The sequence below is a fragment of the Pseudomonas sp. LS2P72 genome (assembly GCF_054897865.1).
This window is the reverse complement of sequence record NZ_CM142708.1, coordinates 3,141,432-3,256,774: the sequence shown is the minus strand read 5'-3', so window position 1 is coordinate 3,256,774 and position 115,343 is coordinate 3,141,432. Positions and strand designations below refer to the sequence as shown.

General features: G+C 59.9%; 90 protein-coding genes, 1 tRNA gene, 4 pseudogenes and 2 riboswitches (2 of these 97 cut by a window edge). Of the genes and pseudogenes, 44 read left to right on the top strand and 51 right to left on the bottom strand.

Annotated elements, in window-relative coordinates; all coding sequences use genetic code 11:
• From ACYZUA_RS14985 to ACYZUA_RS14950, 8 genes are all read left to right on the top strand, one after another.
• Positions 1 to 895 carry the final stretch of an extracellular solute-binding protein gene (locus tag ACYZUA_RS14985; protein WP_461959466.1) on the top strand. 974 nt of this gene lie to the left of the window's left edge, so the window shows 895 of its 1,869 coding nt (coding positions 975-1,869); its start codon lies beyond the left edge, outside the window; the stop codon is at positions 893 to 895.
• Positions 895 to 1,956 carry a microcin C ABC transporter permease YejB gene (locus ACYZUA_RS14980; protein WP_461959465.1) on the top strand — a complete coding sequence of 354 codons (1,062 nt, stop codon included), beginning with the start codon at positions 895 to 897 and terminating at the stop codon, positions 1,954 to 1,956. The genes ACYZUA_RS14985 and ACYZUA_RS14980 overlap by 1 nt, the downstream gene beginning before the upstream one ends.
• Positions 1,956 to 2,978, top strand: coding sequence for an ABC transporter permease (locus ACYZUA_RS14975; protein ID WP_461959464.1), 1,023 nt, complete (start codon positions 1,956 to 1,958; stop codon positions 2,976 to 2,978). The genes ACYZUA_RS14980 and ACYZUA_RS14975 overlap by 1 nt, the downstream gene beginning before the upstream one ends.
• Before the next feature lie 14 nt (positions 2,979 to 2,992).
• A complete protein-coding gene (locus ACYZUA_RS14970; protein ID WP_461959463.1) occupies positions 2,993 to 4,567 on the top strand; it encodes an ABC transporter ATP-binding protein in 1,575 nt (524 codons plus the stop codon).
• A 162-nt stretch (positions 4,568 to 4,729) separates the two neighbouring features.
• On the top strand, positions 4,730 to 6,145 hold the full coding sequence (locus ACYZUA_RS14965; protein ID WP_461959462.1) for a sigma-54 interaction domain-containing protein: 1,416 nt from the start codon (positions 4,730 to 4,732) through the stop codon (positions 6,143 to 6,145).
• A gap of 298 nt (positions 6,146 to 6,443) precedes the next feature.
• On the top strand, positions 6,444 to 7,835 hold the full coding sequence (locus ACYZUA_RS14960; RefSeq protein WP_461959461.1) for a GntP family permease: 1,392 nt from the start codon (positions 6,444 to 6,446) through the stop codon (positions 7,833 to 7,835).
• 7 nt (positions 7,836 to 7,842) lie between these two features.
• Positions 7,843 to 8,616: a 3-hydroxybutyrate dehydrogenase gene (locus tag ACYZUA_RS14955; RefSeq protein ID WP_461959460.1), complete on the top strand. Its 774-nt coding sequence runs from the start codon at positions 7,843 to 7,845 to the stop codon at positions 8,614 to 8,616.
• 186 nt (positions 8,617 to 8,802) lie between these two features.
• The gene (locus tag ACYZUA_RS14950; RefSeq protein WP_461959459.1) at positions 8,803 to 10,758 is read left to right on the top strand and encodes an acetoacetate--CoA ligase; all 1,956 of its coding nucleotides are present in this window, start codon (positions 8,803 to 8,805) and stop codon (positions 10,756 to 10,758) included.
• A gap of 112 nt (positions 10,759 to 10,870) precedes the next feature.
• Here ACYZUA_RS14950 and ACYZUA_RS14945 read toward each other — a convergent pair whose 3' ends face one another.
• Entirely contained in the window at positions 10,871 to 11,980 is a 1,110-nt protein-coding gene (locus tag ACYZUA_RS14945; protein WP_461959458.1) for a PilT/PilU family type 4a pilus ATPase, read from the bottom strand.
• A 119-nt stretch (positions 11,981 to 12,099) separates the two neighbouring features.
• On the opposite strand from ACYZUA_RS14945, the gene ACYZUA_RS14940 reads away from it, so the two are divergent.
• Both ACYZUA_RS14940 and ACYZUA_RS14935 read left to right on the top strand, forming a co-directional pair.
• Positions 12,100 to 14,637 (top strand): hybrid sensor histidine kinase/response regulator, encoded by a 2,538-nt coding sequence (locus ACYZUA_RS14940; RefSeq protein ID WP_461959457.1) that lies wholly within the window; start codon positions 12,100 to 12,102, stop codon positions 14,635 to 14,637.
• Positions 14,638 to 14,704: 67 nt separating this feature from the next.
• Positions 14,705 to 14,980, top strand: coding sequence for a peptidylprolyl isomerase (locus tag ACYZUA_RS14935; RefSeq protein ID WP_007898282.1), 276 nt, complete (start codon positions 14,705 to 14,707; stop codon positions 14,978 to 14,980).
• A 135-nt stretch (positions 14,981 to 15,115) separates the two neighbouring features.
• On the opposite strand, the gene ACYZUA_RS14930 is transcribed toward ACYZUA_RS14935, so the two are convergent.
• From ACYZUA_RS14930 to ACYZUA_RS14895, 8 genes are all read right to left on the bottom strand, one after another.
• Positions 15,116 to 16,051, bottom strand: a complete 936-nt coding sequence (locus ACYZUA_RS14930; RefSeq protein WP_461959456.1) for a sugar kinase — start codon at positions 16,049 to 16,051, stop codon at positions 15,116 to 15,118.
• A 150-nt stretch (positions 16,052 to 16,201) separates the two neighbouring features.
• Entirely contained in the window at positions 16,202 to 17,419 is a 1,218-nt protein-coding gene (locus tag ACYZUA_RS14925; protein WP_461959455.1) for an amino acid deaminase, read from the bottom strand.
• Between the two features lie 39 nt (positions 17,420 to 17,458).
• Positions 17,459 to 18,223 carry an IclR family transcriptional regulator gene (locus tag ACYZUA_RS14920; RefSeq protein WP_033061664.1) on the bottom strand — a complete coding sequence of 255 codons (765 nt, stop codon included), beginning with the start codon at positions 18,221 to 18,223 and terminating at the stop codon, positions 17,459 to 17,461.
• 239 nt (positions 18,224 to 18,462) lie between these two features.
• Positions 18,463 to 18,852: a RidA family protein gene (locus ACYZUA_RS14915; protein WP_461959454.1), complete on the bottom strand. Its 390-nt coding sequence runs from the start codon at positions 18,850 to 18,852 to the stop codon at positions 18,463 to 18,465.
• 42 nt (positions 18,853 to 18,894) lie between these two features.
• Complete coding sequence (locus ACYZUA_RS14910; RefSeq protein ID WP_461959453.1) at positions 18,895 to 19,701, bottom strand: amino acid ABC transporter ATP-binding protein; 807 nt, start codon at positions 19,699 to 19,701, stop codon at positions 18,895 to 18,897.
• A complete protein-coding gene (locus ACYZUA_RS14905) occupies positions 19,698 to 20,360 on the bottom strand; it encodes an amino acid ABC transporter permease (protein WP_461959452.1) in 663 nt (220 codons plus the stop codon). The genes ACYZUA_RS14910 and ACYZUA_RS14905 overlap by 4 nt, the downstream gene beginning before the upstream one ends.
• A 9-nt stretch (positions 20,361 to 20,369) precedes the next feature.
• A complete protein-coding gene (locus ACYZUA_RS14900; RefSeq protein WP_461959451.1) occupies positions 20,370 to 21,032 on the bottom strand; it encodes an amino acid ABC transporter permease in 663 nt (220 codons plus the stop codon).
• A gap of 51 nt (positions 21,033 to 21,083) precedes the next feature.
• Entirely contained in the window at positions 21,084 to 21,932 is an 849-nt protein-coding gene (locus ACYZUA_RS14895) for a transporter substrate-binding domain-containing protein (protein WP_095129604.1), read from the bottom strand.
• A gap of 450 nt (positions 21,933 to 22,382) precedes the next feature.
• On the opposite strand from ACYZUA_RS14895, the gene ACYZUA_RS14890 reads away from it, so the two are divergent.
• Positions 22,383 to 22,796 carry a hypothetical protein gene (locus ACYZUA_RS14890; protein WP_461959450.1) on the top strand — a complete coding sequence of 138 codons (414 nt, stop codon included), beginning with the start codon at positions 22,383 to 22,385 and terminating at the stop codon, positions 22,794 to 22,796.
• Between the two features lie 84 nt (positions 22,797 to 22,880).
• A complete protein-coding gene (locus ACYZUA_RS14885; protein WP_461959449.1) occupies positions 22,881 to 23,324 on the top strand; it encodes a thioredoxin domain-containing protein in 444 nt (147 codons plus the stop codon).
• A 97-nt stretch (positions 23,325 to 23,421) separates the two neighbouring features.
• Here the strand turns inward: ACYZUA_RS14885 and ACYZUA_RS14880 are convergent, their stop codons facing one another.
• On the bottom strand, positions 23,422 to 24,288 hold the full coding sequence (locus ACYZUA_RS14880; RefSeq protein WP_461959448.1) for a LysR family transcriptional regulator: 867 nt from the start codon (positions 24,286 to 24,288) through the stop codon (positions 23,422 to 23,424).
• Positions 24,289 to 24,391: 103 nt separating this feature from the next.
• Between ACYZUA_RS14880 and ACYZUA_RS14875 the strand changes: the two genes are divergently transcribed.
• On the top strand, positions 24,392 to 25,942 hold the full coding sequence (locus tag ACYZUA_RS14875; protein WP_461959447.1) for an MFS transporter: 1,551 nt from the start codon (positions 24,392 to 24,394) through the stop codon (positions 25,940 to 25,942).
• Here ACYZUA_RS14875 and ACYZUA_RS14870 read toward each other — a convergent pair.
• Positions 25,932 to 26,351 carry a MerR family DNA-binding protein gene (locus ACYZUA_RS14870; RefSeq protein ID WP_461959446.1) on the bottom strand — a complete coding sequence of 140 codons (420 nt, stop codon included), beginning with the start codon at positions 26,349 to 26,351 and terminating at the stop codon, positions 25,932 to 25,934. The genes ACYZUA_RS14875 and ACYZUA_RS14870 overlap by 11 nt on opposite strands.
• Between ACYZUA_RS14870 and ACYZUA_RS14865 the strand changes: the two are divergent.
• Positions 26,265 to 27,269: pseudogene (locus tag ACYZUA_RS14865) on the top strand (oxidoreductase); the annotation flags it as partial. The gene ACYZUA_RS14870 and the pseudogene ACYZUA_RS14865 overlap by 87 nt on opposite strands.
• Before the next feature lie 122 nt (positions 27,270 to 27,391).
• Here ACYZUA_RS14865 and ACYZUA_RS14860 read toward each other — a convergent pair.
• The 5 genes from ACYZUA_RS14860 to cobW form a co-directional block, all read right to left on the bottom strand.
• On the bottom strand, positions 27,392 to 29,038 hold the full coding sequence (locus tag ACYZUA_RS14860) for a phospholipase D-like domain-containing protein (protein ID WP_461959445.1): 1,647 nt from the start codon (positions 29,036 to 29,038) through the stop codon (positions 27,392 to 27,394).
• Positions 29,039 to 29,222: 184 nt separating this feature from the next.
• On the bottom strand, positions 29,223 to 29,768 hold the full coding sequence (locus ACYZUA_RS14855) for a vWA domain-containing protein (RefSeq protein WP_461959444.1): 546 nt from the start codon (positions 29,766 to 29,768) through the stop codon (positions 29,223 to 29,225).
• A 119-nt stretch (positions 29,769 to 29,887) separates the two neighbouring features.
• Positions 29,888 to 30,886, bottom strand: coding sequence for an ATP-binding protein (locus ACYZUA_RS14850; RefSeq protein ID WP_461959443.1), 999 nt, complete (start codon positions 30,884 to 30,886; stop codon positions 29,888 to 29,890).
• A gap of 264 nt (positions 30,887 to 31,150) precedes the next feature.
• Positions 31,151 to 35,041: a cobaltochelatase subunit CobN gene (gene cobN / locus ACYZUA_RS14845; protein WP_461959442.1), complete on the bottom strand. Its 3,891-nt coding sequence runs from the start codon at positions 35,039 to 35,041 to the stop codon at positions 31,151 to 31,153.
• Between the two features lie 3 nt (positions 35,042 to 35,044).
• The gene (cobW, locus tag ACYZUA_RS14840) at positions 35,045 to 36,118 is read right to left on the bottom strand and encodes a cobalamin biosynthesis protein CobW (protein ID WP_076030766.1); all 1,074 of its coding nucleotides are present in this window, start codon (positions 36,116 to 36,118) and stop codon (positions 35,045 to 35,047) included.
• Between the two features lie 100 nt (positions 36,119 to 36,218).
• Positions 36,219 to 36,433, bottom strand: a riboswitch (cobalamin riboswitch).
• A 177-nt stretch (positions 36,434 to 36,610) separates the two neighbouring features.
• A riboswitch (cobalamin riboswitch) is annotated at positions 36,611 to 36,839 on the top strand.
• 121 nt (positions 36,840 to 36,960) lie between these two features.
• Between cobW and ACYZUA_RS14835 the strand changes: the two genes are divergently transcribed.
• From ACYZUA_RS14835 to cobM, 4 genes are all read left to right on the top strand, one after another.
• Positions 36,961 to 37,164, top strand: coding sequence for a CbtB domain-containing protein (locus tag ACYZUA_RS14835; protein WP_461959441.1), 204 nt, complete (start codon positions 36,961 to 36,963; stop codon positions 37,162 to 37,164).
• Between the two features lie 11 nt (positions 37,165 to 37,175).
• Positions 37,176 to 37,883 carry a CbtA family protein gene (locus ACYZUA_RS14830; protein ID WP_461959440.1) on the top strand — a complete coding sequence of 236 codons (708 nt, stop codon included), beginning with the start codon at positions 37,176 to 37,178 and terminating at the stop codon, positions 37,881 to 37,883.
• Positions 37,880 to 38,293 (top strand): cobalamin biosynthesis protein, encoded by a 414-nt coding sequence (locus tag ACYZUA_RS14825; RefSeq protein WP_461959439.1) that lies wholly within the window; start codon positions 37,880 to 37,882, stop codon positions 38,291 to 38,293. The genes ACYZUA_RS14830 and ACYZUA_RS14825 overlap by 4 nt, the downstream gene beginning before the upstream one ends.
• A gap of 83 nt (positions 38,294 to 38,376) precedes the next feature.
• Complete coding sequence (gene cobM, locus ACYZUA_RS14820; protein ID WP_461959438.1) at positions 38,377 to 39,123, top strand: precorrin-4 C(11)-methyltransferase; 747 nt, start codon at positions 38,377 to 38,379, stop codon at positions 39,121 to 39,123.
• Between the two features lie 176 nt (positions 39,124 to 39,299).
• Here cobM and nfuA read toward each other — a convergent pair whose 3' ends face one another.
• Both nfuA and ACYZUA_RS14810 read right to left on the bottom strand, forming a co-directional pair.
• Positions 39,300 to 39,884 (bottom strand): Fe-S biogenesis protein NfuA, encoded by a 585-nt coding sequence (gene nfuA, locus ACYZUA_RS14815; RefSeq protein ID WP_008150988.1) that lies wholly within the window; start codon positions 39,882 to 39,884, stop codon positions 39,300 to 39,302.
• Positions 39,885 to 40,082: 198 nt separating this feature from the next.
• Positions 40,083 to 42,377, bottom strand: a complete 2,295-nt coding sequence (locus ACYZUA_RS14810) for a fatty acid cis/trans isomerase (RefSeq protein ID WP_461959437.1) — start codon at positions 42,375 to 42,377, stop codon at positions 40,083 to 40,085.
• A gap of 154 nt (positions 42,378 to 42,531) precedes the next feature.
• Here ACYZUA_RS14810 and metH point away from each other — a divergent pair, with 154 nt between their 5' ends.
• Positions 42,532 to 46,242 (top strand): methionine synthase, encoded by a 3,711-nt coding sequence (gene metH / locus ACYZUA_RS14805; RefSeq protein ID WP_461959436.1) that lies wholly within the window; start codon positions 42,532 to 42,534, stop codon positions 46,240 to 46,242.
• A gap of 62 nt (positions 46,243 to 46,304) precedes the next feature.
• On the opposite strand, the gene ACYZUA_RS14800 is transcribed toward metH, so the two are convergent.
• On the bottom strand, positions 46,305 to 53,372 hold the full coding sequence (locus ACYZUA_RS14800; RefSeq protein WP_461959435.1) for an NEL-type E3 ubiquitin ligase domain-containing protein: 7,068 nt from the start codon (positions 53,370 to 53,372) through the stop codon (positions 46,305 to 46,307).
• A 152-nt stretch (positions 53,373 to 53,524) separates the two neighbouring features.
• On the opposite strand from ACYZUA_RS14800, the gene ACYZUA_RS14795 reads away from it, so the two are divergent.
• Positions 53,525 to 53,743, top strand: coding sequence for a DUF2970 domain-containing protein (locus ACYZUA_RS14795; protein WP_008154959.1), 219 nt, complete (start codon positions 53,525 to 53,527; stop codon positions 53,741 to 53,743).
• Here the strand turns inward: ACYZUA_RS14795 and ACYZUA_RS14790 are convergent.
• A complete protein-coding gene (locus ACYZUA_RS14790) occupies positions 53,740 to 54,813 on the bottom strand; it encodes an ABC transporter substrate-binding protein (RefSeq protein ID WP_461959434.1) in 1,074 nt (357 codons plus the stop codon). The two genes, ACYZUA_RS14795 and ACYZUA_RS14790, sit on opposite strands and share 4 nt — an antisense overlap.
• A 525-nt stretch (positions 54,814 to 55,338) precedes the next feature.
• Here ACYZUA_RS14790 and ACYZUA_RS14785 point away from each other — a divergent pair.
• Both ACYZUA_RS14785 and ACYZUA_RS14780 read left to right on the top strand, forming a co-directional pair.
• On the top strand, positions 55,339 to 56,997 hold the full coding sequence (locus tag ACYZUA_RS14785; protein WP_461959433.1) for a nitrite/sulfite reductase: 1,659 nt from the start codon (positions 55,339 to 55,341) through the stop codon (positions 56,995 to 56,997).
• A complete protein-coding gene (locus ACYZUA_RS14780) occupies positions 56,981 to 57,475 on the top strand; it encodes a DUF934 domain-containing protein (protein WP_461959432.1) in 495 nt (164 codons plus the stop codon). Before ACYZUA_RS14785 ends, ACYZUA_RS14780 begins: the two co-directional genes overlap by 17 nt.
• 51 nt (positions 57,476 to 57,526) lie before the next feature.
• On the opposite strand, the gene ACYZUA_RS14775 is transcribed toward ACYZUA_RS14780, so the two are convergent.
• Complete coding sequence (locus tag ACYZUA_RS14775; RefSeq protein ID WP_461959431.1) at positions 57,527 to 61,327, bottom strand: dermonecrotic toxin domain-containing protein; 3,801 nt, start codon at positions 61,325 to 61,327, stop codon at positions 57,527 to 57,529.
• Positions 61,328 to 61,525: 198 nt separating this feature from the next.
• Positions 61,526 to 62,551: a protease SohB gene (gene sohB, locus ACYZUA_RS14770; protein ID WP_461959430.1), complete on the bottom strand. Its 1,026-nt coding sequence runs from the start codon at positions 62,549 to 62,551 to the stop codon at positions 61,526 to 61,528.
• Between the two features lie 203 nt (positions 62,552 to 62,754).
• Here sohB and ACYZUA_RS14765 point away from each other — a divergent pair, with 203 nt between their 5' ends.
• The 6 genes from ACYZUA_RS14765 (at position 62,755) to ACYZUA_RS14740 (ending at position 69,467) form a co-directional block, all read left to right on the top strand.
• Entirely contained in the window at positions 62,755 to 63,465 is a 711-nt protein-coding gene (locus ACYZUA_RS14765) for a histidine phosphatase family protein (RefSeq protein WP_415760374.1), read from the top strand.
• A 64-nt stretch (positions 63,466 to 63,529) separates the two neighbouring features.
• Positions 63,530 to 63,844: an SCP2 sterol-binding domain-containing protein gene (locus tag ACYZUA_RS14760; RefSeq protein WP_008154977.1), complete on the top strand. Its 315-nt coding sequence runs from the start codon at positions 63,530 to 63,532 to the stop codon at positions 63,842 to 63,844.
• 307 nt (positions 63,845 to 64,151) lie between these two features.
• On the top strand, positions 64,152 to 65,999 hold the full coding sequence (locus ACYZUA_RS14755) for an amidohydrolase (protein WP_461963850.1): 1,848 nt from the start codon (positions 64,152 to 64,154) through the stop codon (positions 65,997 to 65,999).
• A gap of 266 nt (positions 66,000 to 66,265) precedes the next feature.
• Entirely contained in the window at positions 66,266 to 67,129 is an 864-nt protein-coding gene (locus tag ACYZUA_RS14750) for a LysR family transcriptional regulator (protein WP_074877605.1), read from the top strand.
• Positions 67,130 to 67,236: 107 nt separating this feature from the next.
• Complete coding sequence (locus ACYZUA_RS14745) at positions 67,237 to 68,382, top strand: SRPBCC family protein (protein WP_461963847.1); 1,146 nt, start codon at positions 67,237 to 67,239, stop codon at positions 68,380 to 68,382.
• The gene (locus ACYZUA_RS14740) at positions 68,379 to 69,467 is read left to right on the top strand and encodes an SMP-30/gluconolactonase/LRE family protein (protein WP_461963845.1); all 1,089 of its coding nucleotides are present in this window, start codon (positions 68,379 to 68,381) and stop codon (positions 69,465 to 69,467) included. The genes ACYZUA_RS14745 and ACYZUA_RS14740 overlap by 4 nt, the downstream gene beginning before the upstream one ends.
• 131 nt (positions 69,468 to 69,598) lie before the next feature.
• Here ACYZUA_RS14740 and ACYZUA_RS14735 read toward each other — a convergent pair whose 3' ends face one another.
• Both ACYZUA_RS14735 and ACYZUA_RS14730 read right to left on the bottom strand, forming a co-directional pair.
• A complete protein-coding gene (locus ACYZUA_RS14735; protein WP_461963843.1) occupies positions 69,599 to 69,838 on the bottom strand; it encodes a hypothetical protein in 240 nt (79 codons plus the stop codon).
• 111 nt (positions 69,839 to 69,949) lie between these two features.
• The gene (locus tag ACYZUA_RS14730) at positions 69,950 to 70,192 is read right to left on the bottom strand and encodes a DUF465 domain-containing protein (protein ID WP_046048501.1); all 243 of its coding nucleotides are present in this window, start codon (positions 70,190 to 70,192) and stop codon (positions 69,950 to 69,952) included.
• A 217-nt stretch (positions 70,193 to 70,409) separates the two neighbouring features.
• Here ACYZUA_RS14730 and ACYZUA_RS14725 point away from each other — a divergent pair, with 217 nt between their 5' ends.
• Positions 70,410 to 70,931: a DUF4142 domain-containing protein gene (locus tag ACYZUA_RS14725; protein ID WP_461963840.1), complete on the top strand. Its 522-nt coding sequence runs from the start codon at positions 70,410 to 70,412 to the stop codon at positions 70,929 to 70,931.
• Positions 70,932 to 70,982: 51 nt separating this feature from the next.
• Here the strand turns inward: ACYZUA_RS14725 and ACYZUA_RS14720 are convergent, their stop codons facing one another.
• From ACYZUA_RS14720 to ACYZUA_RS14705, 4 genes and pseudogenes are all read right to left on the bottom strand, one after another.
• Entirely contained in the window at positions 70,983 to 71,171 is a 189-nt protein-coding gene (locus tag ACYZUA_RS14720; protein ID WP_461964181.1) for a hypothetical protein, read from the bottom strand.
• A 104-nt stretch (positions 71,172 to 71,275) separates the two neighbouring features.
• Positions 71,276 to 73,895, bottom strand: a pseudogene (uvrA, locus tag ACYZUA_RS14715) (excinuclease ABC subunit UvrA).
• Between the two features lie 142 nt (positions 73,896 to 74,037).
• Positions 74,038 to 76,149 (bottom strand): hybrid sensor histidine kinase/response regulator, encoded by a 2,112-nt coding sequence (locus ACYZUA_RS14710; RefSeq protein ID WP_461963838.1) that lies wholly within the window; start codon positions 76,147 to 76,149, stop codon positions 74,038 to 74,040.
• A gap of 319 nt (positions 76,150 to 76,468) precedes the next feature.
• A complete protein-coding gene (locus ACYZUA_RS14705) occupies positions 76,469 to 77,158 on the bottom strand; it encodes a GntR family transcriptional regulator (RefSeq protein ID WP_008154995.1) in 690 nt (229 codons plus the stop codon).
• A gap of 140 nt (positions 77,159 to 77,298) precedes the next feature.
• On the opposite strand from ACYZUA_RS14705, the gene ACYZUA_RS14700 reads away from it, so the two are divergent.
• From ACYZUA_RS14700 to ACYZUA_RS14670, 7 genes are all read left to right on the top strand, one after another.
• Positions 77,299 to 78,384 (top strand): ABC transporter ATP-binding protein, encoded by a 1,086-nt coding sequence (locus tag ACYZUA_RS14700; protein WP_461963836.1) that lies wholly within the window; start codon positions 77,299 to 77,301, stop codon positions 78,382 to 78,384.
• 1 nt (position 78,385) lies between these two features.
• A complete protein-coding gene (locus ACYZUA_RS14695) occupies positions 78,386 to 79,303 on the top strand; it encodes an ABC transporter permease (protein WP_461963834.1) in 918 nt (305 codons plus the stop codon).
• Entirely contained in the window at positions 79,300 to 80,088 is a 789-nt protein-coding gene (locus ACYZUA_RS14690) for an ABC transporter permease (RefSeq protein WP_046048507.1), read from the top strand. The genes ACYZUA_RS14695 and ACYZUA_RS14690 overlap by 4 nt, the downstream gene beginning before the upstream one ends.
• A gap of 32 nt (positions 80,089 to 80,120) precedes the next feature.
• Positions 80,121 to 81,173, top strand: coding sequence for an extracellular solute-binding protein (locus ACYZUA_RS14685; RefSeq protein ID WP_461963982.1), 1,053 nt, complete (start codon positions 80,121 to 80,123; stop codon positions 81,171 to 81,173).
• Between the two features lie 157 nt (positions 81,174 to 81,330).
• A complete protein-coding gene (locus ACYZUA_RS14680) occupies positions 81,331 to 82,527 on the top strand; it encodes an amidohydrolase family protein (protein WP_461963831.1) in 1,197 nt (398 codons plus the stop codon).
• Complete coding sequence (locus ACYZUA_RS14675) at positions 82,524 to 84,011, top strand: amidohydrolase family protein (protein WP_461963829.1); 1,488 nt, start codon at positions 82,524 to 82,526, stop codon at positions 84,009 to 84,011. The genes ACYZUA_RS14680 and ACYZUA_RS14675 overlap by 4 nt, the downstream gene beginning before the upstream one ends.
• A 12-nt stretch (positions 84,012 to 84,023) precedes the next feature.
• Complete coding sequence (locus ACYZUA_RS14670) at positions 84,024 to 84,686, top strand: flavin reductase family protein (RefSeq protein ID WP_461963827.1); 663 nt, start codon at positions 84,024 to 84,026, stop codon at positions 84,684 to 84,686.
• A 230-nt stretch (positions 84,687 to 84,916) separates the two neighbouring features.
• Here the strand turns inward: ACYZUA_RS14670 and ACYZUA_RS14665 are convergent, their stop codons facing one another.
• The 17 genes from ACYZUA_RS14665 to ACYZUA_RS14585 form a co-directional block, all read right to left on the bottom strand.
• A complete protein-coding gene (locus tag ACYZUA_RS14665; RefSeq protein ID WP_461963825.1) occupies positions 84,917 to 85,576 on the bottom strand; it encodes a DUF799 domain-containing protein in 660 nt (219 codons plus the stop codon).
• Positions 85,573 to 85,917 (bottom strand): DUF4810 domain-containing protein, encoded by a 345-nt coding sequence (locus ACYZUA_RS14660; protein ID WP_405046683.1) that lies wholly within the window; start codon positions 85,915 to 85,917, stop codon positions 85,573 to 85,575. Before ACYZUA_RS14660 ends, ACYZUA_RS14665 begins: the two co-directional genes overlap by 4 nt.
• 59 nt (positions 85,918 to 85,976) lie before the next feature.
• Positions 85,977 to 86,651, bottom strand: a complete 675-nt coding sequence (locus ACYZUA_RS14655) for a CsgG/HfaB family protein (protein ID WP_449643625.1) — start codon at positions 86,649 to 86,651, stop codon at positions 85,977 to 85,979.
• A 190-nt stretch (positions 86,652 to 86,841) separates the two neighbouring features.
• Positions 86,842 to 89,940: an error-prone DNA polymerase gene (locus tag ACYZUA_RS14650; RefSeq protein ID WP_461963823.1), complete on the bottom strand. Its 3,099-nt coding sequence runs from the start codon at positions 89,938 to 89,940 to the stop codon at positions 86,842 to 86,844.
• On the bottom strand, positions 89,916 to 91,331 hold the full coding sequence (locus tag ACYZUA_RS14645; RefSeq protein WP_461963821.1) for a Y-family DNA polymerase: 1,416 nt from the start codon (positions 91,329 to 91,331) through the stop codon (positions 89,916 to 89,918). Before ACYZUA_RS14645 ends, ACYZUA_RS14650 begins: the two co-directional genes overlap by 25 nt.
• A 7-nt stretch (positions 91,332 to 91,338) precedes the next feature.
• A complete protein-coding gene (imuA, locus tag ACYZUA_RS14640; protein WP_461963819.1) occupies positions 91,339 to 91,956 on the bottom strand; it encodes a translesion DNA synthesis-associated protein ImuA in 618 nt (205 codons plus the stop codon).
• On the bottom strand, positions 91,956 to 92,573 hold the full coding sequence (gene lexA, locus ACYZUA_RS14635; RefSeq protein WP_461963817.1) for a transcriptional repressor LexA: 618 nt from the start codon (positions 92,571 to 92,573) through the stop codon (positions 91,956 to 91,958). The genes imuA and lexA overlap by 1 nt, the downstream gene beginning before the upstream one ends.
• Before the next feature lie 175 nt (positions 92,574 to 92,748).
• Entirely contained in the window at positions 92,749 to 93,036 is a 288-nt protein-coding gene (locus ACYZUA_RS14630) for a DUF971 domain-containing protein (protein ID WP_461963815.1), read from the bottom strand.
• Positions 93,033 to 93,995 carry a HEAT repeat domain-containing protein gene (locus tag ACYZUA_RS14625; protein WP_461963813.1) on the bottom strand — a complete coding sequence of 321 codons (963 nt, stop codon included), beginning with the start codon at positions 93,993 to 93,995 and terminating at the stop codon, positions 93,033 to 93,035. Before ACYZUA_RS14625 ends, ACYZUA_RS14630 begins: the two co-directional genes overlap by 4 nt.
• Positions 93,992 to 94,840, bottom strand: coding sequence for an ABC transporter ATP-binding protein (locus ACYZUA_RS14620; RefSeq protein ID WP_461963810.1), 849 nt, complete (start codon positions 94,838 to 94,840; stop codon positions 93,992 to 93,994). The genes ACYZUA_RS14625 and ACYZUA_RS14620 overlap by 4 nt, the downstream gene beginning before the upstream one ends.
• Entirely contained in the window at positions 94,840 to 95,622 is a 783-nt protein-coding gene (locus tag ACYZUA_RS14615) for an ABC transporter permease (RefSeq protein ID WP_461963808.1), read from the bottom strand. The genes ACYZUA_RS14620 and ACYZUA_RS14615 overlap by 1 nt, the downstream gene beginning before the upstream one ends.
• Positions 95,623 to 95,846: 224 nt before the next feature.
• Entirely contained in the window at positions 95,847 to 97,253 is a 1,407-nt protein-coding gene (locus ACYZUA_RS14610; RefSeq protein ID WP_461963806.1) for an ABC transporter substrate-binding protein, read from the bottom strand.
• 249 nt (positions 97,254 to 97,502) lie between these two features.
• Positions 97,503 to 97,748, bottom strand: coding sequence for a 4Fe-4S dicluster domain-containing protein (locus ACYZUA_RS14605; RefSeq protein WP_007946457.1), 246 nt, complete (start codon positions 97,746 to 97,748; stop codon positions 97,503 to 97,505).
• 25 nt (positions 97,749 to 97,773) lie between these two features.
• Complete coding sequence (locus ACYZUA_RS14600; RefSeq protein ID WP_223432528.1) at positions 97,774 to 99,504, bottom strand: fumarate reductase/succinate dehydrogenase flavoprotein subunit; 1,731 nt, start codon at positions 99,502 to 99,504, stop codon at positions 97,774 to 97,776.
• Between the two features lie 11 nt (positions 99,505 to 99,515).
• Entirely contained in the window at positions 99,516 to 100,268 is a 753-nt protein-coding gene (locus ACYZUA_RS14595; RefSeq protein ID WP_461963803.1) for a GntR family transcriptional regulator, read from the bottom strand.
• Positions 100,269 to 100,546: 278 nt separating this feature from the next.
• Positions 100,547 to 101,512, bottom strand: a complete 966-nt coding sequence (locus ACYZUA_RS14590) for a Gfo/Idh/MocA family protein (protein WP_461963801.1) — start codon at positions 101,510 to 101,512, stop codon at positions 100,547 to 100,549.
• A gap of 16 nt (positions 101,513 to 101,528) precedes the next feature.
• Positions 101,529 to 102,416, bottom strand: a complete 888-nt coding sequence (locus ACYZUA_RS14585) for a Dyp-type peroxidase (protein WP_461963799.1) — start codon at positions 102,414 to 102,416, stop codon at positions 101,529 to 101,531.
• Positions 102,417 to 102,645: 229 nt separating this feature from the next.
• On the opposite strand from ACYZUA_RS14585, the gene ACYZUA_RS14580 reads away from it, so the two are divergent.
• Entirely contained in the window at positions 102,646 to 104,271 is a 1,626-nt protein-coding gene (locus ACYZUA_RS14580; RefSeq protein WP_461963797.1) for an NADP-dependent glyceraldehyde-3-phosphate dehydrogenase, read from the top strand.
• 12 nt (positions 104,272 to 104,283) lie between these two features.
• Positions 104,284 to 104,409 (top strand): annotated as a pseudogene (locus ACYZUA_RS14575) (FUSC family protein); the annotation flags it as partial.
• A gap of 50 nt (positions 104,410 to 104,459) precedes the next feature.
• On the opposite strand, the gene ACYZUA_RS14570 reads toward ACYZUA_RS14575, so the two are convergent.
• A complete protein-coding gene (locus ACYZUA_RS14570) occupies positions 104,460 to 105,356 on the bottom strand; it encodes a DMT family transporter (protein ID WP_046055161.1) in 897 nt (298 codons plus the stop codon).
• Between the two features lie 136 nt (positions 105,357 to 105,492).
• Between ACYZUA_RS14570 and ACYZUA_RS14565 the strand changes: the two genes are divergently transcribed.
• Positions 105,493 to 105,930, top strand: coding sequence for an Lrp/AsnC family transcriptional regulator (locus ACYZUA_RS14565; protein WP_461963795.1), 438 nt, complete (start codon positions 105,493 to 105,495; stop codon positions 105,928 to 105,930).
• 65 nt (positions 105,931 to 105,995) lie between these two features.
• Here the strand turns inward: ACYZUA_RS14565 and ACYZUA_RS14560 are convergent, their stop codons facing one another.
• Positions 105,996 to 106,667 (bottom strand): Bax inhibitor-1/YccA family protein, encoded by a 672-nt coding sequence (locus tag ACYZUA_RS14560; protein ID WP_461963793.1) that lies wholly within the window; start codon positions 106,665 to 106,667, stop codon positions 105,996 to 105,998.
• 122 nt (positions 106,668 to 106,789) lie between these two features.
• On the opposite strand from ACYZUA_RS14560, the gene ACYZUA_RS14555 reads away from it, so the two are divergent.
• A tRNA-Ser gene (locus ACYZUA_RS14555) sits at positions 106,790 to 106,877 on the top strand.
• A gap of 165 nt (positions 106,878 to 107,042) precedes the next feature.
• Positions 107,043 to 107,262: pseudogene (locus tag ACYZUA_RS14550) on the top strand (site-specific integrase); the annotation flags it as partial.
• 699 nt (positions 107,263 to 107,961) lie between these two features.
• Here ACYZUA_RS14550 and ACYZUA_RS14545 read toward each other — a convergent pair.
• The 4 genes from ACYZUA_RS14545 to ACYZUA_RS14530 form a co-directional block, all read right to left on the bottom strand.
• Positions 107,962 to 108,339 (bottom strand): fe2+ zn2+ uptake regulation protein, encoded by a 378-nt coding sequence (locus ACYZUA_RS14545; protein ID WP_461963791.1) that lies wholly within the window; start codon positions 108,337 to 108,339, stop codon positions 107,962 to 107,964.
• Between the two features lie 70 nt (positions 108,340 to 108,409).
• The gene (locus ACYZUA_RS14540) at positions 108,410 to 110,650 is read right to left on the bottom strand and encodes a TonB-dependent receptor (protein WP_461963789.1); all 2,241 of its coding nucleotides are present in this window, start codon (positions 110,648 to 110,650) and stop codon (positions 108,410 to 108,412) included.
• Positions 110,651 to 110,760: 110 nt separating this feature from the next.
• A complete protein-coding gene (locus ACYZUA_RS14535) occupies positions 110,761 to 111,162 on the bottom strand; it encodes a ParB N-terminal domain-containing protein (RefSeq protein ID WP_150655993.1) in 402 nt (133 codons plus the stop codon).
• Positions 111,163 to 111,187: 25 nt separating this feature from the next.
• Complete coding sequence (locus ACYZUA_RS14530; RefSeq protein ID WP_461963786.1) at positions 111,188 to 112,078, bottom strand: HpcH/HpaI aldolase/citrate lyase family protein; 891 nt, start codon at positions 112,076 to 112,078, stop codon at positions 111,188 to 111,190.
• A gap of 609 nt (positions 112,079 to 112,687) precedes the next feature.
• On the opposite strand from ACYZUA_RS14530, the gene ACYZUA_RS14525 reads away from it, so the two are divergent.
• The 3 genes in view from ACYZUA_RS14525 to ACYZUA_RS14515 are tightly spaced (at most 28 nt apart) and all read left to right on the top strand, a layout consistent with a single transcriptional unit that may run on beyond the window.
• On the top strand, positions 112,688 to 114,082 hold the full coding sequence (locus ACYZUA_RS14525; protein WP_461963784.1) for a Y4yA family PLP-dependent enzyme: 1,395 nt from the start codon (positions 112,688 to 112,690) through the stop codon (positions 114,080 to 114,082).
• Positions 114,083 to 114,096: 14 nt separating this feature from the next.
• Positions 114,097 to 115,140 (top strand): PLP-dependent cysteine synthase family protein, encoded by a 1,044-nt coding sequence (locus ACYZUA_RS14520; protein ID WP_461963782.1) that lies wholly within the window; start codon positions 114,097 to 114,099, stop codon positions 115,138 to 115,140.
• A gap of 28 nt (positions 115,141 to 115,168) precedes the next feature.
• Positions 115,169 to 115,343: the 5' end (the start) of an NAD/NADP-dependent octopine/nopaline dehydrogenase family protein gene (locus ACYZUA_RS14515; RefSeq protein ID WP_095129817.1), read on the top strand. Its footprint extends 986 nt past the window's final position; only the first 175 of its 1,161 coding nucleotides appear in the window; the start codon lies at positions 115,169 to 115,171; the stop codon falls past the right edge of the window.

The following is a 115,343-nucleotide window of genomic DNA, read 5'->3' as shown; positions in this document are numbered from 1 at the left end:
CCCTATGTTCCAGGACCGTCGAGTGCGTCAGGCGTTGGCCATGCTCTGGGATTTCGAGTGGAGCAACCGGCAGATGATGCGCGACATGTACATCCGCCAGCAGAGTTACTTTTCCAACACCGACCTCGCCGCCCGACACCTGCCGGACGCCGGCGAACTGGCGATTCTCGAACCCCTGCGCGGGCAGATCCCCGACGAGGTGTTCACCCAGGTTTTCCAGGCACCGAAAACCGATGGCAGCGGCGTAATACGCGACAAACAGTTGCAGGCGCTCGATTTGCTCGAACAGGCCGGCTGGAAACCCGATGGCGATCAATTGGTCAATGCCGAAGGCCAGTCCCTGAGTTTCACTTTCCTGGTCAGCCAGAACGGCATGGATCGATTGCTGCTGCCTTATAAGCGCACCCTGAAACAGATCGGCATCGACATGAACATCCGCCGCATCGACTCGTCCCAATACGTGAATCGCCTGATGAGCCGCGACTACGACATGATCGTCACCGGCTACCCGGTCACGACGTCGCCCGGGGGCGAACTGCTCAATTACTTTGGCTCGGTCTCGGCCAACGACCCAGGCGCCAATAACTACATGGTGTTGAAAAATCCGGCGGTCGACACCCTCATCGCCGGACTGATTCGCGCCACCACCCAACCCGAAATGCTGCACTACGCCCACGCGCTGGACCGGGTGCTGCAATGGAACTACTACTGGATTCCCAACTATTACCCGCCGGGCAGTTCCACCGTGTGGTGGAATCGTTTCGGCAGGCCCAACGAGCAGGCGAGCAATGACGAAGCCATCGAGAGCTGGTGGGAAATCAGCACCACACCGCTGACCAACCAACAGATGACCGCTGAGCAAATCAGCCGTGGCAAACCTGGAGGGCCGCACTGATGTGGGCTTACATATTGCGGCGTCTGCTGCTGATCATTCCGACGCTGGTGATCATTCTTCTGGTCAACTTCGTCATCGTCCAGGCCGCGCCGGGCGGCCCGGTAGAACAGGCCATCGCGCACTTGCAAGGCATCGGCGGCGGGAGTGTCGGCGGCGGTTCCGGCGAACGCATGTCCGGCACCTCCCGATCCAGTCGCGGCCTCGACCCGCAACTGATCAAGGACATCGAAAAGCAATACGGCTTCGACAAACCAGCGCACGAACGCCTGTGGCTGATGCTCACCAGTTATGCGCGCCTGGACTTCGGCAAGAGCTTTTTCCGTGGTACGACCGTCACCGACCTGATCCTGGAAAAAATGCCGGTGACCATTTCCCTTGGGCTCTGGGCGACGCTGATCACCTACCTGGTGTCGATTCCCTTGGGCATCCGCAAGGCCGTGCACCACGGCAGCCACTTCGATATCTGGAGCAGCACCGCGATCGTCATCGGTTACGCCATGCCGGCGTTCCTGTTCGCGATGTTCCTGATCGTGGTCTTCGCCGGCGGTACCTCGCTGAACTGGTTCCCGGTGCGGGGGCTGGTCTCGGACAACTTCGAATCGCTGTCGACCGTGGGCAAAATCGCCGATTACTTCTGGCACTTGGTATTGCCTGTAACGTCGCTGGTGATCGGCGGGTTCGCCACGCTGACCATTCTGACCAAGAACTCCTTCCTCAATGAAATCACGCGCCAGTACGTGGTCACCGCCCGCGCCAAGGGCCTGAGCGAACGCCGAGTGCTCTACGGTCACGTGTTTCGCAATGCCATGCTGCTGGTGGTCTCGGGGATTCCCCAGGCGTTTATCAGCGTATTTTTCGCCGGTTCCCTGCTGATCGAAGTGATCTTCTCCCTCGACGGCCTGGGTCGCATGAGTTACGAGGCCGCAGTTTCACGGGACTATCCGGTGGTGTTCGGATCGCTGTTCATCTTCACGCTGTTCGGTCTCTTGATAAAACTGGTCGGCGACCTCTGCTATACCCTCGTGGACCCGCGTATCGACTTCGCCGCGAGGAACGTCTGATGTTCAAGCTCTCGCCGCTAGGTCGTCGTCGTTTCGAGCGCTTCAAGAAAAACCGTCGTGGCTGGTGGTCGCTGTGGCTGTTTGTCGGCCTGTTCCTGTTGACCCTCGGTGGCGAGCTGATCGCCAACGACAAGCCGCTGATCGTCAGCTATCAGGGCTCGCTCTACTTCCCGGCCCTGAAGCGTCATACCGAGCAGGAATTTGGCGGGCAGCTGCCGTTCCAGGCCGACTACCGCAGCGATTATGTGCAGAAACTGATTCACCAGGACGGTGGCTGGATGCTGTTCCCGCCAATCCCCTTCAGCGACGACACGCCGAACTATGACCTCAACCAACCCGCGCCCAGCCCGCCGACCAAGGTCAACTGGCTGGGCACCGACGACCAGGCGCGGGACGTGTTGGCCCGGGTGATTTTCGGTGCGCGGGTGTCGATCCTGTTTGCCTTGATGCTGACGTTTGTCAGCGCACTGATCGGCATCGCTGCCGGCGCCCTGCAAGGCTATTACGGCGGCTGGGTCGACCTGATCGGTCAACGGTTGCTGGAGGTTTGGTCGGGGCTGCCGGTGCTGTACCTGCTGATCATCCTGTCGGGTTTCGTCGAGCCTGATTTCTGGTGGCTGCTGGGGATCATGGCGCTGTTTTCCTGGCTGGCCCTGGTGGACGTGGTGCGCGCCGAGTTTCTGCGCGGACGCAACCTGGAATACGTCAAAGCCGCGCGTGCGTTGGGCCTGACCGACCGCAAGGTTATCGTCCGGCACATCCTGCCCAACGCAATGAACGCGACGCTGAGTTATCTGCCGTTCATTCTGACCGGGGCAATCTCGACCCTCACGGCACTGGACTTTCTCGGTTTCGGCATGCCGGCCGGCAGTGCATCGCTGGGCGAATTGATCGGTCAAGGCAAGCAGAACCTGCAAGCACCGTGGCTGGGGCTGACGGCGTTTTTCACCCTGGCGCTGATTCTTTCTTTACTGGTGTTTATCGGGGAGGCGTTACGTGACGCCTTCGACCCGAGATCATGATGCGGACGGCTGACATGAGTAACAACCTGATCGAAATCCGTGACCTGCGCGTCGCCTTCAGTGGCCAGACCGTGGTGCGCAATCTGTGCCTGGACATCCGCCCCGGTGAATGCCTGGCACTGGTGGGCGAGTCGGGCTGCGGCAAATCGGTGACCGCTCACTCGATCCTGCAACTGTTGCCCGAGACCGGCACCGAAACCACGGGCAGTATTCGCTACCGTGGTCGGGAGCTGCTCGGCGCGTCGTCCAAGGTGCTGCGAGAACTGCGGGGTAACCGCATCGCGATGATCTTCCAGGAGCCGATGACCTCGCTCAATCCGCTGCACAGCATCGAAAAGCAGATCGGCGAAACCCTGTTGCTGCACAAGGGCCTGGCCGGTAAAGCGGCGCAAGCGCGGATCCTCGAGTTGCTGCATCTGGTCGGCATTCAGAAACCCAAAGAGCGGCTTAAGGCCTATCCCCATCAATTGTCCGGCGGCCAGCGGCAACGGGTGATGATCGCCATGGCCCTGGCCTGCGAACCGGAGTTGCTGATCGCCGACGAGCCGACCACCGCGCTCGACGTGACAGTGCAGCGCAAGATCCTGCTGCTGCTCAAATCCCTGCAACAACGTCTCGGCATGTCGCTGCTGCTGATCAGTCACGACCTCAATCTGGTGCGCAGCATTGCCCAACGAGTCTGCGTGATGAAGGCTGGGGAAATCGTCGAGCAGGCACCGTGCGAAACATTATTTACCGAACCAAAACATCCTTACAGCTGCGTGCTGCTGAACGCGGAACCGGAAGGTGAAGCGCTGCCCCGGGACGAGCGCGAGAACGTGCTTGAGGTAGATGACTTGCGGGTGCAGTTCGTCCTCGGTGGCGGGCTGTTTCAGCGCAAGACCTACCTGAAGGCCGTGGACGGCATCAGCCTGAACATTCAACGCGGCAAGACGCTGGGCATTGTGGGCGAATCCGGCTCCGGCAAGTCGACGCTGGGTCAGGCGATCCTGCGCTTGCTCGATTCCGAAGGCGGCATTCGCTTTCAGGGCGAGGCGCTGGACGGCCTGACGCAAAAACAGCTACGGCCGTGGCGCAAGAAAATGCAGGTGGTGTTCCAGGACCCGTTCGGTAGCCTCAGCCCACGGATGTCGGTGGCACAGATCATCAGTGAAGGCCTTGAGGTACACAGCCAGTTGACCGTTGACGAATGCAAAGCCGAAGTGATTCGGGCGCTGGAGGAAGTCGGCCTCGACCCGCAAAGTCGCCATCGCTACCCGCACGAGTTTTCTGGCGGCCAACGCCAACGCATCGCCATCGCCCGGGCGCTGGTGCTGAAACCGGCGCTGATCCTGCTGGACGAACCGACCTCGGCACTGGATCGCACGGTGCAAAAACAAGTGGTCGCCCTGCTCCGCCAGCTTCAGGAAAAACATGGCCTGACCTACCTGTTCATCAGCCACGACCTGGCGGTGGTCCGTGCCCTGGCTCACGACATGATCGTGATCAAGGACGGCAAAGTCGTGGAAAGCGGTGCCAGCCACAACGTGTTCGATTCGCCGCAGCATCCGTATACCAAGGAGCTGTTGGCGGCGGCGCATCCACGGTAGGCATAATCTGCGTCATGCCGTTGAACCGCGCGGCCCCCAATCGCGAGCAAGCTCGGCTCCTACAGAGGGCGCGGTGTGACCTGAACACCGCGCCCTCTGTAGGAGCCGAGCTTGCTCGCGATTAGGCCCGCACAGACACTACACATTTTGGACATGACGCCCATGAACACCACCGAAAGCCTCAAGGACTACCAGCGTGTTCGCCTGCTGGCGATCCGTTCGTTGTTCGAGATCATCGAGCAGTCCAGCGAAGGCACGGTGATTGTCGACCGCGATGCCAACATCGTCTGGATGAACGAGCGCTACGCACGGCGCTTTGGCCTGGAATCGGCGGAAGTGGCGATCGGCAAGGCCTGCGAAAGCGTGATCCCTGGCAGTCTGTTGCGCGAGGTGGTGCGCACTGGTCGGCCGATTTTGCTCGATATGCAGGACACCCCCAAAGAACCACTGGTGGTGATGCGCCTGCCGATTCATGACGACGCCGGCGTGGTGATCGGCGCCATCGGGTTTGCGCTGTTCGACGAATTGCGCAGCCTCTCGCCGATGCTCAAGCGCTACATGAGCATGCAGGAAGAACTGGCCTCCACCCGCTCGCTGCTGCGAGCGCGGCAGACCAAGTACAACTTCGCGCACTTCATCGGCACCAGCGCCGCCAGCCTCGAAGTCAAACGCCGTGCCCGACGCAGTGCCAGCGCGGAATCCCCGGTGTTGCTGCTCGGTGAAACCGGCACCGGCAAAGAACTGCTGGCCCAAGCCATTCACGGCGCTTCGCCACGCGCGCACAAAGCCTTTGTCAGCATCAACAGCGCGGCGATTCCCGAATCCTTGCTGGAAGCGGAATTCTTCGGCACCGCGCCCGGCGCGTTTACCGGCGCTGATCGCAAGGGTCGTGCCGGCAAGTTGCAGATCGCCCAGGGCGGCACACTGTTTCTCGATGAAATCGGCGACATGCCGTTGCCACTGCAAAGCAAATTGCTGCGTGTACTGCAGGAGAAAGAATTCGAGCCGGTGGGTTCCAACGAAGTGATCCAGAGCGATGTGCGGGTGATTGCCGCGACCTCAACGGATCTGGAAGCGGCGATCAAACGCGGCGAGTTTCGCGCCGACCTGTATTACCGCCTCAACGTGCTGCCGATCCAGGTCCCGCCGCTGCGTGATCGACTCGACGATCTTCCGGCTCTCAGTGAAGCCATTCTGGAAGAACTGCGCAGTCAGCACGAGTTGAACCGCGAAGCCCTGGAACTGCTGGGTCAACATGCCTGGCCGGGGAATATTCGTGAGCTGCGCAATGTGCTGGAGCGCGCGGCGCTGCTCAGTGATGACTTGATGTTGAATGCCACGGATATCCGCGCGGCGATTGGCACGTTCACACCGGTGGAGCGCACGACGCCCCTGATGATTGAATCGGTTGCGCATGAGACCTTCAGCGAGGCTCGGGAGCGATTTGACCGGCAATTGATTGAATCCGCGCTGGCGCAATGCGGGGGGAAAGTAATTGAAGCGGCGGCACGGTTGGGGCTGGGGCGGTCGACGTTGTACAAGAAGATGGCGTCGTTGGGGATTGCCGAGTCTCTATAGAGAGACATAGATCTCTATTGGTAGATATGGGCTCATCGCGGGCAAGCCTTGCTCCTACAGGGGGGCGGCGCACACAAATCAAGCGACTGCCATAACCCCCTGTAGGAGCAAGGCTTGCCCGCGAAGGCGTCCGTCCAACCACCGATATTCTCAAAACAGAGACGAAATCCGAGAGCGTCACTGAAAACAAGCAATATTTCCTTATATTTCAAACAGTTAGCTATCTGGCACGAAACCCGCTAAAGCCCTCTCCCACAACAGATCCACCCTACAAAAATAACAATCCAGGAGACACACCATGAGTGTGATCATTGCCTTGGCAGCGCTCACGCTGCTAATGCTCGCGGCCTACCGTGGCTACAGCGTTATCCTCTTTGCCCCGATTGCCGCCCTCGGCGCCGTGCTGCTCACCGATCCTTCCGCCGTCGCCCCCGCCTTCACCGGGGTGTTCATGGAGAAAATGGTCGGCTTCATAAAACTGTATTTCCCGGTGTTCCTGCTTGGTGCGGTGTTCGGCAAGCTGATCGAGCTGTCAGGCTTTTCGCGCTCCATCGTCGCCGCGGCGATTCGCGTTCTCGGCACGAGTCAGGCGATGCTGGTGATCGTGCTGGTCTGCGCCCTGCTGACTTACGGCGGCGTATCGCTGTTCGTGGTGGTGTTCGCGGTCTACCCGTTTGCTGCTGAAATGTTCCGCCAGAGCAATATTCCCAAGCGTCTCATTCCGGCGACCATCGCCCTCGGCGCCTTCTCGTTCACCATGGACGCCCTGCCCGGCACCCCGCAAATCCAGAACATCATCCCCAGCACCTTCTTCAACACCACCGCCTGGGCCGCGCCTTGGCTGGGCCTGATCGGCGCGATCTTCGTGGTCTGCGCCGGCATGCTGTTCCTCCAGCGCCAGCGCAACAAAGCGCAGCACGCCGGTGAAGGGTATGGCACCGATCTGCGCAACGAGCCGGAAACCGCTGCCGACATCAAACTGCCCAACCCGTGGATCGCCGTGTCGCCGCTGCTGGCCGTCGGCGTCATGAACCTGCTGTTTACCCAGTGGATTCCGCAGTGGTACGGCAAAACCCACAGCCTCGCGCTGCCGGGCATGGCCGCGCCGGTGACCACTGAAATCGCTAAACTCACGGCGATCTGGGCCGTTCAGGCAGCCTTGCTGGTCGGCATCATCATGGTGCTGGTATTCGGCTTCCAGGCGATTCGCGGCAAGTTGGCCGAAGGCAGCAGAAGCGCGGTCGGCGGTTCGTTGCTGGCGGCGATGAACACCGCGTCGGAGTACGGCTTTGGCGCGGTGATCGCCTCGTTGCCGGGCTTCCTGGTATTGGCCGACTGGCTCAAGAGCATTCCCAATCCGCTGGTCAACGAAGCGATTACTGTAACCCTGCTGGCCGGCATCACCGGCTCTGCGTCGGGCGGTATGAGCATTGCACTGGCGGCCATGGCCAATGACTTCATCGCAGCGGCCCACGCGGCCAACATCCCGCTGGAAGTGCTGCACCGGGTGGCCGCGATGGCCAGTGGCGGCATGGACACCCTGCCGCACAATGGCGCAGTGATTACCTTGCTGGCGGTCACCGGCCTGACCCACCGCGAAGCCTACAAAGACATTTTCTGTATTACGCTGATCAAGACCCTGGCGGTTTTTGTGGTGATCGGTACTTTCTACGCCACTGGCATTGTGTGAGGTATTCATGACAACTCTTTCGGGCAAGACTGCACTGGTCACCGGTTCCACCAGCGGCATCGGCCTGGGCATCGCCCTCAGCCTGGCCAAGGCTGGCGCTAACCTGATCCTCAACGGTTTTGGTGATGCGTCCAAGGTGATTGCCGAGGTTGAGCAATTCGGGAGCAAGGTCGGCCATCACCCGGCTGACGTGAGCAACCCCGAGCATATCGCCGACATGATTGCCTACGCCGAGCGTGAGTTCGGCGGCGTGGACATTCTGGTCAACAATGCCGGCATCCAGCATGTGGCGTCGGTGGAGGATTTTCCGGTGGAGCGCTGGGATTCGATCATTGCGATCAACCTGTCGTCGGTATTCCACAGCACCCGCTTGAGCCTGCCAGGCATGCGCGCCAAGGGCTGGGGCCGGATCATCAACATCGCTTCGGTGCACGGCCAGGTCGGGTCCGTGGGCAAGGCGGCTTACGTGGCGGCCAAGCATGGGGTGATCGGTTTGACCAAGGTGGTGGGTTTGGAAACGGCGACCACCAACGTCACTTGCAACGCCATCTGCCCGGGCTGGGTGTTGACGCCACTGGTGCAGAAGCAGATTGATGACCGCATCGCCAAAGGGATCGACCCGCAACAGGCGCAACATGATTTGCTGGCTGAGAAGCAGCCTTCCCTGGAGTTTGTGACGCCGCCACAACTGGGCGAACTGGTGCTGTTTTTGTGCAGTGAGGCCGGTAGCCAGGTGCGAGGCGCGGCGTGGAATATTGATGGTGGGTGGTTGGCGCAGTAACCACCAGCAGACACCTGTGGCGAGGGGATTTATCCCCGTTGGGTGGCGAAGCCGCCCCAAACCCTGCGCTCTCGGTATGTCAGTCATAGCTGAGGTGCCGGTTTTGGGGCGGCTTCGCCACCCAACGGGGATAAATCCCCTCGCCACAAAAGGCCGACTGAATGCATTAATAAGAAGAGGCAAGCCATGTCCGACATCCTCTGGCAACCCAGCGCCAAGCGCATCGGCAAGACCCGCATGGAGGCCTTCCGGCGCTTCATCAATCAGCGACACAACCTCCACGTCGACGACTACCCTGCCCTGCATCAATGGTCCATCGATCAGCGTGAAGCGTTCTGGCAGGCCATCGTCGATTTCTTCGACATCCGTTTCCACGATCAACCGGACGCTGTGCTGGTTGAGGGCGCGCAAATGCCCAGCGCCCAATGGTTTCCCGGCGCCACCCTGAACTTCGCCGAACACTTGATGCGCCGTCGCGACGATGCCGTGGCGGTCATTGCCATCGGCGAGAACGGCCAGCGTGAACACCTGACCTGGGCAGAACTGGGCGAGCATGTCGCCGGGTTTCAGAACAGCTTGAAAGCCGCCGGTGTCAGCCTCGGTGACCGCGTCGCGGCGTGCATGCCCAATACCTGGCAAACCCTCGTGGCGATGCTCGGCACCACCAGTTTGGGAGCGATCTGGTCCTGCTCCTCACCGGACTTCGGCACCCAGGGCGTCATCGACCGTTTCGGTCAGATCGAGCCGAAAGTGCTGATCACCTGCGCCGGTTACCGCTATGCCGGCAAGGACATCGACCAGACCGCCAAGGTCAATGAAATCCTTGAACGCCTGCCGTCCTTGCAGCAGTTGATTGTCGTGCCTTACGCCCAACCGCAAGCGCACATCGAACACTTCCATACCCGGGCCAACGTGACGCTCTGGGATGATTTCTACGACGTGGGCGGCGAGCCGGATTTCGTCCCGGTGCCCTTCGCGCATCCGCTGTATATCCTCTATTCCAGCGGCACCACTGGCGTGCCGAAATGCATCATTCACAGCACTGGCGGTGTGTTGTTGCAACACGTCAAGGAACATGGCCTGCATTGCGATCTCGGCCCCAGTGACCGGTTGTTCTACTACACCACCTGCGGCTGGATGATGTGGAACTGGCTGGTCTCGGCACTGGCCGTGGACAGCGCGGTGGTGCTGTACGACGGCTCGCCATTTCATCCCGCCCCCGAGCGTCTGATCGACCTGATCGACGACGAACGCATCAGTGTCTTCGGCACCAGCCCCAAGTACCTCGCGACCCTGGAAAGCAGCGGCATCAAACCTCGCGAAAATCATGACCTGAGCAGCCTCAAAACCCTGCTGTGCACCGGTTCCGCGTTGTCGCCGCAGAGTTACGACTACGTCTACCGCGACCTCAAGCCTGACCTGTGCCTGGCCTCGATGTCCGGCGGCACCGACATCGTTTCGTGCTTTGTGAACAGCAATCCGCTGCAACCGGTACGCCGTGGCGAGATACAAGGCAAAAGCCTGGGTATGTCGGTGGAAGTCTGGAACGACAACGGTCAGCCGGTGATCGGCGAAAAAGGTGAGCTGGTGTGCACCCGGCACTTCCCGGCAATCCCCATCGGGTTCTGGAATGACCCCCAGCAGGAAAAGCTTCGCGCCTCGTATTTCAGTCAATTCCCCGGTGTCTGGGCCCAAGGCGATTACGCAGAACAGTTGCCCCATGGCGCGATGATGATCCACGGACGCTCCGACGCCGTGCTCAACCCCGGCGGCGTGCGCATCGGCACCGCGGAAATCTACCGTCAGGTGGAGAAAGTCCCACAGGTTCTGGACAGCGTGGCCATCGGTCAGCAGTGGCAGGAGGACGTGCGGGTGGTGCTGTTCGTGCGGTTGCGCGACGGCGTCGAACTGGACGACGCGCTGCAACAACAGATCCGCCAGGTCATCCGCGCCAACACCACACCGCGGCATGTGCCGGCGAAGATTGTTGCGGTGACGGACATTCCACGGACGATCAGTGGCAAGGTTGTCGAGTTGGCCGTGAGGAATGTGGTGCATGGCCAGAAGGTGAAGAATACCGATGCGTTGGCCAATCCCGAGGCGCTGGAACAATTCCGCGACCGCTCGGAACTCCTTGATTGACAGAGATCGAGTGTGGGAGCGGGCTTGCTCGCGAAGGCGTCGGGTCAGTCAATATAAATGTCGACTGACACACCGCCTTCGCGAGCAAGCCCGCTCCCACATTGGATTTATGTCAGTCCATTAATCCCCATTCACCCGGAGGTGCATGGGGGCCTGGTGATGCTTCGGCGTGCAGCTTCAGCCGCAGACGCAAATTGTTCACCGAATCCGCATGCTTCAACGCTTCCTCCTCATCGATAGCCCCTTCTGCGACCAACTCGAATAGCGCACCGTCAAACGTCTGCATTCCCAGCTCCACAGACTTCTCCATGATTCCCTTGAGCTCTGAAAACTCATTGCGCCGGATCAAATCGCCAATGGTCGGCGTACCCAGCATCACCTCCACCGCTGCCCGTCGCTGACCGTTGCGGGTATGCACCAGGCGCTGGGACACGAACGCTTTCAGGTTGTTGCCCAGATCATGAAGCAACTGCGTACGGCGCTCCTCGGGGAAGAAGTTGATGATCCGGTCCAGCGCCTGATGGGCGTTGTGGGCATGCAGCGTGGAAATCACCAGATGACCGGTATCGGCAAACGCCAGTGCATGCTCCATTGTCTCGCGGTCACGGATTTCGCCGATCAGCACGACGTCCGGTGCCTGGCGCAGGGTATTTTTCAATGCGGCGTGAAAACTGCGGGTATCGACGCCGACCTCACGCTGGTTGATGATCGACTTCTTGTGCCGATGGATGTACTCGACCGGGTCTTCAATGGTGATGATGTGGCCACTGCTGTGGCGATTGCGGTAGTCGATCAATGCCGCCAGCGAGGTTGACTTGCCCGAGCCGGTAGCACCGACGAACAGCATCAGTCCCTGTTTGAGCATCACCGTTTCGAGGAGCACCGGCGGCAGCTTGAGGTCTTCGAAACGCGGAATGTCGAGTTTGATGTTGCGCGCCACGATCGACACATCGTTGCGTTGTTTGAAGATATTGACCCGAAAGCGCCCGACACCTGGCAAAGAAATCGCCAGGTTCATCTCCAGCTCCCGATCGAACTCCAGACGCTGTTCGGCGTCCATGATGGACGCGGCAATGGCCGCGATTTCACCCGGTTTGAACGGCTGATCGGCCAAGGGTTTGAGCACCCCCTCGAACCGTGCGCTGGGTGGCGCACCGGTAGACAGATAAAGATCGGAGCCATTCTGGCTGGCCAGGAGCCTTAACAGTGCGTCGATTTCCATGGCAAAAAGCACCCGCGAAGCATTCAATGAATAAAATGACCCAAAAAGGGTCATACAGCGTCTACTGCGGTACAAGGATAGTTGACACCGCTACACCGACTTAAGTGCAGGACATTTTGATGAACGCATCACCGACCGGCAGCGATGCACAGGCCTTGATTGCCCGACTGGACTGGAGACGCAGTCCGCTGGGCGCTGCCAATACCTGGCCGCAAAGCCTGCGAACCGCCGTGGATATCGTGATTCATTCGCCGATGCCCATGCTGTTGCTGTGGGGGCCGCAGCTCACGCAGATCTACAACGACGGTTTCGCCCTGCTGGCCGGCAGCAAGCATCCACACGCATTCGGACAGCCGACACACCTGATCTGGCCAGAGTTAAAAGACTTTACCGACCCCATTTACAGCGCCGTCCTACAAGGGCAGGTGCGGACCTACAGCGAACAGCGCTTCACCTTGCAGCGTAACGGCCATGATTCCGACTTCTGGCTGGACCTGACCTACAGCCCCATCCGCGATGAAAGCGCCCAAGTCGCCGGGATCCTGGTGACCGCCATCGAAACCAACGAACGCCGACGCATCGCCCTCGAACTCGAGCAGCGTTCGGCCGCCAGCCTCAAGGCCCAGCACGAAACCGAGGAGCGTCTGCAACTGGCCCTCGCGGCCACCGACGCCGTCGGCACCTGGGACTGGGACATAAACGAAGACCGCTTCATCGCCGACACCCACTTCGCCCAGTTACACGGTATCGACCCGCAGCTCGCCAATCAGTTGCCCATCAGCGCCTACCTTCAGGGGGTACACCCGCAAGACCGCGCCATGGTCACCCGCAGCATCAAGCACTCGATCACCCACGCCACCGAGTACGCCGAGGAATATCGCCTGCTGCAAGCCGACGGCCAACTGCGCTGGGTGTTTGCTCGAGGTCGTTGTTACAAGGACCACCATGGCCGGCCGATCCGCTTCCTCGGCGCCGCCCTGGACCTGACCGAACGCAAACACACCGAACAAGCCCTGCGGCAAAGTCAGACCGAGCTGCAACTGATCATCAACGCCATGCCGATCCTGATCAGCTACGTGGACAGCGAGGAACGCTTTCGCCTGAACAATGCAGCCTACCTCGACTGGTACGGGCTGACGCCCCAGGAGCTCTTTGGCAAAACCATCCGTGAAGTACTGGGTGACGAAGCCTATGCCTTGCGCGCCGAATACATCGCCCAGGCGCTGTCCGGCAAGCCTTGTAGTTTCAGCATCAGCACCCCGCACCGTGACGGCAGCACCCGTCATGCCCTGATGAACTACTTGCCGCGCCACGGCGCGGATGGTGCGGTGAATGGTTTCTATATCTTTGTGATTGACGAAACCGAGCGCAAACAGACCGAAGAAGCCCTGCGTAATCTCAACGAAACGCTCGAGGAACGAGTTGCCGCCCGCACCCAACAACTGGCCGAAGCCAACCAGCGACTACAGAACGAGATGTTCGAACGCGAGCGCGCCGAAGAGGCGTTGCGCCATGCGCAGAAGATGGAAGCGCTCGGCCAGCTCACCGGCGGCATCGCCCATGATTTCAACAATATGCTCACCGGGATCATCGGCAGCCTCGACTTGATGCAGCGCTACATCGCCGACGGGCGCGCCGCCGAGGTGGGCCGCTTCACCGAGGCGGCGGTGTCCTCCGCCAACCGTGCCGCCGCCCTGACCCATCGTTTGCTGGCGTTTTCACGGCGTCAGTCACTGGACCGCAAACCGCTGAACGCCAATGATCTGATCCATTCCCTGGAAGATCTGCTCAGCCGGACCAAAGGAGACCACATCGAGCTCAAACTGCAACTGGCCGATAATGTCTGGCCGGTAAGCACCGACGTCAGCCAGCTGGAAAATGCGCTGCTCAATCTGGTGATCAACGCCCGGGACGCCATGCCCGATGGCGGCGAGTTGCGGATCGAAACGGCCAACGTTTACCTCGACAGCAGTGACATCAACACCCTGGAACCGATCAAGGCCGGGGATTATCTGATGATTGCCGTCAGCGACAACGGCACCGGCATGACACCGTCGGTGCTGGCCAAGGCCTTCGACCCGTTCTTCACCACCAAACCCATCGGCCAGGGCACCGGTCTTGGGCTGTCGATGATCTATGGATTTGCCCAGCAGTCGGGCGGTCATGTCAGCCTGTTCAGCTTGCCGGGCCAGGGCACCAGCGTCCGTCTGTACCTGCCGCGGCTGCACGCTGCAGAGCCCGAAAACATCCTGATGCCCGTCACCAGCGAAGCGCCAGCCGCGATCGCCGGTGAAACCGTGGTGTTGGTGGAGGACGACCCGGCGGTGCGCATGCTGGTGCTCGACCTGCTCAACGAGCTGGGTTATCACGCCCATGAAGCCAAAGACGCGAAGACCGCCCTGCCCCTGCTGGAGTCCGACCTGCGGGTCGATTTGCTGGTCACCGACGTCGGGCTGCCGGGAATGAACGGTCGGCAACTGGCGGAGATTGCGCGCCAGCACCGCCCCGAACTCAAGGTGCTGTTCATGACCGGTTACGCGGAAAAAGCCGCCGAACGCCAGGGCTTCCTGGAGGAAGGCATGGACATGGTCGCCAAGCCCTTTTCCATTGACCTGTTGGCCAACAAGATTCGCGCGATGATCGGCCAACCGGACTGAGTTAAGGCATAATCGCGCGCCCCGCTGTCGCCAACATAGCCACCACCGTTGCAAGGTACCTGCCCCAATGAAAGCTCAAGCCCGCCATATTCTGGTGAAAACCTCGGAAGAAGCCGAGCAGCTCAAACAACGCATCGCCAAGGGCGAAGCCTTCGATGTGCTGGCCAAGAAGTATTCCACCTGCCCGTCCGGCAAGCGCGGCGGCGACCTGGGTGAAGTGCGGCCCGGGCAGATGGTCGGGGTCATCGATGCGGTGATTTTCAAAAAACCGTTGCGTGTGGTGCATGGGCCGATCAAGAGCAAGTTCGGCTATCACCTGGTGCAGGTGTTTTACCGGGATTGATCGTTTGCCTGAGGGCCCTGTGGCGAGGGGATTTATCCCCGTTGGGTCGCGCAGCGGCCCCCAAAATGGGACTGCTGCGCAGTCCAACGGGGATAAATCCCCTCGCCACAGAACCCCCTCACCACAGGGATTGCATCAACTCTTCGGAATGAGTGCCCCCGGCACCTGAATCACCCGACTCGCCAACCGATGCCCCGCTTCAGCCGCCTCAACCGGGCTGCCTCCTTTCAGGCGCCTGGCCAAATACGCCGCGCTGAATGAATCCCCCGCCGCCGTGGTGTCCACCACCCGTTCGACTACCTGCGCCGGCACTTCAAACGACTCTCCATCACAACGAATCAGACACGCCTCGGCGCCACGCTTGAGTACCACTTCAGGCGTGCCAATCTGCTCGTATGCGGCAAACACCGCCTCGCAATCGGAAAAATCAAACAGCGCCTGTTCGTCATCGACAGTCAGCAATGCCAGGTCGACATAGGGCAGAACGCTGCGATAGGCCGCTCGTGCGTCCTCGATCGACGCCCACAAACGTGGCCGGTAGTTGTTGTCGAACACGATCCGCGCATCCCGCTGCCGGGCTTCGATCAGGGTTTCCAGCAATTTCTCCCGACCTTGCGCACCCAGTACCGCCAGGGTGATGCCACTGAAATACAGCACATCGTAATCCGGCAGCGACGCCAGGATCGGCGCGGCGGCCGGGGTGGTGAAACAATCGCGGACGGCCGCTTCATTACGCCAATAGAGAAAACGCCGCTCACCAGCGGCGTCAGTCTGGATGCAATACAAGCCGGGCAAGCGGCCGGGCAAACGCTGGACCATGCCCAGTCCGATGTTTTCGTCGGCCCAGCTCTGGCACATGGCATCGCTGAAACTGTCGTCGCCCAGGGCGGTGACGTAATCCACCGTGCCGCCCTCGCCCAATTCCCGGGACAGGTACACCGCCGTGTTCAAGGTATCGCCACCGAAACTTTGTTGCAGGCTGCCGTCGGCGCGTTGCTGCAACTCGATCATGCATTCGCCGATCAGGGCAATGCGCGGGGTGTTGGGGCCGAGGGTGCTGATGGTGTTCATTGTGGAGTCTCTGGTGTTTCGGTGTTGTCTGGCCGGCCGTCATCGTCGGATCGCCGCCCGGAGCAAGCTCAGCTCCTACAGGTCTTGTGTCGAGCCCCAATCCTGTAGGAGCCGAGCTTGCTCGCGATGGCCGCGCCTCGGTCTGGAGCCTTAGAAACAGGTTTCCATGGTTTCGATGACATTCAGCTGCTCATCCACCAGACACCCAATGCGCCACTTGTCGAACGTCAGGCACGGGTGCGAAGTACCAAAGGAAATGATGTCTCCCACCCGCAGCTCAACCCCCGGCGCCACGGTCATGAACGCATGCTGGTCCATCACTGCCGTCACCTGGCAGGCGCTGACGTCGTCGCCCGTCGCCGGCACCACGCCCGCCTTGTAACGCAACAGCGGCACCGGCAACCCGGCGTCGTAGGCCACGTCGCGTTTACCCAGGGCAATCACCGCAAAACCCGGTTCCGGCAACGACTGCACGTGAGCCCAGACTTCCAGCGCCGGGCGCAAGCCTTCGTGCAGGTCGCTGCGGCGGTCGAGGACGCAGCATTGCGCTTCTTTGTAGATGCCATGGTCGTGAGCCACATAGCTACCGGGACGCAGCACACTGAGGAAACGCCCGCCGGCGTTTTGCGCTTCGAAGGATTCAGCGATCAGGTCGTACCAGGCCGAACCCGACGCCGTGATGATCGGCTTGGGAATGGCGAACGCGCCGCTGTCCTGCAATTGCACGGCCAGGCGCACCAAAGAATCAGCGAACGCACGGATGCCGCTCACCGCGTGATCGCCGTGAATCACCCCTTCGTAGCCTTCGATCCCGGTCAGCGCCAGGGCCGGTTGTGCGGCAATGGCTTTGGCCAGCGCGACCACTTCGTCTTCCGTGCGGCAACCGCAACGACCGCCGACCACGCCGTACTCGATCATCACGTTCAGGCGCGCACCGCGCGAGGCGAAATACGCGCCGAGGTCAGCGACGTTGTCCGGGTGATCGACCATGCAGTGGAAATCGAAAGCAGGGTCTGCCAGCAGATCGGCGATCAACGCCATGTTCGGCGTGCCGACCAACTGATTGGCCATCAGCACCCGATGCACACCATGGGCGTAAGCCGCGCGGGTTTGCGTGGCGCTGGCCAGGGTGATGCCCCAGGCACCGGCGTCCAGTTGGCGACGAAACAGCGCCGGCGTCATGCTGGTTTTGCCATGCGGCGCCAGTTCAGCGCCGCTGTTGCTGACGAAGTTCTGCATCCAGCGAATGTTGTGTTCCAGCGCTTCGCGGTGCAGCACCAGCGCAGGCAGGCTGACGTCGCGTACCAGATTGGCGCCTGTGTGGGCAAAGCCCTTTTCCACGGTGGCAGTATTTTTGGCAGAAAACATGGTCGAACTCCTCACATTCACGGTCGCAGACAGCCGCTGTTATTCGTTGATGCGACGGGCCAGGCTGTTGGCGCTGTCAATCAGCACCCGGCGGTAGTCGTTGTAATTGTTCTTGGCATCGGCCCGTGGGGCGACGATGCACAGGGTCGCAATGGCCACGCCGTTCGGGTCTTTCACCGGGGCGGCGAAGCAATGGGTAAAGGTGTCGGCAACGCTATCGAAAGAGAAGAAACCATCGATAGCGGCCTGACGGATTTCCCCGAGAAACTGTTCGAGCGGCAGGCGTTCGCCGTTGGGCAGGATGAAGTCGTCGTGATCAATCAGGTCGACGATTTCCTGGTCGCTCAAGTGCGCCAGCAGCAGGCGCCCGGAAGCGGTCCAGGGAATCGGCGCGTTCTCGCCGATGTCCGAGGAAATGCGGAAGTGCCGCTCGCCCTCTTTCATCAAGGCCACGGTGTATTTTCGTCCGTTGAGCAGGCACATCTGCGCGGTTTCGCGGGTCTGGCTGACGATCTCCTGCAAGGCATGATCGGCCTCGCGGGTCAGGTCGAAATGGCGTAAATGCGCTTGCCCCAGGAAGTACAGCTGACGGCCGAGGTAGACGTGACCGTCCTTGCCCACGGCCTCCAGAATCCGTCGCTCCAGCAGGGAGGCAACCAATTCGTAGACCGTGGATTTCGGGCTGCCGATGCCGCTGGCGATTTCGTTCGGGCGCAGGGGCTTGCCGACTTCCTTGAGGAAATCGAGGATATCGAACGCCCGGTCCAAACCGCGAGCCCGACGCTTGATGGTGTCTTCGGTCATGTCTGTGTTCCCATTCAAAGTCGCCGGGATATTAACTGGCCGAGGTGGTGGTGTCAGTCAGATCCACCCCTCACCCCCCGCCCTCCCGAAACGTCGGACCGCCCCAAAGGGGAGAGGGCGCCTGTTCGCATCGATGCAAATATTTTTGTCTGACCTCAAAACTTGCATCGATATAGAACAGTCCCCTCTCCCTCCGGGAGAGGGTTAGGGTGAGGGCGCTCCTCAGTTCACCGCAAATCTCAGGCCTTTTTCTTGTATGCAACGCAGTCAATCTCGACCTTGCAATCGACCATCATGTTCGCCTGCACACAGGCCCGGGCCGGGGCGTGTTCGCTTTTGAAGTATTCGGAAAACACCTTGTTGAAACTCGTGAAGTCCCGCGGATCCTCCAACCAAACGCCAGCACGTACCACATCTTCCAGGCCATAACCGGCCTCTTGCAGGATCGCGATCAGATTCTTCATGGTCTGGTGGGTCTGTTCGACAATTCCGCCAGTAATGATCTCGCCATCCAGCGCCGGCACCTGCCCCGAAACGTGCAGCCAGCCATCGGCTTCAACGGCTCGGGCGAAAGGGCGAGGCTGACCGCCTGCGGCGGTGCTGCCGGTGCCGTAACGAGTAATGCTCATGAATGTTTCTCCTGATTGAAAGTGAGTATTCTTTTGTAAAAGTCAGAACCGCGTGTTCTTCAGAAATTCAGCCAGACGCGGTGATTGTGGGCGTTCGAACAGTTCCTTGGGTGGCCCCTGCTCTTCGATCCGCCCCTGATTCATGAAAACGATTTTGTCCGAGACCTCAAACGCAAAACGCATTTCGTGGGTCACCAACAGCATGGTCATGCCGTCTTCGGCCAGGCCTTTGATCACGCTCAGCACTTCGCCCACCAGTTCCGGATCGAGGGCCGAAGTGACTTCGTCGAACAGCATCAGGCTCGGGTTCATCGCAATCGCCCGGGCAATCGCCACGCGCTGTTGCTGACCGCCGGACAACTGACCGGGGAAGTGATCGCGGCGTTCCAGCAAGCCGACCCGTTCCAGCCATTTTTCCGCCAGGGCCACCGCTTCATCCTTGTGCAGCTTTTTGACCTTGAGCAAACCGAGGGTGACGTTCTGTAAAGCCGTGAGGTGCGGAAACAGGTTGAACTGCTGGAACGCCATGCCGGTCATGGCCCGATGCCGGGCGATGACTTTTTCCGCGTGACGCAGGCGCTTGCCGTTGACCTCGTCATAACCGATGGACTCGCCATCGAGCATGATCTGCCCGCCCTGGAACTCTTCGAGCATGTTCACGCAACGCAGCAGCGTGGTCTTGCCTGAGCCGCTGGAACCGATCAGCGTGACGACGTTGCCGCGCTGCATGGTCAGGTCGACGCCCTTGAGCACTTCAAGCTCACCGTACTTTTTGTGCAACCCGCGAATGTCCAGCAGGGGCTGACCGTTTTGAGCAATTTTTACGTTAGAGAGCGAAGATTGAGTCATGGCAAGGCCACCCGCTTTTCAATGTGCCGGCCGAGTAATTCGATGGCGTAGTTGATGACGAAAAACAGAAATCCGGCGAACAGGTAAAACTCGAGGGTCATGAAGGTCCGGGCGATGATCTGCTGCGTGCTGAGCAACAACTCGGCGACACCGATCACCGACAACAGCGTCGAAGCCTTTACGATCTCGGTGGACGAGTTGACCCAGGTCGGCAAAATCTGCCGCAACGCCTGAGGCAACAGCACATAACCGAGCGCTTGATAGAACGTCAGGCCGATGGCCTTGCTCGCTTCCATCTGACCACTGGGCAGCGCTTGCAACGCACCGCGCACGATCTCGGCGACGTGGGAGCCGCAAAACAGCGTCAGCCCCAATGCACCGGCCTGAAAGGCGCTGATCTGCCAGCCCAGTGCCGGCGCCATATAGAAGCAGGCCAGCACCAATACAAACACCGGCGTGCCGCGAATGATGTCGACGTAAAACCGAAACGGCGCGCGCATCCAGAACTTGCCGTAGGTCAGCACCAGACCGGCAACAACGCCGAGCATCGTGCCCAACAGAATCGCCAGGGCCGAGACCTGCACACTGGTCAAAAAGCCCTGCCACAACACTTCACGGGCAACCCATAACTCATGTAACCAACTGGGGGATTCGTACATGTGGGCCTCCTATCGGCGAATCGCCAGACGCTGCTCGAGGTAACGCAGCATCATGGCAATGAGGTAACAGGCCGCCACATAGAGCGCTGTGGTCACCAGCCAGGTTTCAATCACCCGGTAGCTCTCGACATTGATCTTGCGCGCGTAATAGGTCAGCTCCGGCACGGCAATCGCCGCGGCCAGCGAGGTGTCCTTGAACAGCGAAATGAAGTTGTTCGACAGCGCCGGCAGTACATTGCGCAGCATCACCGGCACGGTGACGTACGCCTTGACCTGCCACTCACCCAGACCGATCGCCAACCCGGCTTCGCGCTGGCCTTTGGGAATACTCAACAGCCCGCCGCGGAACACTTCGGTCAGATAGGCACCGGCATACAGCGAGAGCGTGATGATGAACGACGGGATCTTGTCCAGACGAATGCCCAGACTGGGCAAGGCAAAGTAGATCAACAGAATCAACACCAGAATCGGCGTGTTGCGGACCACCGTCACATACACCGACGCCATCACACGCAATGCGCGGTGCTTTGACAGCAAAGCAAACGCCATCATCAGGCCGATCACGCAGCCGATGGCGATCGACACCAGCGCCAGTTCGAGGCCCAGAACGAGCCCCGCCAGCAGGGTGTCGAAATCGCGCCACACGGCGGCAAAATTCAACTGATAGTTCATGGTCAGCAGCACCTTGAACGGGGCGATCGGAACCGCCCCGCTCTCACGGGATCATTTGAATTCGACGGGGAAACCGATGGCTGGCGACGGCAGATCGACACCGAACCATTGCTTGAACGACGCTGCGTAGGTCGGGAATTCCACGCCTGTCATGCCTTCATGCAAGACGGTGTTGACGAAGTTCAGCCAGTCCTGATCGCCGCGTTTGACCGCGCACGCGTAGGTTTGCGGGCTCCAGGCATAAGCCGGGCTGCGATAGCGACCCTGGTTCTGCACCATCAGGTATTTCACCGACGACTGATCGGTGGCCGCAGCATCGGCACGGCCGGAGTTCACCGCCTGATACATCAGGTCCACGCTGTCGTACTGATCGACCTTGGCCTTGGGCAACGCCTGATGCACCAACTCTTCGGCGTACACGTTCTGTAACACCGCCACGGTCACACCGTCGCCGGCGGCTTTCAGGTCTTCGATTTCCTTGTACTTGCTGTTGGCCGGCAACAGCAGGCCGACACCTTCGCGGTAGTACGGCAGCGTGAACGCCACTTGCTGGGCACGACTGGCGGTGACGGTGATGAATTGGCAACTCATGTCGACCTTGTCGGTCAGCAGGTTGGGAATCCGCGCATCGGACGACTGCACCACGAACTCGACTTTGCTCGGGTCGTTGAACAACCCTTTGGCCACCATCCGCGCGATATCGATATCAAAACCCTGCAACTTGCCGTCCGCTCCCTGGAAGTGCCACGGCGCATTGGTGCTGCCCGTGCCCACAATCAGTTTCCCGCGGGCCAGCACGCTATCGAGCTTGCTGTCCGCCGCCTGAGCCACGCCCATGGCAGCGGCCGAAGCCGCGAGAACAAAAACACACGCTTTAAACAAGGAAGGTCGGCGATGCATGGCAAGCACTCCAGGGATGATGTTTATTCCGCTATACCGGATATTGGTATGCAACAACGGAACAGACAGCAGAAAGTGTGCCACAGGATTGATGGAAAATCTTGGTGGATCCGAAAAGACTATTAATTCAAGAGGATAGAAAAATCTGACCTGAATACTAAGCACCATCGACCGCGGCGAGGCTGCTACCGAGGGCTACACCCACGGGTAGCAAGGCCACAAAAGGTGCGTAGCGCACCAGAAAAACACCGCGCATGCCTGCCCGTTCGCGCTTATGCGCCAGGCCATCAGCTTATGACCGTTCATCGGTTTTCAGAGGAGACCTGTCAGATATGACAGTTGTGGACCGCAGGTTATGAGCGCTCAATTCGTGCAACCGCTCACACCGTCCATCACACGCCATTCGCTGGGCTTGCGGTTTTTTGACAAACCACTTACAGGAGTTTTCACATGTCTCAACAATCCTCAACCTTCAACTTGCTGCGCAATAGTGAATTCACACAGGAAGGCCAGTATTGGACGACTGATACACCGCAGAAAGCCCGCTATGAAGACGGTTATTGTGTCTTGCAGGCACCAGGCATGATCACTCAGGACGTTACGATCGCCAGCGAGGGCGAGTTCCGGTTTTCCGTGAAAATGAAAACAGAGCAAGGTTGCGCCTGCGCAGCACAAGTTTTGCTGCATCCATCAGGGGAGACGCAACGCCTCAATATCGGCGGTGGCACCCCCTGGAGCGCGCACTTCGTAGACTTCACTGCACCTAAAGGCACCAACAAAATGTCGATCAAGCTGGAAGCAAACGATGGTCCGTTCGACACTTTTGGATCGTATTTCGATGATGTGAAACTCGAGCAACGTTGAAGTCTGACCCACTGTTAGCCAGCCATCTGGCTACCAGCCCCTTCACCGCTACAACACGTGCCCATATTGAAGACGGAGATTTCAATGAGCTCGACAACCACTCATACATCGCTGGCCCCGGTCTACCGCAAGGCCCTGAAAACCTGGCGCCCGGTGATCCTGTACTTCGGCAATCAACACTGTCCCGCCTGCGAAACCGCCGGGCCGATTTTTCGTCAGATTGGCGAACGATATCGCCATCACGCGAACATCTACATGCTCAATACCAGCGAATCTCCCCGCCACCCGGACGTCACCGGCACTCCGACCGTGCTGTTTTACAAGGATGGGAAGTTGCTGAAGAAGCTCAAGGGAATCGGCACTGAGCAAACCCTGCAGGAAGACTTCGCCGGGCACATTGGCAAGGTGAAACCGGCAACGGTGAAGCGTAAACCGGTTCACGATCTGGCATGGTTGCGCCAGACCCTGCGCAGGTTGCGTACTGTGCCTCGCGCAACCCGGCAGTTGAATCGGCGGATTTGCTGTTAGATCGCTTTCGCGAGCAGGCTCGCTCCCACAGATGACCGTGTCTGTTTGGGTCACCCGGTCAATAGTGGGAGCAAGCCTGCTCGCGAAGCTTTTGCGCTTAGCGATTCTTGACCTGCTCGATATACCTGGACACCGCAGCGGACTTCTCGAACCGACGATAAATCAACGACAGCCACGAACTCGCCTCGCATCCTTTGATTGCCCGGTACAGCACGCCGGGCAAACCAACATGCCCGACCACCGATTCTGGCACCACCGCCACGCCCTGCCCCAACGATACCAACGCAATGACCGCCACCAGCCCGCCCGGTTGTGCCCCCAGTTTCGGCGCAAATCCGCCCTCGGCGGCGACTTGCAAGGTGCCGCTGATTTGCTCCGGCAGGATGAATGTCTCGTTCTGCAAATGTTCCGGGCCAATCTCTGGCAATCGGCACAGCCAGGACTCGGTCGGCAGCGCCAGCACAAAGCCTTCTGCGTCCAGGCGAATGGCTTCCAGGCCTTCGGGCAAGGTCATGGGTGAGCGGACATAGCCAATATCGAAACGCCCCTCGACCACCATCATCGGCAATGACGCCATGGGACTTTCCCGTACGTTCAGGCTGACGTCAGGACACTCGCGGCTGAAGGCTTGCACCTGTTTCTGCAGCAAGCCCGAATACACCGCCGAAGCCACGTAACCCAGTTCGATATGGCCAATGTCGCCGCGCCCGGCACGCTGGGCGTTGTACTGAGCGTATTCGAATTGCCGCACAGTCGCCTCGGCCTCGATCAACAGCGCGGCGCCGGCCTCGGTCAGGCTGACTTCCCGTGTCTGGCGCACGAACAATCGCGTGCCGAGTTCGTTCTCCATGTCCTGGATCTGTCGAGTCAAGGTCGGCGGTGCGATACCGAGTTGTTCAGCGGCGCGGGTGAAGTTGCCTTGCCGGGCAACGGCGAGGAAATAGCGGAAATGCCGTATGTCCATGGGTGCATTAGCTCAAAGGTAATGAAGTGACAAGGCACGCCTAACAAGGGAAGCGTCAACAGACGATAAGCTGCACTGACTTTCACAGTAGAGAAACGTTGCCATGCCCGTCAAACCCAAGGTGAGTCCGCGCCTGACATTACTCACAGCCTCAGGCGTTTGCTCGCTGATCGTCCTCGACACCAACATTGTCGCCGTGACGCTGCCAACGATCGCCCGCGACCTGGGCGCAAACTTTGCCGACATCGAATGGGTGGTCAGCGCTTACATGCTGGCCTTCGCCGCCCTTTTGTTGCCGGCTGGCAGCATCGCCGACCGCTTCGGCCGGCAGAAAACCCTGCTCTGCGGGTTGGCCATTTTCATTCTCGCGTCCATCGGTTGCGGTGCCGCGCACAATGCGTTGTTTCTCGACATCGCCCGGGCAGTCAAGGGTGTCGGCGCGGCCTTGCTGCTGACCTCGGCCCTCGCCTCCATCGGCCACACCTTTCACGATGAAGTGGAGCGGGCCAAGGCCTGGGCGTTCTGGGGCGCGTGCATGGGGGTGGCGATGACCGCCGCGCCGACGGTCGGCGGACTGATCACCGAATACATGGGCTGGCGCTGGATTTTCTACCTTAACCTGCCCGTCGGAGTGTTCCTGATGGTGATGGTCTGGCGCGCCGTGCCGGAGTCCCGCGACACTCAATCCGCACGCCTCGATCCCTGGGGCAGCCTGGCGTTCAGTGCGAGTTTGCTGTGCCTGATCTGGGGCCTGATCGAGGCGAACCGGATCGGCTGGAGCAATCCGCTGACCTACGCTCGACTGATCGGCGGCGCTCTGTTGCTGGGGCTGTTCGTGGTGATTGAGCGGATGCAGCGGCGGCCGATGGTTGACCTGCAACTGTTCAAGCATCCGCGCTTCATCGGCGCGCTATTGGGCATGTTTGCCTACGCCGGTTGCGCCCAGGTGATGATGACCCTGCTGCCTTTCTACCTGCAAAATGGCCTGGGTTTCTCGGCCATCGCTTCAGGTCTGGGAATGTTGCCGTTTGCCCTGACCATGCTGATTTGCCCGCGCATCGGCGTACGTCTGGCGCGTCGGTTTGCCCCCGCCACGTTGATGGCCGCTGGTTTGACCCTGGTCGGCAGCGGCAACCTGCTCAGTGCCTGGGCGGTCAGCAGCGGCGGTTACCTGCCCTTCGCCCTGGCGATTGCCGTGACGGGCGCCGGTGCCGGGCTGCTCAACGGCGATACGCAAAAGAACATCATGGCTTGCGTACCACGGGAGCGCACTGGCATGGCTTCAGGCATGAGCACCACCATGCGCTTCAGCGCCATCGTGCTGGCCATCGGCGTGTTCGGTGCGTTGCTGTCCAGTCATACCGAGCTGTTGTTGCGTACGAGCCTGACGGAACAAGGTGCGCAATGGCTCGGCCAAACCCAGGGCATCGCCTCGCGGGTGGTCGCCGGCGACATGACGGCAGCAATGAGCCTGTTGCCGGAAACCGCACGAACCGTGGTCGAACCGTTGGCCCGGCAAGCCTTCGTCGGTGGCTTCAGTCTGCTGTTGTGGGTTGCAGGGTTGTTGGCATTGTTGGGTGCGCTGGTGGTGGGCACGCTGATGCGCAATCCGATCCCCGCTCCGTCGACCGCTGCTATCAGCGCTAAGGCTTGAATCTCGCCAAAACCCGCTGGGCATTCGCTTCGCAGCCCATGCCTTCCGGCCGCGACTGAATGTTGTCGATCACCTCCAACAGCTGCGCCTTGCTTTGCGCCAGGTGCAGCTGCATCTCTTCAATCTGTTCGACTTTGCGTGTAAGCCCCGCCAGCAATTCGTCTTGCTTGAACTCACCGGTCGCGCTGTCCGGCAACAACTGTTTCAACTCTTCCAGGCTGAACCCGGCCTGCTGGGCGCAAAGGATGATCTTCAGGGCTTGCAACGCTTGGTCGGGATAATGCCGGTAACCGTTGGCCCGGCGCTCCACCTGCCGAATCAGGAAGATGAGCGGCACCTTGAACGCTTTCGCCAGTGGGCCAGCATCGGTCGGGCCGGTGGCGCGCAGTTCTGGATGCAGCTCAATCATCCTGGCCGTCAGACCATGGCCAACCTTGGCCAGCAAGCGTTGGCGCCATCCGCCGTGGCGCTGGACCTGGGCGCGTTCTCAAAGATGTTTGCCGAGCCCAAACCCATGAGCGAGCGCGACATCGAAGAGGTCATTCAACGTTTCGCCACCAGCGCTGCCCTGGCGGAAAAGGCCGGCTTCACTGGGGTGCAGATTCATGCCGCACACGGTTATCTGATCAGCCAGTTCCTCTCACCCTTGACCAACCGCCGGACCGACCGCTGGGGTGGTTCTCTGGAAAATCGCGCGTGTTTGTTGTTGGCGGTGGTCAGTGCTGTGCGCAAGTCTGTGTCGCCGACATTTTGCGTGGCGGTAAAGCTCAACACGGCGGACTTCCAGCGCGGCGGTTTCGATGCCGACGACGCCCGACAAGTCATCCAGTGGCTCAACGATCAACCAATCGATCTGCTGGAACTCTCCGGCGGCAGCTACGAAGCCCCGGCCATGCAAGGTGAGGCCCGGGATGGCCGGACCCTGGCGCGTGAAGCGTATTTTCTGGAAATGGCCGGCGAGCTGGCCAGCGTGGCGAACATGCCGGTGATGGTGACCGGCGGGATTCGACGCCTGGCGATCGTCGAACAGGTGCTCGACAGCGGCATCGCCATGGCCGGGATCGGCACGGCGCTGGCGCTCTAACCGCAACTGGTCAAACGCTGGCGCGAAGGCCAGAACAGTCACCCGCAACTGCCACCGATTCGCTGGAAACGCAAACCTCTGGCGGCACTGGCGAGCATGGCCGTCGTGAAGTTCCAGCTCAATCGCCTGAGCCGTGGGCGCAAGACCCGTCCCGATGTTTCGGCGCTATGGGCGTTGATTCTCGACCGCGTGCACATCGCCCGGCGGACTCGTCAGTACCGGCCGGCGATGGGAATGAAGTAATCCAATGTGGGAGCGAGCTTGCTCGCGAAAGCGCCCGACCAGTCAATATTGATGTCGCCTGACACACCGCTATCGCGAGCAGGCTCACTCCCACAAGAGGTACGTTTGCGCTGCAAGCGTATTTACCGTCCGGAAAAACGCAATCTGGATAGCTGCCGCAAATCCCCCGCGCGATAGTAATCGTCGGTCCAGCTATCATCCGCTGCCAACGGATGGACCTGCTTGAGCGCGAGTTTCTTGGCGAAATAGCGAAAGCGGTAATGCTCGTAGAATCGCAGCAGTTCCAGACCATAACGGTCTGCCAGATCGGTATCGCCGCGAATGATCAGGTAGTTCTCGTCATTGCCATTGCTGGCCGCGGCACTGAGGTTATGGCTGCCGCTGATGATCGTCGGCGCATCGCTGGTGAAGTCCGTCACCACGGCTTTGGTGTGCACCAGCAGATTGCCCTTCTGGCCTTTCATGTTCTCTCGGAGCCAGCCTTCCAGCCCGGTGTTAAGCAGCGCGGTGGCGGCGAATTCGGCGGTGCGGTCGGCGTGGAAACCGGTGATACGGCTGGCGGTGTTTTGCAGGCCGTAACGCAAAATGTCGTCGTGGGGCAGGCCGAGCAAGGCGTTCAGGATGTCGTCGGGCAAGGCGAACGCGGTGACGAACAGCACGTCCTTTTTCGCGGCGTTGATGATCTCGACAAACGCTTGCAGATCCCCTCTGCCCGAGCGCGGTGAGAAACCGGCGAACATCGGCTGCAGCGGATCCATCGGGTTGTTTTGGGTGATCCAGTTTCGGGTGGCACCGACATCCGCAGGGTTAGCCCAGACCTGCTCGAAGGTGTGCAGATAGCTGGTGCTGACGCGTGTGTCGTCCAGCACATGCACCACGTTGGCCTGGCGGTAAACACCGTTGGGCGTGAAGTTGGTGCTGCCGCAAAGCACCGCTTCGGGCTGACGCTGCCCCGCCGCGTCGAGCCGGCTCAGGACGATGAATTTGTTGTGGAAGATATTGTGGGTGACCCGCCCGCGCTTGTGCCCCGCGGGGATTTTTTCCAGGCTGGCCTCGTTGACGGTGGTGTCATCATCGTCCGGTTGAGCGTGATACAGGACTCGAACGTTTACCCCACGTTCGAACGCGGCATTGACCGCATCGACAACGGCCTGCAATTCATACTCGTAGATGGCGATGTCCAGCGCCCACTGGTCATCCACCGCACGCTCGATAAACCCCAGCAAACGCCCAAGCAAACCGTTTTCCAGCCATTGCCGCGGGGCATCCGGCCAGGCTTCGATGGGCAGGTTCTTGTTGGCGCTGATCAGCGCGTCGAGCTCGGGAAACTTGCGCTGGAACGCCTGGCTGGCGGCCACTGCACGATTGAAGATCACGCTTTGATTATTCGGCTGACCATTGTCAGAGGTGACCGTCAACTCCAGGTACTCCCCCAGTTGAGGCGCATCAACGCTGCCATAGGCCAGGTGGATTCGGTAATGGATCGTCATCCCCGGATTGACCGCGTAATCGGCCCAGCGAAATTTCTGCAACGGCGCGATATTGCTGGGGGTCGCGTGAAACTGGGGAAAGGTATGCACCTTGCCGGGGAAAGTCAGGCGGTTAAACAGGAACAGCCAGGGCTTGGGGCCTTGTTGTCTTTCGATGGCGAAACCCAATAGGCCTTTGCGTCGGGGTTCAGCCAGGTCCATGGCCAACAGCACGCCATTGGTGCCGGCGTAGGCCTTGACGCGGAAATCGTCCTGAATGTTGGCGGCTAGAACGCGCATGATTCACTCCTGTGATGGCGTTGCTCATAGAGCATAGGGCAGCGATGCGGACTGTCCGTGATTATCCAGTTCCGAGGTGATGCCATCGCGAGCAGGCTCGCTCCCACATGGGATTTGTGAACGCCGCAGACCATTTGTGGGAGCGAGCCTGCTCGCGAAAAGGCTAGCCGAGGCAACATAGTACTCAGCCTGAAATCAGCTCATCAATGTGCCGATAATCAGCCAGCAGCGCCGCCGCCAACTGTTTTGCACGGCCAAGCCGAATCGGCCCGCGTTCGATGTCGATCAGCAGCCCCGGGCAATCAAGCGCCGGCAACATCGACCAGTCCTTCAATCGGCCATCGGTTACCAGCAACAATCGCTGCTTTTCCGTCGGAAAGCGTTTTTGCCGTGCCGTCAGCCAGCGCCCCGCCTCACCCAGCGCCGCCAGCAACGGCGTACCACCGCCGGCTCCCAACCCATCAAGCCAGTTGCGCAAACCCGCGGAGGCTTTCAACCCTTGTACTTGCCACTTCGGCACATGACCACTGGCCGTGAGCAACGCCAGGCGTGCACGCTGGCGATAGGCATCGTCGAACAGTTGCGCCAGCAAGCCCTTGGCATCGCTCAACGCCTGATGGCGACGAGTCGAAGCCGAGGCGTCGACGATCACCAACCACAGTTCGTGGGGCGAACGAGTGCCCAGGTGAAACAAGACATCGTCACGCCGACGCGGACGGCCGTTCAGCAAGGTGCCGGGCCAATTGATCGAGCCGCTGCGCGCCGCGTGACGTTTACCCTGTTTGCCATTGTCCAGTCGTCCGGCGCGGGGTCTGGCATTCGCCCCCGCGTCATGTCGAGGGCGAATGCCTAGGGCTTTTTTGGCCAGCTCGGCACGTCACGTCGGGCGCCGACCGGGAGCGCCTGAGCGGGCATTTCACCCCATTGGCCCTGGCCTTCGCTCGGGTTGGCATTTTGCGTAGAGGGCGGTTGACTGTGTTGCGGCGCTGGTGGCGATGGCTCGCGGCGGCGATGGCGCAAGGCAAATTCGGCGACAGCATCGATATCTTCCTCGGCGATTACGCTCGCCCCACGCCACGCCGCGTGGGCACGCGCCGCGCGCAACCAGACCAGGTCGGCCCGCAAGCCATCGACACCGGCGGCAAAGCAGCGCTCGGTAATCTGCGCGAGCGCATGATCGTCGAGCGGTATGCTTGCCAGTGCGCTGCGCGCTTTCTGGCAACGTTCGCGCAGCGACTGCTGTTGGCTTTCCCATTCGGCGCAGAAGCGCTGGGGATCGCTGTCGAAATCCAGCCGTCGCCGGATGATCTGGCCGCGCTCGGTCGGGGCTGTGTGGCCACTGAGGGCGACGTTCAGGCCAAAGCGGTCGAGCAATTGCGGACGCAGCTCACCCTCTTCCGGGTTCATGGTGCCGATCAGCACGAACTTCGCCGAATGCCGATGGGAAATGCCGTCGCGTTCGATCAGGTTGGTGCCGCTGGCGGCCACATCCAGCAGCAGGTCCACCAGGTGATCGGGCAGCAAGTTGACTTCATCGACGTAGAGCACGCCGCCGTCGGCCTTGGCCAGCACACCGGGGGAAAACTGTGCGCGACCCTCGCTCAGGGCGGCGTCCAGGTCGAGCGTGCCGACCAGTCGCTCTTCGGTGGCGCCGAGCGGCAAGGTGACGAATTGGCCGCTGGCGAGCAGGTCCGCCAGGCCACGGGCGAGGGTCGACTTGGCCATGCCGCGGGGGCCTTCGATGAGAACGCCGCCGATTTTCGGGTCGATGGCGGTCAGGTAGAGGGCGAGTTTCAGATCGTCGGCGCCGACCACGGCGGAGAGGGGGAAATGGGGGGTGTCGGTCATGGTTTTGTCTGGGTCCGTGGTCGTTGGTTTGGTGGTGGGGTGTCAGGGGGATCGGCCCCTCACCCTAACCCTCTCCCCAAAGGGGCGAGGGGACTGATCGGGTTGTTTAAACGAAATTCTGCGACCTGGGCCTTCAAGTTGAACTCAAGTTTTGGAAGCGATGGAGATCGGCTCCCTTTCCCCCTCTCCCCCGTGGGGAGAGGGATGGGCGGGCGGCGTTCCGATGAGGGGTGGTTTTAACGGTCGAATCGAGTAAGCCTGAGCTCACCCCTCCTCCTCAATATCCAACAACAAATTCTCCAGCGCCTCCCGATACTCACCCGGCTCCTTCCACATCCCCCGCTGCTGCGCTTCCAGCATTCGCTCGGTCATGTCGCGCAACGCATGCGGATTATGCTCACGAACAAAATCCCGGGTCGCCGGATCCAGCAAATACGCATCCGCCAGTAACGCGTACTGGTGGTCGTCGATCAACTGCGTTGTAGCGTCGAAGGCAAACAGATTATCAACCGTCGCCGCCAGTTCAAACGCGCCTTTATAGCCGTGGCGCTTCACGCCGTCGATCCACTTAGGATTGGCCGCGCGGGAGCGAATCACCCGGTTCAGCTCTTCCTTCAACGTGCGGATCTTCGGCAGGTCCGGCTGACTGTGATCGCCATGGTAACTGGCCGCGGCTTCACCACTGAGGCTTTCCACGGCCGCGAGCATGCCACCCTGGAACTGGTAATAGTCGTTGGAGTCGAGCAAGTCGTGTTCACGGTTGTCCTGGTTTTGCAGCACGGCTTGCACTTGGCTCAAGCGCTGAGCGAACTGCTCTCGCGCTGCGGTGCCTTCGTCGGAACCGCCGTAAGCGTAGCCGCCCCAGTTCAGATAAACCTCGGCCAGGTCGTCACGGCTTTGCCACAGACGACCGTCGATGGCGCCCTGCACGCCCGCGCCGTAAGCACCGGGTTTGGCACCAAAGATGCGCCAACCGGCCTGACGCTTGGCCGTGTCCTCATCCAGCCCCGACTGCATCAATGCTTCGCGCTCGGCACGCACTTTGGCGGCCAAGGGGTTGAGGTCGTCCGGCTCGTCGAGGGCGGCGACCGCTTGCACGGCGGCGTCGAACAGACGGATCAGATTGGCAAAGGCATCGCGGAAGAATCCGGAAACGCGCAACGTCACGTCCACGCGCGGACGGTCCAGCAGACTCAGCGGCAGAATCTCGAAGTCGTCGACCCGCTGACTGCCCGTGGCCCAGACGGGGCGCACGCCCATCAGCGCCATGGCCTGGGCGATGTCGTCGCCGCCGGTGCGCATGGTCGCGGTGCCCCACACCGACAGGCCGAGCTGGCGCAGGTGATCGCCGTGATCTTGCAGGTGTCGTTCAAGAATCAGAGTGGCCGACTGGAAACCGATGCGCCACGCGGTGGTGGTCGGCAGGTTACGCACGTCCACCGAGTAGAAGTTGCGCCCGGTCGGCAGCACGTCGAGTCGACCGCGACTCGGCGCACCGCTGGGGCCGGCGGGCACGAAGCGACCGCTGAGGGCGTCAAGCAGACCGCGCATTTCCGCCGGGCCGCAGGCGTCCAGGCGTGGGGCGACGACTTCGCGCAGGCTGTCGATGATGGCATGCACTTCGGACCAACCTGCCTCCTGTGGGAGCGGGCTTTTGTGGTGAGGGGATTTATCCCCGTTGGACTGCGCAGCAGTCCCATTTTCCGGGGCCGCTTCGCGACCCAACGGGGATAAATCCCCTCGCCACAAAAGCCCGCTCCCACAGGGTTCGGGGGTGGCTAATGAGTTTGAGATCAGTTGGGCAGCGAACAGTTCCAGGCGTTCGCGGGTATCACCTGCTGTGCGCCAGACTTCATCGATAAGGGATTGCAGTTCAATCGGACGCGGCCCGGTCCAGGGTTCGGCCAACGCACAATCCAGCGGATCGAAGCCCAACGTGAACGCCTTGGCCAAGGCCCGCAGCAGACTCGATTGGGCTCCCCGTCCATCGCCACGTGGAATGCGCAACAACGCCAGCAAGGTATCAATGCGCAAACGCCCGGTCGGCGACTCGCCAAAGATGTGCAGGCCGTCGCGAATCTGCGATTCTTTCAAGTCGCACAAATAGGTGTCCAGACGCGGCAACCAGATCGCCGCATCGGCATCGCTGTCGAGTTTTTCGTCAAGATGCAGTTCGCGGTCGATGTGCGTTTCGCGCACCAGTTGCAGGATGTCGCGCTGCAATTCCCGGGCGCGGCGCGGATCAAGCAATTGCGCTTCGTAATACTCGTCGGCGAGTAATTCGAGGTTGCGCAACGGGCCGTAGGTTTCGGCGCGGGTCAGCGGCGGCATCAGGTGATCGATGATCACCGCCTGCGTACGGCGCTTGGCCTGGGCGCCCTCGCCCGGATCGTTGACGATGAATGGATAGATGTTCGGCAACGGCCCAAGCAGCGCATCCGGCCAGCAATGCTCCGACAGCCCTACGCCTTTACCCGGGAGCCATTCGAGGTTGCCGTGCTTGCCGACGTGGATCACGCCGTGGGCGCCGTAGGTATTACGCAACCAGAAATAGAACGCCAAGTAACCGTGAGGCGGCACCAGGTCCGGGTCGTGATACACCGCGCTCGGGTCCACCTGATATCCGCGCGCCGGTTGAATGCCGACGAAGGTCAGGCCAAAGCGCAGCCCGGCGATCATCATTCGCCCACCACGGCACATCGGATCGCTTTCGGGCGAGCCCCAACGTTCCAGCACGGCCTGCCGATTGGACTCGGGCAAGGCGTTGAACATCAGCAGGTAGTCGTCCATAGACAGACTTTGATGACACGGACGTTGGTCGAGAGTGTCGAGGTCGTTGCTGACGCCGCCAAGTAACTGCTGGATCAACGCGGTGCCGCTATCAGGCAGCTCGACCGGCAGCGGATAACCTTCTTTATGCAGCGCTCGAAGGATGTTCAGCGCCGCCGCGGGGGTGTCGAGGCCAACGCCGTTGCCGATGCGCCCGTCGCGGGTCGGGTAGTTGGCGAGGATCAGGGCGATGCGTTTTTCAGCGTTGGGCACTCGCGCCAGATCGATCCAGCGTCGCGCCAGTTCGGCGACAAAATCCATGCGCTCCGGTTGTGGCCGATAGCAGACCACATCGGATTGGCTGCGCTCGCTGCGCCAGGCCAGGTCTTTGAAGCTGATCGGTCGGCTGATGATCCGCCCGTCCAGTTCCGGCAGCGCGATGTGCATCGCCAGATCACGTGGACCGAGGCCTTGTTCGCTGGCGCGCCAACCGGGTTCGTTGTCCTGGGCGCAAATCGCCTGGATCACCGGGATGTTGCGGCGAAACGGTCGCAAGTGCGGCGCTTCGGGGCTGGATTGAGCGAAACCGGTGGTGTTGAGAATCACCCCAGCTTCGACTTCGTCCAACAGGTCCTCGACCACCGTCAGGCAGCCGGGTTCTTTCAAACTGGCCACTGCAATTGGCAACGGGTTCAACCCCGCCGCCTGCAACCGCTGGCAGAAAACATCAATGAAGCCTGTGTTGGCCGCCTGCAAGTGCGAGCGGTAGAACAGCACCGCCGCCACCGGCTGATCGGCCTGCCAGCCGGCCTGCCAATCCTTCAGTTCAGCGGGGCTTTTTTGAGGATGGTAAATCGCCGTGCGCGGCAGGGTTTGCGGCTCAGCCCAGGCGTAGTCGCGATCCAGCCAGCGATTGGCGAGGCAGCGGAAAAAATCCAGAGCATTGCTCATGCCGCCCTGACGCAGAAACTGCCAGAGCCGGTCGCGGTCTACCGCGCCCACCGTGCTTAGCTCGCTGAGTTCAGGGTCCGGGCGGTCATCGCCGGGCACCAGAATCAGCTGTACACCGCGTTCCGACAGTTGCACCAGTTGCTCGACGCCATAACGCCAATAGGCGATACCGCCGTGCAGCGAAATCAGAATCACCTTGGCGTGGCGCAGCACTTCGTCGACATACAGATCAACCGAGGCGTGATTCTGCACCTGCATCGGGTTGGCCAGGCGCACGCTCGGGTAATCGTCGGGCAACTGCTGCGCCGCTTCGGCAAGCAGCGCCAGGCTGGAGTCGCCGCTGCACAGGATCACCAGCTCGGCGGGGGTTTGTCCAAGGTCGGCAATGTTGTCATCCGAAACGAAACCGCCGGGCTGGGTCCTGAGCAGGTGCATGGCTTAAACGCTGAGCGCAGCGCGCAATTGCGCTTCAAGCAACGTGGCGTCCAGCGCCTGACCGATCAACACCAGACGCGTGGTGCGCGCTTCGTCGGCGCCCCACTGACGGTCGAAGTGCTTGTCGAAACGTGTGCCCACGCCCTGGATCAGCAGGCGCATCGGTTTGTTCGGGATCGCCGCAAAACCTTTGACGCGCAGGATGCCGTGCTGGACCACCAGTTGGGTCAGCGCGTCCAGCAACAGGCTTTCGTCGGCTTGCGGCAGTTCGATGGAGATGGAGTCGAAGGCATCGTGGTCATGCTCATCGTGATGGCCGTCTTCACCTTCATGGTGGTGATCGTGATGGCTGTGACGGCTGTCGATGTGTTCTTCGGAGCCGGCGCCGAGGCCGATCAGCACGTCCAGTGGCACGCGACCGCTGCTGGCTTCGATGACTTTCACCGCTGGCGGCAGTTCTTCAGCGACCTCCAGACGTACACGGGCCAGGTCTTCAGGGCTGATCAGGTCGGCCTTGTTGAGGATCACCAGATCGGCGCTGGCCAGTTGGTCGGCGAACAGCTCGTGCAGCGGCGATTCGTGGTCCAGGTTCGGGTCGAGTTTGCGCTGGGCATCGACCTGGTCCGGGAAAGCCGCGAAGGTCCCGGCGGCGACCGCTGGGCTGTCGACCACGGTGATCACCGCATCAACGGTGCAGGCGCTGCGGATTTCTGGCCACTGGAAGGCTTGCACCAACGGTTTTGGCAGGGCCAGGCCCGAGGTTTCGATGAGGATGTGGTCGAGGTCGCCGCGACGGGCGACCAATTCGCGCATCACCGGGAAGAACTCTTCCTGAACGGTGCAGCACAGGCAGCCGTTGGCCAGTTCGTAGACGCGGCCGTTGGCTTCTTCTTCAGTGCAACCGATGGAGCACTGCTTGAGGATTTCGCCGTCGATGCCCAGTTCGCCGAACTCGTTGACGATCACCGCAATGCGGCGGCCCTGAGCGTTGTCGAGCATGTGCCGCAGCAAGGTGGTTTTGCCCGAGCCGAGGAAGCCGGTAACGATGGTGACGGGGAGTTTGGCCAGTGTTTTCATCGGATGCCCTTTGGCAAGGTGGCGGGCATACGGGACGACAATCGCTGCGACGGATGCGCGCGCGGAAGAGTTCGCCACCGGATCACCCCGCCCGGTTGTAGTGAGAATCTGTGTCGAGGCAGGTCTCCTGGCTGACGGTGTGCCGGGCTTGTGGGCCTGGCATTCACTGCGCCTTCCCGCGAACCCGTTGCACAGGGTTTGCAGTGGCGTGGCAGCGAACATCACCGTTCACAGTTGCGGGGGCAGCCGCGGCATCGACCGCGTTCCCTTCTTAGCTTCGGCAGACGCCGAAGAACCTCGAAAGCGCAAGGCTACGCATGGTGTGGGGGCGGGTCAATGTCTTGTGCCGACCCTCAGGACGCTATCGCGGGCAAGCCTTGCTCCTACAGGAGCGCCACCGTCCTGTAGGAGCAAGGCTTGCCCGCGATTGAGGCACTGAGGTATCGAGTTGAGAACCCTTGCCAATTGACGCCCAACCCCCGCCCATGCTCTCCTACACGCCTTGTTACGGGTGCCCTTCACAGGGTGAAACGGGAAACCGGTGAATCATGTGCTTTACTCTAAAGTCATGTCAGTCCGGTGCTGCCCCCGCAACGGTAAGCGAGCGAAGCGTCAGATCCACTGTGCCAGCAGTTCGGCATGGGAAGGTGATGCTTGCAGGTCAAGGCGAAAGCCACTGCCCCTCGTGAGCCCGGAGACCGGCCCGCAACACAAAGTGACCATTACGATCACTGAATAACAAACCCGCGGTGGGCGGGCGCTGTTTGAACCTCTGCGTGCCCGACCCGCAGGGGTCTTCCATGCGCCCTGAATCACCCGCTGACAGACCAGAGGGAAGCGCCATGTCGATCATCAGCAGCACCGGCAGCAACACCGATAAAAGCACCGCCAGCACCACCAATACCCTGACTCAACGCCTGACCGTCGCCCTGTGCGCGTCGATCCTGGGTGCCAGCCTTGTGTATTTCGCCGGTTTCTCGCACATCGAAGCGGTGCACAACGCCGCTCACGATACCCGCCACAGCGCTGCATTCCCGTGCCATTGAGACCTGCTGACATGATCAAGCGTATTGCGCAAACCGCAGGGTTCACCGGGCTTCTGGCCGCCCTGTTGCTGACCCTGCTGCAAAGCTTCTGGGTGGCGCCACTGATTCTGCAGGCCGAGACGTTCGAAAAATCCGAGCCGGCCGCTGTTGAAGTTCACGAACACGCCGCAGGTGCTGTCGCCGCTCACACCCACGATGCGCAAGCCTGGGAACCGGAAGACGGCTGGCAGCGTGTGCTGTCCACTACCGGCGGCAACCTGGTGGTAGCGGTTGGTTTCGCCCTGATGCTGGCCGGCCTCTATACCTTGCGCGCACCGACCAAAACCTCCCAAGGCCTGCTTTGGGGCCTGGCCGGCTACGCGACGTTCGTGCTGGCACCGACCCTCGGTCTGCCACCTGAGCTGCCGGGCACCGCCGCGGCTGATTTGGCGCAACGGCAGATCTGGTGGATCGGCACGGCTGCCTCCACCGCGGTCGGCATCGCATTGATCGTGTTCAGCCGTCACTGGCTGATGAAAGTGCTCGGTGTGGCAATCCTGGCCGTTCCTCACGTGATCGGCGCACCACAACCGGAAGTCCACTCGATGCTGGCTCCGCAAGCCCTGGAAACTCAGTTCAAAATCGCTTCGCAGTTGACCAACGTGGCGTTCTGGCTGGCCCTGGGCCTGATCAGTGCCTGGTTGTTCCGTCGCAAAAGCGATGGTCAATACCACGCATGACTGAGATCAGCACAGCGCCGACGTTAGTGGTCGGCCTGGGCTGCCAGCGCGGCTGCCCTGTCAGCACGCTGCGGGCGCTGCTCGATCAGGCGTTACAGGCTCATAAAATCGAACTTCACCAGATCAAGGCGCTGGCCAGCATCGACCTGAAGCGCGAAGAACCTGGCTTGATCGAGTTGGCCGAACAGCTTGCATTACCATTGCAGTATTTCAGCAGCGAACAACTGGCCGGCTATCAACCGCAACTCAGCCACCGCTCGGACATCGCGTTCGAACGCACCGGCTGCTACGGCGTCGCGGAAAGTGCCGCCCTGGCCCTGGCCGAACACCTGACCCAGGCACCGGCAAAATTGCTGATTTCACGACAAAAATATGCCCAGGCCACCTTGGCATTGGCCGGCGCCGCCTAAAATCCCCAATAATCCTCGCCTTCGATCATGAGCAATCTTCATCTGAAGCCTTGCCCAGCCCCTTTTTCTCACAGGAACCGACGATGACCGTCTACTTCATTGGCGCAGGTCCCGGCGACCCGGAACTGATCACCGTCAAAGGCCAACGGCTGATTCGCAGCTGCCCGGTGATCATCTATGCCGGCTCCCTGGTGCCCGCCTCCGTGCTGGAAGGCCATCGCGCCGAACAGGTGGTCAACAGCGCCGAACTGCACTTGGAACAGATCATCGAGCTGATCAAATCCGCCCATACCAAGGGTCAGGACGTGGCCCGGGTTCACTCGGGCGACCCGAGTCTTTACGGAGCAATTGGCGAGCAGATTCGCTACCTGCGCGAACTCGACATCCCGTTTGAAATCATTCCCGGCGTCACGGCCACGGCGGCCTGCGCGGCGCTTTTGGGCGCGGAACTGACGTTACCCGACGTGTCGCAAAGCGTGATCCTGACCCGCTATGCCGACAAAACCGCGATGCCCGCCGGCGAAGAGCTCGGCAGCCTGGCGCAGCACGGGGCGACCATGGCGATTCACCTGGGGGTCAATCATCTGGAGAAGATCCTGGCCGAATTGCTGCCGCATTACGGCGCGAACTGCCCGATCGCGGTGATTCACCGGGCGACCTGGCCGGATCAGGACTGGGTAGTGGGGACGCTTGAAGACATTGCCGCGAAGGTTGAAGCCAAGGGATTTCGGCGCACGGCGTTGATTTTGGTGGGTCGAGTGTTGGGCAGTGATCACTTCAGTGAGTCGTCGCTGTATCGCGCGGGGCATGCGCATCTCTATCGCCCATAAATCCCCTTCGCGAGCAGGTCGAATCGTCGCACCGTCGCTCCCACATTAGAATGCGATCAACTGTGGGAGCGAGCCTGCTCCGGGCGGCGTTCCGACGATGGGGCCATTGAATTTCACCCATAAAAAAACGGCGCTCACGGGGCGCCGTTTTTTTATGTCTGCAGCGAACACCTTACTCAGTAGTAGGCGTTTTCTTTCTGCGTGTGGTCGGTGACGTCACGAACGCCCTTGAGCTCGGGAATGCGCTCGAGCAAGGTGCGCTCGATGCCTTCGCGAAGGGTGACGTCCGCCTGGCCGCAACCCTGGCAACCGCCGCCGAACTTCAGCACGGCGATGCCGTCTTCGACCACATCAATCAGGCTGACCTGACCGCCGTGGCTGGCCAGCCCCGGGTTGATCTCGGTTTGCAGGTAATAGTTGATACGCTCGTTGACCGGGCTGTCGGCGCTGACCATCGGTACTTTGGCGTTTGGCGCCTTGATGGTGAGCTGCCCGCCCATGCGGTCGGTGGCGTAGTCGACTACCGCATCGTCCAGGAACGCTTCGCTGAACGAGTCGATGTAGGCGGTGAAGCTTTTGAGCCCCAGCGCCGTGTCTTCAGGTTTTTCTTCGCCCGGCTTGCAATAAGCAATGCAGGTTTCGGCGTACTGGGTGCCAGGCTGGGTGATAAAGACGCGGATGCCGATGCCTGGGGTGTTCTGCTTGGAGAGCAGATCAGCCAGATAATCGTGGGCGGCGTCGGTAATGGTAATAGCGGTCATGGAAACTCCTCGCAGGCTTGGGCGCAGTTTACGCCAATCATCGCGCCGCACAAAGTCCTAGTATTTTTCTCGGGAAAGAAACGGAGATCCCCTGTAGGAGTGAGCCTGCTCGCGATGGCGTCAGTTCAGCAAAATCGATGCTGACTGTAAGGATGCTATCGCGAGCAGGCTCACTCCTACAGGAGGAAGCGGTCGGACTCAAAGATTCTCATAGCGGTTCATGTCCAGCACGCCCTCTTCCACCGGTTCGGTCTCGTGGACATACCGGCTCAGGTCATGGAAGTAGAACCAGAACTGCGGATGGCTGCGGCGAATGCCCCAGCGCTCGACGATTTTTTCGAAGCGATTGGCGTCCTTGGCGTTTTCCATCTCGTTCACGAACTCAGGCACTTGCTCGGCCGGAATGTTGAACATGAAGTTCGGATAGCTGGTGAGTACGCCCGGGTAAATAGTCACTGTGTCGAGCCCTGGCTGATACCGCCGGGATTCACCGAGCAGGAACGCGACGTTGCTGTGAGCGCGGTTGCGCAGCAGGCTGTAAACCTCACGCTTGCCGCTCGCGGTTTCGATGCGCAGCAGGGTCGCTTCCGGCAACTGATCGATAACCTTCAGCCCGGCCGCCGGGCGCGAAGTCAGGCGACTCAACGCTTGCTCGGCGCTCTGCAAGGCCGGGTCGATGTTCGGCCGCGAGCAATAAGCGCCGTCACAACGGTTGATCGGATCCGGCTTGGCGTTGAGGTCGCCGTAACGGGCCAGCAACTGCAGGGCGAAATCGCGTTTCGGGTCCTTTTCGTCCAGTACCAGTGCTGTCTCTTTGTCGTTGTCGATGGCCTCGTAGTCCAGCCACATCTTGAATTTGCCGCCACTCTGGTACCAGTCGTCGAGATAATCGTCGCGTGAATCGGCCGGCATCAGGCGCAGGAAATTCTGCTCGGCGCCGTTGCGGATCAGGTCGAAGTACAGCCGGGTTTGCGCCTGATGGGAGACGTTGCCGAACACGTCGAAATTGACTGCCAACTGATAATAGGTGCGCTCCAGCAGCGGGAAGTCGAACAGCCACATCGTTTGCGGCACGTCACCGATCAGGCCTTTGTTCACCGAGGCACTGTCGAAATGCCGGAAGATCGACAGCAAGGCGTTATCGTTGCCAGCCCATAAGGTCGACCAGCTCGGCGCCGGCGTATCGGCGTAACTGTCACGGCGCAGCGCCTCGTACTCGTTACGCTTGTCGCGGTAGTCATGCCACAGGCTCAGGACGCTGCCGACATCGTCGTTCTGCCCTGGCATCGCCAGCAACGGCGTGACCTGACCGCGGTAATTCGGATCGATGATGTAGAGGTCGTGCTCCGGCGCCTGGAACAGTGCCCAGAAGTTATCGCGGATCACGTCGGTGGCGATCTGGCCGCGGCACACCGGGCCACGAATAAACGTACGGACGAAGTATTCGGCGTTATCGAGCATGAACTGATAACGCGCCTGGGCCGGGATCGCCTCGAACGTGGTGAACGGATTGGCCCGACGCTCCGCCCCGTAGCCTGGCAAGGCGTCGACCTGCCAGTTGCCGTTATAGAAGAGGCTTTTGATCCGTGCCATCTTCGCCGCGCTCAACGGGTAGGTGATGTGGGTCTTTTGCACAATCACGCCTTGCACCGGCCACAAGCGGTAATACACCTGCGTACCCGGATCGTCATTCGGGCGGCGGGTATTGATCAGATCGATAGGCTGGCCGGTCGGCGTGCGCGAACGCACCCACTGAAAGAAATGCCCCGGCTCGCCTTCCTTGAAATAGAGATGAGCGAGAAACCAATGCTCGAACAACCATCGCCCCACCAGACTTTGCCGTGCGCCCGGTGCGTTGAGCAGGTTTTCCCACTGCACCACCTGCAACGCTTCTTTGGCGCTCGGCACAAGACCTTGCTCGTCAATCGGCGCGCCGGACGCCAGCCAGCGTTGCAGCGTCTGGTACTGCTGGTCGGTCAGGCCGGTGACCGCCAGCGGCATGCCTTCTTTGGGATGTGATCTGGCGTAGCCGTCAAACTCGGCCGGCATGGCGCATGTGTTTTCCCGGTTCAGACCAAGGACGATGTCCTCCGGCAACCTGGCATTGGGTTGCAACGGGGTGTTGTGGCCCAACTCGAGCATCCGCGCCATCAATGTGGCCTGACTGCCCTGTGCGTCGAGCACCGAATAGAAGTCCTTTTGCTGCCAGGCGCGTTGGCCGAAGGCGTCATAAAACAGCCGGGTCGGCGCGGCAGCCTGGCGGCGATCGCCAACGTAGACCGGGACCTTGGTCGCGCCACGAGCAGCCCCTTCGCCACTGCCCAGATTGAGCTGACAGGCGGAGTCATAGCAGGCATGGCAGGCCACACACTTTTCGGTGAAGATCGGTTGAATGTCGCGGCTGTAGGAAATGGCAGAAGGAATGGCCGGATCCTGCGCGGCGGCGCCCCAGCTTAAAAACAGCAAAACCATGCTGATGACGCGAAAAGACATATCCCTGGTCCCGATCATGAAAAATCGCCGCGATTCTACCGGTCTGCACCCCGCTCCAACATGAGCGATATTCATGCAAAACCGGGACATGCTCTAAAACCGCACAGGTTTGTTATTATCCCGCCCCTTCGTCATGGTCTTCCGAGTAGTCCAAATGTCCGATCGCAGTGTTCGCCTTCAAGCTCTCAAGCACGCCCTCAAAGAGCGCATCCTGATTCTCGATGGCGGCATGGGCACGATGATCCAGAGCTACAAGCTCGAGGAGCAGGATTACCGTGGCAAACGCTTCGCCGACTGGCCAAGTGACGTCAAGGGCAACAACGACCTGTTGATCCTGACGCGCCCGGACGTGATTGGCGCCATCGAAAAAGCCTACCTGGATGCCGGCGCGGACATTCTGGAAACCAACACCTTCAATGCCACCCAGGTGTCCCAGGCTGACTACGGCATGCAAGGCCTGGCGTACGAGCTAAACGTAGAAGGCGCACGCCTGGCGCGCAAGGTTGCAGACGCCAAGACCCTGGAAACCCCGGACAAGCCGCGCTTCGTTGCCGGCGTGCTCGGCCCTACCAGCCGCACCTGCTCGCTGTCGCCTGATGTGAACAACCCCGGCTATCGCAACGTGACCTTTGATGAACTGGTGGAAAACTACACCGAGGCCACGAAAGGCCTGATCGAAGGCGGCGCCGACCTGATCCTGATCGAAACCATCTTCGACACCCTGAACGCCAAAGCGGCGATCTTCGCGGTGCAAGGTGTGTACGAAGAACTCGGCGTCGAGTTGCCGATCATGATCTCCGGCACCATCACCGATGCCTCCGGTCGTACGCTCTCCGGCCAGACCACCGAAGCGTTCTGGAACTCCGTGGCCCACGCCAAGCCAATCTCGGTCGGTTTGAACTGCGCCCTCGGCGCCAGCGAATTGCGCCCCTACCTGGAAGAGCTGTCGAACAAGGCCAGCACCTACGTTTCCGCGCACCCTAACGCCGGCCTGCCGAACGAATTCGGCGAGTACGACGAACTGCCGTCGGAAACCGCCAAGGTCATCGAAGAGTTCGCCCAAAGCGGCTTCCTCAACATCGTCGGCGGTTGCTGCGGCACTACCCCGGGCCACATCGAGGCCATCGCCAACGCCGTGGCCGGTTATGCACCGCGTGAAATCCCGGACATTCCAAAGGCCTGCCGCCTGTCGGGCCTGGAACCGTTCACCATCGATCGCAACTCGTTGTTCATCAACGTCGGCGAGCGGACCAACATCACCGGTTCAGCCAAGTTCGCCCGCCTGATCCGTGAAGACAACTACACCGAAGCCCTGGAAGTCGCCCTGCAGCAGGTTGAAGCCGGCGCCCAGGTGATCGACATCAACATGGACGAAGGGATGCTCGATTCGAAGAAGGCCATGGTGACCTTCCTCAATCTGATTGCCGGTGAACCGGACATCTCCCGCGTACCGATCATGATCGACTCCTCCAAGTGGGAAGTGATCGAAGCCGGCCTCAAGTGCATCCAGGGCAAAGGCATCGTCAACTCGATCAGCATGAAAGAAGGCGTCGAGCAGTTCATTCATCACGCCAAACTGTGCAAGCGCTACGGCGCCGCCGTGGTGGTGATGGCCTTCGACGAAGCCGGCCAGGCCGACACCGAAGCGCGCAAGAAAGAAATCTGCAAGCGCTCCTACGACATTCTGGTCAACGAAGTCGGCTTCCCGCCGGAAGACATCATCTTCGACCCGAACATCTTCGCCATCGCCACCGGCATCGAAGAACACAACAACTACGCTGTGGACTTCATCAATGCCTGTGCCTACATCCGCGACGAACTGCCGTACGCGCTGACCTCCGGTGGCGTGTCCAACGTGTCGTTCTCGTTCCGCGGCAACAACCCGGTGCGCGAGGCGATTCACTCAGTGTTCCTGCTGTATGCGATCCGCAACGGCCTGACCATGGGTATCGTCAACGCCGGCCAGCTGGAGATCTACGACCAGATCCCGGCCGAGCTGCGTGACGCCGTGGAAGACGTAGTGCTCAACCGCACACCGGAAGGCACCGACGCCCTCCTCGCCATTGCCGACAAGTACAAGGGCGATGGCAGCGTCAAGGAAGCCGAGACCGAAGAATGGCGCGGCTGGGACGTCAACAAGCGTCTGGAGCATGCGCTGGTCAAAGGCATCACCACGCACATTGTTGAAGACACTGAAGAATCCCGACAGTCGTTCGCTCGCCCGATCGAAGTCATTGAAGGCCCGTTGATGTCGGGCATGAACATCGTCGGCGACCTGTTCGGCGCGGGCAAAATGTTCCTGCCGCAGGTGGTGAAATCCGCCCGCGTGATGAAGCAGGCCGTGGCCCACTTGATCCCGTTCATCGAACTGGAAAAAGGCGACAAACCGGAAGCCAAGGGCAAAATCCTCATGGCCACGGTAAAAGGCGACGTGCACGACATCGGCAAGAACATCGTCGGCGTGGTGTTGGGCTGTAACGGCTACGACATCGTCGACCTCGGCGTGATGGTGCCGGCCGAAAAAATCCTGCAAGTGGCCAAGGAGCAGAAGTGCGACATCATCGGCTTGTCCGGCCTGATTACGCCGTCGCTGGATGAAATGGTCCACGTGGCCCGCGAGATGCAGCGTCAGGACTTCCATCTGCCACTGATGATCGGTGGCGCGACCACCTCGAAAGCGCACACGGCGGTGAAGATCGAGCCGAAATACAGCAACGACGCAGTGATCTACGTCACCGACGCCTCCCGCGCCGTAGGCGTGGCGACGCAGTTGCTGTCCAAGGAATTGAAACCGGCGTTCGTCGAGAAGACCCGCCTGGAATACATCGACGTCCGCGAGCGCACCGCCAACCGTAGCGCCCGTACCGAGCGCCTGAGTTACCCGGTCGCCATCGCCAAGAAACCGCAGTTCGACTGGAGCACTTACGCGCCGGTCAAACCGACGTTCACCGGCGCCAAAGTGCTGGACAACATCGACCTGAAAGTCCTGGCCGAATACATCGACTGGACGCCGTTCTTTATCTCCTGGGACCTGGCCGGCAAGTACCCGCGGATTCTGCAGGACGAAGTGGTCGGTGAAGCCGCCACTGCGCTGTTCGCCGATGCCCAGGAAATGCTCGCCAAGCTGATCGACGAAAAACTCATCAGCGCCCGCGCGGTGTTCGGCTTCTGGCCGGCCAACCAAATGCGTGACGACGACATCGAAGTCTATGGCGATGACGGCAAGCCGATTGCCAAGCTGCATCACCTGCGTCAGCAGATCATCAAGACCGACGGTAAACCGAACTTCTCCCTGGCTGACTTCGTTGCACCGAAGGACAGCGAAGTGACCGACTACGTGGGTGGTTTCATCACCACCGCTGGGATCGGCGCCGAAGAAGTGGCCAAGGCCTATCAGGATGCCGGCGACGACTACAACTCGATCATGGTCAAGGCACTGGCCGACCGCCTGGCCGAGGCTTGCGCCGAGTGGCTGCACCAGCAGGTCCGTAAAGACTACTGGGGTTATGCCAAGGACGAGACGCTCGACAACGAGGCGCTGATCAAAGAGCAATACACCGGTATCCGCCCTGCCCCGGGCTACCCGGCCTGCCCGGATCACACCGAGAAATCCACGCTGTTCAAGTTGCTGGACCCTGAGGCCTCGGAAATGAAAGCCGGCCGCTGCGGCGTGTTCCTTACCGAGCACTACGCGATGTTCCCGGCGGCAGCGGTCAGTGGTTGGTACTTCGCTCACCCGCAGGCGCAGTATTTTGCCGTGGGCAAGATCGACAAGGATCAGGTGCAGAGCTACACGTCGCGTAAGGGTCAGGAGTTGAGCGTGACCGAGCGGTGGCTGGCGCCGAACCTGGGTTACGACAACTGATGATGGTCCCGGGAGTCGACTGGTGCGACTCCCGGGGTTCTTGTGAAAGCTGCAGCTAAACGTTACAGCCCCACCAGCGTCCGTTCTTTTTCAGACAATTCGCGCACCAACTTTCCTTGCTCGAAGAGAAGGTCTGCCTCTATCGCCCGCATGGCGGTTTTGTACTGCTCCTGCGCGCCTTCGCCGTAATTTGGATACGCCTCGTCTACATCATGCTCTCTGCCTGCAAAACCCTCCCGCACCTGGGCGAACCGTTCAGGGTATTTGCCCTTCAAATAGTCGCTCCAGTACTCGCGGCCGACCAAATCATCCATAAATGCCGATGATTGTTCTGCCGCGATCACTTCAGCATGGGCCGCATCCAGCATGGCAGACGAAACGTTGCCGCTGTAGCGCATGCCTCTTGGTTGCCCTGGTAACTCAAGTCGCTCGGCAAGGCCGATACGATAGGCCAACCGCACTTCCGCCGGATCAATTGAACGGCGGCTTGCCTGTCGCTGGACAATGTCGCGGTTAGCGATTTCCTCGACTTTCCCAAGGCGAAACAAGCTCCTGCCAAGTCTGAACAAGACGTTGCCTTGTTGGCCCGGGGAAACTGACTTCGCAGTCTCAAATTCGAAAGCCTTCACTTCTATATCGCTGAACAACAGGATTTGACCATCAACGCAGGTTGCGCCAGACCTCGCCATTTCGAATATCGTATCCCTCAGACCAGCGTCGCTATCGGCCACCCTCAGTACGGTATGGACCCGCCGCACAAGATCAGAACGTCCCGTCAGGAAGTCTGTCGTACCTTCCATTTTCATCAGCAGATTGAAGAAGAAGTGATTGTTTTGCGCTTGCTCGAAGTCATTCCATATCCGTATCAATTCCTCTGAGTCGGCTGCTGACGGAGCGATCCATCGCTCACGGGCGTCGGTACCTGTCACCTCATCCATATCCACTTCTACGTCACTTGCGATCGAGTCATCGCTATCGTTAAAGCTGTCGCTATGGCTGCTGCTATCAATCCGCTCCAACGCCTCGTCAATCTCTTCTAACGTCCATCCCACTATCTGCTCGCCCTCCCGCACCTGATTACGCAGCATTAGCAGGCTCGCGCCATCCAGATCGTTGCTGGCCAGACTCGTGCCCGCCCGCAATACCCTGTACCCATCGGCCATCAGGATCGGCGGGATTGACTCGATCATGTTGTCGCGCAAATCCAGTGCGCTGAGCGAGGGCAGCTGAAGCGTTCCCTGCGGCCAGATGACCAGGCGATTGCCACTCAGATCGAGGGCCTGCAAACGGGCAAGAGGGCTGACATCCAGCGACTCAAGCCAGTTTTCCGCCAGATTCAAAGACTCCAGGTTGCTCAATCCTGCAAGCTGACGCTGGAGCTGAGGCGCATTGGTAAAACGGTTGTTGACTGCCGAAAGTCGCTTGAGGCTGTTCAGTGAAATCACGGACTCTGGCAAGGCATACAACGCGTTGGCATTCAGCGCCAGGGTATGAACATGAGTAAACGCGCCGAGAAAATCGCTTAGCCCCTCTTCTCTCAGATACACGTTGTTCAGGTTCAACGCACCAACATGAGCGAAGTCGGCGGGTAGAGCCGGGAGCTTGCCCAAGGGGTTATCGGACAGATCGAGGATGTAACCTCCCGATGCATTCTCCACGGCCTGCACCCCGCGGAGGTTCTGCCTCCAGCACGCCATTATCCGGTCAGCCGCCTGACGACGCTCGGTGGCTGCAATCCACACAGGAGGAGAGGATTCCCCCATTCGCTGTGGTTGGGTTTCGATCCATGTGTTCAGGGTCTTCGTCAATGCCTGATGTTGGCTGTCCCATTTGGCCAATTGCTCATACAGGGGGCCAGCGCCGCCATGGCGTAACGTCATTTCATCAATCATCTGTATCACCTCGGCGCCTGGCAGATCCGGGTCAAGCCTTCGCAAACGGGCTTGCGGGGTCAAGCGTGTCAGGTCATTGCCAGGTACAACGGGCAGGGGCAGTAACAAGTCCGGATTTTGCGCGACCAGAACCGGAAAATACTCGGGTTCACCCAGGGTGATGCCCGCCTGCAAGAAGGCTCTGGAAATACCCATGGGCTGATCGGAAGAAGTACTCGCCAGCAAATCGGCGCGCGCCTTGGCCGTCAACCGACAGCCAGTCATATCGATCCTTAGAGCGTCATGGCCGGTCAGGGCAGCCTCGGGAATCGTCGTGATCGCGCTGTTGTTCAACTCGAGCTTGCCGAGGCCGGACAAGTCCAACGCGCCTTTTGGCCAGTCTTTAATGGCGGTATGACCCACACGCAGGGTCTTCAAGCGGGTCATGGCACTGACATCCAGCGAATCGAGCCGGTTATAGCGCAAGTCCAGGCTTTCAAGGGCAGTCAACCGGTTCAAGCGTTGTTGCAGACTCGAGGTAACTGTCAGGTGATTTCGGCTCAGTTCCAGATCAATGAGTTTTCCGAGGTTGCCCAATTCCGCCGGAAGATCCTGCAATTGATTGCCACTCAGATCCAACTGGCGAAGGTCGGTAAAGCCGCTCAAAAAACGACTGAAATCTTCGGACGAGACAACCACACCCGACATTTTCAGAGTTTGCACATGGGCAAAATTGGTGGCTGACAACGCTGGCAGTTCAGGCAGATCGCCCAGCGCCCAGCCGGACAAATCAAGATTCGATGAAATGATTTGTCGCGGCATGACAGGCCATGGCCGCACTGTTGAAGGTCCGGCCTGAGGTTGCGAAGACTGTGCCTCCTCCGTACCGCCATAGCGTTTACGCAGACCATCACGCCAACACTCACGGATTCGCCGGGCAACGGATTCTCGTTCCCGAATGTTGATTTGCCGGCCATTGGCTCTTGCTGTTCGCTGCTGCCACGCCTCCAGTTGCTGTCGCAGTGCCTGTCCATCCTGGCGCAGTGCATTGATCCGGGCCAGCAACGCCCGCCCCGCCAACCCCTCAGCTTTCATTCGCCCAAGGGCAATCTTCGCAAGTTCGTCGCTTGTCTCCAGGGCGTTGTGTAGCGTGCCTTGGCAATAACGATCGAGCATTTGCCCGGTATCCAGCAAATGCGCAGGATTGTCGTGCACATACTCGTATGCCTTCACGAAGTCCTCAGTGCTCAGCCTGGCCCAGTTGAGTTTCATGCCAGGCCACAGTAATTCATGACCGGATAGCCATTCAGAGGGAAGTGTCTTGACGCTTGAGTGAGCGAGATCCAGCGACCTGAGCTGCGGTAATTGCAGAGCGCCCTTCGGCCAGACCTCTGTCGTTCCGTACACACTCAACGAATGCAGTTGAGTCAGGCGACTGACATCCAGCTCGCCCGCCATGCCGATCACGTCCAATCGTTGCAGTTGTGGCATCGCGTCTATCACCGATTGGGCAGTTTCGGTGAACTCCGGACCCAGCGGCCCTGCCATCTCCAGCTCACGAATACTCGGCTGAGCCTTTAGCCTCTCGGCCAGTTGAACCCTATCGACGCCATCCTGGATCCCCACCTTCAGCGACCGGGCATTGGGGAATTGGCGCATAAAGGCTTCCGGTGTCTGACTCAATACTCCACCAACGCTCATGCTCAGACGACTTACGTGAGGAAAATTGCCGGCCAGTTCCGGCAGGCTGTCAGCAGCATGCACATCCAGAAAAACACTGGCATCGCCATCGTAAATACCCCTCTGCTGCCAGGCGTATTGAATGTTGCGTGCGACTTGATGGCGGACAGTATTCTGGCCGCCGCTGGTTACCCATTGTTCGAGCTGCGTCGTCAGTGCCTCGTATTCCCGGCCCCGCATGTTCAGAAAATGGGCAATCTGCGTTTCGGTCATGCCATCACGCGCAAGCCTGATGACCATCAATTCCGCCAACTCATCGGAGAAGATCGGATAGACATCGCGCAACCTGGAGACCAACGAGGGATTCACCATTGCTCCGGCACCTCGCCCACTCAATGGGTAGCCGACCCTGCCGTCGGCCAGTCGCACCGGTGGACGGAATCGTGGCGTGCTGGCGTTGGGCACGAGGGTTTCCATCATCTGATCACGGAGGCCCATGGCATAGGTGGTCAATGTCTTTTGTAACCTGGCACTCTGCGCCACTTGAGGCACGCCCAACTGAGTGCGGACGTCGTCCGGCAACGTATGCATGACCGAAGAGAAAAAGTTGTCGCCTTCTTTCGGCACGCTGTTCAACGAGTTTTTTTGCTGGTCGAACGCCTGAAACTGGTTCACTTGATGATGTTGATAGCCGTCCTTGACCAGGTATTTGACTTGCTCGGCCGTCTCGCTACCGATGCTGTCGAGCAGTTTTCCACCGCAGTCGCCATGGCGAACTTCCAGGCGCAAATTTTTCGGCCAGCCCGGGAGTTTCTCAAGGCTGTGCAGCGCCAGGCGCCGGCTGTCGGATGACGCCATACTCTCCAGCTGCAATCCGGCCAGGGCCTTGTTCAGCCGAGTCACCCGGGCGCGCGCACGTCCCTTGAGCAACAGACTGGTGGGGAGTCGGCCGGTTTGTTTGATGTGCAGCCGTTCCTTGGCGGTGGCACTGGCCAGAACTTCTTGCGCCGCGTCCGTCGACAGACTGGGGAAAGTACGTTGCAGCGCCTTAATTTCACGCGTTGTTGCCTTGGAGTCCTGGCTGAGTGTGTCGAACAATGAGGTTTTGTTGTCCGAAAGGTGGTCGCCAAGCTGTTGTCGAAAAACCGTTTCACGCTCTGCCTTGACCCGCGCACCTTCACCTCCCAGCAAGCGAACGATTTCTTCCTCATCCAGTGCCTCAAGCACTCGTTCGGGCAATTTCCCGGCTGACACCTCCTCACGGGAAATCCTGATGCTCGGCTTCACGGATGTCGACGCCTCACCGTAGCGGGACGAAGCACTGCTCAGGCTTGCATTGTCGAACACATCGATCACCCGCCCCTGCGGCCAACGCGGCATATTGATCACTTGCGGCAAGATCGCGTTGTAGCGGCTGTCCGGCACCGGTTGATCGAGACGAATTCGTTCAATCATTTGATTGAGCTGACGGTCGATTTGAAACTGCCGCAACGTGTCGGATAACGCTGATGGCAAGCGCAGGTTATCCGTATGGATCTTGCGCAACGCGTCGTCGTTAACGCCGCTGATGTCGGTGATTTTCTCCAGCGTCGCCGCGTCAATACCATCGGTGACCGGGCCAAGACGTCGTAACAAGGTGGCACGATCCCACTCCAGCGGGCGCTCGAAGCGATGACGCCACGCGCCCTCACCGTTGTGTTCAAGAACGGGGGAGTAAGCGTTCGGGTCCGTCGGGTGCTTGAGGCGCCATTTGTTCAGCGTGGGGTCGAAGGTTTTTTCGTAGACGTTACCATCGAGTCTGATATAGCTCTTGCCGCCCACTTGATACTGCCCAAGCTTGTCGGGCTTGAACCCTATCGGCAAGACCCTGTCGCTCAGGTAAGGCGTCAAGCCAGGCCGCCACAATTGTTCGCTGCCAAACGGCAATTTGACCTTGATCAGGTCATCGACGATGGGTGTGGACAGCACGGGCGCTTTACTGATAACCGCGCCTACAGCCGCCATAAATGCCACGTTCACGGCCACTGACTTCAAGTAACCCCAGGCCTGATCCGTGTCCCCGATGCTCCACGCTTCAACCCCGTGATAAATATCTGTGGTCAGTTGCACAGCCATCACGGCCATCATTACCTCGCCGAGGCCAGGCACAAAAAATGCCGCCACGTTGAGTATGCTCAGTCCCCACTCGGCATAGTGTGCGAGTCGCTCATACCACGCGTCATGATCGACCTTGGCCGTTGGCACCGCCAGTTGCTCGGCAGTCTCCTTGAGGCGCGTCTGGTGCCGCGTGTACAGCTCGTCGAACAGCTGTGTGTCAAAAAATTCTTCACTGATATCAAGCGTCGGCTCGTCCCGGTAAACGTGTTCGTAGATGCCGTCTATGTGCCCCAGGAGGGTCTGTTTACGGTAAGGAAAATCCGGGTTCCATTTGAGTGTTTGCAGAGCAGACTTGATCTTGCCGAGGAACTTGCCCGCATCACCGTGGGGGATGAGCCTGAGGAAAGAGCGCTGGTAATTCACGTCGCGCAGCCTGTAGCTCAGGTCATTTTCAAAGGACTTGAGCGAGGCATATTCCATGACCGGCGCCACCGGATCACCCGGAATACAGACGATGATCCGCGAGTCCTGGTAACCCAGTACGTCAAACAGGTTTACACCGGGATTGCTCCAGCTGAAGTTGACCTTTTTACCTTTTCGCCGGCTTGCGCCAATGACAAACAACTCACTGACAGGCGACCCCAGCACATGCAACTGACTGCAAGTGACGCGCTCACCGTCCAGTGTTGGCGATTTGTCGCCGTTGAGCACGGCCAGCAATGTGCTGTAAGCCGATGGCGTGATCAGCGATTTGAGGTGGGCGATATGGGCATGCACCCGCAGACTGTCCGTCCACGCGCCGAGCGTTTGGGTGCGCACGATGGCTGCCCTGTCTGCGGCGTCAAACACCGCTGTCAGGTGTTCCTGATACCGCTTTCCGATATCCAGTTCACGGCATAGCGAGGCGAAATCGGCGGGCTTTATTGGTAGCTTCTTGATCCTGTAGCGTGTTGAAGGGCCCTTTTGCGGATAGTCCCAACCGTAAGGTCCTCCTTGAGTTTCCAGATAGGCAGCCCGTACACCTCGTTCAGCAATGACCTCACCTTCATCAAACACCTGGTCTTCTTCAAAATTGCGCAGTGCCAACTGCAGCAGTGTCTGGTGAGTGATCAGCGAGCCTGCAAAGGGCTCGTAGAGCCAAGTCTGCGCAACATCAACTTTCAACCCGAACTTTTTTTGCAACGCCGCTTCGAGCAACGGTTGCGCGAATTCGGTGACCCCTTTGAGCCCGGCGAGTGTTTTTGCCAGGGTTTCGTTGGCGGTTCGACTGCGCTTCTGGTCGTCCCGTACAGTGCGTCGTTGGTCGCTGGAGGCCTTTTGAAACCAGTCCGGCATGGCATTCTCGGCCAGGCCTCCCGGTGTTCTCGCCCGATCCAGAGCCCGGATGTTTGCCGGGGTCAGGTGGCGAATCCGATCATGCAGCTTTTTTTTGATGAAATGGTTATGAAGGCCCTTTTCCTGGGCCGATGGGATTCCACTCATGTGGCAATACCTGATGCTGTCAAATGAAGCACCAGTCAATCAGCAGGTTTGTCGTCCAGGGCGGTACATATTTATACCGGGTAGCGCCGGGGGGGATGTTCTTTCCGCGGGTTGGCTATGCTTGTCTTACTCAAACGGGAGACGAGGGGTTTATGGACGATCCAGCCGACAACAAGCCGCCCACTTTCTGGCAGATGCTGCACAGCGTCATGGCGGCGGCGTTCGGGGTGCAGAGCGGGAAGAACCGGGCGCGGGACTTCACTCACGGCAAGCCCAGTCATTTCGTGATTCTGGGGATTTTGTTCACGGCCGTGTTCGCGTTGACGCTGTACGGCATCGTGCAACTGGTGGTGCATCTGGCCGGGGTTTAGCGCATCAAGGTTTGCAGGCTGAACGGATAGCGATACGACGTCGGCCGGCCCTTGGCTGAAAGTCGACGGAAGTTCACACCGTAATCCGGTGATTCCCCCATGGCCAGCAATCGCCTGGCCTGTGCCTTATCGATCAGTTGCAGCAACGGGATTTGCCGGTCCCGGCCGCCGTAATGGCCAAGATCCACGCCCTGATCAAGATCATGCAACTCCACCAGCGCCCAGCCGCCCAACGTGAAGTGCCCGCCCAACAGCACGCTGATGCGTCCGTCAACCATCGCCTGTAACGCCGCCGGCGAGGTGTTGACCGCGCTGAACAACGCATCCTTGCCGGGTATCCCACCCGTCTCCGAATACGCCTGCATGGCGCCAAACGCCATTTCGTCATTGGCTGACCACACCAGCGAGACCTTCGGGTAACGCCGCAGCAGCAGTTTGGCCTGTTCATAGGCCCGTTCCCGGGTCCAGCCGCTGTAAACCAGTTGGCGCAAGCGCACTTCAGGGTGCTCGGCCAAGGCCCGCATCATGCCTTGCTCGCGCAGTTGCGCCGAAGGGGTGATCTTCAGGCCGGAAAACGCCAGCAACTCGATGACCTGACCGGGCGCCGCGGGCGGATGCTGGCGAATCAGTTCCTTGAGCATCAGGTAGCCACCCTCCTCATCGTTGGGCACCAGACTGCCCAACTGATCAGAGCGATCCCCCAGCAGGCTCTGCTGATTGGCCGTCAGCGAAGCGTTGACCATAAACAGCTTCACCCCGCTGCCCTGGGCCAGACGAATAATCTGCGGTGCGACGTACTGTTCGTTGGCGAACATCAGATAGTCCGGACGATTGGGGCCTTGCAGCGCCTGACGCGCTTGCGCCAGCGTGAGCTCCGGCATGCGTCGGGAATAGAGGATTCGCAGATCAATGCCCAGATCCGTGGCGGCCGCCTGCATGAATTGCGAATAGCTGATCCAGAAGGCTTCGTCAGTCTTTCCGGGGCTCAGGAACAATACCGATTCCGCGCGCGCAACGGAGCCGTAAATCGCACCAAGTATCAGCAGGAATGAGTAGAAAAACTTCAACATTGATCGTTCGAGCCCCCCGGCAATTCGCCGCGCATTATAGCCAGCGAAGACCCGCAAAACGGCGTTTACTCCGGTTATTGTCCGACAATCGTCGGAATGGGGCCCGGACGGGGTCGGTTATTGATGGCTGACCCAAAATACCGCGGTGCCCACGACCAGGATGATCAGGAACAGAATGGCCCAAGCATCGACCGTGCTATCGGGTTTTGACGTTTTGGTAGGGTTGCTCATTGCATCGCCTCTTGTCGGTTTTATCGGTGATTGCATAAAGACTCGAGCACAGTTAAGACGATGATTGCCCGCACCACAAATGTGGGTTTTACCTCATTGGCTTTCATTAGTCGTTTTGGTTCTTTACATATACTCAAACATCACTTTTGCGCATAACTGCAAACTGGTATCTTGCCCCGGCTCCGTTGGGAGTGCGCGGCCGTGCGCGCAGAATTGCCGAGGCAGTATCGGAAACTTCAGCAAGCGAAAAACGCCACTGGATCCGACCGGCCCAAGCCTGAGAACAGGACTTATATGTACGTATACGACGAGTACGATCAGCGGATCATCGAGGACCGCGTCAAGCAGTTCCGTGATCAGACCCGACGCTATCTGGCAGGCGAGCTGAGCGAAGAAGAATTCCGCCCCCTGCGCCTGCAAAATGGCCTTTATATCCAGCGCTTCGCGCCGATGTTGCGAGTGGCGGTGCCTTACGGCCAACTGACTTCGCGCCAGACGCGAATGATGGCCAGGATTGCCCGTGATTTCGACAAGGGCTATGCCCACATCAGCACCCGGCAGAACGTACAGTTCAACTGGCCGGCGCTGGAAGACATCCCGGACATCCTTGCCGAACTGGCGACCGTGCAAATGCACGCGATCCAGACCAGCGGCAACTGCTTGCGCAACGTCACCACCGACCAGTTCGCCGGTGTCGCTGCCGACGAGCTGATCGATCCGCGCCCGTGGTGCGAGATCGTCCGTCAATGGACCACGTTCCACCCTGAATTCGCTTACTTGCCGCGCAAGTTCAAGATCGCCATCAACGGTTCGACTTCCGACCGTGCGGCCATCGAAGTCCATGACATCGGCCTTGAGCCGGTGCACAACGCCGCTGGCGAGCTGGGCTTCCGTGTGCTGGTGGGCGGCGGTCTCGGCCGTACCCCGGTGGTGGGCGCGTTCATCAATGAATTCCTGCCGTGGCAAGACCTGTTGAGCTATCTCGACGCCATCCTGCGGGTCTACAACCGCTACGGCCGTCGTGACAACAAGTACAAGGCGCGGATCAAGATCCTGGTCAAGGCCCTGACACCTGAAGTCTTCGCACAAAAAGTCGATGCGGAAATGGAGCACCTTCGCGGTGGCCAGACCACGTTGACCGAGGCCGAAGTGCATCGCGTCGCCAAACACTTCGTTGATCCGGAGTACAAGGCCCTGGACAACCAGACCCTGGCGTTGGCCGATCTCGATAAAGAACACCCGGGCTTCGCACGCTGGCGCACCCGCAATACCCTGGCTCACAAAAAGCCGGGTTATGTGGCCGTGACCCTGTCCCTGAAGCCGACCGGTGTCGCACCGGGCGACATCACCGACAAGCAACTCGATGCCGTTGCCGATCTGGCCGATCGTTACAGCTTCGGCCAACTGCGCACCTCCCACGAGCAGAACATCATTCTGGCCGACGTTGAGCAGACCCAACTGTTCGCGATGTGGGGCGAGTTGCGCGAGCAGGGTTTCGCCACGCCGAACATCGGCTTGCTGACCGACATCATCTGCTGCCCGGGCGGCGACTTCTGCTCCCTGGCCAACGCCAAGTCGATCCCGATCGCCGAGTCGATCCAGCGTCGCTTCGAAGACCTGGATTACCTGTTCGATATCGGCGAACTGGACCTGAACATCTCCGGCTGCATGAACGCCTGTGGTCACCACCACGTCGGCCACATCGGCATCCTCGGGGTGGACAAAAAAGGCGAAGAGTTCTATCAGGTGTCCCTGGGCGGTAGCGCCAGTCGCGATGCCAGCCTGGGCAAAATTCTCGGCCCGTCCTTCGCCCAGGAAGCCATGCCTGACGTGATCGAAAAGCTGATCGACGTGTACATCGAACAACGTACCGAAGACGAGCGTTTCATCGACACCTATCAGCGTATTGGCATCGACCTCTTCAAGGAGCGCGTCTATGCAGCGAATAATTAAGAACAACGAAGTCGTCGACGAAACCTGGCACTTGCTGCCCAAGGACTTCAACATCGACGAGATCAGCAACTGTGACGACCTGATCGTCCCGTTGCAGCTGTGGCGCGAACACAGCCGCATGCTCAAGGCCCGCGATGGCGGCTTGGGCGTATGGCTGGATGCCGATGAAGAAGCCGAAGAGATTGGTGAAGACGTGGCGAGTTTCCAGGTCATCGCCCTGAACTTCCCGGCCTTCACCGACGGCCGCAACTACTCCAATGCGCGCCTGCTGCGTGACCGTTATGGTTTCAAGGGCGAATTGCGGGCAATTGGCGATGTGCTGCGCGACCAGCTGTTCTACCTGCACCGCTGCGGTTTCGACGCCTTTGCGATCCGCGCCGATAAAGACCCGTACGAAGCCCTTGAAGGACTCAAGGACTTCTCGGTGACCTATCAGGCCGCCACCGACGAACCGCTGCCGCTGTTCCGGCGTCGTTGATCGTCCAGTCCTGAGCCCGGTTTCCGGGCTCAAGACTCCTTCCTCGCTGAGTTACAGATTGGCACGATCCTCCAGCGCCCCAAAAGCGGCCATCGGATGATCAAACCGCCCGCTGCTGCGACTCAATCGAGTCCACATTTCCTCCGAAGTATCGGCCTCGTGCAACAGTCGCCAGACTCGCGCCTGTACCGACAGATAACTCACCTTAAAATCGGCCGTCAGGCTCAGCCTGTTTATTACGTCTAAAAATCGCGTACTGGAAGGTTTGCCTGCCAATCGCTGCCAAAGCGCTTGCCGGGATTGTTGCAACGCTTCCTCGCAATCTCGCAGCCACACCATCGGCGAACCATAGTCGGCTCCGGGGGCGTCAAGCCATAGATTGATTCCCGTTTCCTCGCGATGACTGACAAGCCGGCGAAGCGTGTCTTCGTCCGTCAGCGGATTCCCCCATAAAAGCACGCGGTCGTCAGCGACAGCCTGATTCATGACCGCTGGTGGAACCCGGCTTATACGGTTATCACGTAAATCCAGAGTAGTCAGATAGGGCTCATCCTTGATCCCGATCGGGCACCGGCTGATCTGCGTATTCCTCAGGTTGAGCTGACGCAAATCGTTCAAGCCCAACACCAGCGGCGGTACACCCAGCGGGTTGTCACTCAAGTCCAGCGATTGCAAACGGGTCAGGTCACGCAGTTGGGACGCGGCGCTTTCACTGAAAACCAGCTGTGTGGCTCGCAGGTTTAGTGAGGAAAGGTGTTTGAATTGACTGATTGCCGGCGGTAAAGAGCGACCCGCGTCGCCGCCCACGAAGAAATGACGCAAGTCCACACTGTCCAGATTCAACACCTTGAGGTTTGGAAAGCTCTCGATAAACCCGTTCAAACTGCCCTCCTCGGTCAGGTGGAAGCCGCGCATCAATAGTTCGGTTACATCGTTCAACCTGACATTCAACACCGGTAACCGGTGATAGTTTTCAAAGGTCATATCCAGCGTGGTACGGGGAGCCCCTGCGCGCTTTTGCCAAATGCTGACCAGCTCGTTGGCCAGTTCGGTGCGGAGCGCCCGTTCGTCCTGCATCTCCTCCATGATTAGCTGGACGTTATAGGCCGCGATTTGTGCAGGGTTCAACCCCTGCGCCGCGGCATCCCCCAAGGCAATAAAGGGAAGGTCCATGTCGTTGACATCATCGGCGCCCTGATCTATCCAAATGCTCAAATCAGTGTTGAGTTGCTGAAACTGTTGCTTCAACTGATCGATGTGTACCTGAGCATTGCCACCTGCGCGCTGTAGCAATTCATCGGCCTCGTTATTCGAGAAATCCGGATAAAGCTCCTTGAGCTGCAACCTCATCATCTCGTGCGTCAACTCTTCGCCCTCTGGCGTACCGGGGAAGCCGCCGCCGCGTAGCCCTTGCGCCTCAAAGGGCAGACCGGAATCCATCCTGCCCAGACCGAGCACGAGTTCGGAGCGCGGCATTGCCTGATCGCCGACTTTCAGCTGCAACTCGCGGGCCGGATCGAGCGATGAAAGTTGCAGCGCCGAGCGTTCGTCTTCGGTCAAGACTTCAAGGACGGCCTCATAAAAGCCCGTTTGTGCATCGCGACATTGGTAACGGTCCCCGACCTTGATCAACCGGCGAACATGGGAGGAGTCAAACGCACCGGTACGGTCCAGAATCCGGCCTGCGAGAGATCCGTCGAGGACTTCGATTCGAAGGCTTTTTGGCCATCCGGAGAGATTTTTGAGGGAATGCAGGGCCAGTGTGTCCGACTCCGGGCTAACCACCGTCCGAAGGTACAGGCCTTCATAGGCACGATTGAGCCGCACATGTTGTTGATAATGGCGGGCCTTGCTGTCGAGGCGGTTGAATACTTGCCGGACCTGGATCGCGTCGGGCGGGCTCTGGATGTCCACGCCATAACGGTCGAGCATTTGCTCAATGGCGCTGTTGGGCAGGCCGGGGTATTGGCGCTGAAACAACCGGCCCCATTCATGCTCCGAGTGCTGAAGCGCTTCGTAACGGCTGTTGAACCGTTCGACTCGCTCGCCCTGCGACAAGGTGGCTTGCCCGAGCTCCTGATCAATCCTGAAGCGGCTGATGGTATCGGCCAGCAAAGGCGTCGGCGGGCGCCCGGCCTGCATCAGTCGCAGCATGTCGTCATCGACTGCACTGACCTTGCCGATCTGCGCCAGCACTTCATCGCTGAAAGACGCCACCGTCGGGCCAATTCCGCGGAGAAGTTCCACGCGGGTCGGCAGCGTCAGGTTCGATAGTCCGGGAGTCGGGGCAACGGCCTGATCCGGCGCCGGCCTGGCAACCTCCTTCCTCGATGCTGCGCCAGGTTCATGCACTCTCTCGGCAATGGCACTCGCCTCGGTAGCTTCACCCTTGAGCGCCGCGCCTGCGCCTGCCAGCGGCAGCGCATTGAGCAAGCCAAACACCGTGCGGGTCACGCCTGACGCTCGATCACTCGATGTTGCGCCGTTGACGGCCTGATCAAGGCCATACCCGGCGTCGATGATACCGGCCAGTACCATCAATCCTTCGCCACCGGGCACGAACAACGCCAACGGACCGAAACGGTTGATCCATTGCACGACCGGTTCGACGACGGCACTCAAGTTGTCCCGGTTGACCTGCGCATCGTCACGAATGGTCTGGACACTGACCCGGGAGGCCTCCTTCATGGTCAGAACCAGCTGGGCAAACGGATCGATGTCTGATGGCGAGTCATCGAAATTGATGTATCGGGCGGGCTCCCAAAGGCCGTCATCGTTGAAGAACCCCGCCTCTTTCCTCAGCCTGTGTACCTTCGGATAGACCCCCATGCCATCCAGCGCCGTCAACACACCGGCATGGAAAGTGCCGTCCTTGCGATCGTCTTCGGCGAAATGGGCGGCCAAGGCCTGTCTTGTATCGTCACGCCTGCCCTGCTTCACAATCCATTGGTGCAATTGCCCGGAATCGTCAAACAGGTGCAAGGGCGAAGAGTTGCCGGGGATGTACAACAGAATCCTGCCGTCGGGGTCACGGTAGCCCCAGATGTCTTTCGAGGTGTAGCGATAAACCTTCAGGCGTCCCGTCTTGAGCATCGCGGGCACCCTGGTGGGCGCTTGCAATTGTTCAATCGTCAGCGTTGACCATGCCTGATCCGACGGCAGTCCTGCCGCCTGCATGGCCAGCTCGCTCCCCTTTGGGGTCAGGCTATTTTCATGCCGCTGCAGCAAAGCGGCCATGACGAAGGCCGCTTTGGCCGAGGTTTTCAGCGCATGGGGTCTGGGGGCGACGATCACCTCATCCGATGGCCAGGCTTGATCGAGGTAAGCCTGATAACGGTACTGGAAATCCAGTTCCCAGACCCATTTCTTGAAGTCGGCGGGCCTCACGGCGATCTGGGTCAGCGGTCCGTAGCGCTGCGGAACGGTTTGGCGATAAATACCTTCGTAGGAATAGTGATAGTCGTTTCCGGGCTCGGCCAACTCATCGACGTGTTCCGTAACAACGATGGGCGGCCCGACATCGGGTGGCGTGTACAAGCCAAACGCTGTTTCGCCGAAACGCCCGTCGCCCACGGTTTGATAGTTGGAAATCAGCGCCTGCGCCAGGGACAGGGAACTCGCCACCCGCCCCTGATGGACGCCGTTCTGCGCAGATCGCCCGGCGTAGTCGTAATCGAGCGTCACCAGCTGCGCTGTCGTCGGGTCAATGTCTTGACCCCACTTTTGCTTGATCAGGTGTTCGCCAAATAGGCCGGGAGTCTGCGGCAGCGCGGCATTCACAGCGGACTTCAGCTCTTCGCGCATGCCGGGAAAGGTCGGTGCATTGTCGTCTTTGTGAGGGTGATCATTCATGGTGCATTCCATTGCAAGCATTCAGGAACACCACCCTAACTGACCACAGATCAACCGGAAGCGGGAGTGATCGACAATAACCTCAGGAAAATTCGCAAACGCCGGAAGGAAAATGGATGGACTTAAAAACCGCAAAAAAAAATGAAACCGGGGAAGAATCCACGGTTTCATTTTTTTAACGATGACGCTTTTTGAGTATTACCAGAAGCGTTGCTGGGTCAACCGGCTCCACCAGCTCAACAGCACCCGATCGACCGAGCCACTGGCCGCCATGCCGATGCGTTCCTGCAGACTTTTGCGCTCGGAGTAGTGCAAGAGGTAAAGCTCGGACTTCTTCGCACGTTCGGCGAGGTATTCATCGCTGGTCTTGAGCTCGTCCACCAGTTGCTTGTCCAGCGCCGCGACACCGAGCCAGATTTCACCGGTGGCCACTTCGTCGATGGCCAGTTGCGGGCGATAGCGGGAAACGAAGTTCTTGAACAACTGGTGAGTGATGTCCAGGTCTTCCTGGAACTTCTCGCGGCCCTTCTCGGTGTTTTCGCCAAACACCGTCAGGGTGCGCTTGTACTCGCCGGCGGTCAGCACTTCGAAGTCGATGTCGTGCTTTTTCAGCAGGCGGTTGACGTTAGGCAACTGCGCCACAACGCCGATAGAGCCGAGGATCGCGAACGGCGCGCTGATGATCTTCTCGCCGATGCACGCCATCATGTAGCCGCCGCTGGCCGCGACCTTGTCGATGCACACGGTCAACGGCACACCGGCATCACGGATACGCGCCAGCTGCGAGGACGCCAGACCGTAGCTATGAACCATGCCGCCGCCGCTTTCCAGCCGCAGCACCACTTCATCCTTGGGCGTGGCGAGGGTCAGCAGCGCGGTGATTTCATGGCGCAGGCTTTCAGTGGCCGAGGCCCTGATGTCGCCGTCGAAATCGAGCACGAACACCCGAGGTTTGGCTGCCTCAGGTTTTTTCTTTTGCTTTTTATCGGATTTGGCTTCGACCTTGCGCAAGGCCTTGAGCTGGTCCTTGTCGAGCAAGGTTTGCTCCAGGCGTTCGCGCAGCCCTTTGTAGAAATCATTGAGTTTGCTGACTTGCAACTGGCCGACCGACTTACGTCGACCTTTGCTGCGCAACGCCGCGAAACTGGCCAGGACCACCAGAATGGCGATCACCAGTGTCACGGTCTTAGCCAGAAAAACTGCGTACTCGGCAAAAAACTCCACAGGGACTCCTTCAATACGATGCGCAGCAAAAACGCGCGCGGGATACCTCCAGCATACTCATGCGCCGCCCCGGCGGCCAGCCGTGAAACCTCTGGCAACAGCCCTGTAACGGGCATTTCAAACAAGCGTATGTTTTTTCATTGACAGCTCACCGTCATCCTCATAACCTCGCCGAACCTTCAACGTACCGGGATGACGCGGACGTGGGCAGTATCTATTTGATTCGACATGGCCAGGCCTCCTTTGGTGCAGACGACTATGACGTCCTGTCGCCGACCGGTATTCGCCAGGCAGAAGTCCTCGGCCAGCACCTCGCCGAGCTGGGGATCAGCTTCGATCGCTGCCTCTCGGGCGATCTGCGCCGCCAGCAGCACACGGCCAACAGCGCACTGGAACAGTTCGCGGCGGCAGGCCTGCCGGTTCCCGTCGTGGAAATCGATTCCGCGTTCAATGAGTTCGACGCCGACGCGGTGATCCGCGCGCTGCTGCCGGCCATGTTACCGGACGAACCCGAAGCGCTGCACATCCTGCGCAATGCCGCGCAAAACCGCGGTGAATTCCAGCGAATCTTCGCCCTGATCATCGAACGCTGGCTCGCCGGCACTTATGACACACCAGGCCTGGAAAGCTGGCTGGGGTTTGTCGAACGGGTGCAAGCCGGTCTGCAGCGAATCCTCGAAAGCGCCGACAACACCCAGAAAATCGCCGTGTTCACCTCCGGCGGCACTATCACGGCCCTGCTCCACCTCATTACGCAAATGCCGGCAAAGCAGGCGTTTGAACTGAACTGGCAAATCGTCAACACCTCGCTCAACCTGCTGAAGTTTCGCGGTCGCGAGGTGGCTCTGTCTTCTTTCAACAGTCATGCGCACCTGCAGCTGTTGAAGACCCCGGAACTCATCACGTTTCGCTGAGTCCGGACTATTGTGCCCCTGGCTGTATTCACCCAGCTCTAATTACCCAAGAAAGGATCGAACCATGACCTCCGTAGCTGATGCCGTACAAGCAATGAAAGCCAAGTTCAACCCAGCCGCTGCTGCCGGTCTGGACCTGGTATTCGGTTTCCGCATTGACGACACCAAGAACTTCTCGCTGATCGTCAAGGACAGCACCTGCGAGCTCCAGGAAGGCGAAAACCCGGACGCCCAGGTGACTCTGGTCATGGACGGCGAAACCCTGGAAGGCATCGTCAGCGGCGAAACCGACGGCATGCAAGCTTTCATGGGCGGCAAACTGCGCGCTGAAGGCGACATGATGCTGGCCATGAAACTGTCCGAGCTGTTCCCGGCCTAAGCGCGCCGCTCCCGACCTTCGGGAGCACGCCTGGCTGCAAACGAATCCCGCCCCTCGTGGCGGGATTCGTCGTTTTTCGCCATTGGAAAACGGCTACCTGTGGATTTGCCGTCTATATTCCTTCTGGCCGCATGCGTCAGACATCGGCTGTTTGCCCTCGCTTTTTTATCAAGAGCCTTCGCGCGGAGCACTGCCCATGAGCCCACCTGACGACCACGACGGATTTAACCGCCGACGTGTACTGCAAGGCCTTTCGGCAGGCGCCGTCGGTGCCTGGATCAGCCCGCTAATCGCAGGGAGTAAAACCATGCCCGACGCCCCCGCCGACCTCATCCTGTACAACGGACGCCTGCACACCGTCGATCGCAAAAAACCTCAAGCCAGCGCCGTCGCGATCAAGGACGGACACTTCGTGGTGGTCGGCAGCGATGCCCAGGCCATGGCCCTGCAAGGCCCCGGCACACAAATTATCGACCTGCACGGTCGCACGGTGATTCCCGGTCTCAACGACTCGCACCTGCACCTGATCCGTGGTGGCCTCAACTACAACCTCGAATTGCGCTGGGAAGGCGTCCCCTCTCTGGTTGACGCGCTGCGCATGCTCAAGGATCAGGCGGACCGCACGCCCACGCCGCAATGGGTGCGGGTGGTCGGTGGCTGGAACGAGTTCCAGTTCGCCGAAAAACGCCTGCCGACGATCGATGAACTGAACAAGGCCGCGCCGGATACCCCGGTGTTCGTCCTGCACCTCTATGATCGCGCACTGCTCAACCGCGCCGCGTTGAAAGTGGTCGGCTATACCCGCGATACGCCAAATCCGCCGGGTGGCGAAATCCAGCGCGATGCCAATGGCGACCCGACGGGCATGCTGATCGCCCGCCCCAACGCGATGATTCTTTACTCGACCCTGGCCAAGGGGCCGAAACTGCCGCTGGAATACCAGGTCAACTCGACCCGCCAATTCATGCGCGAACTCAATCGCCTGGGTGTCACCAGCGCCATCGACGCCGGCGGCGGTTACCAGAATTACCCGGACGACTATCAAGTCATCCAGCAACTGGCCAAAGACCAGCAGCTCACCGTGCGCATCGCCTACAACCTGTTCACGCAGAAACCCAAGGAAGAGCTGACCGATTTCAAGAACTGGACCAGCACCTCCCACTACGGTCAGGGCGACGATTTTCTACGGCACAACGGTGCCGGGGAAATGCTGGTGTTCTCGGCGGCCGACTTCGAGGACTTTCTCGAACCCCGCCCCGACCTGCCGCAAACCATGGAGCAGGAACTCGAACCGGTGGTCCGCCATCTGGTGGAACAGCGCTGGCCGTTCCGCCTGCACGCCACCTACAACGAATCCATCAGCCGCATGCTCGACGTGTTCGAGAAGGTCAATCGCGACATTCCGTTCGACGGTTTGCCGTGGTTCTTCGACCACGCGGAAACCATCACCCCGCAGAACATCGAACGGGTAAAAGCCCTCGGCGGCGGCATCGCGATCCAGGACCGCATGGCATTTCAGGGCGAATACTTCGTCGACCGTTACGGCGCCAAGGCTGCCGAAGCCACGCCGCCCATCGCTCGTATGCTGGCCGAGGGCATTCCGGTCGGCGCCGGCACCGATGCCACGCGCGTGTCCAGCTACAACCCCTGGACTTCGCTGTATTGGCTGATCAGCGGTCGCACCGTCGGTGGTCTGGCGCTGTACCCGCAAGGCTTGAGCCGCGACACCGCGCTGGAACTCTTCACCCACGGCAGCGCCTGGTTTTCCTCCGAGCAAGGCAAAAAAGGCCAGATCAAAGTCGGACAATTGGCGGACTTGATTGCGCTGTCGGCGGACTACTTCCACATCGAGGATGAAGCGGTCAAATGGATCGAATCGGTATTGACCATCGTCGACGGCAAGATCGTCTACGGCAGCGTCGAGTTTGAAAAACTCGGGCCGCCTCCCGTCCCGGTGGTGCCTGAATGGTCGCCAGTCGCCAAAGTACCAGGCCATTGGAAACCCCTGGCGCCGCTGACGGCGCAGGTTCATCAATGCGTCGGGGCTTGCGCGGTGCATGCGCATAGCCATGAACGGGCGCGGCTGTCCTCGGCGCCTGTCAGTGATTTCACCGGTTTCTGGGGGGCCTTCGGTTGTTCGTGTTTTGCGTTTTGAAATGAGCCGCTAAAACATCGCAGCCTTCGCCAGCTCCTCGATCCCTGTAGCAGCTGCCGAAGGCTGTGGTGAGGGGATTTATCCCCGTTCGGCGGCGAAGCCGTCGTAATCCATTGGACGCGGTGTGGATAGAAAAAAAAGGGCCGCTTCGCAGCCCAACGGGGATAAATCCCCTCACCACAGCCTCGCAGGCTTCGCCAGCTGCTACATGAACTGATCCGGCGGTATCTGTTTACAATGCCTGCACTTCCCGCACCGGCCGCCCCATGGACATCGATCTCGCCCGCACCTTTCTGGAAATCGTCCGCCACGGCAGCCTTGCCGCGGCGGCTGAAAAACTCCACGTAACCCAGACCGCGATCACAGCGCGCGTGCAGAAACTCGAAAGCCAGCTGGGCAGTACGTTGTTCGTGCGCAACCGCGCCGGTGCGCGCCTGACGCCGAACGGTGAAGCCTTCGTGGTCTACGCCAATCAACTGGTCGAAACCTGGGAAGCGGCGCGACGGGACTTGCCGTTGCCCGAGGGTTACCGCGACGTGTTGCACATCGGTGGCGAGGTCAGTCTGTGCAACCCGCTGATGCTCAGCTGGGCCGGCGCGCTGCGCGAGAAGATTCCCAGCCACGCCCTGCGGATGGAAATCCGTGACGGTGAAAACCTGCTGCGTCAACTGGAACTGGGGGTTCTGGATGCGGCGCTGGTTTACCAGCCCGAATATTGGCCACGCCTGCAAGTCGAACAGGTGCTGGAAGAAAAACTGGTCCTCATCCGCCTGGCCGCAAGACCCGATCCCTACGTGTACATCGACTGGGGCCCGGACTTCCGCCGTCAGCACGATGCGGCCCTGCCAGAGAAAGCCAAAGCCGCATTGAGCTTCAACCTCGGCCCACTGGGCTTGCAATACATTCTGGAAAACGGCGGCAGCGGCTACTTCCGCACCCGGGTGGTCCAGAGTTATCTGCAAAGCGGTGTGCTGGAGCAAGTGCCCAAAGCCCCGGAATTCAGCTACCCGACTTATCTGGTTTACTCCCGCGACCGCGACTCGGCGACCTTGCAACAAGCCTTCGACCTGCTGCGCGAAGTGATCAAATCCGACGATGACTGGTCGCAACGCTGGAACCCGCTGACCTGAATCCGGTTTGCATCGGATCATGGCATTTGTGACCTCACGGTTCGGCCCGCCTGAAACGCCGGGATCGTCTAATCTGCTGGAGATAACAATAACTACAGGTGATTGCAGTGAGGCAGACCACCGAAGCATTCCGCACCCGCTACCGCGCTGCTATTCATCCGCTCTACAACCCATGGCTGCACGGCACTTTTGTGCTGCTGTTCGGGTTGCTGGCCATCGGCGGATTCTGGAGCACCGTGCATCAGGTTCAGCCACTGGAATGGCTGACAGTGCCGTTGACGTTGGTGTTTTTCAACTTCGGCGTGTACATGGTCCATCGACATCTGGGGCATCACAAAAAAAACTTCGCGCGAATGTTCTACGCACGCCATGCCGGCGACCATCACAGCTTTTTCGCCCCCGGCCACATGACCTACGACAGTGCCCGGGACTGGCGGGTGATTCTGTTTCCAGCCTGGCTGATCGTGTTGCACACAGCCGTCATCACCCTGCCCGTCTGGTGGCTGCTTGTGCAGTTCGATGCCAACGTCGCCGGGTTGTTTGGCGGCTGCCTGGTCCTTGGCTACCTGACCTATGAAGTGTTCCATGCCTGCGAGCACTTGCCACCGGAGAACCCTGTCACACGGTTACCGTGGATCCGCCAGATGCGACGCCTGCATGAACTGCATCACCGTCGTGAGCTGATGCAGGAACGCAATTTCAATATCGTTTTTCCGCTGATGGACTATCTGTTCGGCACCCTCTATTGGGAACCGGAGCCGACTGAACTGCACCCGACGAGAACGACCATGACCCGCATGCAGCATCAGATCGACATTGCTGGAAACCCGATTGACGTGCTCGCCTATGCCAGCACCGTGACCCGTTGGCCGGAGTGGCATCCCTCGTCCCTCAAGGTCGACGGCCAGAGCGGGCCGCTGCATGCCGGGGGGCGGTTCGAGGAAGACATCAGGGCGGGCGGGCGTGAGGGACACCTGCATTGGGAGGTTAACGAATACCTGCCAGGGCGCCGCTGGAGCGCCTGGGCCCATGGCGATCACGGGTTGTCTTTAGTGGTGACTTACGAGTGCGAGGCCCGGGTCGACGGCACACGCTTTGTGCGCACTCTGGAGTACCAGTTCAGCGGCCTGGCGATGCGCATTGCCAATCGACTGCTGCTCAAGCGTCGCATTGATCGTGAGTCGGCAGCGTCGATGCTGGCGTTGCGTGAGATGGCGCAAAAACAGTTGGCCCCGGCAGGAGTCGGCGCATGAGTCGAACCGTCAAGTTTCGCCATCTGTTGTTGCTGATAATCGTCGCCATCGGCGCCTTTCTGCTGCTGATGCCGACCAAGGTTCAACCGGTGGCCTGGACATCGCCACCGGCTCCCTCTCTCACCAGCGGCATCTACGCCGACAATCAGCGCCTCAAAGGCGTGGAGCGCGTCGGCGCAGCGGATATCGACGGTCCGGAAGCGTTGCTGCTGGAGGAAAACGTCCTCATCACGGGTTTGCATGACGGCCGACTGATCCGTACCAGCCTCGACGGCAAGGTCACCAAGGTCCTGGCCGATACGGGCGGCAGACCCTTGGGCCTGGCCCGTCATCCCAACGGTCTGCTGGTGATTGCCGACGGGGTCAAGGGCTTGCTGTCACTGGATGCCCAGGGCCGATTGATTGCATTGACCACGGAGGCCAACGGCGTGCCCTTCGGTTTCACCGACGACGTGGCGATCGACAAATCCGGGCACTATGCCTATTTCAGTGATGCCTCCAGTCGCTTTGGCTACGGCAGTGACGGCGAAGCGATCATCGAGCACGGCGGCGATGGCCGCTTGTTGCGTTATGACTTCCAGACCGGCAAAACCGCGGTCCTGCTGGATAAGCTGGAATTCGCCAACGGCGTGACGCTGGGACCGGACGATGCCTTTGTGTTGGTCAACGAAACAGGCGCCTATCGCATCAGTCGTTACTGGCTGAGCGGGCCGAAAGCCGGCACCCATGATCTATTCATCGACAATTTGCCAGGGTTGCCGGACAACCTCGCGTTCAATGGCCGCGACCGCTTCTGGGTGGCGCTTTATGCACCGCGCAACGCCTTGCTCGATGCCACCGCGCCGCATCCTTTCGTGCGCAAGATGATCGTGCGAGCCATGACTGTCCTGCCTAAGCCGGTGGAGAAACGCGCCTTTGCGCTGGGCCTGGATCTGGACGGCAAAGTCATCGCCAACTTGCAGGACGGTAGCCGCGACAGCTACTCACCGATCACTACCGTTCGCGAGTATGGGGATTGGTTGTATTTCGGGTCGTTGAAGGCCAGACATATGGCGCGATTGCCGTTGAGTACTGCGCTGCAATAGACACCAAAATAACCTGTACCTGTAGGAGCCGAGCTTGCTCGCGATTGCGATCTGTCGGGCACATCAATATTGAACTTGCCGCCGTCATCGCGAGCAAACTCGGCTCCTACAAGGGCTTTGGGGTGATTGGTTTACCGTGGATCCACCTCACCATCGCGCACCGCATTATCCGTTTCCTCACGCACCCTTTCCGGGTCCATGCCGTTGGTGTCATCCTCGTCCAGCGGAATGGCACCTTCATTGTTCGGCAGTTCGTCGATGCCCGGCTCGTCTTCGGGATTGAGGGTGGTGCGTCCTGGACTCAGGGGTTCGGGATGTGTCGGGATGGGGTCGTAGCCACCCTGCTCTTCGCTGGGGAATTTTGGATTCATGGGGGCACCTCGCATGGAGCCGTAAAGTCGGACTCTGAACATTCGAGGTGCCGGTATTTATCACCGTTCCAATTTTTCAGTCACCGATCATCGGTGACCAGACAGGGCGCGTCAGGACGGCGTCTGGAGTCGATCAACGATCTTTTGCTTAACCTCCACGCGCTTTGCCTTGAGTTTCTTCAATGCGTCATCGCTGGGCGCATCCGATTTTGCGGATTCAGCCTTTACGACCTCGGCGTCCGCCTGTGAATACTTGTTGATCAGTGAATCCAGTAACGGATCCTTGGTGCGTTTTTGCTGGATATCTTCCTTTGAAAGCTTGAGATCCTGATAAAGGTCGTGTGGCACCGGCATGGAACACCTCCGTTTGTTGATCGGAGGCAAACGCGATCAATGGCGTTCACCAACTGTCAGAATGGCCTCGGTTAGCCCGTTCTGTCGACCGCCTATCAGACCAGCGGTGCCCGTTCGTCGCCCTGCCGCAAACGCAATAAAACCTTTGCCCACTCGTCGGCCTCCACAGATTAACGATCACTCGATCGCCCATGAAAACCTGTGTGGAGAATAACCAATGGACGGATTTACCCTGCGCCACCTCACGTTGGCCGTTGCCTTGAGTACCAGCATGGGCACGGCTTTCGCTGCCACTTCCAATGACTTCGTCGACAGCGCTGCCGCGAGCAATATCGCGGAAATCGAAACGAGCCGATTGGCCCTGGAAAAAAGTTCATCGGCGGACATCAAGAAATTCGCCAACATGATGATCACCGACCATTCCAAGGCCAACGATGAACTGGCGGCGCTGGCGAAAAAAAATGACATCGAGCTGCCGGACAACACCACGCTGGTCAAGCAGGCGAAAGAGAAAATCCTCGACATGCGCGATGAGTCCTTCGATGCGGCGTACGCCAACAATCAGGTGAAGGCTCACGAAGACACCATCAAGCTATTCAAGGAAGAAGCCAATACGGTGACAGACGACAAAACCAAAGGCGCCACGGAGCTGAAAGGTTTCGCGCAAAAAATGCTGCCGGCGCTGGAGAAGCATCTGGAGATGGCGAAAAAGCTCCAGGCTGCTCATCCGAGCAAATAACCCTCCCACGAAAAGGCCGCACCGTTTGATGCGGCCGTTTTCAATGCCTGGCTAGCCGCCATCGGTATCGATGTCGGCATCGGTGTCATCCCCGGGTTTGGGCCGGTCGGGATTCGGCTTGAAACCGGGGCTGAACTCATTGTCGTTATCGGTGTGGAGTTGCTTCTGGTCGACCGATTTGTCTGCGATTTCCGGCTCGGCGGTTTTCGCGTTTTCCTCAAGACCACTGTCATCTTTCATAAGTACCTCGTTCATCACTGCACGTGCACGGCTGAAACAGTCGGGCCTTGAAGATTCGAAGCCGCCCCGGGGACAGGGTTCCATCGCAAGGTCGATCTTTTGATTTAGCCGAGGGTTCTGGCCAAAAACGGTGCCGTCCGGCTCTTTTTACTCTTGGCGACTTTCTGCGGTGTGCCTGCAATAACAATTTTCCCGCCCTGATCCCCCGCCCCCGGGCCGATGTCAATCACCCAGTCACTCTGCGCCACCACGCGCATTTCATGTTCGACGACGATCACCGTATGCCCCGCCGTCACCAGGGTATTCAACTGTTCGAGCAAGCGATCGACATCCCTAGGGTGCAAACCCGTGGTGGGCTCGTCGAGCACATATAACGTGGCCCCGCGCTGGTTGCGTTGCAGCTCGGTGGCCAATTTGATCCGTTGGGCTTCACCGCCCGACAGCTCGGTCGCCGGCTGGCCGAGGCGCAGGTAACCCAGGCCGATATCGCGCAGCACCTCCAGCGAGCGGCGAATGCCCGGTTGCTCGGCAAACACCGTGACCGCTTCATCCACCGTCAGTTGCAGCACTTGGGCGATGTTCAACCCTTGCCAGATGATTGCCAACGTCTCGGGGTTATAGCGCGCGCCGTGGCAGGTCGAGCACGGTGCATAGACGCTGGGCATGAACAGCAACTCGACGCTGACAAAGCCTTCACCTTCGCAGGTCGAGCAACGGCCCTTGGCAACGTTGAAGGAGAACTGGCCCGCGTCGTAACCCTCGGCCTGCGCTTCGGGTGTGGCGGCATACAGTTTGCGCACGTTGTCGAACAGCCCGGTGTAAGTCGCCAGGTTCGAACGCGGCGTGCGGCCGATAGGTTTCTGATCGACTTGCACCAGACGCTTGATCGATTCCAGTCCCGCCGAGACCTGACCGCCGCTGACTTGCGGTGCGTCATCCTCCAGACTCAACTCTTGCGGCTCGCTGTCACTGGCCGCGCGCCCGAGATGCGCGCCCACCAGTTCCAGCAGCGCCTGACTGACCAGGCTTGATTTGCCGGAACCAGAGACGCCCGTCACCGCGGTAAAACAGCCCAGCGGAAACTCGACGCTGAGGTTGTTCAGGTTATTGCGTGTGATGCCTTCCAGCCGTAGCCAATCGTTCGCCTTACGACTGGCTTGGGGCTGAGTGACCTGCTCGGCGAACAGATAAGCGCGCGTCTGCGAGTTCGTCACCTGCGCCAACCCTGGCGGCGGTCCGCTGTACAGGACTTGGCCGCCATGCTCGCCGGCCGCCGGGGCCCACGTCGATCAGCCAGTCGGCGCGGCGCATGGTTTCCAGGTCATGCTCGACCACGAACAAGGTGTTGCCCGCGGCTTTCAAGCGTTGCAGGGCTTCGAACAGCGCTTCGCCATCCGCCGGGTGCAGACCGGCCGACGGTTCATCCAGCACGTAGATCACGCCGAACAACTGCGAACCCAATTGCGTCGCCAGACGCAGACGCTGCAACTCACCGGACGACAGCGTCGGCGTGCTGCGTTCCAGTGCCAGGTAACCGAGCCCCAGATCGGTCAACGTGCTGACCCGTTCCAGCAAGTCCTGAGCGATCCGCTGTGCGGCCAGGCGTTTCTCCACCGACAGGTTCGGTGTGTGGCGGACATCCGGCGCGTTGGCGTGACCACTGGCGCCGTGGGCCACTCGCTGCTCACGGGCCTCGCGGGTCTGGTCGTGCGTCAATACCTCGCCTGCCGCCTCGGTCTGTTCGAGGTAGCTGTGAGCGGCCACTGGTTTCAAGACTTCGGCCACTTGCAGCAACGGCATCTGCGACAACTCGCCGATGTCGTAACCGGCAAAGGTCACCGACAACGCCTCGCGCTTGAGCCGTTTGCCATCGCACAACGGGCACGGGCTGCCGAGCATGAATTGCGAGACGCGCTTCTTCATCAGCGCGCTTTGGGAATGGCTGAAGGTGTGCAGGATGTAGCGCCGGGCGCCGGTGAACGTGCCCTGGTAACTCGGTTCCATGTTGCGTTCTAGCGCGACTTTGGTTTCTTCCGGGGTGAGCCCGGCGTACACCGGCACCGTGGGTGTTTCTTCGGTGAAAAGAATCCAGTCGCGCAGTTTTTTCGGCAGATCGCGCCAGGGTTTATCGACGTCGTAACCCATCGTCACCAGAATGTCGCGCAGGTTCTGTCCCTGCCAGGCGGTGGGCCAGGAGGCGACCGCACGCTGGCGAATGGTCAGGCTCGGGTCCGGGACCATCAACGCTTCGGTGACTTCATACACCCGCCCCAAGCCATGACATTCGGGGCACGCGCCTTGGGGCGTGTTGGGCGAAAAATCTTCCGCATACAGCATCGGCTGCCCCGGCGGATAGCTGCCGGCCCGGGAGTACAGCATGCGGATCAGGCTCGACAACGTCGTCACGCTGCCCACCGAAGAACGCGTGCTCGGCGTACCCCGTTGTTGTTGCAAGGCCACCGCCGGCGGCAAGCCTTCAATGGAGTCCACGTCCGGCACCCCGACCTGATCGATCAGGCGCCGCGCATAGGGCGCCACGGATTCGAAATAGCGGCGTTGCGCTTCGGCGTAGAGGGTCGAGAACGCCAGCGACGACTTCCCCGAACCGGACACGCCAGTGAACACCACCAGGGCATCCCGGGGGATGTCGACATCGACGTTTTTGAGATTGTGTTCCCGGGCGCCGCGCACCCTGACCATGCCGGAGGGAGGGTTGGAAGTCATGAGCAGCCTTGATTGGAAGGTTCAAAGAAATTCGATTCACCTGTAGGAGCCGAGCTTGCTCGCGATGGCGGTCTGTCTGACACACCGCCATCGCGAGCAAGCTCGGCTCCTACAGGGGTGATCGTTCCCAGGGTGGATCGGGTCAACCATTGAGGACGGTGCGCACCATCTGTGTGAGCGCCTCGGGGCCATAAGGTTTGCTCAGCAAATAAGTGTCCGGGCTGAGTTGGTGATTGCGCGAAATAATGTCACGGGTGTGGCCCGAGGTGAACAGCACAGCCAGCGGTGGCGTCTGCATCTTGGCCCAAGCGGCCAGGTCCGAGCTTTTGATCAGGCCGGGCATGACCACGTCGGTGAAAATCAGGTCTACCACGGCGCCATCCAGCAACATCTGCATCGCGACGTCACCGTTGGCCGCCGTCAGCACTTGATAGCCTTCTTCGCGCAGTAACTCCACCGCGGAGCTGCGCACCGCCTCGTTGTCCTCGACCACCAGAATGGTTTCGTATCCGCCTCGCTGTGGCGGGTCATGACGTGTCGTTTCGTTAACCATCGGGCGCAGGCTGCGAGGGAAATACAGCTGCACCCGAGTGCCCTGCCCGACCACGCTGGAAATCTCGATATGCCCGCCACTTTGCTTGACGAAACCGAACACCATGCTCAGGCCCAGACCCGTGCCCTGGCCATCGGCCTTGGTGGTGAAAAACGGTTCGAATGCCTGTGCGAGTATTTGCGGCGACATGCCAACCCCTTTGTCAGCCACCGCTACGCAGACATAGTCGCCGGCGACGATGCCCTTGCCAGCACAAAACTTGCCATCAAGGGCAATGTTCTCGGCGCTCAGGTCAATGGTCCCCTCGCCGTTGATGGCGTCACGGGCATTGATCGCCAGATTGAGGACAGCGTTTTCCAGTTGATTGCGGTCCACGTAGACGTGCCAAAGGGCTTCAGCCGCGGTGACATCGATCTGAATGGTTTCCCCCAGCGCCCGCTGCAACAATTCCCCAAGTCCATCGAAGACCTGGCGCAGGTCGCAGACCGCTGGCGACAAAGGCTGACGACGGGCGAACGCGAGCAATTGCGACGACAGTTTGGCGCCGCGCTCGACCGCGGCAATCGACGCACTGACCCGGCGCTGTACATTGGCGTTGTCCGGTTCATGCCGCGCCAGCAAGTGCAGGTTGCCGGCGATCACCTGCAGCAGGTTGTTGAAGTCATGGGCCACGCCGCCGGTGAGGCCGCCGATGGCTTCGAGTTTCTGCGATTGACGCAGTTGTTCTTCAGCGGCCAGCCGCGCTTCGACTTCGTCGGCAACGCGTTGCTCCAGATTGCGGGTGAACTTGAGCAAGGATTCTTCGGCGGTCTTGCGTTCGTGGATGTCGATCAACACCCCGGGGAAACGGAACGGTTCGCCCTGCTCATTGAACTCGCAGCCACCACTCGCCTGCACCCACAGATAACTGCCATCCGGGCGCAAGACCCGATACTCGGCGTTAAACGGTTCGCCGGTTTCCACTGATTGATTGATCTGCTCCTGCACCCAGCTGCGGTCATCGGGATGGACCCGTGCTTCGACGATGCCCATTGGCAGGTCGGCCAGGTTTTGCTCCGGCGGGTAGGAAAAGGTGCGGGCGAAACGCTCATCACCGGAGAGCACATTGCCCTTGATGTCCCAGACGAACGAGCCGAGCAAGGCCCCGGCATTGAGTGCCAGGCGCACCCGTTCGTTGTCGGCGTGATAGGCGTCCTCGGCGGCCTGACGACGGCGTTCGGAAATCACATGTTTGGTCGTCTCGACCACCATCGCCATGACCCCGGCCGGTTTCCCGTCATCATCCGCCACCGGGCTGTAATAGAGGTCCAGCCAGACGTCTTCGGGAACCCCATCGCGCAGCAACTCCAGGACTTTGTTGCGATAGGACAAGGTGCCGCCGGCCAGGCAGGTGTCGACCACATGCCGATTGAATTCGGCGACTTCCGGCCAGCCCAGTTCCACCGGAGAACCCAACAGGTAAGGATGGCGGCCACCGGCAAACGTCGAGTACGCATCGTTATAGATCATGTAACCGGGGCGGCCCCACAGCATCACCATCGGCAGTGGCGATGCGAGCATCAACTGCACCGCGCTGCACAGGCTTCTGGACCAGGTCTCCATGTTTCCAAGCTCAGTCAGGCTCCAGTCGAACGCGCGGATGCGCCCGGCCATCTCACCGTTCCAGCCTGCACACCCATGGCTATCGTCTAGAAACTGCATCGACTGACTCTGTATCCCTGTAGATGACTGGCTTACGGGATCGCAACGGCATGAGGACGGTGCGTGCCCGTTTGTTTCGAGCATCGCCGTCGCCAATGGTTTCATAGAGGTTAGCTGATTCTTGAATTGCAGATTTTTGTGGGCTTGCCCTGAGGACTTTGTAGCTGCCTTGTGGCGAGGGGATTTATCCCCGTTCGGCTGCGAAGCAGTCGTAATACCTGAACGCACGGTCTATTTGATGCACCGCGTCGTCTGAATTCACGACTGCTTCGCAGCCGAACGGGGATAAATCCCCTCGCCACAAGTACTGTGTTGAGCATCAAACCTCGATCAGGTGCTTTAGCGGGTGGTAGCCGGTTTTCAGCGTGGCGGCGACGTCGAGAATGGCCTTCTCGATGCCGTTCAAATGCATGCAGGTCAGTTCGATCGCGGCACTCTGGTTGCCGGCTTCGATGTACTCGATCAGCCGCAGGTGTTCGTCGTCGCGGCAAGCCTCGTGGCTGTCGTCATCCAGCGCGGCGGCGTACAGCGAGGCGCGGGAAATCAGCTTGCGGAACCAGTCCAGCAACACCGGGTTGTTGAGGCTTTGCGCGAGCTTGATGTGAAACTCGCCAAGCAGATGAATCAACCGTTCATGGTCGCCACTGCGGTGCGCTTCATCCTCCAGCAACAGGTGATCACGCAGGTCCTGGGTCACGGCAGTATCACGACGACGGCAGAGTTCGGTGACGATGCCGATCTCGATCAGGCGCCTCGTTTCAAACAGCGAGCGGATCTCCTCATCACTGGGCAACGACACCGACGCCCCTTTGTTGGGCTCGGTGGTGACCAGGCCATCAGCCTCCAACTGTTTGAGCGCGGCACGAACCGACGTTCGGCTGACATTAAAAAGTTCGGCCAATGACGCTTCGCCGAGCTTCATCCCGGGACGCAATGAACGTTTGCTGATCGCCTCGTAAACCCCTTGGTAGACGCGGTCGACCGTGGTCTCGAGTTTTTTCTCGGTCATCTGAACACTCCTTTAGCGCTAAACAACCGGCCCCAGGCGATGAGCAGCCTTTGAAAAAGGGGGTTGCACGAGCAGATTAATCCGGTTATTTCTAGATTGCATCCAGATATTGCATACAATAATTAGAGGAATGCACCAATATGGGTCATCCAACAGCGATTGAAGTGCGTAACGTCTCCAAGCGATATTCCGACGATCCGGGGCTGGTTCCAGCCCTCGACAACGTTTCAGTCGACATTGCCGACAATGAATTCTTCACCCTGCTCGGCCCTTCCGGCTGCGGCAAGACCACCCTGCTGCGCACCATCGCCGGCTTCGAGCAGGTCAGCGAAGGTGAGATACGTCTGGCGGGCGAGCCGGTCAATGATTTGCCACCGTTCAAGCGTCGGGTCAACACCGTATTCCAGAGCTACGCGCTGTTTCCGCACATGAGCGTCGCGCAGAATATCGCCTTCGGCCTCGAGATGCAGGGTCTTGATCGCAAGCTCATCCCGCAACGGGTCGATGAGATGCTGGCGCTGGTGCAAATGCAACACCTGGCCCAGCGCAAACCGGCCGAGTTGTCCGGTGGCCAGCAGCAGCGCGTGGCCCTGGCCCGGGCCCTGGCGCCGAAACCCAAAGTGCTGTTGCTCGACGAACCGCTGTCGGCGCTGGACTTGAAGCTGCGCAAGGAAATGCAGGTCGAACTCAAGCGCGTACAAAAGGAAGCCGGGATCACCTTCATTTTCGTCACCCACGATCAGGAAGAAGCCCTGACCCTGTCTGACCGAATCGCCGTGATGTCCGCCGGCAAGATCCTGCAAATCGGCACACCGAACGATATCTACGAACGGCCGCAGCACCAATTCGTTGCGCAGTTTATCGGCGACATCAACTTCCTCCCCGGCCACCTCAAGCGCGGCCAGCAGAACGAAAAACTGTTCGTGCCGAGCGGCATGCCGGTGGAAATCCCGTGCCCGGCTCAAGGCTTCGATGGCGCCAGCGTGCAACTGGCGTTCCGCCCGGAACGCTCGCAATTGGTCGACCCGGCGCAACCGCATCACCTGCGCGGCGTCATTGAAGCGGTGTTGTATGTCGGCACCGCGACCCTTTACCAGTGCCGGTTGAACAACGACATCAAGGTCATGTTGCGCGAGAACAACGAAGGCCTGAACCGCGGGCGGGTGGTCGGTGATCGCGTCGCGGTCAATCTGCCGCCCCACGCCTGCCTGTTGATGGAGGCCTGAGATGAGCGTCAGCAGCACTTCTCCCGCCCTCAACCGTGCGCTGTTGCTCAGCCCGGTGGTTCTGACTTTACTGGCGCTGATCGCCATTCCGCTCGGCATCATGGGCTACATCAGCCTGCTGCCGCGCAACGTGTATGGCGGCGTCGACTGGCAGGCCGACTGGCAATTGCAAAGCTACGTGCAGCTGTTTTTCCAGGAAGGTTTCGACGGTGAACTGGAACTGAACTGGGTCTACGCCCAGGCGCTGTTGCGCTCGGTGTTCCAGGCCGGCGGCACCACCCTGCTGTGTTTCCTGTTCGGCTTCCCGGTGGCGTTGTGGATGTCGAGCCTGACACCGCGTCGGCGCAACCTCATGGTGTTGCTGATCACCATTCCGTTCTGGACCAACCTGCTGATCCGCAACTACGCGTGGCTGATCATCCTGCGCGAACACGGCTGGGTTGCTCAGAGCCTCAACGCGCTGCTCCCCCAGGCCGGTGGCATCACCCTGCTCTACAACGACTTCGCGGTCAGCGTCGGGCTGGTCTACAGCTTCCTGCCGTTCATGATTTTGCCGATCTACTCGACCCTGGAAAAACTCGACTGGCGTCTGGTGGAAGCGGCGTACGACCTCGGCGCCAATCGCTGGCATGCGTTGCGGCGGATCATCCTGCCGCTGTCGATGCCCGGCGTGATTGCCGGTGCGCTGCTGGTGTTTGTGCCGAGCCTCGGCGCCTTCATCACCCCGGCGATTCTCGGCGGCGGCAAGACGCTGATGATCGGCAACCTGATCCAGCAACAGTTCGGCACCGCGCGCAACTGGCCGCTGGGCAGTTCGCTGTCGTTCCTGCTGCTGGGGATTCTGCTGCTTTCGCTGGTGGGTTACGCCCTCTATAGCCGCAGCGCCGCCAAAACTCTACGTCGGGGAGCCACCGCATGATCGCCCTGCACCTGAAAAAACTGCCGCTGACCCGCGAAGTCAGTCTGTTGATCCTGGCCTATCTGTACGTGCCGATCTTTGTGCTGATCGCCTACAGCTTCAACGCCAACCGTTCGGCCACGGTGTGGACCGAGTTTTCCTTTGCCTGGTACGGAAGGATTCTGGCCAACCCGTCGATCCAGACCGCCGCGCTGAACTCGATCATCGTCGCCGGCATCGCCACGGTGTGTGCCACGGCGATTGCCTTGCTCGCGGCGTTGGCGACGTACCGGCCGTTCTATGGACAGAAGATGGTCGAGGGCGGGATCAACCTGCCGCTGATCCTGCCGGAGATCGTCACCGCCGTCGCCACGCTGCTGTTGTTCATGGCGCTGGGGATCAAGCTCGGTTTGCTGACGGTAATCGTCGCGCACATCGGCTTCTGCATTCCTTTTGCCTACCTGCCGATCCGCGCGCGGCTCAATGACCTGGACAAGAGCTTGCTGGAGGCGGCGAACGATTTGTACGCCAACCCGTGGCAGGTGTTTCGCCGGGTCACCTTGCCGCTGTTGTGGCCGGCGGTGTTGTCCGGTTCGGTGCTGGCGTTCGTGGTCAGCCTCGACGATTTCATCATGACCTTCTTCGTTGCCGGACCCGGTTCGACGACGTTGCCGGTGTACATCTTCTCGGCGATCAAATCCGGTGTCACGCCGGAGATCAACGCGATTTCGACCCTGATGCTGGTGATTTCCATCGTGCTGGTGGTGCTGGCCTTCTGGCTGGGACAGCGCGGCAAAAACCAATGAGCCTGGAGCCTGCTGTTATGAATAAAAAGCCAATGAATCTAAAAAGCATGCGTTACGGCGTCGCCGGTCTGGCCCTGAGTTGTTTCAGCGTTTTCACCGCGCAGGCCGCCGAACCCAAGCAATTGTTCTTCTACAACTGGACCGACTATTACCCGGTCGATCTGCTGGCCAAGTTTGAAAAGGAGACCGGGATCAAAGTCACCATGGACGGCTACGACAGCAACGAAACTTTGCTGGCCAAGTTGCAGGCCGGTGGCGCGGCGTATGACGTGATCGTGCCGTCGCAATCGATCATGCGCACGTTGATCAACCAGAACCTGCTACTGCAAATCGACGCGTCGACCTTGCCCAACTTCCAGTACGTCAAACCGGCCTTCCGCGACCCGGCTTTCGACCCCGGTCGCAAGTTCTCCGCCCCGTATCTGTGGGGCACCACCGGGTTTTCCTATGACAGCGCGCGGGTGCCCGGCGGCAAACTGGACGATTCGTGGAAAGAGTTCTTCGAACCGCGCAAGGAACTCGAAGGCCAACTCGCCGCCCTCGACACCTCCAGCAGTGTGATCAACGCCGCCAGCCATTACCTGAACGTCGACGAGTGCAGCGAAAACCCGCAAGACGCCAAGCGCATTCTGGAGCTGCTGAAAAAACAGAAACCACACTTGAAGATGTACAGCTCGGACAACACCGTCGACCGCATGGCCTCCGGTGAAGTGATCATGATGCAGAACTGGAACGGCTCCACCGCCCGGGCCACGTTGCAAAAAAGCACCATCAAGTACGTGTACCCGCGCGAAGGCCTGGCGATGTTCCAGGACAACTTCGCCGTACCGAAAAGCGCCCCGCACCCTGGCAACGCGAAGCTCTTCATCGACTGGATGATGAAACCGGAAAACGCCGCCGCCGTGTCCAACGCCATCGCCTACGCCAACGGCATCCAGAGCGACAAGCTGATCGACGCCAAATGGCGGGTGATGGACGCGATCAATATGCCCGACGAGTTCGCCTCGCGCCTGCGCCCGGAAAAAGAGTGCAGCAACAAGGCGCGCGAGCTGCAGGACCGGATCTGGTCGAAGCTCAAGGGTTGATTGACTGGCTTGAAACCGAGTCGCGGCCATCGCGAGCAAGCTCGGCTCCTACAGGATTCGCGGTTGCTGCGATGTTTTTGGCCACACACCGCCCCTGTAGGAGCCGAGCTTGCTCGCGATGAGGCCCTCCCTAACACCAAAAAATTTGAGGTTTGAAATGACCCAACCCCGCTGGCTACGCAACGTGCGCCCCTACGGTTCAACCGCCGAAGACCTGCTGATCGAAAACGGCCTGTTCAAGCAACGCCGCCCCGCGTCCAATGCGGCACTAGTCGCCACCGACATCGACGGCCAAAACCAGCTCCTCACCCCTGCTCTGGTTGAAAGCCACGTCCACCTCGACAAAACCCTCTGGGGCCAACCCTGGCGCCCGAACAGCGCCGGCCCGACGCTCAAGGACTACATCGCCAACGAGCGCCGCGTGCTGCGTGACGTCCAGGCACCGATTGCCCAACGCGCCGGCGCCCTGCTGGAAAACTGCATCGCCCGTGGCTCGCTGACAATGCGTTGTCACGTCGACATCGACCCGGAATTCGGCCTGCGCCATGTCGAAGCCATGCAACAGCTGCGCGAAGGCTACCGCGACCTGATCGACCTGCAACTGGTGGTGTTCCCGCAAACCGGCCTGATCAGCCGCCCCGGCACCGCCGAACTGATGCGCGAAGCCATGGCCCTGGGCGTGGAAAACGTCGGCGGCCTCGACCCGTGTGGCATCGACAACGACCCCATCGCACAGCTCGACTTCGTGTTTAAGCTGGCCAGCGAATTCGAGCGTGGCGTCGACATTCACCTGCACGACAAGGGCGAACTGGGCCTGTGGCAGATCGCACTGATCGCCGACTACACCGAACGCTTCGGGCGTCAGGGTCGGGTGATGATCAGCCACGCTTACTGCCTTGGGATGTTGCCGTGGAGCCAGGTCAAACCGGTGGCCGAACGCCTGGCGGCGCTGAACATTTCGCTGATGAGTTCGGCACCGGCCGATTGCGCGGTGCCGCCGTTCCTCGCTCTGCGCGAGGCCGGGGTGAACGTGTGCCTGGGCTCGGACGGCATTCGCGATGCCTGGTCGCCAATGGGCAACGGCGACATGTTGGAACGGGCGATGCTGCTGGCGTTTCGTTTCGACTTGAACAAGGACGATGAACTGACGGCGGCGTTCGAAGCCGCGACGGTGAATGGCGCTCGGGCGTTGGGCTGTGAAGGTTATGGGCTGGAGATCGGCCAACCGGCGGACTTTTTGCTGATGCCGGTGCAGACGCTGGGTGAGGCGGTGGTGTCGCGGCCAGTGCGACAGGTTTATCGCGGCGGTGAGTTGATCGCTGCAGCCGGCAAACTCTTGGACAGTCGCTTGTGAAGCGCATTGGCCTCAAGAGCAGCTGCGTCGTTGGTTTCGACGGCACCCAGCATGTGCTGTGGCGCGACGGCGAAGTGGTGTTCGAAGGTTCGCGCATCGTGTTTGTCGGGCGCGATTATCCGGGGCCGGTGGATCAGTGGATTGATTACGGCAACGCGTTGATCGGCCCGGGCTTCATTGATCTGGATGCACTCGGGGATCTTGATTCGACGGTTCTGACGCTGGACAACGGCGATGAACGCGACATGGGTCGGATGTGGTCCGAGGACTACCTGACGGCAGGTCCGCGAGAGAGTTACAGCGCGGATGAAGAAGTCTTCAAATACCGCTACGCCTTCACTCAGCTGATCCGCAACGGCATCACCACCGCCATGCCGATCACCTCGATGTATTACCGCGAGTGGGCCGAGACGTACGACGAATTTTCTGCGGTGGCCGGCGTGGCGGCCGAGTTGGGGCTGAGGACTTACCTCGGCCCCTGCTACATGAGCGGCATGAGTTACTGGCGCGCCGATGGAAGCCTCGGGCATCACTGGGATGAAGCGCGAGGCCTGGCCGGGCTCGACGCGGCTGCTCGGTTTTTTCGTGATTTCGACGGCGCGCACGAGGGATTGATTCGTGGCGCGCTGCTGCCGGACCGCATCCAGACCTGCACCCCGGCCCTGCTGCAACGCACTGCCGCGCTGAGTCGGGAACTGAACGCGCCGATGCGTTTGCATTGCTGTCAGGGGCTCGGTGAGGTGGCGATGGTCGAGCACCTGCGCGGTACTTCGCCGCTGGGTTGGTTGCAGCAATTGAATCTGCTGACCCCGCGCAGTCTGTTGCCCCACGGCATCTACACCTCCGGCGATGACGATCTGCAACGCGTGGTGGATGGCGGTGCGAGTCTGGTGCATTGCCCGGTGGTGTTTGCCCGTGACGGCGAGGCGCTGAACTCCTTCGGTCGCTATCAGGCCAAGGGCATCAACTTCGCCTTGGGCACCGACACCTGGCCGGCGGATATGCTGGAAAACATGCGCCAGGGTCTGAACATCGCGCGATTGATGGAAGGCAGTGGTTCCTTGACCCGCACGCTGGATTTTTACAATGCGGCCACTCTCGGCGGCGCCAAAGCCTTGGGTCGCGATGATTTGGGCCGCTTGGCGCCGGGCGCCAAAGCCGACATCACGGTGTTCAGCCTTCGCGGCCAGCATTTGGGGCCGCTGTTCGACCCACTGAAAAACCTGGTATTGGCCGGGCGCGGTGACGACTGCATCGCCAGTTACATCAATGGCCGCTGCGTGATGCAGAACGGTCAGGTTCAAGGCGTCGATTACCCCGCCCTGCAACGCCAGGCCCAACAACAATTCGAAAAACTGATGCGCAGCCACAGCGACCGGGCCTTCGGCCAACCGGACTGGAAAGGCCTGTTCAAACCGGCCATCCCGTTCGCTGACGACTACAGCGCACACGCGCCGCTGAGCGCGATTGATCCCCTTCTTTAGAGAGTCCTGCCCATGCAAAGCTTCGACTTCAGCCAATTGAGCCCGCGAGACAAATACAAGATTCTGATCGGCAGCGTGGTGCCACGGCCGATTGCCCTGGTCACCACCATCGACGGCGAAGGTCGGATCAACGCCGCGCCCTTCAGCTTCTTCAACGCCCTCTCGGCGGACCCGCCGATCCTCGCGTTGGGCGTGGAAAACTACGGCGACCAAAGCCCCAAAGACACCACGCGCAATATCCAGCTCAATCAGGAGTTCACCGTGAACATCGTCAGCGATGCCCTGGTGGAAGCCATGAACGTCTGCGCCGTGCCGTTCGCCCCGGGTTTCGACGAACTGACGGCCGCCGGCCTCACTGCCATTCCCGGGACCAGGGTCAAATGCCCACGGATCGGCGAAGCCCCGGTGGCGTTGGAGTGTCGGCGGATGATGGCACTGTCCATCGGGCAGTCCCGGGAGATTATCTTTGGCGAAGTGCTGATGGCGCATGTGCGGGATGAATTGATCGACCCGAAAACCTTGTATATCGATCAGCTCGGGCTCGATGCGATTGGCCGGATGGGTGGGCATGGGTATGCGCGCACGCGGGATTATTTTGATCTGCCGACACGGTCGTTGCAGGCGTGGACGGAGACGCCGGGGGGTGGGGAGCGGTTTTGGCCGCTGAGTAAGTGAGACTTGTGCTGTGTCAGGTAGATCCACCCCTCACCCTAACCCTCTCCCAAAGGGAGAGGGGACTGGTCGTGGGTATCTCACGGTATACGGCGACCTGAATTTTTTGTTTTGAATCCATAATCGACTCGATTTAACTGGTCGATGAATTTCGCCACACACCTCGGTCAGTCCCCTCTCCCCCCTGGGGAGAGGGTTAGGGTGAGGGGTGGCCCGTGAGCGTGAAAACAATCTCAATCAGTGCCGTATTTCGGCGAACGCGGTCCGTACAGCAACCCCGCCGGTTGTCCTGCCGACAGCAGCCGAGCGCTGGTCACGCCGGCAATCGGGTGACCGGCGTCGGTGGAACTGTTGATGATCTGCTTCACCGCCGCCGTAATCAGCATGCCAACCAAACCACCGCCACCGTTGTTACCGCCCTCCGCGCTCGAAGCCCGAGCCGAGCCGGTCCACAGGGTGGTGCCGCTCTTGAGGTCCACCAGTTTCGCGCTGGCCGTCACCACGGTTTCGCTGCTGATGATCATGTAGCGAGTGCCGTAGTCCGTCACGGTGATGTACAGCGCAGCATCGGCACCGAAGATTTCTTGCAGTTTGTTGGCCGGTGCCTGATGGATATCCGCCGGTGTGGTCAAGCCATTCTGGCGGAACGTCTCATCGACCAGGGCGATCGGCAGCACGTAGTAACCGGCTTCAGCCAACGGGTACGTGACCTGCGACAACAGGCTGTAGGACGCCTTGACGTCCGGCGAGTTGTTCAGCGGCGGCAGCACCAGAATGGTTTTTGGACGACTTTGCTTGTACGCCGAATAGTCCACGGTCTTGGGGCTGACGCAACCGCCGAGTACCGCCAGAGCCAGTAGCCCGGCCATCAGTTTCAATGAGTGCGCGATCATTGGGTGTCTCCGGTCTTGGCGTTCTTAAGCAGAAAGTCCATGTACGGCGTCGACTCGGGGAACAACGTCTTCTCGGTTCTGAATTGCTGCACCATCTGATCGTCCTTGCCCATGCTCAGGTACAACAGGCCCAAGTGAGCGTGGTAGCCAGGCGGCGGTGTCCTGCCGGTGGACCTGATCTTCTGCAGGTCGCGCTCCAGCGCTTCGGCCTGAGCTTCCTTGGGTTCTTCACCCTTGAAGTACTCGTAGACTTCCGGCTGGTAGCTTTCCCACTGGTAGAGGGTTTTAGGGCCGCTGTTGCAGCCGGCCAACAGGCCACTGACCAGCACGGTCGACGCCATCAGCGCCCATTTCGCATAAATCCTGAACATGCTTGTACCGCTCCTTGTCATGACCTTGATCAGTTGCCCGGTTTCCATGCACCGGCATTCATGCCGTCCACCAGACGATTGATTGCCTCGCGCATGGCCAGGTCGAGCACTTTGCCGTTGAGGGTCGAATCGTAGGCAGCGGTGCCGCCAAAGCCGATGACTTCACGGTTGGACAAGGCGTATTCGCCCGCGCCCTGAGTCGAATAAACCACTTCGGAGGTGCTGATATTGACGATGTTCAGGTTGACCTTGGCGTAGGCCACCTGGGTCTTGCCGCGACCGAGAATGCCGAACAACTGGTGATCGCCAGTCTCTTTGCGGCCGAACTCGGTGACATCACCAGTGACTACAAAATCAGCCCCCTTGAGGCGCTGGGACTGGCCCTTGATCGCGGCCTCCTGCTGGATCTCGCCCATGTTGTCGCGGTCCAGCACGCTGAAGCGATTGGTTTGCTGCAAGTGAGTGATCAGGATGGTCTTGGCCTGACCGCCGAGACGATCCACACCGTCGGAGAAAATCCCGCGCATGTAGCTCGAGCGGTTGTCGAACTTGCCGACCGCCATGGGTACGCGAACGCCGGCATAAGCGAGGCTGGCGCTTTCGACCTTTTCTACCGGCAAGGCGCGCGAGCTTTCGGTCGCACACCCGGCCATCGCGCCGAAGAGGGCAATCACTGCCGCCGATACCAACATCCGAGAGATCATTCTCACTGCGCATTCCTTTTGAAAAACGGTTAATCCCGGCACGGCAATAGCCAGCCACTGCGGGTTGCAGCGGCGAAAAAGCGAGGGGAAATCAAATCGACAATCGACGTGTGGGACGTCGGCGGCCGGCATTATGCCAAAGTGCCACTATCGAAGACAGTATTAAATGTGGGGGGGGGGGGGTTAATGGTCAACGGAAATCCCGGCTGCGCACACTGATGCCGTCGAGCAATGGGCTCAGATCGCTCAACCGTCCGGCAATCAAATGCCGCACCTCGCCTTCCTTTTCCCAACGCCCGTCGACCTTGAGCAATTGCGAGCCCACCAACACCTGGCGCTGCCGGTCGGCCAGATCGCGCCAGACGATGACGTTGACGTTGCCGAACTCATCTTCAAGGGTGACAAAGGTCACACCACTGGCGGTGCCCGGGCGTTGTCGACCGGTCACCAGCCCGGCGACACTGACCGGTCGCCCATGCTCGACCTCCAGCAGTTCCTTCGAACTGCGGCAGCGCCGGGCTTTCAATTCACCCCGCAACAACGCCAGCGGATGCGGACCGAGCGTGGTGCCGACACTGTTGTAATCGGCTAGCAGGTCCTCGCCGACGGTAGGTTTGGGCAAACACACCGCGCCCTCCTCCTGACTCGGCAGACCGGCAAACAAGCCAAGCTGTTTCTGCACCCCCGCCACTTCCCAGCGCGCCCGATGACGGTCGCCGGCCAAGCCACGCAGCGCACCGGCATCGGCCAATTGTTCCTGGGCGCGAGCATCGAGTCGCGCCCGTTCGCCGAGGTCGGCAATGTCGATAAACGCCCTCTTCGACCGTGCGGCTTCGATGCGCCGGGCATCGTCCTCGCGAAAGCCCTTGATCATCCGCAAACCCATACGAATCGCCGGCTGGGCACCGGTGATCGGCTCCAGGCTGCAATCCCAGTCACTGGCGCGCACGTCCACCGGGCGAATCTGCAAATGATGTCGGCGCGCGTCCTGCAGAATCTGGTCCGGGCTATAGAAACCCATGGGCCAGCTGTTGATCAGCGCACAGGCGAAGGCCGCCGGCTCGTGGCATTTCAACCAGCAACTGGCATAGGTCAGCAAGGCGAAACTGGCGGCGTGAGACTCGGGAAAACCGTAGCTGCCGAAACCTTTGATCTGCTCGAAGATCTGCGCGGAAAATTCGGCCGTGTAGCCGTTTTTCTTCATCCCGGCGGCCAGGCGATCCTTGTGCGGTTCCAGTCCGCCGTGGCGTTTCCAGGCAGCCATGGAGCGGCGCAACTGATCGGCCTCGCCGGGGCTGTAGTCGGCGGCGACAATCGCAATTTGCATCACTTGCTCCTGGAACAGCGGCACGCCCAGCGTGCGCTTGAGCACGGTTTCCAGTGCCGGGGACGGATAGATCTCGGGTTCTTCCTTGTTTCGGCGGCGCAGGTACGGATGTACCATCCCGCCCTGAATCGGCCCCGGACGGACGATCGCCACTTCAATCACCAGATCGTAGAAATTCACCGGTTTGAGCCTCGGCAGCATCGACATCTGCGCCCGGGACTCGATCTGGAACACACCGATGGTGTCCGCACGGCCAATCATTTCGTAGGTGGGCGCATCTTCGGACGGGATCGTCGCCAGGCTCAGGTCCCGATGGCGATGACGGCGCAACAGATCGAAACAGCGGCGGATCGCACTGAGCATGCCCAACGCCAGGATATCCACCTTGAGCAGCCCGACGGCATCGAGGTCGTCCTTGTCCCACTGGATGATGGTGCGCTCGGCCATGGCGGCGTTTTCCACCGGGACCAGGCTGTCCAGAGGCTGCTCGGAAATCACGAAACCGCCGGGGTGCTGGGACAGGTGCCGGGGGAAACCGATCAGTTGCCCCGTCAGGCTCAGCACCCGGCGCAGCACCGGGCTCTCGGGATCGAACCCGCCTTCAAGCAGGCGTTCCACGGGCGGTGTTTCATCACTCCAGTGGCCACAGCAATCGGCCAGGGCGTTGATCTGATCCGGCGGCAAACCCAAGGCCTTGGCCACATCACGCACCGCGCCGGCCGCGTGATACGTGCTGACCACCGCCGTCAGCGCCGCGCGGCGCCGGCCATAACGCTGGAACACGTACTGCAGGACTTCTTCGCGACGCTCATGCTCGAAATCGACGTCGATGTCCGGCGGTTCGTTGCGTTCCTTGGAGAGAAAGCGCTCGAACAACAGCGTGGTACGATCCGGATCGATTTCCGTGATGCCCAAGGCAAAGCACACCGCCGAGTTGGCCGCCGAACCACGGCCCTGACACAGGATTTTCTGCTCACGGGCGAATCGCACGATGTCGTGAACCGTCAGGAAATAGCTTTCGTAGCCCAGTTCGGCGATCAGCTCCAGTTCCTTGTCGATCTGCGTCAGCACCTGGGTCTGCGGGCCTTTTGGCCAGCGCCACGCGATGCCCTCTTCGGTCAAATGCCGCAGCCAGGATGTGGCTGTCTGGCCTTCCGGCACCAACTCCCGGGGATATTGATAACGCAACTGACCGAGATCAAAAGTACAGCGCCGGGCGATGTTCAGCGTTTCGTCGAGCAGTGTTTGCGGGTAGATCGATTGCAGAGCCTCGAGACTGCGCACATGCCGCTCGCCATTGGGATGAAGACGCAACCCGGCCTCCGCCACCGGCAGGTGATGACGGATCGCGGTCATGGTGTCCTGCAAGGCGCGCCGCCCACGAGCGTGCATATGCACATCGCCGCTGGCCACCGCCGGAATCCGCAATTCCCTCGCCAGGGCCAGCAGTGCGCCCAGTCGCCGGGCATCGTCCTGGCCGCGATGCAACTGGACAGTCAGCCACAGGCGTTCGGCGAAGGTCTGTTTCAGCCAGTGGCCCTGTTCGAAGTCATCGACCGCGTCCGGCACCCACAACGCCAACAACCCCGGCAAGGGTTCGCTGAAGTCTTCCCGTAGCACTTGATACTGGCCTTTCTGCGTGCGGCGCCGCGCTCGGGTAATCAGTCGGCACAGGGTCTGGTAACCCTCGAGGTTTTCCACCAGCAACACCAGTTTCGGACCGTTCTCGATGCGCACTTCGCTGCCGATAATCAGCGGCAGCTCCACGGATTTGGCCGCTTGCCAGGCGCGGACGATACCCGCCAGGGTGCATTCATCGGTGATCGCCAAGGCCTGATAGCCCTGCTTTTTCGCCCGCTGAAAGAGTTCGAGGGCACTGGAAGCACCGCGCTGGAAACTGAAGTTCGACAGGCAGTGCAACTCGGCATAGTCGATGCTCATGCGAACCAGCCCTGCAGCCACAACGGGCCGTCCTCACCGACCGCGCGATAGGCCCAGCCCTGCTGGCCGGAACGGGTTTCGATCAGGAAGTAATCGCGGCGCACATCGTCGCCGTCCCACCAACCGGACTCGATGCGTTCCGGGCCCATCAGGATGCGCGTCGAGCCTTCGTGTACCGCCAACGGTTCAGTCAGCAGCCAGCCGGGACGTTGCACCGCAGGCAGCCCTGCACAGCGCTGACTGTCGACACTGGCCTGCCACGCGCATTCCGGCCGGTGATCGGCCTGGAACCGCAAGCCCTGCACCGCGTCATCCCCCAACCGCGCGCGCAAGCGTTCGCGCAATTGCTCCCAGGGCAAGGACTGCTGCGGGCGGTCGTCGAACAGTTCCTGGCGCTGGGGAACGAAGGCCGGCAAATCTTCGGCGCGCAGGCGAAAACCGCGCACCGGGGCCTCGACCTGAACCTGCTCCAATCGGCCCCGGGCCAGTTCAAAGAGCATCGCCGGATCACGTTCGGCGCTGAGCAGGCCGACCTTGATGACGGTGTCCGGCAAGCCGGCGTGTTCCAGGTGCAGGTCGAAACGCTGCACGCCACTGTCCCGACCGCACAGAAACGCCGACAGGTCACCAGTCAGCCGGCGTAACGGAAACAGCAGCGCCTGATGGGACTGCACGTCAAAGTTGAGCTCGATGCGCACATCGAACCGGTCCGGCGGCAGGTAGAACGCCAACGCCAGCCGCCGTAACCCGAGCAAGGCGTCCAGATGCTTGAGCACCTGGGCCTCGAAACGCCGGGCCAGACTATGGCGAGGCAACGCCTGAACCTGACTCAAGGTGCGCAGCCCCATGCGCGACAACGCGGTGGCAACGCTGGTTTCCAGCCCGATCCGGTCGATGGGCAACTGCCCAAGATGATGCTGCAAGGCTTGATCGTCGGGCACCACCAGACCGTCATAAGCGTTGGCCAGCACTCGCGCTGCCACCGGGTTGGGCGCAGCAACAATCCGATGGCGGAACCCCAACTCGCCGAGTTCGGCGCGCAATCGCGCTTCGAGCTGCGGCCAGTCCCCGAACAACCCCAGGCTGGACTCGATTTCAAACACCACCGCTCGCGGGTAATGCACGCTGACTTGTGAACTGAATCGATAAGCCCAGGCGGCCAGAAACTGCTGCCAGTGCTCGATCTCGGCAGCGTCGTATTCAGCCGTGACAAAACCCTTGCTCAAGGCCTGGGCGGCGGTCATCGACTGGCCCGGACGCAAGCCCAGCGCCCGGGCCGAAGCGTTGACCGCTTGCAACACCCGGCGCTGGGCCGGGCCGGTCAGCAGCGCCAGCGGCTCATCGGGATCGGCGCGCTGACGCAGTACCGCGTCAAGCGCCAATTGAGGGAAAAGAATGCAGACCCAGCGCATGGCAACCTCAATGTCCCACAGGGAAGGCAATCGGCGCCGAACGCGCCAACCCGCCCCGGCACTTGAGCACGCGCAATTGCGCAGGCCTGGCATCGATGGCGATGCGCAATGCTGCTGGCGAAGGGTTGATCGCCTCATTGAGCGAGCGGTAGGCAAACGCCAGGGTCGAGCCGGTTTCCGCCGCCACCTGCAAGCGCCGCAACGCCCGGTCATCGGCCTTGTGCGGCCAGCACAGCACTGCGCCGCAACTGCCCGAACGCAGGCATTGTTCCGCTGCCCACAAGGCATCGCGCTCGCTGGCCTGGATGATCGACAACTGACGCAGATCGACCCCGGCGTTCTGCCAGGCCTGGGGATAGGGCACGTAAGGCGGGGCCACCAGCACGATGCGCTCGCCCGCCGCGGACAACCGCGCCAGTGCCGGCCACACCAGTTGCAACTCGCCAACCCCCTGCCCGGCCAAAAGGATTTCGGTCAGCGCCGCTTCCGGCCAGCCACCGGTGGGCAACGCCGCATCCAGCGCGGCATGCCCGGTGGGTTGCGGGCTGACGGCTGGTGGCGCAGGCCGGCCCTTCCAGACCTGGCCGCCATTGAACAGCGTATCCAGCGCAACGACGGCGCCCATCACCCTTGCCTCACCAGACCGCAGAACACCCCTTCGATGGCCAGGTCCTGACTGGCTTCGACGATGATCGGCTGATAGGCCGGATTGCGTGGCAGCAATCGGACGACTTCGCCGACCCGTTCGAAACGTTTGATGGTGACTTCGCCGTCGAGTCGCGCGACGACGATCTGGCCGTTGACCGCCTCGGGATTGCGGTGCACGCCCACCAGATCGCCGTCGAGAATGCCGTCCTCGATCATCGAGTCGCCCTGCACCCGCAGCATGTAATCCGGCACCCGCGAGAAGATCGACGGATCGAGCAGCAAGCGGCTGTGAACCTCGGCATCGGCACCGATCGGCGCACCCGCCGCCACCCGACCGAGTACCGGAATGTCCAGCAACTCGGGCCGCGCCAATTGCCCGAGCAAACGAATGCCCCGTGCCTGATGTGGATTGACCTCGATGAAACCGGCCTCGGTCAGCGCCAGCACATGCTTGCGCGCCACGCTACGGGAGGCGAAACCGAACGCCTCGCTGATTTCAGCGAGGCTCGGGGACTGACCATACTCGGCGATTCGATCGCGGATAAAGGTCAGGATGGCGGTACGGCGGGGAGTTAAAGTCGTCATGGAGTACATTTGTACTCTTTTGGCTTTTTTCTGGCAACAACCGCCAGTCAGCTCAAGTGCCAGTAATCCTTATGAGAACTACTGCCCCTGTGGGAGCGAGCCTGCTCGCGATAGCGGACTGACATTCAACATTGATGTTGACTGTTATGACGCCATCGCGAGCAGGCTCGCTCCCACAGGGATTTCAGTCGTTTTCGGGAACGAGTTGTGCCAGGTAGGGCCAGGGGTAGATCCCGCGCTCATGGCCGTCGCTGAAGATCAGTTGCAGGCCGTAGCCCTGTTGGTTGAATTCAATCACACGAATGCGCTCATCGATTTTCACCCTCACCCCCTGCAACCGAAACGCCCGGCATTGCGAGCACGGGCATTGGCGGCGCAACTCAGCGTGGTCCAGCAACTGTTCGCGACCATCCGGCCAGTTCAACCGCAGCTGCTGTTTACCTTTGGAATTGTCAATCGCCACCGGGTTCATTGCAGCTGACTCAAGGCGATGCGCACGGCTTTGCGCACTTCCGGGTCGCCGTCGTCTTGCGCGGCCTGCAAGGGTGCGATGGCGCCCCGGTCGTTCAACTCTCCGAGCGCCAGCGCAGCTTCCTTGCGCAGGTTGCTGATGCGGTGGCCGAGGGTTTCGATCAACGCTTCAAGGGCCGGGACGTAACGCAAACGACCGAGGCTGCGGGTGGCGCGCAGGCGTACTTGCCAGTAATCGTCACTCAGGGCTTCGACCAGGGCTGAACCAGCGTCGACGTGACCGACCTTGCCCAGCGTCGTGGCGGCTTCTTCGCGCACTTGCCAGGCTTCGTCCTGCAAGGCGTGGCGCAGCGCCGGCAGCACGTGGGCGTCGGAGGCCAGGCCCAGGGCACCGGTGGCGGCGCGGCGGACTTCGGTGTCCGGGTCGTCACTGGCCAATCGGGCAAGCGCCGGCAAGGCATCGAGCTGCTTGAGCCATCCGAGTACACCAACGGCTTCGCGGCGGACACTGGCGTCTTCGTCGGACAATGCCTCTAAAGCGGCAGCGGCGGCATCGGGAAAGCGCAACTCACGCAAGGCTCTGAATGCGGCGATGCGCACGCTGATGTCGGCATGTCCGGTCCACGGCAGAATCACCCTGCCCGCCGCCTCGGTCTTGAGCAGGCTAAGGCTTTGCGCGGCGGCCGCTTGCACGGCTTGGGAAGGATCGGTCAGCGCCTGACACAGCGCTTCGACCACAGGTGTGTCCTCCCAGGCTTCGAGCAAGCGTGCGGCTTCGGCGCGGACTTCTTCGGTCGGGTCTTGCGCCAGGCGATTGACCAGCCACAGCAGACCGTCCGGTTCTTCAAGGTCGGCCAGTTCGATCAGGGCAATTCTGCGCACGCCGGGGTCGTCATCGGTCAAGCGCGGTTGCAGGGCGAGAATGTCGTCGTTATCGGTTACATCGAATAGAGAGGTCATAGGGCAAATCGCGGCAGTTTGTTTTCAAGGGGAAGTCCGAGAGGGTTCAGGCGCGGTAACTGCCGACCGTCTTCGTGACGCAGCAACTCGAGGCAATGACGCTTCAAGCGGGAGAACTCGTGGCTGGTGACCCGTTCGGTGGAGCGTGGCCGTGGGAAATCGAGGCGCAGGTCTTCGATGATCCGCCCCGGGCGCGAACTCATGACCAGCAGCCGATCGGCGAGAAACAGCGCTTCATCGATGTCATGGGTGACGAACACCACGGTGGTGCGAATTCGCGTCCAGATGTCCAGCAGCAGCTCCTGCATGTTCAACCGGGTCAGCGCATCGAGGGCGCCGAAGGGTTCGTCCATCAGCAACAGGCGCGGGCGGTTGATCAGCACCCGGGCGATTTCTACCCGTTGCTGCATGCCGCCGGAGAGTTGGTCAGGCCAGCGCTCGGCAAACCCTTCGAGGCCCACCAGGGCAAGGATTTCGTCGGCAGCCTGGTGCCGTTCGACTTTGCCGATGCCACGCATTTTCAGGCCGAAAGCCACGTTGTCGCGCACGGTGCGCCAAGGGAACAGCGTGTGGTGCTGGAACACCATGCCGCGCTGCGGCGATGGGCCCGAGACCGGCGCACCGTCGACTTTCAGGGTGCCGGTTCGCGGTTGCAGGTGACCGGCCAGGGCACCGAGCAGGGTCGATTTGCCGCAACCGGACGGCCCGAGGATGCACACGAATTGCCCCGGTTCGATCTGGCAATCCAGACCTTGCACGGCTTCGAAGGCTTGCTTGTGCTCGCCGAGGACAATGGACAGTTGGCGGATATCGATCCGTCCTTCAGGGGTTTGCATCACACTCATCAGGCTTTTCCTCGTGGTCGATGCCAAGGCGTGAACAGCCCGCCCAGACGTTTGATCAGCAGGCTGCTGCCCATCCCCAGTACGCCGATCAGCAACATGCCGACCACGATGTCGGCGTAGTTCTGGATGGTGTAGGACTCCCAGGTGTAATAGCCGATGCCGTACTGGCCGGAGATCATTTCGGCGGTCACCAGGCAGAACCATGAGGTGCCCATGCCGATCGCCAGGCCGGTGATGATGCTCGGCGCGGCGCCCGGCAGAATCACCTCCAACAGAATCGCCCGGCGCCCTGCCCCGAGGCTTTTCGCCGAGGCGATCAGCCGAGGGTCGACGCCTTCGACGCCGTGCACGGTGTTGAGCAGAATCGGGAACAGTGCGCCGGTGAACGTGATGAAGACCATCGACAGTTCCGAGGATGGGAACATCAGGATCGCCAGTGGGATCCAGGCGACGGCGGGGATCGGACGCAGGACTTCCAGCGGTGGCAGCAGCAGGTCTTCAGCCCATTTCGAGCGACCGATGGCCAAGCCCAAAGCGATGCCGATGAGCAGCGCCGCGAGGTAACCGGCGAAGACTCGGCTGAGGCTGCTGCCGAGGTGTTGCGCGAGCTTGCCGGAGTCGCCGAGGCCGAGGGCGGCTTCTATGACCGCCAGAGGTGTCGGGACGTTGGCGAAGGTGACCAGGCCGAGGTTCCAGTGGTGGCTGGCGGCGAGTTGCCAGAATAGGAGGCAGAGCAGTAAGGAGGCTGCTCTTGGGATCCAGCGAGTTAGTGATTTGGGCATGTCGGGTTCCAGTTGTAGATGGTGTCGGACGGCAGCCCCCCCTCACCCTAACCCTCTCCCCGGAGGGGCGAGGGGACTGACCGAGTTGTTCTTTCGAGTTACATCGACCTGAAATATCGAGTCGAACTCAGATTCTGAAAATCATGGAGATCGGCCCCCTTTCCCCCTCTCCCCTATGGGGAGAGGGTTGGGGTGAGGGGTGGCTTTGGACTCCCCCCCACAACTCAGCGAGTGGCGACGGCTTGAGTCGTAGCGTCGGTAAAGTCAAACACCTTCCCACCCTGAGCCGTAGCAAATTGCTGAGCCTGCCCCTTCAGCAAAAACGCACTCAGCCGCCCTTTCGCATCACTGGCAAACCACGCCTGATCCGCCAGCAACTTGATCCCGCTGTCACTCGCCTGGGCATACACCGCGCGGATGTTTTTGCCTTCCTGCTTCAGGCTGGCCAACGCGGTAAACGCCGACTCCGCCGAGGCGTACTGCCGAACCTTCGGCTCGCCACGCACCCAGATCTCGGCCACATGGCTGAAATCGGTAATCGCTTTGCCGCTCAACGCATCCACCGCTTTAAGCGGCGTCTGCCCGTAGTTGGCCAATTGCGCGGTGTAATCCAGCTTCGAGGCCTTGAACGCAGCGCGGATGTATTGGTCGTCGATGAAGGTATTGAGATCGAGACCTCGATCAGCCTTCTTCAACAGCTTCAGGGTGTCGATGGCAGTCCCGACGGCCTGACGGTATTCCGGCTTCCAGCTGAGGTCGCGGGTTTGCACGCCCAGCGGACCGTGGAACAGGTAATTGACCTCGGCATCGACGCCAGTAACCTTGGCGATCAGCTCGCTGTATTTCTCCGGCTCAGCCGCGAGCAACTGGTTAGCTTCGATGCTTGCCCGCAGGTAAGCCACGACGATTTCCGGGTACTTTTTCGCATAGGCCTGATCCACCAGAGCTCCGTGGAAGGTCGGCGCATTGGCCTGGGCGCCGTCATAGATCTTGCGAGCGAAACCACGGCTGGGGAACAGTTCGGCGAACGGCACGAAGTCAGCGTGGGCGTCGATCTTCCCGGCCTGCAACGCAGAGCCGGCAACTTCCGGCGGTTGGGCGATAATGTTCACGTCTTTCAGCGGGTCCCAGCCCTGGGCCGCGACCGCCCGCAGCAACATGCCATGCGCCGTCGAGGCGAACGGCACGGAAATGGTCTTGCCCTTGAGCTCCGCCAGCGACTGCACGCTCGAGGCACTCGGCACCACGATGCCGTTGCCACTGCCCTTGATGCTGCCCGACAGCACGCTGATAAACACGCTGTGCTTGCCCGCGGTTTCGAACGCTACACCGTTGAACGAACCGGGAAAATCGGCCATGGCGCCGAAGTCGAGTTTGCCGGCGACCATCTCGTTGGTCAGGGGCGCACCGCTGGTGAAGTTCTTCCACTCCACCTCGTACCTGGCGTCTTTGTAGGGGCCGTCGTGGGGCAGGTATTTGTCCAGCAGGCCCAGCTCGCGAATCAACAGACCGCCGGCGGCGCAGTTGATCGTGGTGTCCTGGGTGCCGATGGCAATGCGGATGGTCTCGGCCGACGCCGACAAGGAGAATGAAGCCAGTACCAGACCGGCGAAAGCTGCACGCAATAACATAGATGTATCCCCTCGAATCATTTTTAGGATGTTCGTCTCCGCCACGATCAGGGCGCGGTGGGAAACGAGGGGTGTTTGAATCAGGCGTCCGGTGGTTGCCGGATGGCTTTTTTGTTGTCTGTGGCGGCCTCATCGCGAGCAGGCTCGCTCCCACAGGTTTATCGGTGTATTCAGGACTTTCGGCTGGCTTCGATCCACTGTGGGAGCGAGCCGGCTCCGGGCGGCGTTCCGACGATGGCGTCCTGTCAGTCAGCGCAATAAATAGGGAATTTCGACCTTCACCGCCCCGGTCGGGCAGTCTTTTTCACACGGCATGCAGTACCAGCATTCGTCGAACGCCATGTAGGCCTTTTGCGTGGCCGGGTTGATCGCCAGCAGGTCCATCGGGCAAACGTCGACGCACACGGTGCAGCCTTTGTGGGCAATGCAAAGGTCCTCATCGACCGTGACGGGCGCGTTGGAGCGGAAGAATATTTCCTGGGGTTGATAGGCCATTTCGCGGTCTCTCTTGTTGTGAGGCTCAGGCAGCAAACGCACCGACCCGCAGCCGGTCGTAGGCCTGCATTTCATCGGCATCCAGCGGGATGATGTAAGGCTCGACAGCTTTCTTGAAACTGCTCATCACGCCGTTTTCATCCTTCTTCAGATGGCAATGGCAGAACCAGTCGCTGTCGTTGCGTTGCGGGTGGTCGACCCGATAGTGGTAAAGCCCCCAGCGACTTTCCGCGCGGAACAGCGAAGCGCGGGCGGCCATTTCGGCACAGTCGCGGATCATGCTGACTTCCATGGCGCGCATCAGTTCGTGGGCATTGTGGGCCTTGATCTGATCGAGATCGCGTTGGATATCGCTGAAGCGTTGAAGGCCGATTTGCATCTTCTTGGTCACTTTCGGCGGTTGCAGATAGTCGTTCACAAAACGTCGCAGCTTGTACTCGACCTGAGCCGGCGGCAGTCCGTGTTCGCGGTCCAGCGGCGCGTAGACCCGGGCCTTTTCCGTTTCGATCTGCTGGGCATCGACCGCTGAAAACTCTCGTCCGGCGACAAAATCCGCCGCGTTGGTGCCGGCGAACCAGCCGTAGGTGAATGCGCCGAGCATGTAGTTGTGCGGCACCGCGGCCATGTCACCCGCCGAGTACAAACCCTTGACCGAGGTCTCGGCCTTCTCGTTGACCCACACGCCAGAGGCCGAATGCCCGCTGCAAAAGCCGATTTCCGAGATGTGCATTTCGACCATTTGCGTGCGGTAGTCGGTGCCGCGATTGGCATGAAACTGACCGCGACTCGGGCGTTCGTTGCTGTGCAGGATCTCTTCGATGTTCTGGATGGTTTCCTCGGCCAGGTGATCGAGTTTGAGGAACACCGGGCCGTTGCCGCTTTCGAGTTCCTGGTGGAACTCCCACATCATCTGGCCGCTCCAGTAATCGCATTCGATGAAGCGTTCGCCCTTGTTGTTCGCGGTGTAGCCGCCCAACGGGCCGGTGACGTAGGCGCAGGCCGGACCGTTGTAATCCTTGATCAGCGGGTTGATCTGGAAGCATTCCAGGTTCGCCAGCTCTGCCCCGGCGTGATACGCCATGGCGTAACCGTCGCCAGCATTGGTGGGGTTTTCGTAGGTGCCCATCAGGTAACCCGAGGACGGCAAACCCAGGCGCCCGGCAGCGCCGCAACAGAGGATTACGGCTTTGGCCTTGATCACGTGAAAGTCGGCGGTGCGGCAATCGAAGCCCATCACACCGTTGACTGCGCCCTCTTCGTCCGTCAGCAAACGCGTGCAGACCAGCCGATTGGTGATGCTCACCCGCGCCCGTTTCAATTGGCGATACAGCACTTTTTTGATGTCATGCCCTTCCGGCATCGGCAGCACGTAGGCGCCCATGTGGTGGACCTTTTTCACCGCGTAGTCGCCGGTCTCGTCCTTCTCGAACTTCACGCCCCAGCGGTCCAGTTGCTCGATGGTTTCGAAGCTGTGGGTCGCGTAGGCATACACCGCCGCCTGATTGACGATGCCGTCGTTGGCGATGGTGATTTCCTTGGTGTACTGCTCGGGCGTCGAGTGACCGGGAATGATCGCGTTGTTCAGGCCGTCCATGCCCATGCTGATCGCCCCGCTGCGTTTGACGTTGGCCTTGTCGATCAGCAGCACGCGCAAATCGCGGTTGCGTTCCTTGGCCTTGATCGCCGCCATCGGTCCAGCGGTGCCGCCGCCGATCACGACGATGTCGTATTCCTGTTCGAGCGTCTTTCTAGTCATTGAGCCGTGAGTCATGCCTGCGCCCCTCTCTGCCGGTCGATCCGCAGACGGTACTGGAAGGCATCGCCGCGGTAGTAAAGGTGTTCGAAGTCCACGGGTTGGCCGCTGGCGTCGTGGGTCAGGCGCTCGATGCGCATGATCGGTGAGCCGGGTTCGACGTTCAGCGCCTGGGTCAGGTCGCTGTCGGCCAGCACCGCGTCGATGGCCAGATCTGCGTGACCGAGGGTCAGGCCGCAGTCGTTTTCCAGGATCAGGAAAATATCGCGAGTGACCAGATCAGCCTTCTCCAGACGCTCGCCGATGGCTTTGGGCAGGTAGGTGATCTCGAGGGAAATCGGCTCGCGGTTGATTAGCCGCACGCGTTTGATCTGCGCCACCGTCTCGCCTTCGGCGACGTGCAAGCGCTCGGCAACAAGTTTGTCGGCGGGAATGAATTTGAAGCTGCGCAGGCGGTTGATCACCTCGTAGCCGCGACCAGTCATCGACTCGGCGAGGCCTTGCAGGGTGCTGACGTTCTGGAAGGTTTTTGGCTTGGCGACGAAGGTGCCTTTGCCGTGGATCTTGAAGATCAGCCCTTCTTTCTGCAGATCCCCCAGGGCCTGGCGCACGGTGATGCGGCTGACTTTGAACAGCGCGCCGAGTTCGCTTTCGGAAGGCATCTGGCTGTCTTGCGGGTATTCGCCGTCGAGGATGCGGGCGCGCAGCACATCCCGAAGTTGGGTGTGCAGCGGAACGCTACTGAGGGAGAGAACGTTATCGGTCATGGAAGATCACTTGTCATAACGAGTTATGACGTGATCTTAAAGTTCTAATGACAGGCTTGAGAAATACTGTTTGAGCATAAGGTTAGATTCGCCGAACGACCGCGGACTTTGTAGCAGCTGCGTCGTGGCGAGGGGATTTATCCCCGTTCGGCGGCGAAGCCGTCGTGAAATCAGGCAACTCGGTGTGTCAGTACAACCTCGCATTCAGGGGTTACGACGGCTTCGCCGCCGAACGGGGATAAATCCCCTCGCCACAACGCAGCTGCTACAGAACTACGTTAGCGCTTGAGGATCTGGTCCATCACCCAATCGGTTTTCAATGCCTGCTCGGCCACGGCCGGATGCTGTGCTTCACCCCGAATGTGCGCGTTCATGCCCAGTACGTGATGCCACTGTATGTGCTCATGATTCTCGATGTGCAGGCTGAGGCTTTCATCGGCTTCTAGCTGAACCGGATGCTCATCGAATACGGAAAAGTTGATCCGGCCTGTGCTGCCGATCAGCTCGACCCGATCCTCTCGACGATCCGCAACGAAATTCCAGCAGCCCATACCCAGGGCGCCCGAAGCAAATCGCCAACTGGCGCTGACGGCATCCTCGGCGGCATACAAACCGGCCTGCCGAGCCGTAAACCCGGCGACTTCGACGATGTCGCCAAGCAGGTACTGGAACAGGTCGAGGCCATGGCTGGCCAGGTCAGCGAAATAACCACCGCCAGCAATGGCCGGGTCGGTGCGCCAGTTATCTGTACCGCCAAGATCGGTCGGCGATGGCGCTTTGGTCAGGGTCCAGGTCAGGTGCCGGACCTCGCCGATCCGCCCTTCCTCCAGCCACTGCCGCACCTGCTGGAAGCGCGGCAGCGAGCGTCGGTAGTAGGAAACAAACAGGTGCAGCCCGGCATCGGCAAAGACCTTTTGCATCTCACGGCTTTGCCCGGCATTCAACGACATCGGTTTTTCGACGCAGCAATGTTTGCCAGCGGCCGCTACCTTCAAGGCGTAAGTGTGATGACTGTCAGGCGGCGTGGCTATGTACACCGCGTCGACCTCGGGATCATTGATCAGCGCGTCGACATCGGTGTAGACCCGAGCGATGCCGTGGCGCGCGGCGTAATCGGTCACCGCTTCCAGACGCCGCCCCATCACCGCCACCAGCGCCGAGCCGGGCGCCTTGTAGAAGGCCGGCCCGCTCTTGCGTTCAGCGACGCTGCCACACCCGATCATGCCCCAGCGCACCACACTCATAGTCACTCCTTGATAGTTAGCCGACGCGCAGTGCGCGCAGGTCCAGATGACCGTCCTTGAGCGGCGGGCACCAGTAGTAGCCGCCAGTGATCGGCCGGCTGATGCGGTACAAACCGTCGGTGATGCCGTCTTCCAGACCGCTCATGCGGCGTAGTTGAGCTTCAAAGGCGTCGAGGGAAAAACCGAAGGCCAGGAACATCAGGCCGGCGCGATCGCCTTCGATCCACGGCATGGAACGGCGCACCACGAAGGCCTCGGGGGCGAAGCTTTCCTGGGCGGTGCGTTTGACGTGAGCGGAAATCGGCGCGTCGTCGATCTCTTCGTTGTCGCTCAAACGACGGCCCATTATGTTGTCCTTCTCATGGGACGGCTTCCCGTGGAAGCCTTTCAGGTCATGCTGCCACTGCTGGATCGCAGCGAAACTGCCGCCGACCATTCCGTCAGCGCCGTCACTCACCAGTGCGGCGGCGATGGCGGCTTCGTCGTGAGGGTTTTCGGTGCCGTCTTCGTAACCGGTCAGGTCGTGGCCGGTAAGGTGGCGGAAGGTTTCGTTCATCTGCACCAGGCGCAGGGCCGGGGCCAACGCCGCTTCGATGGCGTTGCTGCGATTGAGCAATTCGCCACGGTCGACGCCGTGCAACCAACACCAGAGCGCGTGCTGGGTCGACGGGTTGTCGACGCCGACACCGGTCAACGCTGGAAAGGTGCGCAGGCCTTCGATTTGCCCCTTGAGGGCCTTGACCAGGGAGTCACCGAAACCGATCACTGCCGACTTACCGTCCACCAGTCCCTTGAGATTCTCCAGAGCGGCCGGCAGTGCGGCGGCGGATTCGAGTGCGAAGAACATATGACGGGCTTGAGGCGGAACTGGGGTGGCGAGAATGCCCGGCTGGTAGTAACTCATATGAACTCCTTCAGAAAGAGCGCGAAGTTTAACCGGAGGATCGTTACTTGTGTGTTTTCAGGGCAAAAGGTCGCAGCCCCGCACCGAACGCAGCCTCGCAGGCTCGGCAGCTGCTACGACGATCCGCAAAGTCGAGCCAAAAAAATCATAAGATGAGCCATGACAAGCGAGTCCCAGGTCTGCTAAAACGATTCATCAGTGCATCACCCAATCCAGACGGGGTAGCGACATGACCACAGCACACATCCTTGGCAACCTGTTTCCCGACGCCACCGACATCCCGGAAAAATACCGCCTCGACGGCCAGACCGAGCAGCGTGAATACCTGGTCGACGGCGAGCTGAAAACCTGGTCCGGGCCCCTCGCCCAAGTCCGCAGCCCGGTGTACCTGACGGGTGAAAATGGCGATGAACAAGTGATCCTTGGCAGCACACCGCTGCTCGACGCTGACACCGCATTGACCGCCCTCGACGCCGCCGTCCGCGCCTATGACCGGGGCCAGGGTTTGTGGCCGACAATGCGCGTGGCCGAGCGCATCCAGCACGTCGAAGCCTTCCTCGGACGCATGCGTGAACAGCGCGAAGCCGTGGTCAAGTTGCTGATGTGGGAAATCGGCAAGAACCTCAAGGACTCGGAGAAAGAGTTCGACCGCACCTGCGACTACATCGTCGACACCATCAACGCGCTCAAGGAACTCGACCGCCGCTCCAGTCGCTTCGAACTGGAACAGGACACCCTCGGGCAGATCCGCCGCGTACCGCTGGGTGTGGCGTTGTGCATGGGACCTTACAACTACCCGCTGAACGAAACCTTCACCACGCTGATCCCGGCGCTGATCATGGGCAACACCGTGGTGTTCAAACCGGCCAAGCTGGGTGTGCTGCTGATTCGTCCGTTGTTGGAGGCGTTCCGTGACAGCTTCCCGGCCGGGGTGATCAACGTGATCTACGGCAGCGGCCGCGAGACCGTCAGCGCGCTGATGGCCAGCGGCAAGATCGATATCTTCGCGTTTATCGGCACCAACAAAGCCGCCAGCGACCTCAAAAAACCTCATCCAAAACCGCACCGCTTGCGTGCGGCGTTGGGCCTGGACGCGAAAAACCCCGGCATCGTGCTGCCTGAGGTGGATCTGGACAACGCGGTCAGCGAAGCGCTTACCGGCTCGCTGTCGTTCAATGGTCAGCGCTGCACCGCGCTGAAAATCCTCTTCGTCCATGAAGACGTGGTCGAGGCGTTCATCGATAAATTCAATGCCAGACTCGCCAACCTCAAACCCGGCATGCCGTGGGACAGCGGCGTGGCGCTGACGCCATTGCCGGAAGCGAGCAAGGTCGATTACCTGCACTCGCTGGTGGCGGATGCCGTCGACAAAGGCGCCACCGTGGTCAACCCCAACGGCGGTGAATCCCGCGCTTCGTTCTTCTACCCCGCCGTGCTGTACCCGGTGACGCCGCAGATGCGCGTTTATCAGGAAGAACAATTCGGCCCGGTCGTGCCGATCGTGCCTTACCGGCATCTGGACACCGTGATCGATTACGTCCTGGAATCGGACTTCGGCCAGCAGCTGAGTATCTTCGGCACCAACCCGGTGGCGGTCGGCCGACTGGTGGACACCTTCGCCAACCAGGTCGGCCGGATTAACCTCAACGCCCAGTGCCAGCGCGGCCCGGACACCTTCCCGTTCAACGGACGCAAGAACTCCGCCGAAGGCACGCTGTCGGTGCATGATGCGCTGCGGGTGTTTTCAATCCGGACACTGGTGGCGACCAAGTTCCAGGAAACCAACAAAGAACTCATCAGCGAGATCATCAGCGGACGCAGTTCGAGTTTCCTGACCACCGATTACATCTTCTGAGGAAACCGAGCCTATTTTGCGATGGCCGTGGTTTGCGGGTTCTTCTCGTACCACGCCATCGGCAAGGGCGGTTACACCGCGCTGCTTTCGGCGATTACCGTGTTTATCGTCGCGGGGTATGGCGACAATCCGATTACCGCCTGGCCAATACGGCACCGCGCTGGAACATCTGACATTTTTTTTACGGGTTACTGCGTTGTCACCGTCCGACGAAACTTCAGGCTCCAACCCTGTTGCATACCGGCAGCGGCCAACAGAATTGCGGCGACACCGATCCATTGCAGCGGCTCCAGGCGATGGCCGAAGGCAAACCAGTCAACGAAAATCGCCGCAATCGGGTAGATGAACGACAGCGCACCAGTCAGTGCCGTCGGCAGTTTTTGAATCGCGCCGTAGAGCAGCACGTACATCACGCCGGTGTGAACAATGCCCAGCGTTACCAGACTGGCCCACGCGCTCGGCGCTTGCGGCAGAGCCGAAAAGTGCGCGAATGGCGCGAGTAACAGCACGCCGGTGGTGACCTGAATCAGCGCGATCAGATGCGGCGGTGTGCCGGTCAGGCGCTTGATGATCAACGCGGCAATCGCGTAAAGAAATGCCGCCCCCAGCGCCAGCGCGATGCCCATCAGGTAATCATTGCCGCTCTCGCCCTGCCCGCCATGTGCGCTGACAATCGCCAGCATCCCGAGAAACGAAATGCCCAGCCAGAACAGTTTCTGCAGGGTGATTTTCTCGTTGAGAAACAACGCGGCCAACCCCACCAACATGAACGGCTGAACGTTGTAAACCGCAGTGCCGATGGCAATCGAGGCACGGGAATAAGAAGCAAACAACAGCACCCAGTTGCCGACAATCGCCACGCCGCTGAGCACCGCCAGCAAGAACGTGGTGCGGGTCAGAATGCCGGGACGCAGGAAGCCGAATGCCGCGCAGATCAGCAACAACGTGCCGGCGCCGAACACGCAACGCCAGAACACTACGTCCAGTACCGGTTGCCCGGACACCAGCACGAACCAGCCGATAGTCCCGGAAATCAGCATGGCGGCGGTCATTTCAAATGACCCGTGACGTATTGTTTTGTCCATCATCAGACTCCTGTGTTTGAGCCCAAAGTATGCCAATCCGCCGAGGGGCTTCTCCAGAGCAAAAAGCAGGCTAAACTCGAAATCTGCCTTTTTTATCAAGGCAGTTTGAATTTATTGCCTAATAGAGGTTTTCGCCATGACCGACGATATCGACCAAGTGCTGATCACGGCATTGATGGAAGACTCACGCCGCTCGCTCAAGGCCCTGGCGCAAATCAGCGGGCTGTCTTCGCCCAGCGTCGCCGAGCGTCTACGCCGCCTCGAAGAGCGTGGCGTGCTCAAGGGTTACACCGTCGAGATCGACCCCAAGTGCTTTGGCTATCAACTCCAGGCCATCGTCCGCATTCGTCCGCTGCCAGGCCAGTTGCAGGAAGTGGAACGGCAGATTCAAGCCATCCCGGAGTTCACGGAGTGCGACAAGGTCACCGGCGACGACTGTTTCATCGCACGCCTGCATGTGCGTTCGATGGAGCAACTGGACACCCTGCTCGACCGCCTCAACACCCTTGCCGAAACCAATACAGCGATCGTCAAGAAAACCCCGGTCAAGCGCAGCTTGCCACCGATGGCGTGATCATTTATTCAAATCGCGGGCAAGAAAAAACCCGCCGAAGCGGGTTTTTTCCTCAAGGCTGATGATTAGTCATCGCGGCTCATGAGGCCGAACAGCTGCAACAAGCTGATGAACAGGTTGTAGATCGATACATACAGGCTAATGGTAGCCATGATGTAGTTGCGCTCGCCGCCGTGAATGATGGCGCTGGTCTGGAACAGAATGCAGACCGAGGAGAAAAGCACGAAACCTGCGCTGATCGCCAGTTGCAGACCGCTGATCTGGAAGAAGAAGCTGGCAACCACCGCACCCAGCAACACGAAGAAACCAGCAGTGATGAAACCACTGAGGAAACTCATGTCCTTACGGGAGATCAGCACATAGGCCGACAGACCACCAAACACCAGCGCAGTCATTGCGAAGGCCGAACTGACGACTTCAGCACCGCCCTGCATACCCAGGTAACGGTTGAGGATCGGGCCGAGCAGGAAACCCATGAAACCGGTCAGGGCAAATGCCGACACCAGGCCCCAAGCCGAATCACGGAGTTTGTTGGTTAGGAAGAAAAGGCCGTAGAAACCGATCAGCACCACGAAAATGTTCGGGTAGCCGACACGCATCTGCTGAGCGACAAACGCCATCACGCCGCTGAATGCGAGAGTGAGAGCGAGTAAGCCGTAAGTGTTGCGCAGGACGCGGCTAACCTCTAGCTGCTCAGCCTGCACGCTGTTATTAACTGCGTAATCCTGTTCGCGCATGGCGACACTCCTGTTGGTTTGAAACGTTCAGTCGCAAAGATCATAACAGACGCTCTGTAACAAGCTATGCAGAGAGTTTGACAGTGTGTTTCATTCAGGTATTATGGCGCCCGCAACGCAACGGAGGTGTGGCCGAGTGGTTTAAGGCAACGGTCTTGAAAACCGTCGACTGTAACAGGTCCATGAGTTCGAATCCCATCGCCTCCGCCATATTTGTACCGACAAAGCCCTGATTAGTCAGGGCTTTGTCGTTTCTTGCTTCTGTAAAAAACCTCCCAGCCCATACCTTAGCCCTTGGATTTTCGTAGTTCTACGTGGAACGAAAAAGACAACATATTTCATAACTAACTGTTTTTTTTATTTTTCGAGCCAAACAGAATACTGAGCGCGACCAAGATGCAAGCCTTGCGTCAGCCTGGACGTCATCAATCGCTGCCAAAATCATGTACTGGCCGACTCCCGAGTGAGACGCCACTTCCTGCATCACGATTTTGCCGACGAGAAGAAACCCACCTCGAATCTGTTGGGCGATCGACTCACTCATTGCTGTCTTGTCCTCAACTTACGAGCCCCGCCGATCGAGACGATAATGTAACTTCCAGCATCCGCCGCCACTGGATCCCTACTGCCTTTAATCGGATAGGTAGGTTTCCCGAAGCTCCCAACTGAAAGCGGATGGAGGAAAACTCAGGGCAGTCAGCCATCCTAGGAAAAAAAACGAGCCGGGTTGATGTACGGAAATCGACTGCCCCGTAATTTTCTCAAGAAACTGCTCCGGAAGAATGCGATCAACCGCCGAAAGGATCATTTCCGCAACCCTGTGGGAATTGGTACCGGCAAATGACTGGGCACTCGGCCGCATGGCGACCTCAGGGTCGGCGAAAGATCGCCATTGGCAGCTGTCACTTATTTACTGTAAGCGCATTCGTTTGATGTCCCGTTGCGGCGGCTCTCCGAACAGACGGCTGGAATTCAATCAGCCCCCCCCCGTTTCGGTCGCTCGTGTTCTGAGGGCGAGAGGGGGCAATATTGGGGGCAACGCCAGGTTTTTTTCGCCTTGAAAGCTCTGATCTAGAGCCAAGTCAAAATGCTCTTTGACGACCCTGAGAGTCTTAAAGGGGATGGCATATGACTTTCATGGGTTCGCACCTTGAGCGCGCGATTAGGCTCAGGCATGACGACACATGTCGCGGGTGAATCATGACAAGTGTTGAAGCCCGTAAAAGCCTCGACACTTGTCACTGCTCAAACCTGATCGAGGGCCGCGACGAAAACAGCCAATCGAAAACACCTTTCAGCCATCCAGATGCTGCTTCAGCATCGCCCAGGCTTCGTCGGTGATACGGTAGCTCTTGTCGGCCTGAAGCAGGATCACGCCCTCGTCGCACAGGCGTTTAAGCACTTCGCGCACGCTGACAAATGTCATCCCGGCAGACAGCGACACCAGATAGGCATGCACCCCACGGACACCGACGGCACGCCCATTCAAAGTGGCGGCGACCAGCGCATTGAGGACCTTGAAGCGGATCAGACTCGCGCGCAGTCCATAGAAACGTAGCAATTCACGGATGTGTTCATTCGAGCTGCGATCACATACGAACGCCAGCTGATTGGTCGCTGTCCGAAACGGTGAAGGTGCACTTACAGCCGCTGAGCCTGAGTTGTTCAACATGCGAATACTCCCTTTCCGAAATGTTCAGATGGGGTTGCTACATCTGCCGTAGCAACCCTTCCCGTCTTCATCAGAAGTCGACGGTGGCCGACAGCTGCAAGGTCCGCGGATAACCCGGGGAAAATGCGCCGTACGAAGCAACGCCCGACCAGTACTCACGATCAAACACGTTCTGCACGGTGGCGCGGAACGTCGTCGGCCGGCCTTCGATCTTGGTGGCATAACGCGCGCCAGCATCGAAGCGGGTCCAGGAATCCAGCTCCTGCGTATTGGCCTGATTGACGTATTGGCTGTCGGTGTAAATGGCACCACCGGTCAGAGTGAAGCCTTCAAGCCATGGTGTATCCCATTCGGCCCAGAGGTTGGCTTGCACGTCCGGCACACCCACCGGTTTGTTGCCGCGGTTGGCCGCTGTCGCCGAATCGGTCAACTCGCCGTCAAGCACAGTCACGCCCCCCATCAAGCGCGTGCCCGGCGCGACTTCGCCGAACATGCTCAACTCGATGCCGCGGTTACGTTGTTCGGCCTGCACCGAGAACACGTTGCCGACGCCGATTTCACCACTCGGCTTCTCGATCTGGAACAACGCCAGCGTGGCCATGAACGTACCGTGCTCATATTTGACGCCAAGTTCATGCTGCTTCGATTCGTACGGGGCAAACGTCTCACCGGCGTTGGCCGCCGTGCCTGGTGCGATGTCTCCTTTACTCAAGCCTTCAACATAATTGTAATAGAGCGAGACATCTTCCCAAGGCTTGACCACCACGCCAACCAGTGGAGTCGTGGCACTGTCGTTGTATTTCGAGCTGACCGAACCTGCGGCGTTGTAGTTGCGTGATTCGATGTCCTGGCGACGCACACCGAGGGTCAACTGAAAGCGGTCATCAAGCATGGACAACGTGTCAGTCACCGCGACGCCGGACAGATCCGATTCGGAAATACGCAGCACCTTCGGCGAGTTGATGAATTGCTTGGGCACATCGATCGGGTGGTAAATGTTCGAACGGATTTCGGTGCCGTTGTTGATCCCTCGGGACAGTTCATCCTGATACTGGGTCGCCATCACCGTGGTCGTGTGAGTGATCGGCCCTGTAGCGAACACGCCGCGGATGCCGACATCGGCCGTCGAACGATCGACGTTGAATTTGTAGTAACCGGGAATGTTGCTGGTATCGCCTGCCTCATTGAGGATTCTCGGCACCTGATCGGACATCCGCTTGACGTCTGACTTACCGCCCCCGGCATGGGCAAACACGGTGACCGAATCACTCAGGTCATATTCGCCGCCCAGCAATGCCGACTGCTCCTTCGTATCTGACCATCCCCAGTCCTGCGACAAGTTGGTACGACCATTGGGCGCGGATGGGACATCAATACCAGGCGCGACAGTGAAAGGCCTCGACGGAGCATCGAAGCTTTCTTTCTGGCTGATGAAATCAAGATTCAAGCGCAAGCGCTCGCCGCGATAATCAAGCGCAATGGCACCGATACCCAAGTCTCGCTGCTGATCATCAACGGCAGTGTCCCCACCCCGCAGGTTACCGTTGAAGCGCAAACCGAACTGATTTTCCTCGCCAAAACGACGGCTGACATCCAGATGACCGCCAACCTGAGAGTCCGAGGCGTAACTGGCGGTAAAACGGGTCAGGTCTTCGTCCAGCGGGCGTTTGGGAACGATATTGATCACACCGCCAACGCCACTGTTTGGCGAAATGCCGTACATCAGGGCACCCGGCCCTTTGAGCACTTCGACACGTTCGGCGTACTCGGTGAATACGCGGTAGTTGGGTGCCACGCCATACACGCCATCGAACGCCAGTTCGCCCAGATTGCCTTCACCGACCGGAAAGCCACGGATGAAAAACGAGTCGACGATGCCGCCCGTCTGACCGGTGGAGCGCACCGAAGGATCACGTTCCAGTGCATCGGCCACGGTCACCGTTTGCAGGTCAGCCAAGGTCTTGGCGGTGTAACTGGTCACGCTGAACGGGGTGTCCATCACGTCCTTGTTGCCCAGCATGCCCAGGCGGGCCCCGCGCGCAACCTGGCCACCGGCGAACGCTTCCGGCAATGAGGTCGCGCCGTTGTAGCGGGCGTTGATGTTGGTGGTGCCGAGGGTCAGCGTATCCGTGCCGTCATCGGTCGGCGTCGCAGCCGAAATGTTCGAGGTCTTGTCGGCAGCAACGGCTTGTTGCTCAGGGCTGGCGGCCCAGGCGTTGGCGCTTCCTGCGACCAAAACAAAATTCAGCATGGCGGTACGAATGGCGAGTGTTAACACGCGCTCACCGCAAGGACGACTGACAACAGGCATGACGTGAGGATCCTTTTCATCAAGGGAAAATGGTAATCACTCCTATTGCCAGTCGATCTGCGAAAAAGTATCACTCGCAGTAAAGTTTTTTTGCTTCTGTGCAGCCAAGGCTACGCGTACAAGTGTTCCAGCGGTATCGCGACCACCGGCAACGCGGGGTCAAAAGCGTGTCGGGTGGTCTTGTACGGAAAGATCTCGCCGCGAGCGATCGTGGTGAAAATTCGCGCCACTTCGAACGCCTGTCCAGTCTGCCAATGCCGCACACACACCCGCGGATCGGTGTAATCGAGCTGGATGCACGGCACTCGCTTCAAGCCCAACTGCAACGCCGCGTTGAATCGGTGATTGCCGTCCATCACGATGCCTTGCGAGCGCTCGACGATGATCGGCTCCAGCCAATGCCCGGCCCGGATAATCGACTCGCGCAGCATCGTCACGTTAACCGGGTCGACCTGCTCCGATTGCAGCACTTCGCAAATCGGCCGCAGTGCAATCTGATAACCGTGTTCCATGGTTGATCTCCTGATTCGCCGGGGGTCAGCAGGCATTTGCGCGGACAATCGGCGCGTATTGGCTGGCCATATCGAGCAGCCGCTCGGCGTATTCGATCAGCGGCAAGTCGACCATCTCGCCATCCACTTGCACCGCATGACTGCCCGTTGCCACCGCCCTCATCACCCGGTCGGCCCACGCCAATTGGCGCGAATCCGGCAGGAAAGCGCGCTGCACCGAAACCAGTTGCGAGGGGTGGATGCACAACTTGGCGCTGAACCCCAGCGAGCGTGCGTAATGCGAGTCTTTGGCGACCACCGCCAGATCGCTAATTGCCGGTGTAACCCCGTCGATTGGAGACGGCAAATCCGCCGTGCGCGAAGCCAGCACAATGCGGTTGCGGGCGAAGAGAAAAGCCTCGGGAGTCTGGCTGCAGTTGATATCGAGCGAGAAATCCAGTGAGCCGAACGCCAGCCGCGCCAGACCCGGAATCGACGCAATCGACTCGACCTGTTGCAGGCCCTTGGCGGTCTCGATGATGGCAACGATCTTCAGTTCCGGTTGCCACTCCAGTAGGCGCTCGACCACCCGTGTCAGCGCCTCGGGGCATTCGGCCTTGGGCAGGAAAATCCCGCTGCAACGTCCGGGGTAGCGCATGTCGCTGAGCCAGGTCAGGTCCTGGCGGAACAGCGAACTGCTCACGCTGTTCAGGCGGATGTAACGTTCGCAGGCGACGCTCGGCGTAGCCTCTTGCCAGGCCCAAATGGCGGCGCGTGCGGCGGCTTTGCTGTCCGGATGAACGGCGTCTTCGAGATCCAGGATGATCGCGTCCGGCCCTGCTTCGACGGCTTTGGAAAACCGCTCGGGACGGTTGCCCGGCACGAACAGGTAGCTGATCGCGAGTGGGGTTTTGCTGCTGAGTCGATCGGATTGCATGGTGTTGCTCCTTGGCGTGAACCAGTCGTGATTTCTGAAAATTTTCAGGCCCCTTCAGCGGCAGATTTGCATGCTGTTCCGGGGCTTCTCGCAACAGCCCTTAACGCCTTATTGTTCAAGGAATTAAGGAACTTTTTATCTCGGGGCGAACGAGTCCTTGAGCGTGTAAATACACGTTCATGCGTTCGCCTTGAGCAGGTCTTAATTCAAAATATTTGAAAACCTTACTTGATAATCGTTCCCGTTCGCAATATTGTTCACGCCGCCAAGAGGAACTATCCTCGCTTCAAAGCAAATTATCAGTATCTCGGTAACTACCTGTCAGTGATGTCATTTGAATGTCAGTTACGGGTATTTACAGGGGATTGGCCCTCAACTAGTGGCCAATTAATACGGCCGTACAAACCTTATGGAATGGGGTTCTCATGCAATTGTTTTGTGAACCATTTATTACGATCAGCGCTTCGAACCCGGATCCGGATTTCTCCTGGCATCCGCCTCCAAATTGTTTAAACCTCGTATCTGACGTGTAAAAAGACTACATACGTCGATAACGCTTAGTTATCGAAACATCAATGGCGACGTCATTTACGGCGCCAGGGGTTAACTATGCCTACAACAAATACACCACCTATCGAACAACGAAATAAAGTTCATCATCCGGAGATGTTAAAGCCGCTGACTGACCCACTTATTTCCACGTTCATCAATGACTTTCCGGGCACACTTAAAGACTTGGTCAAACAACACGGTTCACCATTGAATCTGGTCTGGCCCCATGCCTTTGAATTAAACACACATGCTTTGCTGGCGGTGTTGAAGCAGTACAACGTGCCTCATGCCCTCTTTTACGGGGCCAAGGCCAACAAGTCCCAGAGCATGCTCAGTGCAGCGGCAAATTCCGGGATCGGCGTTGATGTGTCGAGCATCCACGAGTTGCATGCAGCGCTGCGAGCCGGCACGCCAGCAGAAAAAATCTGTGCCACAGGACCGGCTAAAACTGCCGCGTTTCATCAAGCACTGATCAGCGCCGGTTCATTGACTTGCGTGGACTCGCTGGAAGAGTTTGATCACCTGAAAAGCGTGATCGACGCACAGCCAAGCCTTGCCAAAGCCAAAGTTTTACTGCGCTACAGACCTAAGAGCAGTCCAAGGAGTCGATTTGGAATGGGCTCGGAAGATTTGCTCGAAGGCCTTCAACGGTTGACGAAATACGCTGAGTCTTTTCACTTCGAGGGTTTCCATTTCCATCTCGGCGGCTATGGATTTGAATCCCGTGCACAAGCCTTTCGTGAGGTCACCGGGTTCGTCGAGGCGGCCAGGGAAATGGGCTTGAATCCGCAGATGATTGATATTGGCGGCGGCCTGCCGATTCGTTATGTCGAGCCCCAGGACTATGCTCGGTTCCTGCAAAACGACAATAACCCCAGCCATTATTACAACCTGAAAGTTCCCGCCACTTTTTACCCTTACGGCGGCGACCTGACAGCGCCGCAATGGTTGACGTTATTACTCGAGGCCGAACACTCACAAGGCCTCTCCATTGCAAACTATTTGAACCAACAGAATATAGCCCTGGCACTGGAACCCGGTCGAAGTCTGGTGGACCAGGCGGCCATTTCAATATTTCGCGTAACACGCACAAAAAAACTGGCCGACAACAAAACCGTCATTTTTGTTGAGGGCAGCAGTTTCAGCGCCTGCGAAACCTGGTTCGCTTCTGAATACCTGATTGACCCAATACTGATCAGCACAAAAGAACTGCCCGACACACCGACCCAAGCGTATATCGCGGGCCATAGCTGCCTGGACGATGACGTCATCACTCATCGCCTGATCCACTTTGCGACTGTGCCTCAAGCCGGCGACTTATTGATTTACATCAATACCGCCGGTTATCAGATGGACTTGCTGGAAAACGAGTTTCATCGCCACCCCCTGCCCCGGCGGTTGACGGTGACCTGTTGTACGGAAGGTAACTTTGCGTTTTCACCTGACTACTAAAGGGAACAATTGAAATGATCTTGAACAAAGTATCTGACCTTATTGGCAATACACCGATGTTGGGCATTGATATTCCGGACACCAACGCCCGTTTGTTGTTGAAGATTGAAAAAAACAATCCCGGCGGCAGTATCAAAGACCGTATGGCGCGCAACATGGTATTGGCTGCGCTGAAGTCCGGTCGATTGAAACCCGGCGGTGTGGTCGTCGAGTCGTCCTCCGGCAACACCGGGATTGGCCTGGCCATGGCAGCGGTCGAGTTCGGCCTGCACTTTATCGCTGTGGTCGACCATCACGCGGCGCAAGACAAGATCGCGGTGATGAAGGCTCTGGGTGCCGACATTCGTTTCGTCAAAGGTACGTATCGCGAAGATGAAGTCGCGGTGGTCGAGCGCCAGAGGATGGCAGCCGAACTGGCGGCCGAGATCCCCGGGGCTGTGTTCATGAACCAGTCCGACAACGCAGCCAATGCCGGCGGCTACAGTGATTTCGTCCGCGAAACCATCGCTCAGGCTGAAGGCGTTATCGGCGCTTACGTTGGATGTGTCGGCACCGGCGGTTCGATGACCGGCATCGCTCGCGGCTTGAAAGTGCACAACCCGGACACCGTGACCGTCGCGGTGGAACCCGCCGGTTCGATCGTCTTCGGCCACCCCGGCTATCCCTACTACCAATCCGGCACCGGTACGCCGGCCGGTGACACCGTCGGCCTGGTGCTCGACTACAGCTGCATCGATCTGGGTGTGCAGGTCACCGACTCTCAGGCGTTCGAAACGGCCCGCTACATCGCGCGCAACTTCGCCCTGCTGGTCGGAGGCTCGACCGGTGGTGCGATTTTCAAGGCGCTGGAGCTGATCCACAAAGGCGTACTGACCGGCAACGTAGTTGTGCCGATTGCCGACGGCGGCGAGAAATACCTGCACACCGTGTTCGACGATAAATGGCTGCAAGAGCGCGACCTGATCGACCCGAGCATCGCACCGCAACTGGATGCCTGGCTGGGCAAGACCCAATGGCTGGAATCCGTTTCCGCGCCGCTGCAACTGAGCGTCGCATGACTCACCGATCACACAGGAACGCCTCTCGATGAATCTGTTGAAAGTCGCCATCTGTGGTGGCGGCAGGACCGGCCATCTCAACGCCATACTGTTCAAGCAGCTGCCCAACGTTCAGGTTTCGATGCACACGCATAATCCGGAGGTCATCGAACAGCACGCCCGACACACGCCGATGCAGGCCTTGCTGCCCGATGGCTCGACCC

Bases quoted from the DNA above. Each gene is read 5' to 3' on its own strand.
- ACYZUA_RS14935 (WP_007898282.1), top strand. From the start codon at position 14,705: ATGAAAGCTCAAGCCCGCCATATTCTGGTGAAAACCTCGGAAGAAGCC.
- ACYZUA_RS14730 (WP_046048501.1), bottom strand. From the start codon at position 70,192: ATGCCGGTGCCACACGACCTTTATCAGGATCTCAAGCTTTCAAAGGAA.
- ACYZUA_RS14710 (WP_461963838.1), bottom strand. From the start codon at position 76,149: ATGCAGTTTCTAGACGATAGCCATGGGTGTGCAGGCTGGAACGGTGAG.
- imuA (WP_461963819.1), bottom strand. From the start codon at position 91,956: ATGGGCGCCGTCGTTGCGCTGGATACGCTGTTCAATGGCGGCCAGGTC.
- ACYZUA_RS14630 (WP_461963815.1), bottom strand. From the start codon at position 93,036: ATGAACCCGGTGGCGATTGACAATTCCAAAGGTAAACAGCAGCTGCGG.
- ACYZUA_RS14780 (WP_461959432.1), top strand. From the start codon at position 56,981: ATGCAGCGAATAATTAAGAACAACGAAGTCGTCGACGAAACCTGGCAC.
- cobW (WP_076030766.1), bottom strand. From the start codon at position 36,118: ATGAAAACACTGGCCAAACTCCCCGTCACCATCGTTACCGGCTTCCTC.
- ACYZUA_RS14545 (WP_461963791.1), bottom strand. From the start codon at position 108,339: ATGTTGAACAACTCAGGCTCAGCGGCTGTAAGTGCACCTTCACCGTTT.
- ACYZUA_RS14970 (WP_461959463.1), top strand. From the start codon at position 2,993: ATGAGTAACAACCTGATCGAAATCCGTGACCTGCGCGTCGCCTTCAGT.
- ACYZUA_RS14705 (WP_008154995.1), bottom strand. From the start codon at position 77,158: ATGACCGAGAAAAAACTCGAGACCACGGTCGACCGCGTCTACCAAGGG.
- ACYZUA_RS14900 (WP_461959451.1), bottom strand. From the start codon at position 21,032: ATGAACTATCAGTTGAATTTTGCCGCCGTGTGGCGCGATTTCGACACC.
- ACYZUA_RS14810 (WP_461959437.1), bottom strand. From the start codon at position 42,377: ATGTCTTTTCGCGTCATCAGCATGGTTTTGCTGTTTTTAAGCTGGGGC.
- ACYZUA_RS14540 (WP_461963789.1), bottom strand. From the start codon at position 110,650: ATGCCTGTTGTCAGTCGTCCTTGCGGTGAGCGCGTGTTAACACTCGCC.
- ACYZUA_RS14850 (WP_461959443.1), bottom strand. From the start codon at position 30,886: ATGACCGACACCCCCCATTTCCCCCTCTCCGCCGTGGTCGGCGCCGAC.
- ACYZUA_RS14685 (WP_461963982.1), top strand. From the start codon at position 80,121: ATGAATCTAAAAAGCATGCGTTACGGCGTCGCCGGTCTGGCCCTGAGT.
- ACYZUA_RS14740 (WP_461963845.1), top strand. From the start codon at position 68,379: ATGAGTCGAACCGTCAAGTTTCGCCATCTGTTGTTGCTGATAATCGTC.
- ACYZUA_RS14680 (WP_461963831.1), top strand. From the start codon at position 81,331: ATGACCCAACCCCGCTGGCTACGCAACGTGCGCCCCTACGGTTCAACC.
- ACYZUA_RS14615 (WP_461963808.1), bottom strand. From the start codon at position 95,622: ATGCCCAAATCACTAACTCGCTGGATCCCAAGAGCAGCCTCCTTACTG.
- ACYZUA_RS14530 (WP_461963786.1), bottom strand. From the start codon at position 112,078: ATGCAATCCGATCGACTCAGCAGCAAAACCCCACTCGCGATCAGCTAC.
- ACYZUA_RS14975 (WP_461959464.1), top strand. From the start codon at position 1,956: ATGTTCAAGCTCTCGCCGCTAGGTCGTCGTCGTTTCGAGCGCTTCAAG.
- ACYZUA_RS14755 (WP_461963850.1), top strand. From the start codon at position 64,152: ATGCCCGACGCCCCCGCCGACCTCATCCTGTACAACGGACGCCTGCAC.
- ACYZUA_RS14725 (WP_461963840.1), top strand. From the start codon at position 70,410: ATGGACGGATTTACCCTGCGCCACCTCACGTTGGCCGTTGCCTTGAGT.
- ACYZUA_RS14670 (WP_461963827.1), top strand. From the start codon at position 84,024: ATGCAAAGCTTCGACTTCAGCCAATTGAGCCCGCGAGACAAATACAAG.
- nfuA (WP_008150988.1), bottom strand. From the start codon at position 39,884: ATGACCGCTATTACCATTACCGACGCCGCCCACGATTATCTGGCTGAT.
- ACYZUA_RS14930 (WP_461959456.1), bottom strand. From the start codon at position 16,051: ATGAACACCATCAGCACCCTCGGCCCCAACACCCCGCGCATTGCCCTG.
- ACYZUA_RS14560 (WP_461963793.1), bottom strand. From the start codon at position 106,667: ATGCGCGAACAGGATTACGCAGTTAATAACAGCGTGCAGGCTGAGCAG.
- ACYZUA_RS14895 (WP_095129604.1), bottom strand. From the start codon at position 21,932: ATGCATCGCCGACCTTCCTTGTTTAAAGCGTGTGTTTTTGTTCTCGCG.
- ACYZUA_RS14825 (WP_461959439.1), top strand. From the start codon at position 37,880: ATGACTGAGATCAGCACAGCGCCGACGTTAGTGGTCGGCCTGGGCTGC.
- ACYZUA_RS14585 (WP_461963799.1), bottom strand. From the start codon at position 102,416: ATGAGTTACTACCAGCCGGGCATTCTCGCCACCCCAGTTCCGCCTCAA.
- ACYZUA_RS14965 (WP_461959462.1), top strand. From the start codon at position 4,730: ATGAACACCACCGAAAGCCTCAAGGACTACCAGCGTGTTCGCCTGCTG.
- ACYZUA_RS14570 (WP_046055161.1), bottom strand. From the start codon at position 105,356: ATGGACAAAACAATACGTCACGGGTCATTTGAAATGACCGCCGCCATG.
- ACYZUA_RS14835 (WP_461959441.1), top strand. From the start codon at position 36,961: ATGTCGATCATCAGCAGCACCGGCAGCAACACCGATAAAAGCACCGCC.
- ACYZUA_RS14790 (WP_461959434.1), bottom strand. From the start codon at position 54,813: ATGTTGAAGTTTTTCTACTCATTCCTGCTGATACTTGGTGCGATTTAC.
- ACYZUA_RS14750 (WP_074877605.1), top strand. From the start codon at position 66,266: ATGGACATCGATCTCGCCCGCACCTTTCTGGAAATCGTCCGCCACGGC.
- ACYZUA_RS14925 (WP_461959455.1), bottom strand. From the start codon at position 17,419: ATGTTTTCTGCCAAAAATACTGCCACCGTGGAAAAGGGCTTTGCCCAC.
- ACYZUA_RS14860 (WP_461959445.1), bottom strand. From the start codon at position 29,038: ATGCGCGTTCTAGCCGCCAACATTCAGGACGATTTCCGCGTCAAGGCC.
- ACYZUA_RS14720 (WP_461964181.1), bottom strand. From the start codon at position 71,171: ATGAAAGATGACAGTGGTCTTGAGGAAAACGCGAAAACCGCCGAGCCG.
- cobM (WP_461959438.1), top strand. From the start codon at position 38,377: ATGACCGTCTACTTCATTGGCGCAGGTCCCGGCGACCCGGAACTGATC.
- ACYZUA_RS14665 (WP_461963825.1), bottom strand. From the start codon at position 85,576: ATGATCGCGCACTCATTGAAACTGATGGCCGGGCTACTGGCTCTGGCG.
- ACYZUA_RS14905 (WP_461959452.1), bottom strand. From the start codon at position 20,360: ATGTACGAATCCCCCAGTTGGTTACATGAGTTATGGGTTGCCCGTGAA.
- ACYZUA_RS14915 (WP_461959454.1), bottom strand. From the start codon at position 18,852: ATGAGCATTACTCGTTACGGCACCGGCAGCACCGCCGCAGGCGGTCAG.
- ACYZUA_RS14880 (WP_461959448.1), bottom strand. From the start codon at position 24,288: ATGGACATACGGCATTTCCGCTATTTCCTCGCCGTTGCCCGGCAAGGC.
- cobN (WP_461959442.1), bottom strand. From the start codon at position 35,041: ATGCACCTGCTCAGGACCCAGCCCGGCGGTTTCGTTTCGGATGACAAC.
- ACYZUA_RS14610 (WP_461963806.1), bottom strand. From the start codon at position 97,253: ATGTTATTGCGTGCAGCTTTCGCCGGTCTGGTACTGGCTTCATTCTCC.
- ACYZUA_RS14660 (WP_405046683.1), bottom strand. From the start codon at position 85,917: ATGGCGTCGACCGTGCTGGTCAGTGGCCTGTTGGCCGGCTGCAACAGC.
- ACYZUA_RS14870 (WP_461959446.1), bottom strand. From the start codon at position 26,351: ATGATTGAGCTGCATCCAGAACTGCGCGCCACCGGCCCGACCGATGCT.
- ACYZUA_RS14590 (WP_461963801.1), bottom strand. From the start codon at position 101,512: ATGAGTGTGGTGCGCTGGGGCATGATCGGGTGTGGCAGCGTCGCTGAA.
- ACYZUA_RS14520 (WP_461963782.1), top strand. From the start codon at position 114,097: ATGATCTTGAACAAAGTATCTGACCTTATTGGCAATACACCGATGTTG.
- ACYZUA_RS14785 (WP_461959433.1), top strand. From the start codon at position 55,339: ATGTACGTATACGACGAGTACGATCAGCGGATCATCGAGGACCGCGTC.
- ACYZUA_RS14605 (WP_007946457.1), bottom strand. From the start codon at position 97,748: ATGGCCTATCAACCCCAGGAAATATTCTTCCGCTCCAACGCGCCCGTC.
- ACYZUA_RS14735 (WP_461963843.1), bottom strand. From the start codon at position 69,838: ATGAATCCAAAATTCCCCAGCGAAGAGCAGGGTGGCTACGACCCCATC.
- ACYZUA_RS14830 (WP_461959440.1), top strand. From the start codon at position 37,176: ATGATCAAGCGTATTGCGCAAACCGCAGGGTTCACCGGGCTTCTGGCC.
- ACYZUA_RS14875 (WP_461959447.1), top strand. From the start codon at position 24,392: ATGCCCGTCAAACCCAAGGTGAGTCCGCGCCTGACATTACTCACAGCC.
- ACYZUA_RS14955 (WP_461959460.1), top strand. From the start codon at position 7,843: ATGACAACTCTTTCGGGCAAGACTGCACTGGTCACCGGTTCCACCAGC.
- ACYZUA_RS14775 (WP_461959431.1), bottom strand. From the start codon at position 61,327: ATGAATGATCACCCTCACAAAGACGACAATGCACCGACCTTTCCCGGC.
- ACYZUA_RS14595 (WP_461963803.1), bottom strand. From the start codon at position 100,268: ATGACCGATAACGTTCTCTCCCTCAGTAGCGTTCCGCTGCACACCCAA.
- ACYZUA_RS14535 (WP_150655993.1), bottom strand. From the start codon at position 111,162: ATGGAACACGGTTATCAGATTGCACTGCGGCCGATTTGCGAAGTGCTG.
- ACYZUA_RS14795 (WP_008154959.1), top strand. From the start codon at position 53,525: ATGGACGATCCAGCCGACAACAAGCCGCCCACTTTCTGGCAGATGCTG.
- ACYZUA_RS14940 (WP_461959457.1), top strand. From the start codon at position 12,100: ATGAACGCATCACCGACCGGCAGCGATGCACAGGCCTTGATTGCCCGA.
- ACYZUA_RS14885 (WP_461959449.1), top strand. From the start codon at position 22,881: ATGAGCTCGACAACCACTCATACATCGCTGGCCCCGGTCTACCGCAAG.
- ACYZUA_RS14950 (WP_461959459.1), top strand. From the start codon at position 8,803: ATGTCCGACATCCTCTGGCAACCCAGCGCCAAGCGCATCGGCAAGACC.
- ACYZUA_RS14760 (WP_008154977.1), top strand. From the start codon at position 63,530: ATGACCTCCGTAGCTGATGCCGTACAAGCAATGAAAGCCAAGTTCAAC.
- ACYZUA_RS14800 (WP_461959435.1), bottom strand. From the start codon at position 53,372: ATGAGTGGAATCCCATCGGCCCAGGAAAAGGGCCTTCATAACCATTTC.
- ACYZUA_RS14980 (WP_461959465.1), top strand. From the start codon at position 895: ATGTGGGCTTACATATTGCGGCGTCTGCTGCTGATCATTCCGACGCTG.
- ACYZUA_RS14700 (WP_461963836.1), top strand. From the start codon at position 77,299: ATGGGTCATCCAACAGCGATTGAAGTGCGTAACGTCTCCAAGCGATAT.
- ACYZUA_RS14945 (WP_461959458.1), bottom strand. From the start codon at position 11,980: ATGGAAATCGACGCACTGTTAAGGCTCCTGGCCAGCCAGAATGGCTCC.
- ACYZUA_RS14565 (WP_461963795.1), top strand. From the start codon at position 105,493: ATGACCGACGATATCGACCAAGTGCTGATCACGGCATTGATGGAAGAC.
- ACYZUA_RS14690 (WP_046048507.1), top strand. From the start codon at position 79,300: ATGATCGCCCTGCACCTGAAAAAACTGCCGCTGACCCGCGAAGTCAGT.
- metH (WP_461959436.1), top strand. From the start codon at position 42,532: ATGTCCGATCGCAGTGTTCGCCTTCAAGCTCTCAAGCACGCCCTCAAA.
- ACYZUA_RS14960 (WP_461959461.1), top strand. From the start codon at position 6,444: ATGAGTGTGATCATTGCCTTGGCAGCGCTCACGCTGCTAATGCTCGCG.
- ACYZUA_RS14580 (WP_461963797.1), top strand. From the start codon at position 102,646: ATGACCACAGCACACATCCTTGGCAACCTGTTTCCCGACGCCACCGAC.
- ACYZUA_RS14890 (WP_461959450.1), top strand. From the start codon at position 22,383: ATGTCTCAACAATCCTCAACCTTCAACTTGCTGCGCAATAGTGAATTC.
- ACYZUA_RS14625 (WP_461963813.1), bottom strand. From the start codon at position 93,995: ATGACCTCTCTATTCGATGTAACCGATAACGACGACATTCTCGCCCTG.
- ACYZUA_RS14910 (WP_461959453.1), bottom strand. From the start codon at position 19,701: ATGACTCAATCTTCGCTCTCTAACGTAAAAATTGCTCAAAACGGTCAG.
- ACYZUA_RS14645 (WP_461963821.1), bottom strand. From the start codon at position 91,331: ATGCGCTGGGTCTGCATTCTTTTCCCTCAATTGGCGCTTGACGCGGTA.
- ACYZUA_RS14525 (WP_461963784.1), top strand. From the start codon at position 112,688: ATGCCTACAACAAATACACCACCTATCGAACAACGAAATAAAGTTCAT.
- lexA (WP_461963817.1), bottom strand. From the start codon at position 92,573: ATGTACTCCATGACGACTTTAACTCCCCGCCGTACCGCCATCCTGACC.
- ACYZUA_RS14600 (WP_223432528.1), bottom strand. From the start codon at position 99,504: ATGACTAGAAAGACGCTCGAACAGGAATACGACATCGTCGTGATCGGC.
- ACYZUA_RS14620 (WP_461963810.1), bottom strand. From the start codon at position 94,840: ATGAGTGTGATGCAAACCCCTGAAGGACGGATCGATATCCGCCAACTG.
- ACYZUA_RS14920 (WP_033061664.1), bottom strand. From the start codon at position 18,223: ATGACCGAAGACACCATCAAGCGTCGGGCTCGCGGTTTGGACCGGGCG.
- ACYZUA_RS14655 (WP_449643625.1), bottom strand. From the start codon at position 86,651: ATGATCTCTCGGATGTTGGTATCGGCGGCAGTGATTGCCCTCTTCGGC.
- ACYZUA_RS14695 (WP_461963834.1), top strand. From the start codon at position 78,386: ATGAGCGTCAGCAGCACTTCTCCCGCCCTCAACCGTGCGCTGTTGCTC.